The organism is Dyella acidiphila (assembly GCF_014863405.1).
Lineage (GTDB): Bacteria > Pseudomonadota > Gammaproteobacteria > Xanthomonadales > Rhodanobacteraceae > Dyella_B > Dyella_B acidiphila.
On record NZ_JACZZA010000001.1, the window covers coordinates 166,281 to 280,682 of the forward strand.

The window sequence follows — 114,402 nt, forward strand, 5'->3', positions numbered from 1 at the left end:
CTGGCCTGGGCCAGCGAACATGATCTGGCACGCGACTATATCGGCGTGGAAGTGCATGGCCCCGGCGTCGGCCGGCTGATGAACGCCCTGGCGGCAAGGGATGCCGCCAATGTGCGCATCTACAAGCACGACGCGGTGGAAGTGCTGGAACACGAAATTCTGCCCGGCACCCTGGCCGAGGCACGCATCTGGTTCCCCGATCCCTGGCACAAGAAACGCCACAACAAGCGGCGCATCATCCAGCCCGAGTTCGTGGCCATGCTCGCCACGCGCATGGCGCCCGATGGCCTGCTGCACCTGGCCACCGACTGGGAGCCCTACGCCCAGCATATGCTCGAGGTGATGGAAGCCGCGCCGGCGTGGCGCAATGCCCTGGGTCCGGGCCAATACGCGGAAAAGCCGGCGTGGCGGATCGAAACGCACTTCGAGCGGCGCGGCCTGAAGCTAGGACATGGCGTGTGGGACCTGCTCTACCGCAAAGCTTGATCCGGCCGTAGGCTGGGTTAGCGCAGCGTAACCCAGCAAATCAGGGCGAAAACGTTGGGTTACGCTGCGCTAACCCACCTACCGGCCTACGCATCGGCCCACGATGTGGCAACGGTTCACCAGCCTCCAGCCGCACACGCTTATACTTTCCCGTCAACCAGGGAAGAGTCACCGCGTGAAGCAACTGCTGCCCTACCGCAAACAGTCTTGCCCAGCGCCCATAGCATCGGCCTATGGCTGTCCCGCGGTGTCCGCATCCCGCCCATCGGCCGGCAGGGACGCTAGCTAGTGGCACTCACCCTCACCCCCGAAATGATCCTGGTGCTCGGGCTGGTGTGCTTCACCATGCTGATGCTGGTGCTGGAGTGGATTCGCGCCGACATGGTGGCGCTGCTGGTAGTGGTGGTGATCGGCCTGACCGGCCTGATTCCGTCCGAGCGTGTATTCAACGGCTTCGCCGGTAACGCGGTGATCGCCATCATCGCGATCATGATCATGGGCGCCGGGCTCGATCGCGCCGGCGTACTCGGCCTCACTGCGCAATTCGTGATGCGCATGGCGCGCGGCAAGGAATCGCGCCTGGGCGTGGTGATCAACGCGGTGACCAGCCTGTTCAGCGCAGTGATTCCCAGCCAGGCGCTGGCAGCACTGATGATTCCGGTGACCAGCCGTCTGTCGGCACGTACCGGTGTACCGATCTCGCGGCTGCTGTTGCCGATGGCGTTCTGCATTCTCACCGCCACCAACACCACTCTGATCGCCAACTCGCCGTTGATTGTGCTCAACGACCTGATCGCGAGCGCCAACGCCAACTTGCCGCCCGGCGCACAGACCGTACCCAAATTTGGCCTGTTCAGCGTGACGCCTGTGGGCCTGGCCCTGGCGGTGGCTGGCATCGCGTTTTTCTATTTCTTCACCAACAAGCTGCTGCCCGACCGCGAAGACGAACGCCAGAAAGTCACGCCGGGCCGTACCGAAAGCTACTTCGCCGAAACCTACGGCATCGTGGGCGAAACGGCGGAACTGACCGTCACCGCGGAAAGTCCGCTGGTGGGCATGAGCATCGGCGAAGTGGAACAGCTGCATGGCGCGCCGCTGATCCTGGCGATCAAGAGCGGTAACGAAGCACGCATGGCGCCGCCGGCCGACCAGGTGATCTGGGTGGGTTCGGTGCTGGGCGTGCTGGGGCCACGCGAGGAACTCAATCGCTTCGCCAACAACCAGCTGTGCAAGGTGTCGCCGCGCATGCGCCAGTTGGCGGAGCTGTTCAATCCGACCCGCGCCGGCATTTCCGAAGCGGTGATTCCGCCAAGCTCGCGCTTTCTCAAGCAGTCGGTCGGCGATCTGCGCCTGCGCAAGCGCTACGGCATTTCGGTGCTGGCGATTACGCGCGGCGATCATGTTTATCGCGACGACCTGCGCGCGGTCAGCCTGCGCACCGGCGATACGCTGGTGCTGCATTCGAGCTGGAAGGCGCTACAGGACGTATCGGAAGACAAGGATCTCGTCGTCATCACCGACATCCCGCGCGAAGAACAGCGGCCCAACAAGATCTGGCAGGCCGTGGGTTTCTTTCTGCTGGCCAAATGCCTGGCGCTGTTCACCAACCTCGATCTGTCGGTAGCGATGATGACCGGCGCCATCGGCATGCTGCTCAGCGGCGTGCTGAACATGGACGAGGCCTACAAGGCGGTGAACTGGAAAACCATTTTCGTCACCGCGTGCCTGATTCCACTGGGCTGGTCGATGGATTCCACCGGTACCGCCGCATGGCTGGCGCAGGAAGTACTGCTGCATCTGGGCCACGCTTCGCCATGGGTGCTGCAAGGCTCGCTGGCCATCCTCACTTTGCTGTTCTCGCAAGTGATGTCGAACGTGGGCGCCACCGTGATGATGGTGCCCGTAGCAATCAGCGTGGCAGTGGCCACCGGCGGCAATCCATCCGCCTATGCCTTAATCGTTGCTGTGTCTTCGTCCAACACTTTCCTGCTCAGTTCAGGTCATCCGGCGCTAATGATGGTAACTGGCCCGGGCGACTACAGCAGTCGTGACTTCCTGCGTGCAGGCGTGCCACTCACCGTGATGGTGCTGGTAATCACGCTGATCGCAATCAATCTGATGTACCGCTAGGTATCGCTTCTGACAGGAATCGGTATCCGACGGGCACGACGACTTCACGTTTGAACTGATATCTGAAGGAGCTTCCGTGACAAACCAACCCAGCGATCCTCGCCTCGCGATCATCGGCCTTGGTTACGTCGGCCTGCCGCTCGCCGTGGAATTCGGCCGTCTCTTCGACACACTTGGCTACGACATCGACAAGGCGCGCCTGGATGCGCTCACGCAAGGCACGGACATCAATCAGGAAACCACCAGCGAAGAACTCGCGTCGGCCAAGCGGCTGCGCTTCAGCACCGATTTCGAAGACCTGCGCAATCGCAATGTCTACATCGTCACCGTGCCCACGCCGGTGGACGAGCACAAGCGGCCGGACTTCACGCCGCTGATCCGCGCCAGCAAGATGCTCGGCGGCGTGCTCAAGCACGGCGACGTGGTGATCTACGAATCGACCGTGTATCCGGGCGCCACCGAAGAGATCTGCGTGCCCGAGCTGGAGCGTGCTTCCGGCCTGCGCTTCAACCATGATTTCACCGTGGGCTACAGTCCCGAGCGCATCAATCCCGGCGACAAGCAGCGACGCCTCACCACCATTCCCAAGATCACTTCCGGCTCCACGCCGGATGCCGCGGATTTCGTCGACGCACTGTATTCGCGCATCATCACCGCCGGCACGCACAAGGCCTCCAGCCTGCGCGTGGCCGAAGCCGCCAAGGTGATCGAGAACACCCAGCGCGATGCCAACATCGCCTTGATCAACGAGTTCGCGCTGATCTTCCATCGCCTGGGCATCGACACCCAGGACGTGCTCGCCGCAGCCGGCACCAAGTGGAACTTCCTGCCCTTCCAGCCCGGTCTGGTCGGCGGTCACTGCATCGGCGTCGATCCGTATTACCTGATCCAGAAAGCGCAATCGACCGGCTATTACCCAGACATCCTGCTGGCCTGCCGCCGCATCAACGATGGCATGGGCAAGCATGTGGCCAGCGAAGTGATCAAGCTGATGGTCGGCCAGGGCCACGCCATCCGCGGCTGCCACGTGCTGGTGCTGGGCTTTACCTTCAAGGAAAACTGCCCGGACCTGCGCAACACCCGCGTGGTCGACCTGGTGCGCGAGCTGGAAAGCTATGGCGCAACAGTCGACGTGCACGACCCCTGGGCCGATACCGACGAAGCACGCGACCACTACGAGCTGAACCTGGTGCCGGAAGTTGCGGCGGACGGCAGCTACGCCGCCGTGGTGTTAGCCGTCGCGCATCAGGAATTCCTGGCCGACGAGGCCTACGATGTGCGCAAGCTCACCATGCCCAACGGCGTGGTGTACGACATCAAGGGCGTGCTGCCGAAAGACCGCGTCCACGCACGGCTCTAGGCATTGCACACAGGGCGACGTCAGGCGTCGAGCAGTACGTCGCCCTGTTCCACCCGTACCGGCACGTTAAGCAGGCTTTCGCCTCTGCACGGGCCGCCGGTGCATTCGCCGCTGTCCACACTGAAGCTGGCGCCGTGCGCGGCACATACCAGCATGCCCTTGGAGATCAGAAACTTGCCGGGCGCCCAATCCAGCCGGCGGCCGGCGTGCGGGCAGATATTGAGCCAGGCTCGCACCTGTTCGCCCTGCCGCAGCAGGATCACGCTTTCCTCGCCTTCGGGCAGCAGCACGTCGACCGCGATTGCCTCGCCGTCGGGCATGTCTTGCAGCCGGCACAGGCGGCGGGGGGAGGTGGCTGTATCCATCGGCACTTGCCTTGGAGGCGCTATGGCCTCATCGTTACGCACGTAAGTCATTGATTTTACCATACGGATTTTTAACATGCGCATCGTTCTTCCGTTGATGCATCGTCGTCGTCACCCGCTGGTCCAGGCATTGTCCCTGGTGCTGGGCCTGTTCGTCATCGGTGTGCTGATGGTGTTCGGGCTGGTGGTGGCGGGCGTATTGATGGTCGGCGGCGCGCTGTGGCTGGTCTGGCGGCAGTGGAAGCGCGGCGGCCTTGGCCGTGCCGCCCGCCAGGCACGCGAGCCCGAAGTGCTGGAAGGCGAATACGTGGTCGTGCGCCATTCGCGGCCCATCGCCCATCATTGAAACCGGCGCGTGCGCGCAAGATCCGGATAGCTGCCATCGGATCGCCCGCCTAAGCTTGATGGCAACCCCTACCGGATGCCGCCATGCGTAACTCCCTCGCCACTCTTGAAGCTCCGCTGGAACACGTGCGCGCGCTGATCGAGCGCGCCACGGAAGCGCCTTCGCTCAACGCGCTGGCCAGTGCAGCCCAGCTCAGCCCCAGCCATCTGCAGCGCGCCTTCCGTCGCCGCTATGGCATGAGCCCCGCCGAATATCACCGTGCGCGCCGTTTCGGCCAATTCAAAAATGCCCTGCGCCAGGGCGCGCCGGTGGCCGATGCGGTGTACGACGCCGGCTTCGGCTCGGGCAGCCGCGTCTATGAACACAGCAATCGCCTGCTCGGCATGACGCCCGCCAGTTATCGTGCCGGCGGTGCCGGCGCCAGCATCCGCTACACCACTACCAATACGCCGCTGGGCCAGTTGCTGGTCGCCGCCACCGCCAAAGGCATCTGCGCGGTGACCATCGGCGCCAACGACGCCGAACTGGAGCAACGGCTGGCCGACGAATTTCCGCAGGCCGCACGCGAACGCGTCGACAACGGCCGCGAGGAATGGCTGGATGCGGTGATCGCACGCATCGCCAGCGAACTGGGCTGGAGTGAACGCGCAGCGCCGGACATGCCGCCGCTGGACGTTGCCGCCACCGCCTTCCAGTGGCGCGTGTGGGACGCGCTGACCCGCATCCCGCTCGGCACCACCAAGAGCTATGGCGAACTCGCGGCGGAACTGGGCAAGCCGGGTGCCGCGCGCGCGATCGGACAGGCCTGCGGCAGCAACCGCCTGGCCTTGCTGGTGCCCTGCCACCGCATCGTGCGCGAAGACGGCAGTGCCGGCGGCTGGCGCTGGGGCGTCGAACGCAAGCGCACACTGCTGGCGCAGGAAGAGCAGCAGCACGCCAAAGCAAAGCGATAAGGCTGACAGCAACGCTTGCCCATCCACGTCCCGGTCGAAACCGGGACGTGTTGCTTTTAAGCAAACGATATCCGCGGGACAGCCAGGCACAGTCACCGACAACGGCATGCGCATTTCCTGACACGCGTCATCGCTGCATGCTTGCCTGCAATTCAACCCAGGCTTGCAAGCTTTGCGCTACTGCCCAGACATCGCTTACGGATATCGTATGCGTCGCCCTACGCAGACATCCCCATGACCGAATCCGCATCCAACACGATCGCCGCCGCACCTGAAAAAGCCGGCAACCGCCTAGTACCGCTGTCGATGCTGACGCTGTACATCATCTGGGGCTCGACTTATCTGGGCATCCGCGTCGCTTTGCAGAGTTATCCACCATTCCTGCTGGCAGGCCTGCGCTTCGCGATTGCCGGCCTGCTGATGCTGACCTATCTGCGCTGGCGCAAAGTGCCCCTGCCCAGCGCGCGCCAATGGCGTAACGCAGGGATCACCGGCGTGCTGCTGCTCGGCTTCGGCAACGGGCTGGTGTGCGTGGCCGAAGAAAGCGTGAGCTCGGGTGTTTCGGCGGTAGCGGTGGCGAGCATGCCGCTGTTTGCCGCGCTGTTCACCGGCATGTTCGGGGCCTGGCCGACACGCCGCGAAACCACCGGCTTGCTGATCGGCTTCATCGGCGTGATCGTGCTGAATTTCGGCAGTTCGCTCAGCGGCTCGCACATGGGTGCGATCGCTTTGCTGGTGGCATCGGTCGCCTGGGCCTTCGGTTCGGTGTGGAGCCCTCGCCAGGACATGCCCAGCGGCATGATGAATGCCTGTGCGCAGATGCTCTGCGGCAGCGTCGCCCTGCTGGCTGCCGGCTGGATCGGCGGCGAAACACTCCCCGCCCATCCGAGCCTGCATGCCACGCTCGCCGCGGCCTATCTGGTGGTATTCGGCTCGCTGATCGCCTTCAGCGCCTACCTGTATGCACTCAAACATGCGCGACCGGCGTTCGTTACCAGCTATGCGTATGTGAATCCGCCGGTAGCGGTGCTGTTCGGTGTGCTGTTGCTGGATGAGAAGATCGGCAAGTTCGACCTGCTCGGCATGGCGATCATCCTGCTCGGCGTAGTCATCATCAAACTGGCGCCGCGCACTCGCACGCGCTGATGACCTGATCCTATTGCTGGATTGAACAGTCCGTGGCGCAGGCCATGCCGGCGCCACGGACCAGGTTTTACAGTTCGCGCAACGCCGTAGTCACTGGCAGACGCGCTGCTCTTACGGCGGGGAACAGACCGCCCACAAAGCCAATCGCCAGCGCCCACTTCAGGCCCTGCCACAACAGCTCCGGCGATACCTTGAAGGCGAACGTCAGTTGCCCGACCGTTCCCGCCGCCATGGTCGATGCGGTGTAGCCGTTGAAGATCAGCCACGCGATCAGGCCGCCCAGCAGACCGCCGATCAAGGCCAGCAGCATCGTTTCCAGCATGATCGCCACCACCACCGGCACACCGCGGAAGCCGATCGCACGCAAGGTGGCAATTTCGCGGGCACGTGTCGCGACTGCGGCGAACATGGTGTTGAGCGCACCGAAGATGGCGCCAATCGCCATGATCGCGCCTACCGTGATGCCCATGATGCGCATCACTTTGCTCATGCCCTCCGATTGCTTGCTGAAGTAATCCACGGTGGTGTCGGTATCGACCTTCAAGCGCGGATCGCTGGCCAGCGCGGTCTTGAACGCGTCGTAGGCCTGCGGACTGGTCAGCTTCACCGTCACCGATGCGCGGCTGCTGCCGCGTCGATAGGTAGATGCCACGGTATCGGCATCGCCCCAGATTTCCGAGTCCAGCGCATCGTTGGAAGCGAACACGCCCACCACCGTCCACACCTGGTTGCCCAGGGTGATCTCGTGCCCAGGCTCAAGCCCGGCGAACTGATGCTGCGCACCCTGCCCTACGACCAATTCGCGCATGCCCGGAGTGAACTTGCGTCCGGCAATGATCTTCAGGTTCGGACGTACCGCCCAGGCCTCATCGCTGACGCCGCGCAATTGCACGCTGCCTTCGTCGTCCGGACCGCCGCCCTTTACCGGCAGGTTGGCCGCCACCACGATTTCCGGCGAGGCGATCGGCTTGCCCTGCGCATCGCGCGCAATGCCCGGGGCCTGCGGCACCACTACCACGCTGTCGCGATCCATCACCGACATCACTTCGCTGGCCGAGCCACCGCGCATCACGATCGCGGTATCCGCGCTGCCGGTCTTGCGCAGCGTTTCGGCATAGCCCTCGCCCATTGCGAGCAGAGCCACCAGCACGCCGACCACGCCGGCAATACCGATGATCACCACTGACGAGGAACCGAGGCGCTGCCGCAAGGTGCTGACGCCGACCATGGTGACCGATCCCGCCTGCCGCCCGCGACGCGTGAACAACATCCAGCACGCAAACACCAGCACCAGTACCAGCACCGCCTGCCACGGCAGCACCACCCAGGCCGCCAGCAGAATGGCCAGCACCACCACTAATCCAAGATTGAACAGGAAGTTCATGACATGCTCCTCAGCGGCCGGCCAATGCATCGACGATGTTCAGGCGCATCGCGCGCCACGCCGGCACCATGCCGACCACCAGCCCGATCGCCAGCATCAGCCCGATGCCGAGCAGCCAGCTCGCCAAACCCACCGTCGGCAGGTTGAGCAGGCCGCCGCTGCCGGCGCTGACGCCGGGGATCAGCAAGGCGGCAAGCCCGATACCGATCAGGCCGCCGATCACGACCAGCAACAAGGATTCGGCCAGCACCATCGCCAGCACCGCGCGATTGGTGAAGCCGATAGTCTTGAGCACAGCCAGCTCGGAGGTGCGCTCGCGCACCGCCTGCATCATGGTGTTGCCGGTCAGCAGCAGCAGGGTGAAGAACACCGCGCCCATGATCGAGCCCACGATCAGGCCGATGTCGGCCAGCTGCTTCATCCACGATGCGGAGGCCGCCGCTTCCGTCTGCGTGCGTGTTTCGTGATCGGAGTTGGCGGAAAGTGCATCGATCGCCTTCGCCACCTTGTCGGCCTGGTTGGCGTCGTTCACGCTGACGACGTACCAGCCGACGGTGCCGCCGTTATACGGCGTGGCTTCGTCGAAGTATTTCCAATGCATCAGGATCACCTGGTCGTACCAGCCGGCGCTCTTGTCCTTGGCATGCATCACGCCGACGATGTCGAACTTCCAGTTCTTGCTGCCGTCGCGCTGCGGGAAGATGGTCGACTGCAGCGGAATCTGGTCGCCCACTTTCCAATGGTATTTATCCGCCAGCATCTGCCCGACGATGATGCCGGTCTGCGTGCTGTCGAAGGTCTTGCGCGTGGCCTCGCTTACTTCCACTTCGGGATATTGGTCGAGGTAGTTGTCGCTGACCGCAAAGCTGAAGATCTGATTGTGCGGATCCTGATAGGCGCCGCCGAACCAGTTCGCATACGCCACCGACTTCACCCCCGTCACGTGCTCGATCTGGCTACCCAGGCCCTGCGGCAAGGTCTGAATAAAAGAAAGCTTGGATCCGGTTTGCAGCCGGCGCGCACCGTTGGCGCTCTGCCCTGCCTGGTCGAACGAGGTGCGCACCGCATCGAGCATGCCGAACAACAGGAAGGCGGCAACGATCGAAATGATGGTGAGGATGGTGCGGGTCTTGCGCCGGAACAGCGCGGCCCAGATCAGATGAAAATATTTCATGGAAAATTCCTCTGCGACGTCCCTGCTCCTTGATGGAGCGCAGGTGCCCGAAGGGCGGATGGGCGAACATGGCTTGCCATGACTTATGCCAGCGCCTGTTCGACCAGGGTGCCCTTGTCCAGATGCAAGGTGTGATCCGCGTATTCGGCCGCCTTGGGATCGTGCGTCACCATCACGATGGTCTTGCCGTGCTCACGGTTGAGCTGGCGCAGCAGGCCGAGCACTTCTTCGGCTGACTGACGATCCAGATCGCCGGTCGGTTCGTCGCATACCAGCAGGCTCGGGTCGGACACGATCGCACGCGCAATCGCCACGCGCTGCTGCTGGCCGCCCGACAGCTCGGTGGGCTTGTGCGAGGCCCGCTCGGCCAGCCCCACCAACTGCAGCGCAATCGCCGCATTCTTGCGTCGCTGCGCCGAGGACAGCTTGGTCAGCAGCAGCGGCAGTTCGACATTCTTCTGCGCACTGAGCATCGGCATCAGATTGTAGAACTGGAATACAAAGCCCACGTTCGATGCACGCCAACGCGCCAGTGCACCGGCGCCGAGCTGATCGATGCGCTGGCCGGCCACGGTGATGCTGCCGCCGGTCGACGTATCCAGGCCGCCGACCAGATTCAGCAGCGTGGTCTTGCCCGAGCCGGACGGGCCCATCAGGGCAAGGAAATCGCCCTGATTGATATTGAGGTTGATGTGATGCAGCACCTCGACTTTCTGCTTGCCGCGTTCGTAGACCTTGGACAGATCACGGATCTCGATCAACGTACCCATAGCAACAACCTCCCGAGTGAGTCTTGGTCCGGCACATCGATGGCCGGCGAATCGATCATCATCAATGCGTTTGCACGCTCACGTCCGCGCCATCGCGCAAGTCGTCCGGCGGCGCGACGACCACGTCATCGCCTGCATTCACGGCGCTGGGAATCAGGCGCATATCGCCGTAATCCTGGGCCGAAGGCTGCACGGTCTGCCGATGCGCCTTGCCGTTCGCAACGATGAACACGCTATCGGCGCCATCGCGCTGCACGATCGCCTTGGCCGGCACCAGCACGCCCTTCGGCGCCGGTGCGTCGGCGCTGGGCTGCGCTTCCAGGAACGACACGCGCACGCCCATGTCGGGCACGATGCGCGCATCTTTATGCTCCAGCGCCACACGCACTTTTACCGTCGCCTTGCCGCGATCCGCCGCCGGCACGATGGCGATCACATGCGCGGGAATTTTCCAGTCCGGATAGGCGTCGAGCACGGCCTCGGCCGGCATCCGCGGCGTGACGCGGCCGATGTAGGCTTCGTTGACGTCAACGTCCACTTCCAGTGAATCCATATCCACGATGGTGCCGATGCCGGTACGCGTGAAACCGCCGCCGGCAGAGAACGGCGAAATGATTTCGCCCACCTGCGCATCCTTGGTGGTGATGACACCATCGAACGGCGCGCGCACGACGCAGTAATCGAAATTCACCCGCGCCTGCACGGCATTGGCATCTGCCGCCACGGCTTGCTTCTGCTGCGAGGCGAGCTGCGCACGCGTGCCGTCGGCCAAGGTGCGCGCCTGCTCGGCCGCCTGCTTGGAGACCAGCCCCTGCTTGGCCAGGATTTCATCGCGCACCGCATCGCGCAGGTTCTGCGCCAGCTGCGTCTGGTATTGCGCGACCAGGGCGTGCGCGGCGTTGGCCTGCGCAACCGCGGTATCCAGCGCGGCCTTGTAGGCGCTGTCGTCCAGACGCGCCAGCACCTGGTCTTTCTTGACCCGGTCGCCTTCCTCGATCAGCACATCGGTCAAGGTGCCGGTGATCTGGGCCGACACGGTGGCCTGGCGCCGTGCCGTGACATAGCCCGTCGCTTGCAGCACCGCACCGGCCGACGGATCGCTGCCCGCGGCAGCCGCCGTTGCCGTATGCACGGGAATCGCACGATGGCTGTACATCCACCAGCCGCCGGCGGCGATGGCCAGCAGCACCAGCACGATGGCCGCCACGATAACTACCCAACGTCCGGGACCACCACTGTTGTGATCCTCACGCTGATGGCGCTCGATGCGCAGTTCCTTCAAAAGATCGGCGTTACTCACCCTTAGAGCCCCATAGTCCCTGACGCTGCGCACGATAAAGGCTGCAAGACAGGGCCGCCATGTGCGCTCATCAGCCGCTGTCTCTGACAACTGTCATCTCATGCGACGCACGAAGTGGTCGCGAATCGACACGCAAAAGTGGTTATTGAAGCCGGTATGGAGAATCGTCAGCTTTGCCGCGTCGGTGGGCTTGCACACCGCAAGCCTTCATGACGACGGAGCCATCCATGCCCAAACTGCTGCTTGCCGCCTGCGCGCTGACGATCCTGCTATCGAGCACGCCCCAGCCGGGAAATGCAACACCTGTCACGGCACCTAATACCTGCAGCGATGCTGCGTACCGCCGATTCGATTTCTGGCTGGGCGACTGGGATACCTACCGCATCACCGGCGAAAAGGTCGCCACCAGCTCCGTCGCGCGCAACCGCATCACCAGCATTCTAGGTGGTTGCGCCCTGCATGAAGCGTATACGCGCAACGACGGCTACGCCGGTGAAAGCTTCACCAGCTATGACGCCAGCCGCAAACTGTGGCATCAGACCTGGGTCAGCAATCAGGGCGAACTGCTGGTGCTGGAAGGCACGCAACAAGGCGATCGCATCGTGCTCAGCGGCAGCGTCACCGATGCCCAGGGTGTGCAGTTGCAGCGGGTCAGTTGGGCGCCGTGGCAAGGCGGTGTGCGCGAAACCTGCATGGGCTCGCGCGATGGCGGCAAGACCTGGGCGATGCTGTTCGACATCCAGTTCCGCCACCATCGAACATGAGGGTTGCCTCGAATAGCTGCTAATCTGCGGCGATGCGCTATCTCATCGATCCCCCTGCTATCCCCAGCCTCCCGGTCATCGGCCGCGAGGAACGTTTCCCGGTGCGCCGCGTGTTCTGCGTCGGCCGCAATTACGCCGAGCATGCGCGCGAGATGGGCGCCACGGTGGAGAGCGGAGCGCCGATGTTCTTCTGCAAGCCGGCCGATGCCATCGTCGCCGACGGGGCCGACCTGCCTTATCCGCAAGCCACCTCGGACCTGCATCACGAAGTGGAAATGGTGGTGGCACTGAAGGCGGGCGGCCGCGACCTGGACGCCGCCCAGGCCGGCGCAGCGATCTTCGGCTACGGGGTGGGCCTGGACCTGACCCGCCGCGATCTGCAGGCGATCGCCAAAGCCAAGAGCCACCCCTGGGATGTGGCCAAGGCCTTCGATCACTCCGCTCCGGTATCCGCCTTGCGCATGGCTGAAGATGCCGGCATCGGCCCGGATACCGAACTGCGCCTGGAAGTGAATGGCGCACTGCGCCAGCACGGCCGCCTCGGCGACATGATCCATGGCGTGGCCGACATTATCCGTGCCCTGTCCACGCTGTTCGAACTCAAGCCCGGCGACCTGATCTTTACCGGCACGCCGGCTGGGGTGGCCGCACTGCAGCGAGGCGACCGCTTCCACGCCGAACTGCAGCATGTGGCGACGCTGGATGGCACGGTGATCTGAAGCTGCTGGCAGCGCCGTGAAACAAGCGTCAAGCCGATATTGCACCTACCCGCCGTTTTTAAAATCGCCACCCGCGATGGGTTAAAGTCGTCCCCGCTATCCGTCACACAACCTCGGGAGACGACAATGGGCATGCTGAAGGAATTCAAGGAATTCGCCGTCCGCGGCAACGTGGTCGACATGGCGGTCGGTATCGTCATCGGTGCGGCATTCGGCAAGATCGTCACGTCGCTGGTCAGCGACATCATCATGCCGCCGATCGGCTGGGTAACCGGCGGTATCGACTTCTCGGCGATGAAGTGGGTGATCCGTCCGGCCGACGATAGCAACCCGGCGCACAAGATTCCCGAAGTGGCGATCGGCTACGGCAGCTTCATCAACAGCATCATCGCCTTCGTGATCCTGGCCTTCGCCATCTTCATCCTGGTCAAAATCATCAACAGGCTCTACACCAAGGCCGCCGCTGCCACACCACCGGAAGTCGTGCTGCTGACGGAAATCCGCGACCTGCTCAAGAGCAAACCATAATCGGCAAGCTCCCGCCGCCCGGCCGGCAGAAGCATGACTTCCGGCCTAAGCGCGCTCCGCCATGCGTTCCATAATGGGCGCTCGCAGGGGGCTTTGATCGAATCCCAAGCAGTGGCCATCTACCCGTGCAGCGAGCACGGGCAAGGTGGTCATTGCACGATGCGGTGCCGCGCCGGATCGTTGCGCATCACGCCGCCTGCGACCACGATCGATTCACCACGGGAGCCCCCATGCAACGCCCTGCCCTCACCTTGCTCACCGCCAGCCTGCTGCTGGCCCATGGACTTGCCTGCGCTGCGGATGCGCCCACCACCATTCCCGCCGCCGCGGTGCAGACCGCCGAGCAGCTGCGCGACAAGGCGCTGCAAGACCCCACCGCCTACCAAGTGGTGGCATCGTTGACCACCGAAATCGGTCCGCGCCTGGCCGGCGGCGTGAATGATCCACGTGCCCGCGCCTGGGCTATCGCCAAGTTCAAGGCGCTGGGCTTCGACAAGGTCTATACCGAGCCGGTGACCTATCCGCTGTGGGTGCGCCGCAGCGAACATGGCGCCATCGTCGCGCCCTTCCCGCAGCCGCTCACGCTCACTGCGCTGGGCTATTCGCCGGGCACGCCCAAGGGCGGCCTGACCGCCGAAGTGGTGCAGTTTCCCAGCCTGGAAGCGCTTAAGGCAGCCGACCCTGCCACGGTCAAGGGCAAGATCGTCTATATCGGCTACCGCATGCATCGCACCAAGGACGGCCGCGACTACGGCATCGGCTCCGGCATCCGCGAAGAAGGGCCGCCGACCGCAGCCGCCAAGGGGGCGGCCGGCTTCCTGCTGCGCTCGGCCGGCACCGATCCGAACAGCCGCACGCCGCACACCGGCGTCACCGACTTCCGTGATCCGGCCAAATCCATTCCCGCTGCCGCTCTGTCCAACCCGGACGCCGACCAGCTCGAACGCGTGCTTGCCTACGGCAAGCCGGTCACGTTCAAGTTGGACCTGGATTGCGGCGTCGAGGGCCAGTACACCGGCTACAACGTGATCGGCGACATCACCGGCCGCAAATATCCCGACCAAGTGGTGGTGATCGGCGGCCATCTGGATTCCTGGGATCCGGGCACCGGCGCGATCGATGACGGCGCCGGCGTGGCCATCGCCCTGGGCGCGGCCAAGGTCATCCACGACTTGCCGCAGCGGCCGGATCGCACCGTGCGCGTGATCGCCTTCGCCAACGAGGAAATGGGCCTGTGGGGCGGTCGCGCCTATGCTGACAAGCACGCGGCCGATGTAGGCAAGTTCCAGCTTGGTTCGGAGTCGGATCTCGGCGCCGCCCCGGTGTGGCAGATGACCGCCAGCGTGAAGCCGCAGGCGCGCGGCGCGATCGAGCAGATCGCCAAGGTGCTGCAGCCGATCGGCGTAGCCTACGATCCCAAGCGTCCCGGCGGTGGCGGCTCGGACCTGTCGCAGATGCATCACAAGGGCATGGCGGCACTGTCGCTGGACCAGGACGCCACCTACTACTTCGACTGGCACCACACCGCCAACGACACGCTGGACAAGATCGATCCCAAGCAGCTTAACCAGAACGTGGCGGTGTATGCCGTGTTCACCTACATGGCGGCGCAGGCGGATGGTGATTTCGGCTCGGCGCCAGGGGCATTTGCCGGCGATGGCGCGGAAGACTAAGGCCGTTGTCTGATTCAACAAAAAGGCGGCCCATGGCCGCCTTTTTGTTGCTTGCCGCATCCGCCGTTCAGTCCTGCCTGACCGCTTCCGGCTGCGGCTCGCTGGCATCGAGCGCCTGCAGGTTTTCCTTGATCCGGGTCATAACCTCCATCGCCTGCGACAGCTCCTCGTAACTGACCCCCATCGTGCATTCCCGACGCAATTGGCGGGCAATGCGCTCCATATCGTCGATCACCCCACTGGCCTGGGCGGTGGTGTACAGGCGCCAGGCGCGGCGGTCCTTGGGATCGGGGCGCCGCTCGACAAAGCCCGCAGCCTGCAGGCGATCGATCACACGCCCTACCGCAATCGGTTCCATTTCCAGAAATTCCGCCAGTTCCGTCTGCCGCAGCCCTTCGCGGTGATAGAGCATCTTGGTGGCGCGCCACTGGGCGCGGGTCAGGCCGAATTTCACGGCACGACGGTCGAAGTGCTTGCGGAACAGCAGCGTGACGTCGTTAAGCAGATAACCGAAGGAAATGTCTTCCGTCTTGGGCATGGTGTGTTGCACTCTGGGTGTCACGGGGCCAAGCATAAGCCCAAACAGCCTTCACAGATGTCCATTACTGTCGTCACTGCCGACCTCACCCGACTGGCCCTGGACGCCATCGTGAACGCCGCCAACCCTGCGCTGTTGGGCGGTGGCGGGGTGGATGGGGCGATCCATCGCGCCGCCGGCCCGGCACTCCTGGCGGCATGCCGGGCGATCCCTGAAATAGGCCATGGCGTGCGCTGTCCCACCGGCGAAGCCCGCATCACGCCGGGCTTCCAGTTGCCTGCGCGCTTCGTCATCCACACCGTGGGACCGATCTGGCATGGCGGCGGTGATGGCGAAGCCCGATTGCTGGCCAGCTGCTATCGCAACTGCATCGCGCTGGCGGTCGAACATGATCTGCGCAGCATCGGCTTTCCGGCGATCAGCTGCGGCGTGTATGGCTATCCGCCGACGCAGGCCGCACCGGTGGCGATTGCCGCACTACGCAGCGCGCTCGCTGCCGATAGCGCGCTGGACGTGCAGCTTTGCTGTTTCGACGAGCGCATGGCGGCGATCTGGCGGCAGGCACTCAATCAAGCTTGAACGGATACAACGGTGGCAACGGCGAATCGTTGCCCGCAGGAGTATCGCTGCGCCAGGCGAATCCGTGCGCGAATACCGCAGCCAGATCCGTCGCATCCTCGCCGCTTGCACTTGCATATTGCAGTCGCTGCAATCGATCGATGGCGGCGCGCTGTGCGTCCGATGCCAATGCGGCCGACACCTGTCCGAGATTTTGCAGCCCAGGCCGCTCGCTGCGCGCCCATGCCAGCAGGCGCCGCGCCTGCGTGCTGCGATCCTTGCCGCGCGCCGCTTCCATAAAAGCGTGCCGCGATGAGCGGACGGATTCGCTGCCACCCACACCGGATGGCGACACCGGCGATACGGAGGCGCGTCGACGCGACCACCAGAACACCACCGCACTAAGCAGCCACAAACCGAGACTGCCGATCGCCAGCCAGCGCCACGGCACTGCCGATGATGCCGTCGCGCTTGCATTGAGCGGCGCAGCTGCACTGCCTGCTGCAGCCGGCGCAGCCACCGCGCTTGCATTCTGTGCGGCGGAAGCCGAGGCCGCCGGCGCGCCACCCGCCGCAGCTGCCACGGTCAGCGTATGCGCCGGGATGGTGGCAACCTGCTTCTGGCCCGTCTGTACGTTGAACCAGGTCAGGCTGATCGCCGGAATGGTCAGCGTGCCGGCGTGCTGCGGAAAGATGGCGAAGCTGCGCTGGCGAAAACCGGTAAGCCACTGCCCGTCATCGTGCGTGGTGTTGGTGGATTGATCCGGATACACCGTCGCGCCATCGATATTCGGCAGGCTGAGATCCGGCAATACATCGCCGGTCAGGCCAAGCGCCTCGATACTCATGCGCAGATTGACCGGCTGCCCGACCTGCGCCTGATCGTTGCCGGGCAGCCCGTCGAGCTTGAGCGCGAGCGAACGTGCGGGCAGCCACGCGGTGGAACCCCAGTCGGCGGGTGCCGCCTGTACGTTCACATTGGCGGCCGGGGAATCGGCGGTGACCGGCGTGGTATTTCCAAACAAGCCGCCCTGGCCGAAGAAACTGCCCGGGTCATTCGGATTGCCGGTCTCGACCGCTTCGCCCTGAAATTCGATGGCAGGTATGGTCAATGCGCCGGCACGCTGCGGAATCAACGCGTAGCGGCGCTCGATAACGTGATAGCGGCGCGTGCCGCGCATCGTTTCGTAATCGGTGTCGCCGCCCAGACGGCGCACCTCCACCCCATCGGGATGGGGATCGGGCAAGGTGCCGCTATTGAGGTTGACGTCGAAGAACAGCCGTACCACGTAAGAGAACTGCTGCCCGACATAGACGTGATCCGGATTGACGCTGGTCTCGACGAATACATCCTTTTGCGTGCTCGCGCTGGCGCTGGTATCCGGTGCACCAACATGCAGGATCAACGGCGAAGTCTGACCACCTGCCACCGACAGCGACGGAATCTGCAGATCGCCGACATGCTTTGGCCGCAAGGCAATGCCGATCACCAGTTGCATGCTCTGGCGGCCATTGACCACACTCAGCGAGCTGTTGGTCGAGCTGCCCAGGACGTCGAAATCATTTTCCAGCACGCTCAGGTCGGGAGTATTCGCATTCATGCTGCCGTCGATGCGCAGGTTGAGCGTGACGGTATCGCCCAGATGCACATCGTTGCGGTCGAGCGACGCTTGCACGCTGGCCGCCAACGCACTTAGCGGCAGCAGCAGGCAAAGCAACAGCAGCCAGCGGTAACTCATGGTTGATCTCCCACATCCGGCTGCGCGCCCATGCGCTCGCGGTATTCCAGCTCAAACTTGCGTCGCAACAGCGCACCCGGATCGTCCGGCACGCGCTGCAGGTCGCGGCGCGCGTCGTTGGGCAGCTTGGACAAGGGATCGTCGCTATCGACGACGCCCAGCTCGTGCGTTTTCGCCGCCTTGGCCTTTTGCTGTTGCTCGCCGGCCAGCGCCTGATTCATCTGCTGCTGCAATCCCTGTTGCGCCTTCTGCGCCTGCGCGCGCTCGCTGGACGAGGTCGGTGCCGGGTTCTGCTTCGCTGCGTCCTGCGCTGCATGGCCCTGCTTGTCTGCTGGCGCGTTGGCGTTTTGCGGCTGGCCGTTGGCTTGCGCATCGCTTTGCTTGCCGGGCTGCTGCGCTGCCTGCTGCTGGGCATTGTTGCCCTGGCCCTGCTGGTCCTGACTGCCCTGCTTCGGTGCGTCCTGCTGACCGTTGCTTTGCTGGCCGCCGGCGTGACTGCCTTGCTGGTCCTGACCTTGCTGGCCAGAGGATTGTCCACCGTTGCCGCCCTGCTGATCCTGCTTGCTTTGCCCATTGCCGGATTGCGGCTGTTGTTGCGACTGCCCGTTCTGCGACTGCTGCTTGCGCATCGCCTCTTCCACCGCCTTGCGATTGGCGCGTGCATCATCATTGTGCGGATCGAGCTTCAAGGCCTGGTCATAGGCTTTGATCGCATCCGGATAGCGCCCCAGTTTGGCCAACGCATTGCCGAGGTTGTATTGCGCATCAGGCCCCTTGGCTCGCTCCAGCGTCTGCGCTGCCGCTGCGTAGTCCTTGGCGCGGTATGCGGCGGCGCCACGCCATGCCGGATCCTGCGCCAGCTGCTGTGCCTTGGCCGCCTGCCCTTGCCGCAGCGCGCTCACCGCCTGCTGATCGGGGCGCTGCCACCAATCCTGCCAACCGGTTGCGTGCGCGGTGCCCGGCAGCACGGGCAGCAGGAGCAACGGCAGCATCAACACCCAGCCGCGTCGGAATCCCACCGCCACCACCAGCAGCAGCGGCAACAACAGCCAGGGGCCGCGATCCTGCCATGCGTCGGCACTGGGGCCGCCGATCGGTTCGGCATGCTCGGCGGGGTGCAGTTGCGCATTGAGCGACGCGATATCGCCACCACCTTCCGCCATCGGCACGTATACACCGCCACCGGCCTGGGCGAGCGCACGCAAATGGTCATCGTGACGACGCGCCACCACGATATTGCCTTGGTCATCGCGCACGAAACTGCCATCGGCCTGCGGCACCGGCGCACCTTGCTCGCTACCGATGCCCAATACGGAAACATGTATGCCCGAAGCCAGGGCCTTGCGCGCCGCGGCCTGTGCATCGGCGTCGGCATCATCAGTCATCAATACCAGCGAACCACCTGCAACCTTGGCATGCTGGATCAACTGCACGCCCTGCTCGATCGCCTGGGCGGCATTGTCACCGTCGATCGGCATGGTATCGGGTGCCATCGCATCGAGCAGGTCGTCCAGGCTATGCGCATCGCTGGTCAGCGGCGCCACCACGAAGGATTGGCCGGCATAGCCGATCAATGCATTCAAGCCGTCCTTGTTTGCCTGCAGCAGATCACGAGCCTTGTAGCGCGCCCGCTCCATGCGGCTGGGCTGCACATCGCGCGCATGCATGCGTTGTGACAGCGATATCGCCACGACTTGCGCCGGACGATCCGCATAGGTCGGCTCTGCTACGCGGCTCCAGGTGGGACCGGACAGCGCCAGCACACCCAGCACCCAGGCCAGCGCAAACAAACCGGACGGCCAACGCGCATGCTGCTCGCGACCGCTGAGCACGTGCGGCAGCAATTCCGCATCCGCAACCCGGCTCAGTTCGCGCCGCGCGCCATCGCTGCGAGACCCAAACCAAAGCACGAAGGGCAAGGCCAGCAGACCATACAGCCACCACGGCTGCAGGAAATGAAACTGCTGCAGCGCTTCGCTCATGCTGCCGCCCGCCGCAGGCGCGGCCACAGCATGCCAAGCAGTAGGCACAAGGCCGCCGCCAGCAACGGCAAGCGGAACAACTCATGCCGCAGACGCAGGCTTGGAGCATGCTGCGGCATCGGCTCCAGAGCATCGATAGCGCGATAGGCATCGGCCAGCTGATTGCCGTCGGTGGCGCGATAGAACTGGCCGCCAGTTTCATGCGCGATATAGGTCAGCATGTCCACGTCGAGATCGGCGGATGGATTGACCACGCTATCCCCGAACAACCCTGGCACGGTCATACGCGTGGCGCCGATGCCGATGGTGTAAATACGCACACCGGCTGCCTTGGCGGCTTTCGCCGCGTCCTGTGGCGAAATGCTGCCGGAGTTGTTCACGCCGTCGGTCAGCAGGATCAATACGCGCGCCTGCTCCGGCAACGCTGCCAGGCGTTTGACCGCCACGGCGATCGCATCGCCGATCGCGGTCTCAGTGCCGGGCAGCCCGACCGCTGCACTCTGCAGTTGTGCGCGCACCGCATCCAGGTCATAGGTAATCGGCGTGACCAGATACGCATGCGTGGCGAACAGCACCAACCCCATTTCGTCGCCTTTGCGGCGCGAAATGAAGTCACTGGCAATGGCTTCCACGGCGCCGAAGCGGCTCAGTTGCTGACCGCCCAGCTGCATATCCGGGGTCTGCATGCTCATGGAAAGATCAACCGCCAGCATCATCGCGCGACCGCTATGCTGCTGTGCCTGTGGCGGACCGAGCACCTGCGGTCTGGCCGCGGCCAGCAACAGGCACAGCCAACCCAGGGCGAGCAACCAGGAGCCAGCGTTGCCCGCAGCGATGCGATCGCCATCGCTCCACGCCAGCGACGCATGCGGCAAGCGCAAGGCCTGCCCCGGCGACGCCGGCTTCAGCGCCCGCCACACCAGCCACGGTAGCGGCACCAGCACGAATACCCATGGCCATGCGAACTCAGGCACGCTCCACCTCCACGGCCTGGCGCTGCTTCAAGGCACTGTCCAGCCAACGGTGTGCCGCAGCTTGCACGCGCACACGGTCGAAATCGGCATGCGGGCGATACATGCGAGCGTCGAGCGTCATCAACGCGTCCAGCGTGGCGGCATCCACCGGAATGTAGGCCAACACTTGTTTCCAACGCTCGCCCTGCGCCGAATGCGCGTCGACGGCATAGCGCCGGGCGGCACGACGCAGCAACTGGTGCAAGGCAGCCGCATATGCGGCGTCATCCTGGGGATGGCGTGCTGCGGCCAACTCGATTTCAGCAACGATCCGCTGACGCACGATGCGCTTGTTACGCGTATTCCGATACAGCCAGTACGCCGCCAAGGCAATAACGCAAACAGCACCAGACACCAACCACCAACCGGGCGCCGGCGGCCACCACGACGGTGCGGGCGGCAGATGGATATCGCGCAGCACCAGGCCGTCCTGCGACTGCGGAAACCTTCCGCTCATCGCCGCCCTCCGTTGTCGCGCAGCAAGGCCGATATCGATTCCAGCGGATCAGCCGCGGTATCGATCATGCGCACCGGAATACCCAGCGACTGCGCCATCGCCGTCAACCGCTGCTGCCCGGCACCGAGGCTTTGCTGGAACGATTCGCGCTGACGGGTCGATTGCAAGACGAGCGTGCGGCGCTGGTGATCATGTTCGATCGGATAGTGGCCTGCAGGGATAGGCGCCAATTCCAGCGCATCGGCGACGACCAGCAGGCGCACGGCCGTGTGCCGCATCATCTCCAGCAGGCGGTTGCGCGCGGCCTCGTCGCTACTCTGTCCATCGCTGATCAACAGCACGCGATTGGCCCCGTGCTGCAGCTTGTTGATGTGCTGCAAGGCCTGCGAGAGCGGCTCGCGCTGATCGACCGCTGCGGCATCACCCTTTGCAATCGCACCGCATACATCAAGCGCACCATGCAGGCCTGCGCGCGGACGCTGTACCTGCGCATAGCCACCGAACTGCATCAAGCCGACCCGCTCGCCAGCACGCACCGCATACCAGGCCGCCAGTGCGGCAGCGCGTGCCGCCTGTACCGACTTGAAGCGCACGCGCGTGCCAAAGCGCATGCTCGCATGCTGGTCGAGCACGATCAGCAACTGTCCCTCGCGCTCTTCCTGAAACAGCTTGGTGTGCAGACGGCCGCTGCGTGCGGTCAGTCGCCAGTCCAGGCGGCGCACGTCGTCGCCCGGCTGATAGGCGCGCGATTCGGCGTAATCCATGCCGCGACCGTAAAGACGGCTCGACTGGATGCCGACGCGCGTCGCACGGCTATCGTGCGGCGGCAGGCGCAGGCGCGCCACGCGGCTGCGCAAGGCCACCAGTTCGCTCAGCGAAACGCGCACACGACCGTCGCCGTCCGCCTGATTCATCGCCGGGACATTCACGGCAGCGGCACGAGATCCAGCAGGCGATGAATCACTTTCTCGCTGCGAATACCCTCAGCCTCGGCCTCGTAGCTCAGCAGCACGCGGTGACGCAGCACTTCGTAGACCACCGCGTGAACATCTTCCGGCAGTGCAAATTCGCGACCGCTTAGCCATGCCTGCGCCCGCGCGCAGCGATCGAGTGCGATGGTGGCGCGCGGACTGGCGCCCCAGGCAATCCAACGCTTCAATTCCGGACCGTAGTGGCCGGCATCACGCGTTGCCAGCACCAGTTGCGCCAGATACTGCTCCAGCGCCGGCGCCATATGCACGGCGAGTACGGCTTCGCGCGCGGCAAAAACATCCTGCTGCGTCACCATCGCGACAGCCTGCTCCGGCTTATGCCCGGATTTGCCGGCCTGTTCGCGCGCAAGACGCAGAATGGCCAGTTCTGCCGCAGCATCCGGATAACCGATCTTCACATGCATGACGAAGCGGTCGAGCTGGGCTTCGGGCAAGGTGAACGTGCCCTCCTGCTCGATCGGATTCTGCGTCGCCATCACCATGAACAGCTCCGGCAGCTGCCAGGTGCTGCGCCCGACGGTGATCTGCCGCTCCGCCATCGCTTCCAGCAACGCTGATTGCACCTTGGCCGGTGCGCGATTGATTTCGTCGGCAAGCACGATGTTGTGGAACAGGGGGCCACGCTCGAATTCGAAGCTGCCCGATTGGGGCCGGAAAATATCCGTGCCGGTAAGGTCGGCCGGCAGCAGGTCCGGCGTGAATTGCACGCGATGGAAATCGGCTTCGATTCGTCCGGCCAGCGCCTTCACCGCCGTGGTTTTCGCCAGGCCAGGGGCACCTTCGACCAGCAGATGGCCATCCGCCAGCAAGGCAATCAGCAGGCAGTCGATCAGCCGCGGCTGTCCGATGATGTGCTGCTGCAGATCATCGCGGAGACGGAAAAAGGCTTGCTGCAGGCGCCCGGGAGCGGGGACTTGGGGCATATCCATCGAAAATCCTGTACTGCTTGGTGTCGGCTCAGACCGCGACGAAGGGGGAAAGTTTGGCGGCAAATCCTCTTTTAACGCAAAGGGGCGGCCCCGAGGCCGCCCCTTTGACTTGCTGCATCTGCGCCGAGGCGCTTATTGCAAGCTGTCGCTCAGAATGCGCGGCGTGACGAAGATCAGCAGCTCATCCCGATCATTCACGTGCTGGGTACTACGGAACAGGAAGCCAAGCCCCGGAATATCGCCCAGGCCGGGTACCTTGTTGATCGTGTCGGACTTGGTCACCTCGTAGATGCCGCCGAGCACCACCGTCTGACCATCGTCGACCAGCACCGAGGTGTTGAGCGAGCGCGTGTCGATCACCGGCACCTGGCCGCTGCCGGTCACGGTGATGTAGTGGTCGAGCGAGTCCTTGTTCACGTTGATCGCCAGGTAGACGCGATTGTCGGCCGTGATGGTCGGCGTCACCTTCAGCTCAAGCACCGCGTCCTTGAATGCCACGGTAGCCGTGCCGCTGGCACCAGCTCCGCCGGCGGTGTTCTGGAAGGTCACGTAGCCGATTTCCTGACCCTGGCGAATATCCGCTTCCTGCTGGTTGGCGGTGATCACGCGTGGGCTGGACACCACTTCACTGCGGCCTTCGGCCTGCGCGGCGGAGAGTTCCAGATCCAGTGCGTAGTTCTTGCCGAGAATGGCCGCTGCCAGCGTGGAAGCCGTACCAGTAGTGGGTGCGGCCGGCAGATTCACGTTCAGCCCCCCCGTGGTTAGACCGCCACCGAGCGTACTCGTCGTGGTGTTGTTGCCTTGCGTGCCGCCTACGGCGGAGCCAACTTGCAGGACCTGCCCGCTGGGATTGGTGCGATTGCCCGTCACGCCCCACTGCACGCCCAAGTCGCGCTCGAAATCGTCGGTAGCAATCACGATGCGCGATTCGATCAGCACCTGCTGCACCGGACGGTCGAGCTGGGAAATGATGCCGCGCAGCTCAGCTGTCTTTTCCGCCGTGTCGTTGATCAGCAGAGTATTGGTGCGCTGGTCGAAGGTTACGCTGCCACGGGGTGACAGGAAGCCGCGATGCGCCTGTGCTTCGCCGGAGCCGACACCGCCGCCACCGTTGATGCCCGTCATGCTGCCGGTGGTGAGCAGTTTCGCGATGTCAGCTGCCTTGCCATAGCTGATCGGCACATAGGTGGTAACCAGCGGAGCGGTATCTTCGGCCTTGAAGCGCGCATCGGCGATGTTCTGCTCATAATCGGCCAGTTCCTTCTGCGGCGCGATCCAGATCACATTGCCGTCGCGGCGCTTGTCCAGGTTCTTGGCACGCAGGATCACGTCCAGCGCCTGATCCCAGGGCACATTGACCAAGCGCAGGGTGACGCTGCCCCCGACCGTATCGGAAGCCACCAAGTTCAGGCCCGAAACATCGGCCAGCAACTGCAGGGCCGAGCGCACCGGAATATCCTGGAAGTTGAAGGTGACGCGGCTGCCCGTATAGACCGGCTGCGCGAACGAACCCGGATTGGTGTCCTTCGAGCTCGCCTTCTTCGGTGTCACTTCGATGACGTACTGACTGGCCGTCTGGTAGGACGAGGTATCCACGTCGCCGCTGAATGCGATATCCAGATGCGCGCCGTTCGGCGTGGAGCGCGGCGAGATCGACTGCACCGGCGTGGCAAAGTCGAGCACGTTCAGGCGCTGGGCCTGTGCGGCCGGCAGCTGCACGTTGTCGATGTCCACGCCGATGTTGTTGCCCTGGCGGTGCATGTTGGCATTGGCGCCGGAGCCGTTGAAATTGACCAGCACGCGGCCGGAACCGTTGCTGCCGCGCTGGAAGTCGATATTGAGGATGGCCGGACCGCTCATCGCCGAAGGCAGCGCCTTGGACGGATCGATGGTCGCCGCCGTCGTCACCGGCTGCGTCTGCGTGCCGTTGTTGACATCCAGCACCAGGCTGTTGCCTTCCACGTGCGACTTGTAGGCCGAGGCCTGCATCAACTCGACCACTACGCGCGTACGGCCACCCGCGGAGACGGCGGAAACGCCGGTCGTGGTGCCTATGCCGATGTCCTGGTGGCGTGCCGCATCATTAGTGGTGTCCGGAAAATCGATCGCGATGCGCGGCGGATTGTCGGTGGTGAAGATATTCGGGTGCGGCACCTGGCTGCTGTCGAAGCTCATGCGCACTTCGACGCGGCCACCGGGCAGGTTCTTGTAGGTGATGTTCTGCAGTGTGCTAGTGGCAGCGGCGGCATTGGCCCACGCGGCTGCACCCAGCACCATCATCGTCATCAGGCAACGGCTGGCCAGGTGCATGGCACGGCTCCGGACTGGTTTGATTGGATTAGTCATTGCATCAGCCCCTGTATTCCTATTTCGCGTCCGCGACTAGCGCGATGCTGGCCGGACGTTCCATCCAGCCGCCATTGCCGTTGGAAACCAATTCGACCAAATCGACCCGATCGCTGCTGATGGCAGTGATGTGGCCATAGTTCTGGCCCATGTATTCGTTCTTCTGCACGCGATGAATCACACCGCCCGGATCCTTGATCAGGGCCTGTATGTTGGCGCCCATGCCAATCGTGCCGACCATCCTCAAGCTATCCAGCGAGTAGGCTTCGAGCGGTTGCCTGGCTCGTCCTTCGTCCGGACGGGGGCCGTTGTTCTGATTGAGCTCGTCCGGACTCGGACTGAACGGATCGCGCTTGTCCTGATCCGTGTAGGTGAAGGTTTCGAACGTCTTGATTACCGGCAGCGGCGGAATCGGGGCACCGCGCTTGGCTTTTTCCTGAGCCACCCAGTCACGCAGATCCGACATGCCGCGGGTGCAACCGGCGAGCATCAATGCGGTACCGGCGAGCAGGAACAGCTTCGCGACGAGAGCGGGTTTGATGGCAGGCATGTTTCTCATTTCCGGCCCCCCGCCTTCTTGCCCTTGGCCTTGCCAGCGGTATCGCCAGTCTCGGAGTCATCCAGGTAACGGTAGGTCTTTACCGTGCCCTGCAATACCAGCAGCTGATTCGGGCCCGGCTCCACACCCTTTCCAGTCGGGGCATAAGGCGTCAGCGAGACATCGTGCATGGTGAGGATCACCACGCGCGGCAGGGACGCCACACCGCTGATGAAAGCACCGAACTGGTGGTAGGTGCCGATCATCTTCAGCTGGATCGGCTTCTCCGCGTAGAAGTCCTTCGGCACTTCGGTGCCCGGCTGGAACAGTTCCTGCTGCAGGCCGGCCGACAACGCGGTCTGCGATACATCGACCAGCAGCTCAGGCATTTCCGTCTTGCTGGGCAGCTGGCGCAGCAACTGGCGCAGCATGTCCTTCATCTCGTCGAGCTGCTGCTGCAGTGCTTCGAGATTGACCGACTTGGCCTGCTTCTCGGAAAACTCCTGCTTGAGCTTTTCTTCCTTCCCGACAAGGCCCTGCAGGGAGTCCTGCTGATCGCTGATGACCACATACCAGCCAACCAGCACAATCACTGCGAACAACAGCACCGTGAAGAAGGTTTTGACCGACTTGGGCCAAGCACCAATGTTGTTACGGTCAAGGCTGCGCAAATCTTCGAGGAGTTTCATTATTTGGCTCCTCCCTTGACTGGCGCAGGCCCGGCTGATGCCGGCGCCTGGGCAGTGGCCGGGGGCGTCGTGGCCGGCTTCACCGGTGCCGCGACAGGCAGTGCAGCCGGCACGCTGGCGCTACTGCTGGATGCAGCAGGGACGCCGGACGTCTGGCCGGTACCGTCATCCTTGGGCTTCTGCAGGGATACCGTCAGGCCAAAACTGTAGGGCATCCGCGAAGCGTCGTGGCTGTTCTCGGTCTTGCTGAGATCGGTCTGGCCCATCCAGGGCGAGACCTCGATGTTGCGCATGTAATCGGCGACGCTGGCATTGGACTGCGACACGCCATCGAGCACCATCTGGTCGCCGGCCTGCTTGATCGATGTCAGGCGCACGCTGCCCGGAATCGTCTTAACCAGTTCGTCGAACAAGTGCACCATCTGCGAACGGTTGGCCTGCAGCTGTTCGATGATTTGCTTGCGCGCCAACAACTGAGAACGCACTTTTTCCAGATCGTTGATCTTGGTCAGGCGCGCGTCGACCTGCTTGATCTGATCCTGCAGGTAGGCATTGCGCTCGTTTTGGTTGTCGACGCGCATGCCCATCCAGAAGCCCCACAGCATCAGCACGCCGATCGCGGCCACGGCGGCCGCACCGAGCTGCATGAAAAATTCGCGCTGTCGCTGCTTGCGGCGCTCGGCGCGCCAGGGAAGTAGGTTGATGCGTGCCATCAGTCGAAACTCCTCATGGCGAGTCCGACCGCGATCATCAGCGCCGGCGCATCCTGGGTCAGCGACTGTGCCTGCACTCGATTGGAGAGCGACATGCGCGCCAGCGGATTGGCCACGATGCAGGGCAGGCCGAGCTGCTCTTCCAGCATGGCGCTGATGCCGTCGATCGACGCACAGCCGCCGGCCAGTACTACCTGGTCGACCTTGCTGTATTCGCTACCCGCGTAGAAGAACTGCAGCAGGCGGCTGATCTGCTGTACCAGCGATTCCTTGAACGGCTGCAGCGCCTCGGTCTCATACGACTCCGGCAGGCCACCCTTGCGCTTGGCACGTCCGGCTTCCTCATAGGAAAGGCCGTAGCGGCGCATGATTTCGTCGGTGAGCTGCTTGCCGCCGAAGACCTGTTCGCGCGAATAGATCGTGCGCTGGTTCTTCAGCACCGACAGCGTGGTCATGGTGGCGCCGATGTCGATCACCGCCACCAGCGCGTCACGGCCGACATTCAACTGGTCGGCGATCAGCGTGAAGGCGTTTTCCATCGCAAAGGCTTCAACGTCCATGACCTGCGCGGTGAGCCCGCCCAGATCCAGCGCGGCAACACGCATATCGACGTTTTCCGTGCGCGACGCAGCCAGCAGCACATTGTTCATTTCGGGATTGTCGCGAACCGGACCCAGCACCTCGAAATCGAGACTGACTTCCTCGATCGGATACGGGATGTATTGGTTGGCTTCAACCTGGATCTGTCCTTCCAGGTCGTCGTCCGACAATTCCGCCGCCATCGGCACGATGCGCGTGATGACGGCAGATCCGGCAACTGCCGCAGCAGCATGCTTGATCTTGGCGCCCGAGCGAGCCAGTGCACGGCGCACGGCCTCGCCAACGGCTTCGACCTCGACGATGTTCTTCTCGACGACGGCGTTAGGGGGCAGCGGCTCGATCGCGTAGTGCTCCACGCGATAGCGGCCTCCGGTCTGGCTGAGCTGCAGCAACTTGACGGCCGTCGAACTGATGTCGACACCAACAAGCGGCGGCTTCTTGGGTGTAAAGAGCCCCACGATGATTCCCCCTTGACCCCTGGCGCTTCCGCCAGTAACTGGCAGGATTGCCGGGCCATTAGATCCAAAAATTAACGCAATAGCAACGGCCTACGCGATCTTCTTCGAGACTTTTGGCGTGATGGCCTGCACATTTGGACCAACCCGCCGGATACCGCGATTAAGGTTTTGCTAATCCGTTGCTGATGCTGCACATACTGCAACATCTATACTCTGGCCTGTTTTGACTCAGGTCTCGATTGGGATGATCTGACTGATACGTTGCAGGCGAGTGGCATGATGTGTAGGAGATTTCAGCACATGGATGACAGCTGTTTGCCATACCGTATGCCATCCCATGCACGTTCTTGAACACCCCGCCCCTTAAAAATCAATATGTTGGGATTGCTCCCTCGCCTACCTTCCGGCCCCTCGCCCACTGGCAGCCCGCCTTGGCCGACCCCGCACGGTGCCGGGCGGGAGCAACCTCAGAACATCTAGAGCAGCCCCGACCACATGACGCGAATTCTGAAAGCCTTGCTGCGCTGGTTCCTGATTCTCGGCTTCAGCGGATTGCTGCTGATTGCCGCCGCCGCCGGCGTGGCCTACTGGCTGGTCGCCCCCCGGCTCCCCTCCGTGGCGGTGCTCAAGGATTACCACATGCAGGTGCCACTGCGCATCATCAGCGCGGACGGCAAGCTCATCGCAACGTTCGGCGAGACGCGGCGCATCCCGGTCTCCATGGAGCAGGTGCCGGACATGCTCAAGCATGCGGTGCTGTCGGCGGAGGACGCCGATTTCTACAGCCACCCGGGCGTGGACTGGCGCGGCGTGATGCGTGCCGGCTTCCACGTGGTGGCTTCCGGCGGCAACAAGACCCAGGGCGGCTCCACCATTACCCAGCAGGTCGCGCGCAATTTCTTCCTCAGCCCGGAAAAGCTGTACTCGCGCAAGCTGATCGAGATGTTCATCGCCCTGCGCATGGAAGGCGAGCTGACCAAGGACCAGATCCTCGAGCTGTACCTCAACAAGATGTTCCTGGGCCATCGCTCCTACGGCGTGGCCGCTGCGGCCGAGTATTACTACGGCAAGCGGCTGGACCAGCTGACGGTGGCCCAATGCGCCGCCATCGCCTCCACCTTCCAGCTGCCCTCGGCGGCGAACCCGCTGACCAATACCCAGCGCCTGCTGGCCCGCCGCAACTGGGTGCTCGGCCAGATGCTGGAGCACAAGTACATCAACCAGGCGCAGTACGAGGAAGCCATTCATGCGCCCGACGATGCGGCGCCCCATGAGCAGCCGATCCAGGTGGAGGCGCCCTATCTGGCCGAAATGGCCCGCCTGCAAGCCCTGGATCGTCTTGGCAACGACGCGCTGACCGAAGGCTATGTGGTCAAGACCACCATCGTCAGCACCCGCCAGCAATCGGCGGTTGTCGCGGTGAGGGACGGCCTGTCCATCTACGACCACCGGCACGGCTGGCGCGGCCCGGAGGCCCACCAGGAACTGCCCGCCAATGCCAGCGATGCCGACTACGGCAACCTGCTGTCCAGCTATATGGACGTCGCCGGCCTGACGCCCGGCCTGGTAATCGCCTCCAATGCCAGCGAGGCCTCGATCTATCTGTCGAGCAAGCAGACCATCACGCTGAATCTGGCGGCGATGGACTGGGCCCGTCCGTACGTCAATGAAAGCCGCATCGGCGCCGCCCCCAAGGCGGTGAACGAGGTGCTCAAGCCCGGCGACATCATCCGCGTCATCCAGGACGACAAGGGCAATTGGCAGCTGACCCAGATCCCCAAGGCGCAGGCCGCGCTAGTGTCGATGAGCCCCGATGACGGCGCGATCCAGTCGCTGGTCGGCGGCTTCAACTTCCAGCGCAGCAAGTTCAACCGCGCCGTGATGGCGGCGCGCCAGCCGGGCTCGAGCTTCAAGCCTTTCATCTACTCGGCGGCCTTCGAGCGCGGCTTTACCACCGCCTCGATCGTCAACGACGCGCCCCTGGCCCTGCCCGACCCCTCCCAGCCGAACGGCCTGTGGACGCCATCCAACGACGACAACAAGTTCGCCGGCCCGATGCGCCTGCGCGAGGCGCTGGTGGAATCGAAGAACCTGGTCTCGGTGCGCCTGCTCGATGCGATCGGCGTGCGCTATGCGCGGGACTACGTCACCCGTTTCGGCTTTCCGCTCGATGCGCTGCCCAACAATCTGTCGATGGCGCTGGGTACGGCGTCGGTATCGCCAGTCAGCATGGCGCGCGGCTACGCGGTATTCGCCAATGGCGGCTATCTGGTCACGCCGTATTTCATCAGCGAGATCGACGACCGCGATGGCAAGCCGGTCTACGTGGCCAACCCGGCACGAGCCTGCGCCAGCTGCCAGGCGCGCCTGCTGCAGAACACGCCGCCGGCACCGCCGCCGGCCAGCATGCTGACCAACGGCGTGGTGCCGAGCTCGTCCGGCAATGCACCGGCACCCGCAACCAGTGTCGCCATGGCCGGCGAAACCACCCTGCCGGCCGATGCCCATAGCGGCGAGGTCGCCCCGGTACTGGCCCCGCACGTGATCGATATCCGCAACGATTACCTGGTCACTTCCTTGATGAAGGACGTGATCCAGTCGCCCACCGGTACCGGCTATGCCGCCAAGGCGCTCAACCGGCCGGATCTGGCCGGCAAGACCGGCTCCACCAACGATCACCGCGATGCCTGGTTCGTCGGTTTCAACGGCGATCTGTCGACCGCTGTCTGGGTCGGCTTCGACGACTTCGGCTCCCTGGGCAAAGGCGAGTTCGGCGCCAAGGCGGCGCTGCCGATCTGGACCGACTACATGGGCGATGTGCTCAAGGGCACGGCGGAAAACAGTCTGTCCATGCCGCCCGGCATCACCACCGTACAGATCAACCGCGACAGCGGCCTGCCCACGGAAACCGGGGACCCGGACGCCATGTCGGAGATCTTCAAGGTCGAAGACGTGGACCGACTGCACAACCAGGCCCAGCAGCAGGATCAGCAAAATCAGGATCAGCAGCAGGCCAACGATATTTTCTAGAGCCGTCGCTGGCGCGACCGGGGCGCCAGGCGCGGCCCCGGACGCGCCTAACCGTCCAAGCTGAAAGTTGAGAAAGTGCAGAAACTCACTTTCTCAACATCTTGATAGTTTTCCGGTAGTCTTGCCGAGGACGCGCAATAGAGGGCCGGAGCAATGGCACGAGGCGAGCACCATCGCATCCACGCACACGACCGTGTGCAGCGCAACCGGTTACGCGTCGCCCAGGAGGCGGCGCGACTGATGAGCGAACACGGCATCCGCGACTTCCACCACGCCAAACGCAAAGCCGCCGAACGTCTGGGCGTGCTTGATGAACAAGCCCTGCCCCGCAATCACGAGATCGAGCAGGCCCTGCGCGAGCACCAGCGCATTTTCCAGGGCGAAAGCCAGCCGCAGTTGCTGCGCAGCCGGCGCGAGGCCGCGGTGGAAGCCATGCGTTTCCTGCAAAGTTTCGAGCCGCGCCTGGTCGGCTCGGTACTCGATGGCACCGCCGATTCGCATTCGGCAGTCTGCCTGCACGTATTCAGTGACGATCCGGAAGCGGTCAGCATTTATCTGCGCGAACGCGGCGTGCCGGTAGAAACACAGAATCGCCGCCTGCGCGTCAGCCGCGACGAACAGGTGGAATACCCGGTACTGCTGTTCGCGGCCGACAGTCTTCCCTTCGACCTCACCGTGCTGCCGCTCAATGCATTGCGCCAGGCGCCGCTCGATCGCATCGACGAGAAGCCCATGCGCCGTGCGTCGCTGGCGACGGTGGAAATCATGCTGGCTGAAGAAGACAATCAGCAGGACGACTTCGAGCGCAAGCTCGCCGCCGCACTGCGCTGATCCATTCACTCGCATAAACAAAAAACGCCCGGCTTTATGCCGGGCGTTTTGCTTGCAACAGACGCAGAGCGATCAGCGCTTGTCCATCGCCGTGTAATCGCGCTTGTCGGAGCCGACATACAACTGGCGCGGACGGCCGATACGCGAGCCGGGGGTTTCGTGCTGTTCGATCCAATGCGCGATCCAGCCGGCGGTACGCGCAATGGCGAACATCACCGTGAACATCTCGGTCGGAATGCCCAGTGCCTTGTAGATGATGCCGGAATAGAAGTCGACGTTCGGATACAGCTTGCGCTCGACGAAGTAATCGTCCTTCAGCGCCGCCTCTTCCAGCTTCATCGCCACATCGAGCAGCGGATCGTTGACGCCGAGCTCGGACAACACCTTATGGCACATCTCGCGGATGATCTTCGCGCGCGGGTCGAAGTTCTTGTAGACGCGATGGCCGAAGCCCATCAGGCGGAAGTTGTCATTCTTGTCCTTGGCGCGCTTGACCGCGGTTTCCACCTTGTCCGGCGTGCCGATCTCTTCCAGCATCTTCAGCACGGCTTCGTTGGCGCCGCCGTGTGCGGGGCCCCACAGCGCGGTGATGCCGGCAGCAATCGACGCATACGGATTGGCACCGGTGGAACCCACCAGGCGCACCGTCGAGGTGGATGCATTCTGTTCGTGATCGGCGTGCAGGATGAACAACAGATCCAGCGCCTTGGACGCCACCGGGCTCATTTCCAGCGGCTCGCTCGGCACTTCGAACATCATGTGCAGGAAGCGGTCGACGTACGCGAGGTTGTTGCGCGGATAGCGGAACGGCCAGCCGATCGAATAGCGATAGCAAGCAGCGGCGATGGTCGGCATCTTGGCGATCAGGCGGATCGCTGCCAGCTTGCGGTCTTCGGCGTTATCGACATCCAGGTCTTCATGATAGAAGGCCGACAGCGACGCCACCGAAGCGGCCAGCATGGCCATCGGGTGCGCGTCGTGGTGGAAGCCCTGGAAAAAATTCTTGTGCGACTCGTGCATCATCGTGTGATGCGTGATGTCGTTTTCGAACGTAGAGAACTGGCTCTTGTTCGGCAGTTCGCCGTGCAACAGCAAGTAGGCCACTTCGAGGAAGCTCGACTTTTCCGCCAGCTGTTCGATCGGGTAACCGCGGTACATCAGCACGCCCTGGTCACCATCTATGTAGGTGATGGCGCTCTTGGTGCTGGCGGTGCTGCCGTAGCCCGGGTCGTACGTGAAGTGCCCGGTGTCCTTGTACAGCGGCGCGATGTCGATGCAGGCGGGGCCAATCGTACCGGTCAGCAACGGGAGCTCGCTGCTGCGGCCGTTGGACTCGTCTACCAGCTTGACGGATTTTGAATCGGACACGGAAACCTCCTACACATGGGTCGCCACCGGAGGCAACCGCAGAACGGTGACCAGCCGGCGAAGGAAAGTCACATCATCCTTGTGGGGAATGGATGATGCATCCGATCCATTATCGCACATCGGCCTATGCACATCCGAGGGCGCATGGTCCGATTGACACGCACAAAAACACAGGGCAGGCGCGAGGCCTGCCCTGTGCGAATGGCTTACCTGCTTGTGACAGCAGGTATGCAGAATGATTACTTCTGCGCGTAGCGGCGGCGGAACTTGTCCACGCGGCCACCGGCATCAACAACTTTCTGCTTGCCGGTATAGAACGGGTGCGAATGGCTGGAGATATCCACCTTGATCAGCGGGTACTCGTTGCCGTCTTCCCACTTGATGGTTTCCTTGGTCGCAATCGTCGAGCGCGTCAGGAACGCGAACTCGGACGAGAGGTCCTGAAACACCACCTGGCGGTAATTCGGATGGATATCGGGCTTCATGACAGGCTCAAAGCGGTGGGTGAAAAGAGCGGCAGTATAGGCTGCCACCCTATTTCAGTCAACTTGCCGGAACATCGACCGGTCCAGCGGGAGCGGCTCAGCCGGCCTTGTCGGCACCTAGCGCGCGCCGCACCATCGCCGCGAATTTGCGCTGATCCAGCTCCATCACCACGTTGGCCCGGGCCGGCAGCTTCAGGCGATTGCCCCAGTCCACCACGGTGGCGCCGCGGGTGAGCCGCCCATCCAGTTCCACGCCGACATGCCGGCGCTCGCTGCGCACGACCACGGATGGGTCGATCGCCACTGCCATGGCCAGGGCATCGGCGGCGATGATCCCGCGCCGGCCGCTGCGCAGATTGGTTTCGCGCGCCACCTGGAACACCCGGCCGAAGAAGGCCGCGCGGCGGTCGCCCTCGGCCAGCCACTGGTCGAACTCCGCCTCGTCGAAGGCGTGGCGCAGAGTCAGTTCCCAATCGACCAGGTCGAACTCGGGGAAGCCTTCGAACACGATATGCGCGGCTTCCGGATCGAAGCCCACGTTGAATTCCGCCGGCACCCGCCCGGTATTGCCATGGCCGGTTACCGCGCCGCCCATCACCACCAGGCGCTTCACGCGCTGCGGCAGGGACGGATCCAGTTTCAAGGCCAGCGCCAGATTGGTCAGTGGCGCCAGCGCTACCAAGGTCAATTCGCCCGGGTGCTCGCGTGTCAGCCGCAGCAAGGCCAGCGCCGCGTGCTCGCTCTCCAGGCCTGCCGCAGGCTCGGGAAAGCCGACATCGCCCAGCCCGTCACGCCCATGCACGAAGGCCGCATCTTCTTCCGGCAGACGCACCAGCGGCGTCGGACAGCCGGCAAACACCGGCGTGGTCGCGCCTGCCAGATCGACCAGCGTGCGCGCGTTGCGCACGGTATGGGAGAGACCGACATTACCGGCGGCAATGCTCAGGCCAAGCACATCGGCGTGCGCATGCGCCATCAGAATCGCCAGCGCATCATCCACGCCGGGGTCGGTATCGATCAGAAGTTGCGGCTTGCTCATCGTATTTCCTTGGCTGAGCCGGCTAGCTTATTGCGAGCGCGCGATGTCGAACAGGGTCAGGCATTCACGTAGCGCGCAGCGCCGCCGATCCAGCGCTCGATCAGCCGCCCGGCCTGCCCGGCATGCTGCGCCAGCATCTGCTCACCCACCTGCTGCACAGCCGGCAGCAGATGCGCATCACGCGACAGATCGGCCATGCGGAAACTGAGCTGACCGGTCTGACGCGTACCGAGGACTTCGCCCGGGCCGCGCAGCTCCAGATCCTTTTCCGCGATACGGAAACCATCGTTGGTTTCCCGCATCACCTGCAGGCGCTCGCGTGCCAGCTGCCCCAGCGGCGGCTGGTACAGCAGCACGCAATTGGACGCCACCGAGCCGCGCCCGACCCGCCCGCGCAGCTGATGCAACTGCGCCAGCCCCAGACGCTCGCTGTTTTCAATCACCATCAGGCTGGCATTGGGTACGTCCACGCCCACTTCGATCACCGTGGTCGCGACCAGCACGGCCAATTCGCCAGCCTTGAACGCATCCATCACCGCCTGCTTTTCCTTGGGCTTCATGCGGCCGTGGATCAAGCCCACCTTGCAATCGGTGAGCGCGTGCGTGAGTTCCGTATGCGCCGCCTCGGCAGCCTGCGCGCGCAGTTGCTCGGACTCTTCGATCAAGGTGCACACCCAGTAGACCTGGCGCCCTTCCATGCAGGCCGCATGGATGCGCTCGATCACCTCCATGCGCCGTGCATTGGAGATGGCGATGGTCTGTACCGGCGTGCGTCCCGGCGGCAATTCGTCGATGGCGGAAATATCCAGGTCGGCGTAGGCACTCATGGCCAGGGTGCGCGGAATCGGCGTAGCCGTCAGCACCAGCTGATGCGGCACCAGCTCACCTTCCAGGCCTTTGTCGCGCAGCGCCAGGCGCTGCTGCACACCGAAACGATGCTGCTCGTCGACGATCACCAGGCCGAGGCGCGAAAACGCCACGCCTTCCTGCATCAGCGCATGCGTACCGATCACCACCGGCGCACCCTCGGTCACTCGCTGCATCGCCTGTTGCCGTGCCTTGCCTTGTTGTTTGCCCGCCAGCCACTCGACGGCAATACCGAGCGGCTCCAGCCAATGACGAAAATTGCGCAGATGCTGTTCCGCCAGCAATTCGGTCGGCGCCATCAACGCCACCTGGCAGCCTACTTCCACCGCTGACAAGGCCGCCGCGCATGCCACTGCTGTTTTGCCCGACCCGACGTCGCCCTGCACCAAGCGCAGCATGGGATGAGATTGCGAGGTATCCGCCGCCACTTCCGCGATTACGCGCTGTTGTGCGCCGGTGAGCTTGAACGGCAATCCCTGCAGCCAACGCTGTTGGTGTTTGCCGCGATCGGCCAGCACGGGTGCATGGCGTTCGCGCACTGCCATGCGCAAGCGCTTCAAGCTCATGTGCTGGCTCAGCAATTCTTCGAAGGCGAGACGCTGCTGCGCGGGATGGCGGCCCTGCATCAGCTGATCCATGCGCGCATCCGCGGGCGGCCGATGCACGTACAGCAAGGCCTCGCGCAACGAGGTCAGGCCGAATTCCGCGCACAGCGCCGGCGGAATCAGCTCCAGCTCCGCCTCCGCCGGCAACAACTGCAGCGCCTTGCCGATCACACCCGCCAGGCGCTTCTGGCCGAGTCCCTCGGTGGTGGGATAGACCGGCGTCAGCCGCTCATCCAGCACGACTTCGGCTGCCTCATCCAGACGTCGGTACTGTGGATGCACGATTTCCAGACCGATACCGCTCTGTCGTACTTCGCCGTAGCAGAGCAGCCGCGTGCCCACGTGAAACTGCTCGGCCTGCGCCTTGTTGAAGTGAAAAAAGCGCAGCAACAGTGTCTGCATCACGCCATCGCCGATGGCCACCTTCAGCTGCGGCCGATAGCGATACGTCTTTTCGACTGCCTCGACCACGCCAACCACTTGCGCCCGCATGCCCGGACGCAGATCCGCCATCGGCACGAGGTGCGTGCGATCCTCGTAACGCAGCGGCAGGTGAAACCACAGATCCTGCACCGTGTGCAGACCCATGCGCTGCAGCGTTTCCACCAGCGCAGGCCCCACGCCGCCGAGACTGGCGAGCGGCAGCTTGCCCGGATCGGCGACAGCGTCAATCGATGCCTGGGATTTGATAGCAGCCATCCGTCAAGACTAGCCGAGCGGGCTCAAGCACGCCTGCGCATCGCCGACAGGACATGTCGGCGATGCACTCGGCGTTCGATCAGTCCAGCACCATCACGGCGTCGACTTCCACCTGCGCCGCTTTCGGCAAGCCGGAAACCTCGATCGTGGAACGCGCCGGATACGGCTGCTGGAAATACTCGCCCATGACGGCGTTGACCGCCGCGAAGTTCGCCAGATCGGTTACGTAGATACCCACGCGCACGATCTGCGCCAGCGAACCGCCGGCCGCTTCGGCCACCGCCACCAGATTGTCGAACACGCGGCGCGTCTGTGTGGTGATATCGCCCTCGACCAGGGCGCCCGTAGCCGGATCCAGCGGAATCTGGCCGGAGAAATACACCGTATTGCCGGCACGCACGGCCTGCGAATACGGGCCGATGGCAGCGGGAGCCTGGTCAGTGGCAATGATGGTACGGGGCATGGGGACTGTCCGGAATGGAAAGCGGCCAGTGTAAAGCGATGACGCAGGGTTCGACAGCCGCGAATGAAGCACCGCCTCAGAGCGGATAGCGATAGGCCCCGCTGACCACACCCGTACGCCGCACGCGCCGGATCACCTCGGCCAGGTGTTTGCGATTCTTCACTTCGATGGTGAACAGCAGTGTGGCCGCCGCCATATCGCGCTCGACGTATTCCACGTTCTCGATATTGGAATCGGCCGCGGCAATCGCCGCCGCCACGGTCGCCAATACGCCGGGACGGTTGATGACTTCGATGCGTAGCTCGGCGCGGTAATCACCCTGCACATCGCGATCCCACTCGATTGCCACGCAACGTTCGGGCGACTTGCGCAGCTCCACCACATTGGGACATTCGGTGCGATGCACGACGATGCCCTTGCCCGGCGAGAGGTAGCCGATGATGTCGTCGCCCGGCAACGGATGACAGCAATTGGCAAAGCTCAGCACGCCGCGCTCGGCGCCGGTGATGCGGATCTTCTCCGCTACATGCGTAACCGGCGTACCGCGCACGGTGGCGCCGCGCGAAGCCACCAGCTGGCTGGCCACCTGGTCGGGCATGCGATTGCCCAGCGCAATGTCCGACAGCAGCTCTTCCAGCCGCTTGAACTTGGATTTTTGCAGGAATTTTTCCAGCACGTCCGGCTGGATCGCATCCAGGCTGGTGCCTTGCGCATCGAGTGCGCGATCCAGCATGCGATGGCCGAAATCCACCGCATCTTCGTGCTGCAGATGTTTCAGGTACTGCCGGATCGCAGTGCGCGCCTTGCCGGTGACCACGAATTCCAGCCAGGCCGGATTGGGCACGGCGGAAGGCGCGGTGATGATTTCCACCAACTGGCCCGACTCGAGCCGCGTACGCAACGGCAGCAGCTTCTTGTCGACGCGCGCCGCCACCGCGTGATCGCCCACGTCGGTGTGCACGGCATAGGCAAAATCCAGCGCCGTTGCGTTGCGCGGCAGCGAGAGGATGTCGCCGCGCGGGGTGAACAGATAGGTTTCATCCGGGAACAGGTCGATCTTGACGTTCTCGATGAATTCGGCCGCTTCCGGCGTATTGGCCTGGCTGTCCGCCAGCGAGGCCAGCCATTCGCGCGCACGCGCCTGCGCGCTGTTGGCGGGACCGCTCTCGGTCTTGTACGCCCAATGCGCCGCCACGCCGCGCTCGGCTACCGAATCCATTTCTTCGGTGCGGATCTGCACTTCGATCGGCGCGCCGAACGGCCCGAGCAGCACGGTGTGCAGCGACTGGTAGCCGTTGGCCTTGGGAATGGCGATGAAATCCTTGAAGCGCCGGTCGACCGGCTTGTACAGCGCATGCACCACGCCCAGCGACATGTAGCAACTCATCGCGCTGTCAGTGACCACGCGAAAGCCGTACACATCCATCAGCTGCGCAAAGCTCTTGTGCTCGCTGCGCATCTTCGAATAGATGCTCCAGGGCGACTTGATGCGCCCCACCACGCGTACCGGAATGCGTTCGTCGACCAGCCGCGCCGTGAGCGCGCCTTCGATGCGCCCCATCGCTTCGCGCCGATTGCCCAGCGCGGCGCGGATGCGTTCGCTGATCACCCGGTAACGATCCGGATGGAGCGCGCGGAAACCCAGGTCCTGCAGTTCCGCCTTGATCTTGTTCATGCCCAGGCGCTGGGCGATGGGCGCGTAGATTTCCAGCGTCTCGCGCGCGATGCGGCGGCGCGAATCGGCATCCTTGGCACCCAGCGTGCGCATGTTGTGCAGGCGATCGGACAGCTTGATCAGGATTACGCGCAGGTCTCGCGCCATCGCCAGCAGCATCTTGCGGAAGCTTTCCGCATCCGCCTCCTGGCGGCTGGAAAAGCGCATCTTGTCCAGCTTGGTGACACCGTCGACCAGCTCCGCCACGGTATCGCCGAATTCGCCGGACAACGCGGCGCGGCTGAGCGAAGTGTCTTCCAGCGTGTCGTGCAGGATCGCCGCAATGATCGTTTCGGCATCCATGCCCATCTCGGCCAGGATGCCGGCCACGGCGATGGGATGGGTGATGTAGGGCTCGCCACTCTTGCGCGTCTGCCCTTCGTGCGCCACCGCGCCCACCTGATAGGCACGCAGCACGCGCTCCACGTTCTGTTCGGGCAGGTAGGCGATGCGCTCTTTCAGCGCCAGCACGTAGGGTGGCAGTGCGGACGTATCCTCGGAAGCGGGATGCGTGGCCGCGGTCATGGGATCACGACGCCCGTTCAGGCGTTCGCCTCATGCTGGATGTGGAAGAGAAGCGACTCGGGGCAAGCGGCGCGCGCAGCGCTACACGCTTGCCCGGCATGGCCGGATCGACGACTGCGCGGTCGACAGCCGCCGCCTTCCATCAGTCATCTCCGCCCTTGGAGAGATCGTCATCCACTTCCTGGGCAGCCCATTCCAGCGCTTCGCGCTCGGCACGCTCGCGCTCGGCGCGATCGATCTCGTCGATGGTGGCCTGGTCGATGCGGCGGTCGGCGATTTCGCGCAGCGCCAGCACGGTCGGCTTGTCGTTGTCGGGGTGAACGGCCGGTTCGGCACCGTTGGCCAGCTGGCGGGCGCGCTTGGTCGCCATCAGCACCAGCTCGAAACGGTTATCGACTACCTCGAGGCAGTCTTCCACGGTAATGCGGGCCATGGGAAATCCTTAGACAATAAAAGACTTATGCGGTCTTACAGTTTATCGGGCAGCCACTTGGCTGGCAATGCGATTGGCTCTTATCATGCCAGACTGCCCCGCGCCAGCTCGAAAGCGCGGTGCAAGTGATGCACAATATAAAACTAGGAAGTTCACTTTTACTAAAAATCCCCCCATTTTGCAGCGGACCCCCTCTCGATGCCCTCCCTGCCCCGCCTCCTTTTGAGCCGCCTTCTCCCCCTGGCCGCAGCTACCCTGCTGGTCGGCTGCGCCATCGCCCCGCCGCGTACGGACGATCCGCTGGAGAAGTTCAACCGCAAGAGCTACGCCTTCAACATGGCGCTGGACAAGCACGTGCTGCGTCCGGTCGCCGTGGGCTACACCAAGGTGACGCCCAAGCCGGTGCAGACCGGCATCGGCAACTTCTTCACCAATATCAAGCTGCCGATCAGCATCGCCAACAACCTGATGCAGGCGCGCCCGAGCGATGCCATCACCGATACCGGCCGCTTCATGATCAACATGACGGTGGGTCTGGCCGGCTTCTTCGATCCGGCCACCAAGATGAAGATCCCGCTGAAGGAAACCGACTTCGGCATCACCCTGGCCCGCTGGGGTGTGCCGGAAGGCGATTACCTGATGGTGCCGCTGCTCGGCCCCACCACTTTCCGCGACGTCTGGCAGTACCCGGTCGACGGCTACCTGTTCGACCCGATCAGCTACTTCGAACGTAACCACAATTTCCATTGGGGCCAGTACTACATCCCCGAAGTGGTCTATTTCATCCAGATGCGCGCGCAGCTGCTCGACGCCGACAGCTTCCTGCAGTCGGCCTACGACCCCTACGCCTTCGTGCGCGACGCCTGGCGCCAGACCCGCCTGAACAAGCTCTACGACGGCAATCCGCCGGCAGAGGTGATGCTGAAGCTGCAGCAAGGCCAGGGCTCGAACAACTCGAACCAGAACTTCGACCCGGCCCAGTTGCTGAAGGAACAGCAGCAGTGGGAGCAGAAGCAGAAACAGCCGAACAGCTCGGGCAATCAGTAACTCGCCCGTAGGCACAAAAAAAACGGGGCTTCGAGCCCCGTTTTTTTATGCCTGTAACAACGCCTTGGATGCCAGCCGGTTCAGTGCAGGAAGGGCTCCACGCCGCAAACCTGCGCCAGCGCCTGCATGCCGACCGGCACGTGTTGCACCAACACCCGGCGACCGCCCTGATCCGCTTCCGACAGCGCCGCCAGCACGCAGGCCAGTCCGGCACTGTCGCACGTGGTCACGCCGCCCAGGTCCAGGGTGCTGCGCCCATCCTCGCCGAAGGCGGCACGCATCGCCGCCAGGGCATTCGCTGCGGTGGCGAAGTTCAAGGTGCCGGACACGGCAACCGTGCCCGGCGCCTCGGCAACCACCCTGAACTGACCGGATTTACTTGGCGCCATTACCTTTGTTTTCCTGTTCCATCTGCTGCAACGCCTTGTCGCCCTGCGTCTCCAGATCCTTGATCAGCTGGTCGAGGCCTTCCTTCTTGATCTCCGCATCGACCTGGTTGCGATAGTTGGTGATGTAGGAAATGCCTTCGATGATCACGTCATACGCCTTCCATTGACCGTCGGCGGTCTTGTGGAACACGTAGTTCACGGCAATCTGCTTATTGTCGTCGGTGGTCACCTGGGTTTTCACCACGGTGTACTTGTCGTTGAGCTCGCCCTGGAACGGCAGCACCTTCACCGTGCCCTTGGTGTAGCTCAGCAGGCCTTCCGCATAGCGATTGGTCAGCGAGGTGTAGAACGCCTTGGCGAAGCGCGAGCGCTGCTCCGGCGTGGCTTCGCGCGCGTGCATGCCCAGCACCAAAATCGAGGCCCAGTCCGTATCGAAGTGCGGCAGGAAGATCTGGTTGATCAGCGTCACCAGCTTGGGCTTGTTGTTCTGCAGCTCGGCCTTGTGGTCGGCGATCTGGGTGTCGAGGCTGTTGGTGATGGTCTGCACCACCGCTTCCGGCGTCGATGCATTGGAAGCCTGCGCGCTCGAGGCGTCCTGCGCGAACGCCGGCACGGCGATCACGACGCTGCCCAGGGCGATGGCGGTAGCAATAGCCAGATGACGCAACATGGATGACTCCTAGTAAGGCCGGGGCTCAGTGCTTGCCGGCAGGGGTATTGGGCGAACCGTTGCCACCGGCGTTGTTGCTGCTGCCGCCGCTGGACGAACCATTGACCAGGAACTTGCCGATCAGGTCTTCCAGCTGCATGGCCGACTGCGTCAGCACGAGCTGGTCACCATCCTTGAGCGAATTCGGCGAGCCACCGGGTTGGATCGCAACATACTGGCTGCCGATCAAACCACTGGTGAATACCGCCACGGAGGAATCGTCCGGAATCTGGTTGTATTGCTTGTCGATCGCCAGCGTCACGACAGCGTCGAGCTTGACCGGATCGGCCTTGATCGACGCCACGCTGCCGATCGCCACACCCGCCATCTTCACCGGGGCCCCCACCGACAAGGCGCCCACATTGGTGAAATCGGCGCGAACCGCGTAGGTGCCGCCGATCGCATCGGCCACGCCGCCGGCGCCGACGAACTTGCTCAGCATGTCTTCCAGCGAAGCCGCCGGACGGGTCAGGCCCAGGTGGCCGCCATCGGCCACGTACTGCTTGGCCTTGCCGAACTGCAGGCCTACGAACTGATCGCCCAGCAGGCCGCTGGTGTAGATCGTGGCCACCGAATCGACCGGAATCTGGTTGTACGTGTTGTCGATGGACAAGGTGACGTCCGCCACGTCCTTGCCCGGCTCCAGCGTGATCGACTGCACCTGGCCCACGCGCACACCCGCCACTTTCACCGGCGCACGCTCCTTGAGCTGGCCGACGTTGGCGAACTGCGCGTCGAAGCGGTAGCTGGCACCCTGATGGCTGTTGGCAATCGAGCTGGTCTGCGTGGCCAGGTACGCCAGCGCGGCGAAACCGAGCACGATGAACAGGCCGGTGCCGACGGCGTAGGATTTTCTCTGGCTCACGGCAAATTCCTCAAAAAGAAACAGTGGGTCATGGCGATGCAGATCGGTCCGGTCACATCAGGAACGCGGTAAGCACGAAGTCCAGCGCCAGAATCGCAATCGATGAAGCCACCACGGTACGCGTCGTCGCATACGCCACGCCTTCGCTGGTGGGCGGCGTGGTATAGCCCTGGAATACGGCGATCAGCGCCACCACCGCGCCGAAGGCCGTGCTCTTCCACAGCACGCCGTTGATGATGTCCTGCCATACGTCCACGGTGGCGGTCATGTTCGACCAGAACGTACCGTTGTCGATGCCCAGCCAGTTCACGCCCACCAGATGGCCGCCGAAAATGCCCATCGCGCAGAACACGCAGCACAGCAACGGCATGGCGATCAGGCCGGCCAGGAAACGCGGCGCGGCGACATAGGCGATCGGATCCACCGCCATCATTTCCATCGCGGCGATCTGGTCGGTGGCGCGCATCAGGCCGATTTCCGCGGTGATCGAGGTGCCGGCGCGGCCGGCGAACAACAGCGCCGTCACCACTGGCCCCAGTTCACGGTAAATCGACAGCGCCACCACCGAGCCGGTCGCGGAACTGCCGCCGAAAATCGCCAGCACGTGATACAGCTGCAGCCCCAGCACCATGCCTACGAACAGGCCGCAGGTCATGATGATGGTGAGGCTCATCGCGCCCACGAACCACAGCTGGCGCAGGGTTTCGCGCACATGCCGCAGGCTGAGCGGAATCGCCGCCAGGATCTGCAGCAGGAACAGGCCGCAGCGGCCGATCTGCGCCAGCGTCTGGAGCACGAGATTGTTGTACTGGGTTTGCGCGCTCATGCAGCACCTTGCTTGAAACCGAGGGCCTGCGCGTAATCGCCAGCCGGATACTGGAACGGCACCGGCCCATCCGGTTCGCCGCCGAAGAACTGGCGCGTCCACGGCGAGCCGTCGTCGGCGATGGTCTTGGGATCGCCCTGCGCCACTACCTTGCCATTGGCGATCAGGTATACGTGGTCGGCCACTTCCTTGATCGCGGCCAGCTCGTGCGCCACCAGCACACTGGTGATTCCAAGCGTGTCGTTGAGCGTACGGATCAACTTCAGCACCTGGGTGAGCGCGATCGGATCCAGCCCGACAAAGGGCTCGTCGTAGAGGATCAGCATGGGATCGAACACGATCGCACGCGCCAGCGCCACGCGGCGCGCCATGCCGCCAGACAGCTCGCTGGGCATCAGCGAAGCCGCACCGCGCAGACCCACCGCCTGCAGCTTGGTCAACACGATGTTGCGGATCAGCACTTCCGGCAGCCGGGTGTGCTGGCGCAGCGGAAAGGCCACGTTTTCGAACACGTCGAAATCGGTCAGCAAGGCGGAGTTCTGGAACAGATAGCCGATGCGTTCGCGCAGCGAGAACAGCTGATCGCGCGGCAGCGCCGGCACGTTCAAGCCATCCACCTGCACCTCGCCGCGGTTGCCGCGCATCTGCCCGGTGATGTGCTTGAGCAGGGTGGTCTTGCCGGTGCCGCTGGGGCCCATGATGGCGGTGATCTTGCCGCGCGGGATATCCATGTCCAGCGCATCGAACACGGTCTTGCCGTTGAGCACCGTGGTCAATCCACGGATGCGCACCAGGGCGCGATCGTCGAGCTTGGCTTGGACGGTATCGATCATGGGGAGGGGGCGTAGACCAAAGTGGAGAAGTTAGCTGAAGTGAGCATTCAATGCTATACGGGCCAGTGCAGTAATCGCCCGCTGCATAGAGAAACTAGCCGCCGGCCAGGAGTTCCCGGATCAGGGCCTCATGCCGCTGGCATTGCAACGCCGTACGCAGGCGTACGGCCTGCACGATGGCCTGGAGGCCATCCAACGCATCCTCGAAACGGTCGTTGACGATGATGTAGTCGAATTCGTGCGCATGAGCGATTTCGCCGCGCGAATTGCGCAGCCGGCGCTCGATCACCTCCGCGCTGTCCGAGCCGCGGCCGCGCAGGCGGCGCTCCAGTTCGGTCCGCGACGGCGGCAGGATGAAGACGCTGACGCAATCGGGCTTGGTCCGCCGAATCTGCGCGGCACCCTGCCAGTCGATCTCCAGCAATACATCCCGTCCCTGCCCCAGCAGGTCCTGCACGGTCTTGCGCGAGGTGCCGTAGAAGTTGCCGTGCACTTCGGCATGCTCGAGAAAAATACCCTCGCCCACTTCGCGCTCGAACTCGCCGCGCTCGACGAAGTAGTAATGCCGGCCGTATTGCTCACCCGGACGCGGCGGCCGCGTGGTGTGCGAGACCGACAGCGAAATCGCCGGCTCGCGCTCCAGCAGTGCATTGACCAGCGTGGATTTGCCCGCACCCGAAGGTGCGGCCACGATGAACAGCGTGCCGCAGATCGTGCCCTCGGTGGAAATGGGGGTACTCATTCGATGTTCTGCACTTGCTCGCGCATCTGCTCGATCAACACCTTCAACTCCACCGCCGCATTGGTGCTGCGCGCATCCACCGATTTGGAGCCGAGCGTGTTCGCCTCGCGATTGAATTCCTGCATCAGGAAATCCAGGCGGCGCCCTACCGGCTCCTTCAAACCCAGCACGCGGCGCGTTTCGCCGATGTGCGTGCTCAGGCGATCCAGCTCTTCATCCACATCCGAACGCGTGACCTGCAGCACCAGTTCCTGCTCCAGGCGCCCCGGATCGGCCGGCTGCTTCAGGTCGGCCAGGCGCTGCTCCAGCCGCGCCCGCAGGCCGGTGCGGATTTCCGGCATCCAGCCGCGCACGTCGGCGACGATGCGCTCGATGCCGTCCAGCCGTTCACGCAGGATCTGGCCGAGCTTGGCGCCCTCGCGCTCGCGGGTGGCGGTAAGCGCATCCAGCGCCCGGTCCAGCACGCCGAGCAGGGCCGCCTGCTGTTCGTCCTGGTCCACTTCGGCATGCTGCAGCACGCCGGGGAAGCGCAGCAGTTCGGTGAATTCGATGCGCATGCTCGGAAAACGCGCCACCAGCTCCTGCGACAGATCCGACAGCCGCCCGATCATGGTGCCGTCTACCTGCAGCGACTCGCCGCGCGATTCGCCCCGCCGCACGGTCACGTCCACCTTGCCGCGCGACAGCCGCGCCGCAATGCGCTCGCGCAGGGCCGACTCGAAGCTGCGCTGGTCGTCCGGCAGGCGCGGGCTGATTTCCAGATAACGGTGATTGACCGTGCGCAACTCGCAGGTCAGCGTTCCCGCAGGGGTGACGGCCTCGGCGGAGGCATAGGCGGTCATGCTGCGGATCATGGCTGGAAACAGTCCTAGAGCGGTGGAGAAAGGGGCCAATGGTAAACTGTCGCACCCCGACTTGCCCAACACGCCCCTATGACAGTGTCCCGCCCGAGCGGCCGCGCCCCAAACCAGCTGCGCCAGATCACCATCGAGCGCCACTACACCCGCCATGCCGAAGGTTCGGTGCTGGTCGCCTTCGGCGATACCCGCGTGCTGTGCACGGCCAGCGTCGAAGACCGCCTGCCGCCGTGGCTGCGCGGCAAGAACGAAGGCTGGGTCACCGCCGAATACGGCATGCTGCCGCGTGCCACCGCCACCCGCACCCAGCGTGAAGCCACGCGCGGCAGCCAGGGCGGCCGCACCATGGAAATCCAGCGCCTGATCGGCCGCAGCCTGCGCGCCTGCATCGACCGCCAGGCGCTGGGCGAACGGGTGATCACGCTCGACTGCGATGTGCTGCAGGCCGACGGCGGCACCCGCACGGCCGCGATCACCGGCGCCTATGTGGCCCTGGTCGATGCGGTCAACGTGCTGATGAAACGCGAGAACCTGCGCCGCAATCCGGTCATCGGCGCGGTGGCGGCGATCTCCGTCGGCGTCTACCAGGGCATGCCGGTGCTCGATCTGGACTACGCCGAAGACGCCAACTGCGATACCGACATGAACGTGGTGATGAACGACGGCGGCGGCATCATCGAAGTGCAAGGCACCGCCGAAGGCCATGCCTTCCGCCGTGACGAGATGGACGCCATGCTGGATCTGGCCGAGCACGGCATCGGCGAACTGATCCGCCTGCAGCGCGCCGCGCTGGAAGCGAACTGACGCCATGCAACGCATCGTTCTCGCCAGCAGCAACCGCGGCAAGCTTGCCGAATTCAACGCCCTGCTCGCCGACAGCCAGTTCGAAGTGGTGCCGCAAGCCGAACTCGGCGTGGAAGACGCCGAGGAAACCGGGCTCACCTTCGTCGAAAACGCGCTGCTCAAAGCGCGTCATGCAGCGCAGGTCACCGGCCTGCCGGCGCTGGCCGACGACTCCGGCCTGTGCGTGGCCCATCTGCGCGGTGCGCCGGGCCTGTATTCGGCGCGCTACAGCGGCGGTCATGGCGACAGCGCGGCCAACAACGCAAAACTGCTGCGCGAACTCGATGGCGTGGGCGCCGAACAGCGCGGCGCCTTCTTTATCAGCGTGCTGGCCTTGCTGCGGCATGCCGACGATCCGGCGCCGATCATCGCCGAGGGCCGCTGGCACGGACGCGTGCTGGAGGCGCCGCGCGGCGTGCACGGTTTTGGCTACGACCCGCTGTTCCTCCCGCACGAGCAACTGCTCAGCGCGGCCGAGTTGGAGCCGGCGGTGAAGAACCGTCTGAGCCACCGTGCGCAGGCGATGGCGCAGCTGCACGCGCGCATCGCCGAATTGCGCGCCTGATCGATGTCGCTGCTGCGCGCTCCACCGTTGGCGCTGTACGTCCATATGCCGTGGTGCGTAAAAAAGTGCCCGTACTGCGATTTCAATTCGCACGGGCTGCGCGGCGAACCGCCGTATGCGCGCTACGTGGAAACCTTGCTGGCGGATCTCGATGCCGATCGGCACGATTTCGGCGCCGCGCTGGAAGGCCGCACGATCACCAGCGTGTTTTTCGGCGGCGGCACGCCCAGTCTGTTCGCTCCCGAACTGATCGCCCGTTTCCTGGATGGCGCGCGCCAGCGCCTGCCGTTTGCGCAGGCCTGCGAGATCACCCTGGAAACCAATCCCGGCACGGTCGAGCACGGTCGTTTCGACGGCTATCTGGCAGCGGGGGTCAATCGCATCTCTTTCGGCATCCAGAGCTTCGACGACGCCAAGCTCAAGCGCCTGGGCCGCATCCACTCGGCCGATGAAGCGGAAGCCGCGGTGAAATCGGCGCAGGACGCGGGCCTGGGCAATATCAATCTGGACCTGATGTATGCGCTGCCGGAACAGGTGCTCGACGGCGCCCTGGCCGATGTCGAGCGCGCCGTCGCACTGCAGCCCACACATATTTCGCACTACCAGCTCACGCTGGAACCCAACACCGTGTTCGCCGCCCACCCGCCGCCGCTGCCGGACGACGATGCGGCCTGGGCGATGCAGGAAGCCTGCGAGGCGCGCCTGGCCGCAGCCGGCTATGCGCAATATGAAATATCCGCGTATGCCCAGGCCGGCCGGCGCTGCCAGCACAACCTCAATTATTGGCGCTTCGGCGACTACCTCGGGCTGGGCGCCGGCGCCCACGGCAAACTCACCGATGCCGGCCAGGGCCAGGTCTTCCGGCGCTGGAAAGTGCGCCACCCCAATGCCTATCTCGAAGCCGGCGGCAGCGCCGGGCGCATCGGCGGCCATGCGGCCGTGGCGGCCGACGAGCTGCCTTTCGAGTACATGCTCAACGCCTTGCGCCTGATCGAAGGCGTGCCGGCCGCCGCCTTCAACGAGCGCACCGGCCTGCCCCTGGCACAGATCGCCGATCGCCTGGCCCAGGGCCGGCAGCGCGGCTGGCTGCAGACCGACCCCGGGCAACTGGGCACCACCGCCCTGGGGCAGCGCTTCCTCAACGACGTCATCGCCAGCTTCCTCGACTGAACGCATGACGCCAAGCCGGAACCGGCTTACACTTTCGCCTGGGGAAATTCTGAGATCTGGGTCATGGATGTGGAACCGAAGGTGCATCCGTCTGCCGCCCGCGACCGTGCTTACCGTGCCAGCCACGGTGACCGGCCCGTGCGCGTGCGCCGCTTGATCGATGCGGCCTGCACGCTGTGCGATCACTGGGTAGAGCCGACGCTGCGCCTGTGCCTGGATCGCTTCGACAAGCGCCTGTACGAACTGGCCGAAAAATCGCGCAATCACCTGGAGCAGCAACGCTGCTTCGACAGCCGCAACCTGATCCAGCAAGGACGCGACGGCCTGATCCAGTCCTTCGCCGCGCGCCTGCGCGACAGTTTCGAGCAGATGGGCGATATCGACGACGGCGAAGAACAACCGCTGAGCCTGCAATCGCTGACCCTGCTCGACCGCACCGAGCACGAACTCAACGCCGCACTCGACAAACTTGCCGCGCGCACCGAAGCGCACAACGGCGCGCTGCTGTCGGAGCTGTCGTATCGCCTCGCCGTACTGGTCGGCACGCCGCCGCTGGAAGGCATGGATCTGCCGCCGGGCCCGCAAAACATGGCGCGGATCCTGCGCGCCGCCAGCGAACCGCTGAATCTGCCGATCGAACACCGGCTGATCCTGCTGCAAGTGTTCGAAGGCAGTGTCGGCGGTGCGCTGGTGTCGCTGTACGAAGGCATCAACGCCAAGCTGCTCGGCGACGGCATCCTGCCGCAGCTGCGTCCGTTTGCCGCCGCGCGGCCCACGCACGGGCCGGCCCAACAGAACATGCAGCCGACCGCGACGCCCGCGACCAATCCGGCGGCTGGCAACAATGCCGAGCGCAGCGAACCCATCGCCGTACTGGAAACCCTGCGCGACCTGCTCTCGCGCCAGCGCGTCGCCGCTGCCGGTCCGGTGCCCAGCGCCAGCGGCCGCACTGCCAGCCAGGAAGAACTGCAAGTGGCCCTGTCGGCCCTGCAGCAGCACATGGTGCAGGTCACCGACCACACCAGCCGCGAACTGCGCAGCGCGCAGCGTCTGCACGAAGAACTGCTGCTGCAGCTCAATGCGGGGCTGCCGCCGGGCGCGCCGGGCATGCAGCTCACCGCCGAGCAAGGCGATACGGTGGAACTGGTCGCCATGCTGTTCGAGCAGTTGGCCACCCAACTGCACCAGGGTGGCGACGGCAGCGATGCGCGCCAGCTGCTGGGCAATCTGCAATTGCCGATGCTGCGCATGGCGGTCAGCGACCGCGACTTCTTCAATCAGCGCGAACATCCTGCACGCCAGATGCTGGGCAAGCTGGCCGAAGCGATCGACAACTGGCTCGACGGCCCTGATGGCGAAACCGATCACCAACTGCTGGGCAAGCTCAGCCACCTGGTGGAACGCACGCAGCAGGAACCGCCCACGGCAGGTCTCTACACCAGCCTGCTGGCCGATATCGAATATCACCTGGCACAGCTGTCGCGCAAAGCGCAGGCCGCCGAACGTCGCCACGTCGAAGCCATGCAAGGCCGCGAGCGGCTGGAGCAGGCACGCCGGCGCGCCGACGAATTGATGTCCGAACGGCTGAAGGCCGCCTCGCCGCGTGGCCTGCTGCGCACCCTGCTCGAACGTGCCTGGACCGACGTGCTGGCGCTGAACCTGCTGCGCCATGGCGAGGACAGCGACGGCTTCCGCCAGCAACTGCGCATCACCGATCAATTGCTCGGCCAGTTCCCGGTCAACGATGCCGTGCTGCTGCGCCATGAAGTGGAAACCGGCCTGCAGCAAATCGGCATGAACAGCGAAGAGGCCGAACAGGTCGCGCAGCGGCTGATCGGCGTCGAAGCGCCGCAAGCTAGCGAACCGGCCAGTGTGTCCGCGGAGGCCCCTGCGCCGGTTGCCGCGTCGCTCGCCACCGTCACGCCAATCAATATCGACCTGGCCGCGCATGCGCCGCAGCCTGCCGAAACGCCGCTGCCCGCCGTCGCCGCCGCCAAGCCCACCCCGGCCCCGGTGCGTACCGCCGAAGCGCCCAGTGCCACCGATCTGGCCATCCGCCTCAAGCAGCGCCAGCGGCTGGGCGAACAGCGGGGCCAGGAAGCGGCGCACCCGACTCATGCCGCCGTGGTACCCCCGCTTGGGCTGCGCGAAGCACGCATCCACAATCGCCTGCGCCAGCTGCCGTTCGGCAGTTGGTTCGAATTCACCGACCCGGCCACGGGCGAAACCATCCAGCGCAAGCTGGCCTGGTTCTCGCCGGTATCGGGCAATAGCCTGTTCGTGAATCGCCGCGGCCAGCGCAGCGATGTCATGAACCTGCAGGAGCTGGCGCGCGCCATCGCCAACGGCCGCGTGCGCGAGCTGCCGCCGCAGAACGAAAACATGCTCGACCGTGCCTGGCACGCCCTCACCACCAGCCTGCTGCGGCCGGCGTCGCCACTGCCGGAGGCCCGCTCATGAACGAACAGCGCCGCGCCCCGCGCAAGCGTCCGGATTACAGCGTGACGGTGATGGATGCGATCACCGGCCAGCCGCTGGGCCATCTGGGCAATCTGTCCAGCAACGGCATGCTGCTGATTGGCCAGCGCGTGCCGCGCAGCGAGGCGGTGTACCAGGTGAGCCTGCCGCTGCCCAAGCACGACGGCACCGCGCCGACCATCGAGATCGGCATCCAGGAGCAATGGCACGAGCCGGCGGCCACGCCCGGCCAGACCTGGGCCGGCTACCGCATCATCGCCATCGGCAGCGGCGATGCTTCGCAGCTGGAGCATTGGTTGCAGCAGGCTTGATGATTTTTTCGCCGGCTGAAACTTGAAGGCAAATCTCACTGCGCCGTCATTCCCGCGAAATAGGGTTCGCGGGGAGCGCGCATGGATGTGCTCGGTCTTGATGAGCAAGGAATCGATCTTGGCCTGAAGCCCCAGGTCAAAGTGGATTCCCGCTTTCGCGGGAATGACGGCCTTGAGAGCGCAAGGGCACACAAGCGCTGCGATATGGCAACGCCACACCGTCGGCGCAACCTGTCCTCGACAAAGCCCCATCAAACATCGCGCTAAACTTCCGGGCTGAAGCCAACGCCGGAACATCGCATGAGCCAGGATCTTGCCCCGCTGTATGCCCAACACATTGCCACCCTGCGCGTGCGTGCCGACAAGGCGCTGGCGCTGGGTGGTTTCGACCATCTGCTGATCGCCGCCAGCACGCCGCTGCGCAAATTCCTCGACGACCAGGATTACCCCTTCGTCGCCAGCCCGCATTTCCGTCACTGGCTGCCGCTGACCGACACGCCCGGCAGCTGGGTGGTCTATACGCCGGGGCATAAGCCCAAGCTGATTTTCGTGCAGCCGCGCGACTACTGGCATGTGGTACCGGCGGTGCCCAGCGGCTACTGGGTGGATCAGTTCGAAATCAGCATCGTGCGCACGGCGGCGGAAGCGGTGGCTGCGCTGCCGAAGGACAACACCGCCGTGATCGCACCGGATTGCCCGCCGATCGACGGCCTGGACGTAAACAATCCGCAGCCGTTGGTCGATTACCTGCATTGGCATCGCAGCTACAAGACGCCGTACGAACTGGCGCTGATGCGCCAGGCCAGCGTGATCGGCGCGCGTGCGCACCGCGCCGCAGAGCAAGCCTTCCGTGCCGGCGAAAGCGAGTTCGGCATCCACATGGCCTATCTCGCTGCGGCGCGCCAGATCGATGCCGAACTGCCCTATGCCAATATCGTCGGCCTCAACGAACACGGTGCAGTGCTGCACTACACGCACTTCGACCGCGTAGCACCGGCACAGAGCCGCTCGTTCCTGATCGACGCAGGCGCCAGCGCGGCCGGCTACGCCAGCGACATCACTCGCACCTATGCCGCCCAGGGTCACTCGGAGTTCCAGGCACTGATCGACAGCGTCGAACAGGCGCAGCTTGGTTTTGTAGCCAAGGTGATGGCCGGCCAGAGCTATCCGGAGCTGCACATCCACGCGCATCACATGCTGGCCGAAGTACTGCGCGAACACGGCGTGCTGCGCATGAGTGCGCAGAGCGCGGTACAGTCCGGCGTTACCGCCACTTTCTTCCCGCATGGCCTGGGCCATCCGATCGGGCTGCAGGTGCACGACGTCGCCGGCTTCCAGGCGAGCGAAACCGGCGGCAGCATTGCGCGCCCCGAGGGCCACCCTTATCTGCGCATGACGCGTGCACTGGAACCAGGCATGGTGGTCACCATCGAACCGGGCCTGTACTTCATCGACATGCTGCTGGAAGAACTGCGCACCAGGCCGGAAGCCAAAGACATCGACTGGGCCAAGGTCGACACCTTCCGCCCGTACGGCGGCATCCGCATCGAGGACGATGTGGTATGCACACACGGCGAACCGGAAAATCTCACCCGCGATGCCTTCGCCCTGCTGAAATAAGCGCTGCCTTGCCATGCCTGACCGATCAGGCATGGCACACCGGCAATACCACCGCGCCGCGGGCCGCACCGGCCCCGGCGCTTTTTTTTGCCTGCGCGGGGGCAGCATCGCCGTGCGGTCATTCGACGCAGAAACGTCAAACAGTCCGATCCTCGTCAACAATTTGTACACGCAGTTGACCCCCGCCAGCCCCGTGGACAGATGGACGCCAACATGTTTCTTGATCGCCTACGCGAGTAGGATGGGCGTATCCCGTAGGGGGCAAGCCATGCTGATCAAGCGGAAGTCGCTTCCGTTGTTCGCTCGGCCCTGGGCCAGACGTCCAGGTATTACGCATTTAGCTTATTTTCGCTGGCCGCGGCCCATCGCCGGCCGCGCCGCGCACGCTTTCGTCTTCTCCGCCAAGGAGCCTTCCCTATGCACGACATGACCGTCGTCGAATTATCGCGCCTGCAATTCGCCCTGACCGCGCTGTACCACTTCCTGTTCGTCCCGCTCACGCTGGGCATGTCCTTCATGCTGGCGGCGATGGAAACGGTCTATGTGATTACCGGCCGGGACATCTACAAGCACATCGTGCAGTTCTGGTCCAAATTATTTCTGATCAATTTCGCCCTGGGCGTGGCCACCGGCCTCACCATGGAATTCGAGTTCGGCACCAACTGGTCGTTCTATTCCAGCTTTGTGGGCGACATCTTCGGCGCACCGCTGGCGATCGAAGGACTGATGGCGTTTTTCCTTGAATCCACCTTCGTAGGCCTGATGGTGTTTGGCTGGGACCGCCTGCGTCCCGGCCAGCATCTGGCGGTAACTTACCTGGTGGCACTGGGCTCGAATCTGTCGGCACTGTGGATTCTGATCGCCAACAGCTTCATGCAGATGCCGGAAGGTGCGCATTTCAATCCGGCCACCATGCGCATGGAACTGACCAGCCTGTCCGAGCTGATCTTCAGCCACGATGCGCAGGCCAAGTTCGTGCACACCAGCATTGCCGGCTATGTCACCGCAGCCGTGTTCGTGGCCGGTGTCAGCGCCTGGTATCTGCTGAAGAACCGGCACGTAGAGCTGGCTCGGCGCTCGTTTCGCATGGCAGTGTTGTTCGGCGTACTCGCCACCGCCGGCGTAATCACCCTGGGCGACGCGCTGGGCTTCGTCGGTGCGCAGGCCCAGCCGACCAAGCTGGCCGCGATGGAAGGACTGTGGAAGACCGAACCGGCACCGATGCCGTTCAACCTGATCGCCTTCCCTTCGCAGACTTATCAGACCAACTACGGCGCGATCCAGGTGCCGTATGCACTGTCGCTGCTGGTCACGCACTCGTTCACCGGCAGTGTGCCGGGCATCAACCAGCTGGAAGCCGAAGCGAATCTGCGCATCCGCGACGGCATACCGGCCGTGGCGGCCTTGAAAACCTTGTCGACCGATCCGGACGATGCCGGTGCGCAGGCGATCTTCCACGCCCATGAGAAAAATCTCGGCTACGGCTTCCTGGTGCAGCGCTACGCACCCGATATATCCCTGGTGACCGATGCGCAGATCGATGCCGCCGCGCACGATGCGATTCCGCAGGTGGCGCCGGTGTTCTGGTCGTTCCGCCTGATGGTCGCCTTCGGCCTGGCGATGCTGGCGTACTTCGTGCTCGCGGTGATCTACACCATGCGCAATATCGTCGAGCGCAAGCGCTGGTTCCTGCTGGTTGCGTTGTGGATGATCCCGGTGCCGTTCCTGGCCTGCGAAATGGGCTGGCTGGTGGCCGAGCTCGGGCGCCAGCCGTGGACGGTGTTCGGCGTGCTGCCCACCTGGATGTCCGCATCCACGCATAGCGTGGGCTACATGGTGTTCTCGCTGATCGGCTTCGTCACGCTGTACACCGCTTTCATCATCGTGGAGATGTACCTGATGGTGCGCACGATCCGCCGCGGGCCCGACGACATACACGGCGCACCCGCTTCCCACACATCGCAGGCGGAACGCCTGGCCGGCTACGCGGAGGGTTGATCGATGGATACGTATGCAACGCTGCAATGCATCTGGTGGCTGCTGCTGGGCGTGCTGCTGATCGCCCTGGCGGTGATGGTCGGCATGGACATGGGCGTGGGCACGATCCTGCGCTACGTCGGCCGCAGCGATGTGGAACGCCGCGTGGCGCTCAACATCATCGGGCCGCACTGGGACGGCAACCAGGTCTGGTTCGTGCTTGGCGGCGGCGCGGTGTTCGCCGCGTTTCCGCTGATCTACGCCACCGCGTTCTCCGGCTTCTACGTGGTGATGCTGCTCTTGCTGTGGAGCATGATCATGCGCCCGCTGGGTTTCGAATACCGCAGCAAGCTGCCATCGCAAAGCTGGCGCAACACCTGGGACTGGGCCTTGTTCATCAGCGGCCTGGTGCCGATGGTGGTGTTCGGTGCGGCGTTCGGCAATCTGTTCCAGGGCGTGCCGTTCTATTTCGAATGGAATGTCACCTCGCACTACACCGGCTCCTTTTTGGCGTTGCTGAATCCGTTCGCGATCCTGTGCGGTGTGCTGTCCTTGTCGCTGTCGGTCTTGATGGGCTCGGTGACGGTGATGAACGGCGCCGAGGATGTGATCTACGAACGTGCGCGCGGCCTGGCGCGCACGGCAGCGATCGTGGCCATGGTGCTGTTCGCCATCGGTGGCGTCTGGGTGCACGGCATGCCCGGCTACCGCATCGCACGCGCGCCCGGCGCCGGTGTGGCGCAAACACCGCTGCAGCAGAGCGTGACGCATGCGGACGGTGCATGGCTGGCCAACTTCAACGCGCATCCGCTGCTGTGGGCGCTGCCGCTGCTCGGCTTCGCCGGCATGCTGCTGTGCCTGCTGGCGGCGAACGCACGCCGTTCGCACCTGGCCTGGTGGCTGGGCGCGCTGGCCTGGCTGGGTGTGATCGCCACCGCAGGTGCGTCGCTGTTTCCGTTCCTGCTGCCGTCCAGCAGCACGCCGGACCAGAGCCTCACCATCTGGAACTCCAGCTCCAGCCAGCTCACCCTGGCCTGGATGCTCGGCTTTGCGCTGGTATTCGTGCCGCTGATCATCTGGTACACCAGCTGGGCCTTCTACGTGATGCGCGGCAAGGTCAGCGCGGAACGCATCGCCAACGACGAGCACGCTTACTGAGGAGCCGCCATGAAAACCTTTCTGCTGTTTCTGTTGTTCATGTTTATCGCGGCGCTGGTGATCGTAATGGCGGTGATCCTGGGCGATACCGGTGCCTGGTATTTCGCCTGGCTGGTCGGTACGGCGATGATCGTGCTGGTGGCGGCCGCCGGCGGCGTGATGCTGGACGCACAGGATGAACGCCGCGCGCAGGCGGCGAAAGAACCCGTCAGTCATGCGTGATCATTGGCGTTCGCAGGGCCGGCAGTGCGCCGGCCCTGCCTGGTGGAATGACCGATGCCGCTAGCTTCAACGAGCTGGCTGCGCCAACAGGCACGCCCGGTGCGTGGTGTACTGATCGGCGGATTGCTGGCCGGTAGCGCGCAAGCAGCCCTGATGTGCGCAGGTGCATGGTTGGTCGCCCATCTGCTCGCGCAGGCGATTTTTCACCACCGCGCGCTCGCTTCGCTATGGCCGCTGCTCGCAGCACTGCTGCCGATGGCCCTCGCACGTGGCGCGCTGGGCGTGGCGCAACGGCGCGCCTGCTTCGATGCCGGCGCAAAGGTAAGCATGTCGGTGCGGCTGGCATTGGAACAGCGCCTGCGCGCACTCGGTCCGCTATGGGCCGCGCAGCAGTCGCGCGGCGACATCGTGACGCGCCTGGTCGATGGCATCGATGCATTGGTACCGTATTACGCCGGCTATCTGCCGCAACTGGCGTTCGCCGCCATCGTGCCCGCCATCATCCTGGCCTGCGCATTGCCGGCCGATGCGTGGTCGGCACTGGTGCTGGTGGCTACCGCACCGCTGATCCCCGTGTTCATGCTGCTGGCCGGGCGCGCCGCCGAACAGGCCAGCCAACGCCGCTGGAAACGGCTGCGCCGGATGGGCGCGCATTTCATGGATGCCCTGGCCGGGCTCACCACGCTGCGGCTGTTCCGCGCCGTCGCCCGCGAGGAAACCTTTCTGGCCGCCACCGGCGAGGCCTATCGCCGCGAAACCATGGCGGTATTGCGCATCGCCTTTCTGTCGGCGGTGGTGCTGGAATTCTTCGCCACGGTAAGCATTGCGGTGGTGGCTGTGCTGGTGGGCTTCCGCCTGCTGTGGGGCAAGCTCGATTTCGAATCCGGCCTGTTCGTATTGCTGCTGGCGCCGGAGTTCTTCCTGCCGCTGCGCGCGCTGGGCACGCAACGGCATCGCAAGATGGAAGCCGCTGCCGCGGCCGAGGACCTGACGGCATTGCTGCAAACCACCGCCGCGCCCGCAGCCGGCGCGTTGCCCGCGACATCGCAGAGCATCGCATCGACACAGATCGGCATCGCCTTTGAACACGTCAGCTTCGGCTATGGCGCCGGCGATGTAGTGCGCGACGTGAGTCTCGCCATCGCCGCAGGCGAGCGGCTTACCGTGGTGGGCACCACCGGCAGCGGCAAGAGCACCTTGCTCTCGCTGCTGATGAGCATGGCCACGCCACGCGACGGCCGCATCCTGATCAATGGCGAAGATCTGACCGGGCTCGATCTGGATGGATGGCGCCGGCATATCGCCTGGGTGCCACAGCGTGCGCATGTTTTTCACGGCACGCTGCGCGACAACCTGCTGCTGGCCGCACCCGCTGCGTCAGCGTGGCAACTGGAACGCGCCCTGCACGCCGCCGCGCTGGCGCCCGTCGTCGCACGCCTGCCGCGCGGTCTGGACACGCCCCTTGGCGAACACGGCCGGGGTCTGTCCGGCGGCGAACGCCAGCGGCTGTCGCTGGCGCGCGCATGGCTGCGCGACACCCCGCTGCTGTTGCTGGACGAACCCACCCAGCATCTGGACGCCGCTACCGCCCTGCAGATCGACACGGCGCTGGCGCAGCTCGCGCAAGGCCGCACGGTGATCCGCATTGCCCACCGGCTCGATGCGATCGGTGCGCACGAGCAAGTTGCCGTGATGGCGGCAGGTCGCGTCGTGGAAACGGGTCGCGCAGAAACCCTGCGCCATGCGCACGGTGCGTTTGCACGGCTGCTCGCCGCGGACCGCGCCGCATGAACCTAAATCACTCATCAGGTCTGCTGCACCGCCTGTTCGCCCTGCTGCGCAGCGAACGCCGCGCCATGCTGGCTGGCGTGCTGGTCGCCGTGCTCGGCACGCTGGCAGGCATCGCGCTGATCGCCGTATCCGGCCACTTCATCACGGCCATGGCGCTGGCCGGCGCGAGTGGCGCGGCCATCAACTACTACACGCCGGCTGCGCTGATCCGCCTGCTCGCCATCGTGCGTACCCTGGGTCGCTATCTCGACCGGCTCATTACCCACGATGCCACCTTGCGCCTGCTCGCACGGCTGCGCGGCTGGCTATTCGGAAAACTCGCCCCGCTCGCGCCTGCACGCCTGGCGGCGCTGCACAGCACGGCGCTGTTTTCCCGGCTGCGCGCGGATATCGATGCGCTGGAGCACATCTATCTCGGTGTGGCCATTCCGCTGCTCAGCGCGCTCGCCGTCATGCTGGGCACGCTGACCGTGGTACTGGTCTATCTGCCCTGGCTGGGCGCAGGCCTGCTGGTGTTGTTCATGGCGAGCGCATGGTGGTTGCCGGCATGGACCTGGCGAAGCGGGCAGGCACCCGGCAGCGAAAGCGTCGCCTGCACCGACATGCTGCGCGAACTGGCAGACGATGGCCTGCGTGGACGCGCCGAGCTGGTGCTATTCGGCGCCGAGGCCATGCACGCCGAACGGATCGCCGCCATCACCACCAAGCAGCAAGCAGCACGGCGCAAGCTGGATACGCTGCAGGCCATCGGCAGTGCCGGCGTGATGCTGACCGCGCAATGCGCATTGATCGGCGCACTGCTGCTCGGTCTGCCCGCGTTGCATGCAGCAACGCTCGCCGCTCCCGACCTGGTCATGCTGGCACTGCTGCTGCCCGCAGCCTTCGAAAGCATTGCGCCCTTGCCCGATGCATGGGCACAGCTGGGCGCAAGCCTGCTCTGCGCACAGCGTGTCTTCGCGCTGGCAGATACGCCGCCGGCCATCGAGGAACCCATATCTGCGCCGCCACCAGCAAGCTCGACGGATCTGGCGATCCGGCAATTGCGCCTGCGCTACGACGATGCGCCAAGCTGGGCGCTCGATGGCTTGGAACTGGACCTTCCGCAAGGTGCGCGACTGGCGCTGGTCGGACCATCCGGCGCCGGCAAGAGCAGCCTGCTGGCAGCGCTGCTGCGCTTCTATCCCTACCAGGGATCGATCACGCTCGGCGGCATCCCGCTCGAGCAGTGGCAAGGCGATGACGTACGCGCACGCATCGCCGTGGTCGAACAGCAGCCTTATCTGTTCGATGCCAGCCTGCGCGAAAATCTGCGATTGGGCTGCCCCGACGCCAGCGACGAGATGCTGCACACCGCGATTGCGCAAGCATGCCTGCACGACTACGTCGCCAGCCTGCCGCATGGACTGGATACCTGGATCGGCGAAAACGGCATCCGCGTTTCCGGAGGCGAAGCGCGCCGCATCGCGATCGCCCGCGCGTTGCTGCTGGATGCGCCGATCCTGATACTGGACGAACCCACCGAAGGTCTCGATGCCGTCACCGCCAGCACGCTCTACGAGAGCCTCGCCGCCCTCGCACAAGGACGCAGCCTGCTGCTGATTACGCATCGGCTGGGCAAACTCTCCGCCCTGGTCAACGAAGTGGCGGTAATGCGCGATGGATCTATTGCCGAAGGCCTTTCCGTCGCTGCGTATCAAGCACGCGGTGCAACCGCCGCGCCTGCGATGCCAGCAGCCCTGGATCGGCAAGCGCTAAACGTTCCATAGCTTGCGCGCCTCCTCGGCAATCACCTCGGGCCGCTCCTCCGGATAGAACAGTTTGGCGTGATCTAGATAGCGGACACCGCGCGAGTGGCCGAAGTGACTATCCAGGTAGCGCGCGCCGGCCAACGAAAAGATCGTATCGTCCCGCCCCCAGACGATTCGCACCGGCACCTTGCAGCGCTGCAAGGCAGGACCGATGCCGGCCAGCGGATTGTGTTCCAGCGCAATGGCATAGGCGTGCACCAGCCCCTTGCGCTGCGGCGAACTCACCAGCGGCGCGAAATAGCATTCGATCGCTTCATCGGTGGGATCGCCCGGATCTGCAAAGCACATGCCGCCGATGCCCTGCGCCGAACGCGCCAACTGTTTGTCGGCCAGCCACGGCACCAGCCAGCGATCGACATAGGTGCCGGCATGCGACATGGCAATCACCGGAGCCATCGCCGCCGGCGGACTTTCCGGCTCGGTATCGCAATTGGTCAGCAGCAAGCTGCGCACGCGTTGCGGGTGGTGCGTCACCAGCAGTTGCGCGACGGCACCGCCGCTGTCGCTGGCCACCACGTCGGCATGCGTTACGCCGAGCGTATCCAGCAGGGCGATCAACATGGCGACCTGTGCATCCGGGGCAACGCTTTGTCCCGGTGCCACCTCGCTATAGCCAAGCGCCAGGAAATCCGGCGCAATGCAGCGCCGATACGGCGACAGTCGATCCAGCGCGCCACGCCACTGGAACCCATTCAAAGGAAACCCGTGCAGAAACAGCGCGGCGTCGCCCGTGCCTCGTTCGACATAGGCGATCCGGCCATAGGGCGTCGCCACAAAACGCCGGCTGGCACGGAAGGCCTGCAAATCCATGTCATGCCGTTCAACCGCGCCGGCCAGCGCGCGCGCAGCATGGCCACCCAGCGCAGCGGCGGCGAGCAGGCCAGCCGTACCTTGCAAAAATTCCCTGCGTTGCATGCTGATCCCCCGAAATAGGTCGCCCCATCATTGGCCTTGGCGTGCCGCCAATCAATGGCCCGCAAGGTCATGGCCTTCTTCCCCGGCGCAGCGGTGCATACGCAAAGGGCGCCCTGATGGGCGCCCTTTGCGGGCCAGCCGGCAGTCGCCACGCTCAGACGTTCTGCAGATTCCGCCAGCGCGGCTGGGCCATGGCCGGATCGGTGACGCTGGGCATGCCGGTTTCCACATGCCCGGCATAGCGCTGCACGAGGCCCTGCTCCGCATCGCCGCGCACGACCAGGTCGTACCAGCCGTAGCTGTCGGCCAGATACCAGGCTTTCTGCTGGCGCTCGCCCGGACGCAGTGCGTAGGTGAGCGACTCGCCGTTGTACACGTTCTCGACCGTGACGTTGCAGAAGTCGTGCCCTTCGTTGGCGAGCTCCAGTACCGCGCTGCCGGCGCGGGCGTCGTAGCGCAGCGCCACGCGCAAGTGCGTCTTGCATGCGGATACATCGCCCTTGAAGTGGCGCATGAAACCGTTCGGTCCGTAAATGCTGTAGTCGTACGCGGCCGTTACCGGCCAGCTTGCAGAAAGCGACTTGCCGGCCTCGACCGTGTAGTACCACGGTGTGCTCGATGCAGCGGCCGAACGCACGTGGAAACACGCACCGACACGGCCGGTATTTTCGAAGGCGATGCCGAACATGCCCTGCTGCGCGGTTGACGCATGCGCGTGCAATTCATACGGCAGGGCGCGCGCCGGCTTCATGCCCGGCTCCTGCTCCGGCAGGCTCTGCGCGGTGGGCACGGTCGGCACGTAGTCCGGATAGCGCTGGTCGTTCGGCGGCTGGTAGGCGCTGGTGCTGGGCAGCGCGGGCTGGCTGCCGTCCGGGCGGGCAAAGTCGAAGGCCGAGGTCAGATCGCCGGCTACGGCGCGGCGCCAGGCGGTGATGTTCGATTCCTGCAGGTCCGGATACTGGCGCTCGAAACGGCGCTCGATAAAGCGGATCAGCGAGGTGTGATCGAACACTTCGGAACACACCCAGCCGCCCTTGCTCCACGGCGATACCACGATCATCGGCACGCGCGGACCCATGCCGTACGGGCCGGCGTCGTAGCTGCTGCTGCCCGGGAAGATTTCGTTGGCGATGGAAACGGTGGACTGCCCCTGCGTGCTCGACGGCGGCACGCATGGCGGCACCATGTGATCGAAGAAACCATCGTTTTCGTCGAAGGTAATGAACAGCGCCGTCTTGCTGAACACGGCGGGATTGCTGGTCAGCGCATCCAGCACCTGCGATACATACCAGGCGCCGTAGTTGGCCGGCCAATTGGGATGTTCCGTATACGCTTCCGGCGCCACGATCCACGACACCTGCGGCAGGCTGTTGCCGGCCACATCGGCGCGCAGCTGGTCGAACAGCGTGCCGCTGACCGAGATGTTGGTGCCGGTGCGCGCGCCCTGGTACAGCGGGCTGCCGGGCTGCGCATTGCGGTACTGGAAAAAGTACAGCAGCGAATTGTCGCCGTAGTTGCCGATGTAGGCATCGTCGGTCCAGCCCCAGGAACCGGCGGCATCCAGGCCGGTGCCGGCATCCTGGTAAAGCTTCCAGCTCACGCCCGCTTTCTGCAGCGCTTCTGGAAAAGTAGACCAGGAATAGCCGGCCTCGGCATTGTCGATCACCGGACCGCCGCCGGCGCCGTCGTTGCCGACCCAGCCGGTCCACATGTAGTAGCGGTTCGGGTCGGTCGGCCCCAGCACCGAGCAATGGTAGGCATCGCAAATGGTGAAGGCATCGGCCAGCGCGTAGTGGAACGGCACGTCTTCGCGCGTGAGATAGGCCATGGTGGTGGTGCCTTTGCTCGGCACCCAGCGATCGTAATGACCCTGGTTCCAGGCATCGTGCGTGCTGGTCCAGTCATGCGCGAGATCTTCCAGGAACTGCAAGCCGAGATCCGGCGCCGTGGGATGGAACGGCAACACATAGCTCGAGCCATCCGGCTGATACCACACCGACTGGCCACTGGTGAGGTTCACCGGCCGCGGATCGCCGAAACCGCGCACACCCTTGAGCGAACCGAAGTAGTGATCGAAGGAGCGGTTCTCCTGCATCAGGATCACGATGTGCTCGATATCCTCGATCGTACCGGTGCGCCGGTTGGCCGGAATTTCCATGGCGCGCGCGATGCTGGCGGGCAACGCCGAGGCAAGCGCGGTGCTGCCGAGCAATTGCAGGAACCGGCGACGATTCATCGAAGTGGTCATGAGCACTCTTCCTGGGGGCGCGGGGACGTGGCGCGATGCTTATGCGTCGACGTTGCAAGCGTGCGACATCGAGGGGACTGGTAGCGAGCTTTTGCGCTTAATCACATTCACGGGCCTGCAGTCGCGACGAACTCTTCACAATCTGCGCTTGTTGTATAGACAAGTGCCACCGGCGCGCATGCGTCGAATTTGCCGTTCCATCATCAGCGTCGCGCCAGCAGCATTTCCAGCGCTTCCGGCTCTTTCGGCACGCCGGCCGTAAGCACTTCATGGCCATCGCGCGTCACCGCCACATCGTCCTCGATGCGGATGCCGATCCCGCGCCACGCTTCCGGCACCGACAAGTCATCCGGTGCGATATAAATGCCCGGCTCCACCGTCAGCACCATGCCCGGCTCCAGCATGCGCGATTCGCCATCCACGCGGTAATCGCCTACATCGTGCACGTCCAGCCCCAGCCAGTGACTGGTCTTGACCGGATAGAACCGCTTGTAGCCGCCCTGCGCGACCAGTTCGGCAGGATCGCCCTTGAGCAGCCCAAGCGCGCACAGGCCTTCGGTGATCACGTGTACTGCCACCTCGTGCGCAACGTTGTAGGAACGCCCAGGCTGCACTTCATCGATGGCCGCCTGCTGCGCCGCGAATACCACTTCATACAGCGCGCGCTGTTCGCGGCTGAAGCGGCCGCTGATCGGAAAGCTGCGACTGATATCGGAGGCGTAGCAATCGAGTTCGGCGCCGGCATCGATCAAGAGCAGATCGCCCTGCTTCAACGGCGCGCGATTGGCCACGTAATGCATGGTGCAGGCATTCACACCGCCCGCCACGATCGGCGGAAACGCGGCGACCGCGCCATGGCTGCGCATCACGCGCAACAGTTCGGCTTCCACTTCGTATTCATGGCGCCCGGCGCGTGCCACGCTCATCGCGGCCAGATGCGCCTCGGCGGCAATCGCCGCGGAGGCGCGCATCAGCTTCAGTTCGGCGCGCGATTTGTACAGGCGCAGATCGTGCAGCAGATGGCCCAGCGCCACGAATTCCTTGGGCACCACGCCACCGCCGCGCAATTGGCGCAGACGGCGCATCCAGCCCAGCAATTGCGCGTCGAACTGCGGCTCGCTGCCGAAATGGCAGTACACGCGGCCGCGGCCTTCGATCATGCCGGGCAGGATGTCGTCGATATCGTCGATGGGAAACGCATCGTCCATGCCATACGCGGCCACCGCACGTTCCGTGCCGATCGACTCGCCATGCCAGCGCTCGTGTTCCGGATCGCGCTCGCGGCAGAACAGCACCGCCTCGCCATGCTGGCGTCCCGGCAGCAGCGCCAGCACCGCGTCGGGTTCCGGAAAACCGCTGAGGTAATGGAAATCCGAGTCCTGGCGGTACGGCCACGCGGCATCGGCATTGCGCATGCGCTCGGGCGCGGCGGCGATCAGCACCACCGCATCCTCGCCGGCCATTTTCATCAGCTGGCGGCGCCGGCGCGCAAATTCGTCAGAAGCAATATTCAATGCAGGGTATCGCTGGAGGGCTGGTTGGGAATGTGGCACTCGGTAAACAGCAGCATCGCCGCCATGCGCACGAATTCATGCACTTCGATCAGCGCATCCTCGTCTTCGTCTTCATCGCCGAAATCCAGCGAGGAGGAGGCGATGGCGCCGAGATCGCGCAATACCTCCTGGCCCTCCTCCGACAACCGCGCATGCATATCCGGGCCGCCCAGGCCGAAGCCGCCCAGGAAGCCGCGGCACCACTCGATCAGGGCATCGGCCCGCTGGGACAAGGGACGGTCATCGGCGGGTAACAATGGCTCGAAGCCCAGCTCGGAATCGGCCAGTTCCGCTTGGCTCTGGCGCACCAGCTGATCGAGCACTTGCTGGTCCGGCGGGGTGACCGTAACGCCCCCGGCATCCAGCTGCAGGATCTCCAGCAGCGGGCGCCGCCCCGGGCGGCCGTTCCCGGCCAGAAAGCCGCATAGCGAACCGTGCAATTCGCTGGGGCTGACAGCCAGGCGCAAGTGCGTGATCACCTCGTCCAGCTCGTCGTGACCGATCAGATCTTGGGCAGCCATCGCGGTACTCCTGGAAGAACAAACCGGCAGTTTAATCGACTGCGGCAGCCAGTCATCCCGGGTCGCAGATTTCGCCCGGCGTCCTGATATAGTGCCGGCCATGACTCCACCCGATACCGCCCAGTACGAACTGGCCGCCCTGAGCCAGCAGCTTGATCGGCTGCTCGATCACGTGCATCGGTTGACCGAAGAAAATCGCAGCCTGCGACACAGCCAGGAACAACTGGCTTCGGAGCGCGCGGGCCTGCTGGCACGCAACGAACAGGCACGCAGCCGGGTCGAAGCGATGATCCAGCGACTGAAGGCACTCGAGAACAATGGCTGACGTCATCAGCACCACGACCAACGAACCGGTTGCACTGCGACTGATCGATCGCGAATTCCTGATTGCCTGCCCGCCGGACGAACGCGACGGCCTGCTGGAAGCGGCGAGTTTTCTCGACCGCAAGATGCGCGAGCTGCGCGCACATGCCAAGACGCCGGGCTTCGATCGCCTGGCGGTGCTCGCCGCGATCAGCATCACGCACGAATATCTGCAGCTGCAGAAACGGCCTGCGGCCGCCGCTGACGCCACGCTCTCTGAACCCGGCATCGCTGAAGGACTGGCTGTTTTGCGTCGCAAGCTTGAAGCCGCACTCGACACGCAACTAAAATAGCGGTCGGCGTTTTCTGCGGTGTGCGCCAGCACACTCTTACATTTGCCTTGTTCCTATATACGGCCCCGGGACGGTTACTTAAGACTGTTGTGCATGTCCGCCGCGTGCGGAAAGCCTCGAGGTCTTAATCTCCCTCCCACCTGATCCCATTTGGATCAAGGTCGTTTGGTGGGCAGCGGCATCGCGGTTTACGCCACCTAATTCCCAGCCCGGAAGCCGTCCCAGCATGGCTTCCGGGGAGCGGATCCCCGGTTCAGGAATCCGCGGGCGGTTCCATTCCGAGGAGATGCGACGTGGATACCGCCGCACGACGCCGTGAACTGCGCCAGCGCCTGGCTGAACGGCGCCGCGCGCTGGGCCCGCCCCAGCGGATGGCCGCCGCCCAGGGCCTGCGGCGCAGCCTGGAACACCTCCCCGAATACCATACGGACAAGCGCGTGGCCGGCTACTGGGCCTGCGACGGCGAGCTGCCGCTGAATCTGGCCATCCCGCCCCTGGCCAGCCGCGGCCAGCAGTTCCTGCTGCCGCTGATCGGCCAGGACAACCTGCTCCGCTTCGCCCCCTGGGCGGCCGGCGACGACGTCCAGCCCAACCGCTTCGGCATCCCCGAGCCGGTGGCGCCGCGCGAGTGGTTCGCCCCCTTCCAGCTCGACCTGGTGCTGGTGCCCCTGCTCGGCTTCGACCGCAGCGGCAACCGCATCGGCTACGGCGGCGGCTATTACGACCGCAGCTTCGCCTTCCTGAAGGACCAATTGCGCCCCACCGAGCCCCTGCTGGTGGGCGTCGCCTACGATTTCCAGGAACTGCCGGAGATCGCCCCGGAAAGCTGGGATGTGACGCTGGACTTCATCGCCACCGATCACGAACTGATCGATTGCCGTGCCGACACCCGCGGAGACGCCAACGCATGAATTTCTGGTTGATGAAATCCGAGCCCGACACGTTTTCGATCGACGACCTGAAGCGCAAGAAACGCGAAGCCTGGGACGGCGTGCGCAACTACCAGGCGCGCAACTTCATGCGCGACGGCATGCGCGTGGGCGACGGCGTGTTCTTCTATCACTCCAATTGCGCGGAGCCCGGCATTGCCGGACTGGCCGAAGTGGCCAGCGATGCGTATCCCGATCCCAGCCAGTTCGATCCCAAGAGCAAGTACTTCGATCCCGGCAGCTCGCGCGACAACCCGCGCTGGATGCTGGTAGACGTGAAGTTCACGCGCAAACTCAAGCGCACCATCACCCTGGATGAGCTGAAGAACCATGCCAAGCTGGCCGAGATGGCCCTGCTACGCAAAGGCAATCGCCTGTCGGTGATGCCGGTAGACGCGAAGGATTGGAAGTACATCCTGGAACTTGAATAAACCGCTCCGCAAAAGCGGCCACCCCATGTTGACCGTACCACCCCCTAAACCGTCATTCCCGCGAAAGCGGGAATGACAGCTCAGCCAGTAGGTTGGGTTAGCGCAGCGTAACCCAACGCATCATCGCGACATGTTGGATTACCCCCGGATCAGGTCCGGGGCAACCCAACCCACACAAGCAGAAGTACCGCGCAAGCGCAAACCTCAACGAAACACCCGCTCCAGCACAAAATCCGCCGTCACCTTCTCCCCCGTCAGCAGCATCGCCGTCAGCTCCCCGCCCAGCACCTGCGGCGCAATGATCACATCCGGCTGCACCAGCTTGATCCGGCTCAAATGCCGCGCATCGTTCACCGCCGCCACCGTGCGTGCACTGCCGCCCAGCTCCTTCACCGCCAGCACCGTAAACGCGTTTTCCGCATCGTCATCGCGCATGGCGAGCACTGCCTTGGCCTGATGCGCGCCGGCTTGGCGCAGTACATCGGTATCGCTGGAATCGCCCACCACCACATCCACGTCGTGCAATTCGCCGTCTTCCGGCGCATCGCGCAGCAAGCGGGTGACAGACTGCCCACGCCGGACCAGTTCCCGCCAGGTATTGATCGCCAGCGAACTATTGCCGACCACCACGTAGTGATCCTTGCGCTTCATGGTGCGCCCCTTCTGATTGACGATGCGCTGCAGGCTGCGCTTGATCATGGGTGAAACCACCGCGGTGAGCGAAGTGGCGAACACGGCCACGCCCAGCACCACCACCGACACCGCGAACAGGCGCGCCTGCGAGGTGTGCGGAACGATATCGCCATAGCCCACGGTGGTCATGGTGATCATGGCGTAATACAGCGCCGTGAGCAGATCCTTGATCGGCGGCGTGAAATCCGCGCCCAGGTAATAGCTGCCCAGGGTGGCGTACATCACCAGCATTGCGATCGAGGTGAACGCAAACAGCGTACTGGCGGCCAGGCTGGAGCGGTCGAACGACTGCCAGCTCGCCAGCAAGGCCAGCAGCAGCACGGAAAAATAAATTAGCATCGGCACACTGTGATGCCGCCCGAACATCAGGTTCGCAATGGCCCCGCCCGCCATCAGCATGGTCATCACCCAGGACAGCCGCGAACGCATCAGCAAGCCGGCCGACATCGCCAGCTGCCCCAGCCCGATCAGCAACGGCGGCAGCACGGCAGCATGCTGGTCGAACTGCCCCTCCATCAGCAGCCCCAGATAGCGCTGCCAATCGCGCCCCACGTCCAGGTGCAGCAGCTTCAGCGCACCGCCCGCCGCCAGGATCGCCAGCGGCACATGCGGAAACCAGCCATGCTTGCGCGCCGTGGCCGCCCAATGCTGCAGGCTCTGGCGTAGACGCTGCCCCAGAAGTTCCGATGCCATGCCCTCTCCACCCCTGCGCCAGCCCGCCCGGGCCATCCGCGTGGCGCCACCCTAGCAAGTCCCCGCAGGGCTGCCAAACCGGAGGGCGGATGCGGCTGGCAGTCAAATCGACGATCATTGCCGCTTTGGATTTTCCGGGGTGGAAGCATGAGCAGCGAAGAAAAACGCCTGGCGGGCGAAGCCGCCGTCAAATACATCGAAGACGGCGCCATTGTCGGCGTGGGCACCGGCTCGACCGTAGCCTTTTTTATTGATGCACTGGCCGGCATCAAGGATCGCATCCAGGGCGTGGTGTCCAGCTCGGAGCAATCCACCGCGCAGCTGAAGAAGCACGGCATTCCGGTATTCGATCTCAACGCCACCGGCTCGCTGACCGTGTATGTGGACGGCGCCGACGAATGCGATCCGCACAAACGCCTGATCAAGGGCGGCGGCGCCGCGCTGACCCGCGAAAAAATCGTGGCGCAGGCCGCGCAGAAATTCATCTGCATCATCGATTCCAGCAAGCGCGTGGACCTGCTCGGCAAGTTCCCGCTGCCGATCGAAGTGATTCCGATGGCGCGCAGCCTGGTTGGGCGGGAGATCGTCAAGCGCGGCGGCAACCCGGTGTGGCGCGATGGTGTGGTCACCGACAACGGCAACTGGATCATCGACGTGCATGGCTGGCAGATCGCCGATCCGGTCGGGCTGGAGAACGACCTGAACCAGATTCCCGGCATCGTCACCGTCGGCTTGTTCGCACGCCGCCCGGCAGATGTGGTGTTGATCGGCGACAAGCTGATGTAATGCGCGGCGCTGGTCGATACGCGCCGTGATTCGAAGGCCGCCCGCATGGGCGGCCTTCTGTTTGCGCCGGCACTTACGGCCGCGACTGCCTGGATTGCGTAAAGCGATAGCTGCCGGAATCCAGCTCGAAACAGGTGTCGTCGCCACAGGCGTGCAGATGGTGCGCCTGTGGCAGTGTCGAGAGCGGTTGCCCGGATATCTGCAGGTTCGCCGGCTTTGCCATCGGCACACGCACCTCGGCCGTGCTGCCGACCGGCACTTCCACACCCAACTGCATGCCGGCAGCACCGCGCGACCAGGACACCACGACATGGCCATAAGGTGTGATGGTGTCGCCTTCGGCATGCAACAGCCAGCCCATCAGCGCGGGATGCACACCGATGCGTTGCCATCCGGGCGCCAGCGGCCGCATGCCCACCACATCTTCGAACAGCCAATCGTCGATGGTGCCGAGAAAATAATGGTCTTGCGAACGCGCATCGAGCTTCCAGTGTTCCCACAGGCTGGTGGCGCCGTGAGCGCGCCAGTAGCCCCAGGAGGGGAAACTGACTTGCATGGCGACCGTCCATGCCAGGCCCGCGTGACCGGTGGCAGTGAGCACCGGCAGCAGCAGCTTGGTGCCCAGCGCGCCGGTGTCGAGATGATCGTTATGCGCATGCACTGCCTGCATCAATGCATCAGCTACCCGCGTTCGTTGCGCCGCAGGAACCAGGCCAAAACCTAGTGCCAACAACTGATGCGTTTGCCGCACACCTTCGTCGCCCTCGCCGCGATACAAGCCCTTGGTCGGATCGAAAAAGCGCTGATTGAAAGTATCCCGTACCTGCGCAGCCATGCCATCAAAATGCTGCGCCGCGCGGTCGTCGCCCAGCGTGCGCTCGATCTGGGCCAGCGTGTCAGCCATGCGATAGAGGTAAGCCGTGGCGGCGATCCGTTTGTCTTCCGGTGCATTGCCGCCATCGGCCGGCGTATTCGGACTGACCCAGTCGCCCAGTTCGGTATCGGCAATACCGGCAGGCGAACGCGCGTATTCGAGATCGACATAGCGCGCCATGCCCTGGATGTTCTCGCTGAGTACGTGGCGATCGCCGCGCTGCCAGTACAAGAACCATGGCACCAGCACATACGCCGCATGCCAGGGCGGAGCGCGCACATCGACCGCCCAGCCCGGATTGGGTGCAATCAGCAGCGGCGCGCCATTGGCCTGGCGTGCATCGGCAATATCCTGGACCCATTTGGTCAACAGCGTGCCGGTATCCAGGTTGCGCAGCATCATGTCGGTGCCAAGCATGCCGTCACCGGTCCAGCCGTTTTTCTCGTACATCGGCGTGTCGGTGGGAATGCCGTACAGATTATTCAGTACGGTGTGGACGGCGGCGGCGTGAATCCAGTTGAGCAAGTCGTTGCTGCTATCGAAATGGCCGATTACCCGCACATCGGTGTGCACCACCTGGGCGCTTATGGCGTCGAGTGCGGGGGGCGCGCCGGGCCAGCCGTCGACTTGCACATAGCGAAAGCCTTTCCAGGAAAAACGCGAATGCCAGCGCTCCGCGCCCGTTCCCGCCAGGATGATGCGATCGGTCTGTAACCCGTGCGCGAAGTAGTGGTGATCGTCGCGATCGTCGACACTGCCGTCGGGCAGCAGCTTTTCGCCATAGTGCAGAACCAAGGTGTCACCGGCATGGCCCCGTACCGTCACCGTGGCCCAGCCGGATATCACGCGCGGAAACGCAAACACGTAGCCACCGTGACTCAACTTGGTGACAGTTACCGCCGGCAACGTCTGCACCACCCGCACCGGAGGCTCGCGCTGCGCTTGCAGCACACCCTTGGGCGCCGGAAGTTCCGCCGCCTTGCTCCAATCCCGATCGTCGAAGCCAGCCGTGGCAAAGCCGGGCAACGCGCGGCGGGCATCGTAGGTCTCGCCGCCATATACGTCATCCAGCAGGGTCGGGCCATCATGCACGCGCCAGTCCGTGCCAGTGCCGATGAACTGGCAATGCTGGTCCGCGTAGCACAGCTTCAATAAGGCACGTACGCGTGGCTCGCCGTGCCACGGAGCCTTCTCCCAGTGCCACACATCCGGATTGGTGAGGCCGTAATAGCCGCGTCCAAGTTCGATACCGATGGCGTTGGCCGATCCTGGCTGCAGCAATGCCGTTACATCATGCGCGACATAAAGCACGCGCTTGTCGTAGTCGGTGAAGTCCGGCGAAAGCACGGCATCGCTTGCGGGCTGGCCGTTGATCGACACATCGGCGTAGCCGCCCGCGGCGATATATAGCCGCGCCGACACCAGGTTCGCACCCACGGCAAACACCTGCCGCAATAACGGCGCCGCCAGGCTGCCGCCGGGTGGCTTGCCGATCCACGCCGCGTGCGACCATTCCTGCATGGAAGGCGCGGTCTCGAACCAGGAACTGGCACTGGCCTCGCCTGTCGACGTTTGCGCAGTGACCTTCCAGTAGTAGCGGTGCGACGCAAGCAGAGGCGGTCCCGCGTAGGCGATATCGAACGAGGCACGGCTGGCCACGCGCCCGCTATCCCATATATCCGGCCGATCCGCGCTCAGTGCAGCCGTGCTGGACGCCACTTCAATACGGTAGCCCGTGGGAAACGTGCCACGCGAGGCATTCGCCACGACCCAGCTAAAGCGAGGTGATGCGACATCCAACGCCAGCGGCTGCGTCTGGTGTTCGATGGTAAGGGCCTGCAGTTGCATCGCATCCGTTGCGTGCGCCATGGAGATGCCAATCAGCAGCACAACAAGCCACGCCACGCTGCGACGCCACGAACGGATGATCATCGACGCCGGTCTCTCGCTTTCAATGGAATAGCCCCTTTCTACAGACCGCAGTCTACACAAGCAGAGCCGGCAGCTATCCGGCAATGCGTGCGAGTGCGCCGGCAATCACTTGCTGGACTTGCGGGGCGCCGGTTTCTTCGGCTTGGGAGCCGGCATCAGTACGGCAGTATCGAGCACCAGCTGGCGAATCACGTCCGAGTCATCCAGCAGTTCGTCGGCAACCGGGTAGTCCTTGGCACCAGGGTAAGGCGGTCGCTCGGGAAGCTTGGGCGACAACGTTGCGGCAGCGGCAGATGGCTTGATATAGAGACTGTTGTCGCAGGCGAAAGCGACGACCTTGCCATCTACATAAATAGCGTACTCGCCAAACATCTTCTTTTTGGCAAAGCGGTCGCCCAGCGATACTTGTTCTTCTACGTATTCGATGAAATCGTGAGTTGTCGCCATGGTGGTAGTAATGCGCCGCGTACTGGATGGATGGGTGGCGTTTGGATAGCGGGCCTGCTCGAAGGTTTATCTAACAAGAAGGATTTGCTTGCAACCCGCCGATCGACGATCGGATTCCCGCCCATCCCCTTAGCCGTGCCTCACAGTTTTTCTCGCAGGTTTCTACGCCACCAGCACAAGAACCAGCACCATGTGCATGAGGGTTCGTCGTCGACGGCGTGCATCCCATTCGATTTTCTCGTTATCCGTCATGCAGCTGCCCGTTACGTTGCAATCATCGCTGTAAGCCCATGCACAAAGCCTTCACCTTGATGACGGCGCATATGACTTGCACGGATGAAAATTCCGCTGCATCCGACACTGGCGACGCATTCGGCACGCTCGTAGAGTCGACGAGCCTCCTCTCGGAGGCATCCCATGTGATTACTCAAGAAGGAGTCGACACAATGGTTTCTCAATCTAACGAGGCAACGGAAATCGTCCGCACTTTCGCCCGCCTGCAAGCGGTGAAAGTAACGCGGACCGCGGACGAAGACATGGAAAAGGGCCAGTTCATCACCATCCACACACCTCCGGCCGAACCCGAAATCGGCGCACTGGGCTAAGCAGCGGAACGGCTTGAACAGCACGCCCCGCCATGCGCGGGGTGTGCTTTCTTCATACGGAGGAACGCACATGCAACACTGCGTGCTGATACTTGCACCCGATACCGACCCCCATGCCTGCGCCTTGAGCTGGGCACTGGAACAACAGGGTGTCACACCGATATGCATGCCGTCGCTACAAGCCAAGCCCGGCAACCATTACACCTTTCATATCGATGCCGAGCACGAATTCCTACTTGACTCCAATGTCGGCCAGGGCGTGGTCAGCGCCGTCTGGAACCGCCGCATCCAGGATCCCAATCCCACCTGCGCCGAAGCCGACGAAGCCTTTGCGCGCCTCGAATGGAAAATGTTCCAGCGCAACATGTTCACCCTCGGCAATGCCTATGGCGACGCCTTGTGGGTAAACCGTCTTCCCGAAGCGATCCGCGCCGAGCACAAAATGGTGCAGCTGAGCATCGCCCGCAAACTCGGCCTGCCATTCCCCGAAACCGTAATCACCACCGATGTCGGCCAGGTCGATCTGCTGCGCAAGAAATGGGGTCGCATCATCTTCAAAAGCTTCCTCCCCCATCACTGGCAAGATCAAAAGACCGGTGAACGACACACCGTAGGCGTCGCCCTGCTCGACCAGCAAAGCGATCTGCCACCAGATGCCATCGCCATCTGCCCCGGCGTCTACCAACGCTATATCGACAAAGCACTCGACGTGCGCGTCACGGTAATGGGCCAGCATCTATTCGCCATGAGCTTCGCCAAAGGCGAAAGCGGCGGCTTCCTCGACTGGCGCACCTATACCGACCACCCCGAGATGATCGCCAAAACCATCACCCTGCCCTCCACCGTCGAAAGCAAGCTACGCGCACTGATGCAGGAACTCGGCCTCGTCTTCGGCGCCATCGACCTGGTAGTGGATCGCGAAGGCAACTATCACTTCCTGGAAGTGAATCAGGCTGGCCAATTCCTGTTTATGGAAGAAATGAATCCCGACTACCCGATTCTGCAGGCGATGACTGGGCTGCTGGTGAGTGGCCGTTTGGATAACACCAGCGAAGCCTTGAAACCCGTCACGATGAAGCAGTTTCGTGCTTCGGATGCGTATGCGGCATTGGGGCAGCGGGTTGCGCAGAAATCGTGGGTGGGGGAGCCGATGTTTTCGGTGGAGTAAGTGCGGAGGCATCACTGCTGCTTCGAGTTACGTTGACCATCGCTGAGCAGATGTCTTCATTCCGCTTGACGATCTCAAACATCTCTTCTTCAGTCATGGATAAAGCCTTAGGGTTGGAGCACTTTTTAGAAAGCATTTAGCGCTTCTGCGCCTGCATTGGCGACCTGGATATGAGAATGCTTGGAACAGAGCAACGCAATAGGTTTCAGATCGACTGAAGGGCGCTTGGCAATTTCATTGGCGACTGCCTCACCCAGATAAAAGTTTTGGTCGACAGCCATCCTCTCGAGGAGAGTGACATCCGATAGGTCCATGGAAGGAATGAGAGCCAAAGCAATAGAAATGTCATCATCGGCCCCTTCAATCAAGTCTCGTATGACACGCGACAACGCCACTTGGTCTGATGGGACGGGAGATAACTCAGGATGCATTTCACGCAACGGCTGGCCGCTCTCTTTGCACCGACGTACTCCATCGAGGAAATCGCCAAGACTTCGAAAGACCACGCGTGAATCATCATCATGGGGCAAGAAAAGGACGCAACCTTCAAATGGATGCCAGCGCAGAAGGATGTGATGATCGCTGGTGTTAGGATCGTCGAGCACCAAGCCGTTGAAAAACTGTATCAATGGATGGTCGAAAATCTGATCAGTAAACGCCTCGGCGTCCTCCCGCTTGAGCAAATTTACTTCGATCTCAAACATCTCAGAGTAAGCACCCGTGCTGACCTCCTTGAAATAGGATTCGGCCTCAAGAGAAGTGGCTGCATGGAATCGCCCGTTTAAAGGGGGCATCCTCCGTTCCTGTGCAGGATTAAGATGCCTTCTAAAAATACGCTCAGCGAAGTAAAGAACGATCATTCCCATGGCTAAAATCAAAGGAAGACTCAATACCGAGAATGCGCCCCATCCCCAGGAGTAAAAGGGCGCAGATACTCCGCCCCAGAGCAGGAGTAAAAGTGCATATTCGACAACGCCCCAATGCGCGATTGATTGCCTGAACGCCCGGAGTGCAAGGCTTAGCTTGGCCATAGTCCTTGTCTGCTCTCCATTTCCCCATAAGACACGTTGATAAAAGCGCTCACAGCAGGGCAACCGAACAATTCTGGCCGAGAAGAGCCTTAGCTTCATCTGCGCGAAATTTATAATGGAGGCAACGGGGGTCTGCGCACCCAGCTTGCCCACAAATGTTTTTAAAGCCCGTTGGCGACCATCCCAGGTATCGCCCTTGAGCCCAGGCGCCTCCACCTCGGCGTAATTTTGGATGGCTTTTTCTAGGGTCAAGCCCGAAGGTGGGGGTGGTGCAGAAACCTGCTTAGGACTGGCAGGAGGGTGCTGTTTTTGAAATGCCTTCCTTGCCTCAACGGCGCGCTCCATGGATTCCATCCCTCTGCCATGGTCGGCTTCATCATCGGCCTAAAAAATGCCCCTTTCGAGGTCGATTTTGTATTTGATGTTGGTTCCTTGCTGGAACCCCTCCACAAGGTCTTTGACCGATGGTGGCCCGCTCCTTCCCCCGAAGGTCCTTGAAGGTCTGAGCATACCGCGACGCCAGCACCAAGGCGAAGGCTTGGGCCAGCCGTCTGTCATGGGTTTGGAGGGTCTGACTGATGACGACTTGGGCAGTGAGGGGCCGAAGGTCAGTAAGACCAGCTCCGATCCCTTTTAAGGGTCGCGCGCTCGTATGAAGAGCCGATTTATCGCAAGCACGCCAATTTATTCGGCAGAGTAAAACTCTGTCACTTGGGTGTGCTGCCCGCCGACGTTGTTAGCAGCATGAGCGGTCACCCCAAGTTGACCACCTTGCTCAGTAGCCGTGATTAAGCACATGTCTTCTGGCATAGCTCCGACTGACACTCCTTGCCCTGGTGCGAGCACAAGGTGGGCCTCTGCGTTGTTTGTGGCCTGGCGAACAACGCCATCCTTCACGTAAAGGTTGGAGGCATTTGGCCCAAATACACTCAAATCGACGCGAGGTATGAAATGAACTTCGACACCTCCGGCGGCTTTTGTAATCTTGTCGATCCAGCAGATGTCGCTGGCGTTTGCCAACACCGGTAGAAGCAGCAATACGCACGCTATTAGAGGCAACACTTTCCTGTTCATGCTTATCTTCCGGGGTGATGTGCGCTCGATCTTAATCTGCCATCAGGTATCGCACACACGCAGCAGTGCATGGGTGCCTTCGGGCCATAAAAGACCGCCGATGCAGGGTCTTGATGTTTATTGGGAGGCTGAGATTGTTCACGCCATTTACGCCCCCCGCGCTACACGCTCCGGGGCCACCGTTTCGCGCTGTCCAAATTTGTTCCAGACAAATTTGTCAGACAGAGCCCCCTGGCCCTCCCAATCCAAAAACAAAAAGCCCGCCATAAAGGCGGGCTTTTTGTTTTTGGCTGGGAGACTAGGATTCGAACCTAGATAAACGGAGTCAGAGTCCGTTGTCCTACCGTTAGACGATCTCCCAATACCTTGCCGATCGATGCGCTCTGACTTGATGCATCGCTCAGTCGAACCGCAACCTCGGGTGAGGATTAGCGCTTCGAGAACTGGGTAGCGCGACGTGCCTTGTGCAGACCGACCTTCTTACGCTCGACTTCACGGGCGTCGCGGGTCACGAAGCCAGCCTTGCGCAGCTGGGTCTTGAGGCTTTCGTCGTACTCGATCAGGGCGCGGGCGATGCCGAGGCGGATCGCACCGGCCTGGCCGGTGATGCCGCCGCCAGCGACGGTAACCTTGATGTCGAACTTGTCAGCGCTCTGGGTCAGTTCGAGCGGCTGGCGCACGATCATGCGCGAGGTCTCACGACCGAAGAACTGGTCCAGGGTCTTGCCGTTCACTTCGATCGCGCCGGTGCCCTTGCGCAGGAACACGCGAGCTGCGGAGGTCTTGCGGCGGCCGGTGCCGTAATTCTGCTGAATCGCCATGTTGCTTCCTTAGATTTCCAGCGCCTGCGGCTGCTGGGCGGTATGCGGATGTTCGGCGCCGCCGTAAACCTTGAGCTTGCGGTACATGGCGCGGCCCAGCGGGTTCTTCGGCAGCATGCCCTTCACGGCGATCTCGATGACTCGCTCGGGATAGGTGGCCAACAGATCCTTCAGGCTGATGGTCTTGAGGTTGCCGACGTAACCGGTGAAACGGTGATACATCTTGTCGTCCAGCTTGGCGCCGGTGACAGCCACCTTCTCAGCGTTGATCACGACGATGTAGTCGCCGGTATCGACGTGCGGGGTGAACTCGGGCTTGTGCTTGCCGCGAAGGCGACGCGCGATTTCGGTCGAGAGACGACCGAGCGTCTTGTCCGTGGCGTCAACCACGTACCAGTCGCGCTTGACGCTTTCCGGCTTGGCGCTGAACGTTTTCATTTCGGAATACCTGTCTGCCGCCACAAGGGCGGTAAGCGGAATCGGTGGAACAAAGGCGCGAGATGATAGCGAAGCTTACATCCATCGCGCAAGCCCACGGTGGGCTGCGAGCTGCGAATGATAGCATGAACAACATGCCTCTTGAGAAGCCCCGCCACCACATTGCCGTGCTGGCCGACCAGTGCGTGCAGTGCGGCCTGTGCCTGCCCGTGTGCCCAACCTATGCCCTGGACGGCAACGAGGCGGAATCGCCGCGAGGTCGCATCGCCATTGCCGCGGCGCTGGCGCAGGGGCAAGTCGCCGCCACGCCAGCGCTGCGGGAGCCCCTGGACCATTGCCTGGGCTGCCTGAACTGCCAGCGGGTCTGCCCGGCGGGTGTTCAATATGAAGAGTTGCTGGTGGAAACCCACGCCCTGCTCGGCCCTGCCCCCGCACGCCCGCATGGCCTGCTGCGCCTGATCAAGCGGCCCGGGCTCAGCCGTTGGCTGCAGGGTCTGGCGCGCTGGACCGGCGCACTGCACTGGCTGCCCCCGTTGCTCGGCGGCCCCAAAGCCGCTGCATGGCGGACTGCGCTGACATGGCTGCAAGGCGCGAAACCCGCGCGATCCATGCCATCCCCGATCGCATCGCCGGCGCAGACCGCCGGAACAGTCGCGCTTTTCCCGGGTTGTGCCGCCAGCATCCAGGACGAACAGGCCGAACAGGCTGCCGAGATCCTGTTGCGCGCCGCCGGCTATCGCGTGGTACGCATGCCGGCGTTCTGCTGCGGCGCGCTCGATCTGCATGACGGCGTGGTCGATCAGGCGCAGGCCTCGGCCGAGCGCGTGCGTCATGCCTGGGCCAACGCCGGCGCCGATTATCTGGCCACCGTCACGCCCGGCTGTCTTACCGCGCTGCGCCGGGCGCTTCCCGACGTGCGCGTGGACGATCCTTATCGCCTGCTGGCCGAACGCAGCGACAGTCTGCGTTTTCGCCCGCTATCGCTGCGGGCCGCCCTGCATGTGCCGTGCACACAGGCCAATGTCGCGCGCAGCGATGGCGCGCTGACAAGCCTGCTCAAGCAGGTACCGCAGCTGCATGCGCAGCGCCTGGCCACCCCACCTTATTGTTGCGGCGCTGCCGGCAGCCATGCCCTGCAGTTTCCGGAGCGGGCCGATCAGCTGCGCAGCGACATGTTGTCGGCGATCAGCCAGCTGGATGTGCAGCTGCTTCTGTCGTCCAATATCGGCTGCCGGCTGCATCTGGCGGCGGGGCTTGCCGCGCAGGCCTCGACATTGCCGACGATGCACCCACTTACCCTGCTTGCGCAGCAGCTGGAATCCTGAAGAGTCATCCCATGAACGTACGTAGCCTTTCACCCTTGGATCGCCTGCTGGCCGGCATCGAGCGCGCGCTGGAAACCGTGGCCGGTGCCCCGGAAGCGCATCGCAGCTCGCCCTCGCATGGCACGCCCGAAGCCGAGCTGGACGATGCCGAGCGCCGGCATGCCGCCGGCCTGATGCGCATCAACCACACCGGCGAGGTATGTGCGCAGGCGCTCTACGACGGGCAGGCCGCCTTGGCGCGGCACGAGGAAAACCGCGTACATCTGCAACACGCGGCCGCGGAAGAAACCGATCACCTGGCCTGGTGCGCCGAACGGCTGCAGGAACTGGATAGCCGGCCCAGCCTGCTCAATCCGCTGTGGTACGCCGGCAGCTATGCCATCGGTGCCGTGGCGGCATTGGCCGGCGACAAAATCAGCCTGGGCTTTGTGGTGGAAACGGAGAAACAGGTGGAAGCGCACCTGGCCGATCATATGGACCGGCTGCCAGCGCAGGACGAACGTTCGCGCGTGGTGCTGCAGCAGATGCAGGCCGATGAAGTGCAGCATGCGCAACAGGCGCGTGAGCGGGGTGGCATAGCGTTGCCGTTTCCGATTCCGCAGCTGATGCATGCGAGTTCGATGGTGATGAAGACGGTGGCGTACCGCCTGTAAGCGCGAGAGCGGTAGGTTGGGTTAGCGCAGCGTAACCCAACGATGTTCGCTTCGATGGAGATTTGTTGGGTTACGCTGCGCTAACCCAACCTACGGGCGGTATCGGTGGTTTGGAGAAAAAAAGCCCGCCTTTCGGCGGGCTTTTTGTTACATCAGGTTGCGGCCGTGGAACAGTTCTTCGATCTCGCGCCGCAGCAGCTGCTCGATCTTCTGGCGCTCCTTGAACGACAGATCGTCGGCATGCGCCTCGAACAGATAGGTGTCGAGGTCGAAGTCCTTGATGTGCATCTTGGTGTGGAAAATATTTTCCTGATACACGTTCACGTCGAACATCTCGTACTTCTGGCGGATGTGGCGCGCCAGGTAGTCCTGCACCGAGTTGATCTTGTGGTCGATGAAGTGCTTCTTGCCCTTCACGTCGCGGGTGAAGCCGCGCACGCGGTAGTCGCACACCACGATGTCCGACTCGAAGCTGTCGATCAGGTAGTTCAGCGCCTTCAGCGGGGAGATCACGCCGCAGGTGGCCACGTCGATATCCGCACGGAAGGTGGCGATGCCGTTGTGCGGATGGGTTTCCGGGTAGGTGTGGACGGTGATATGGCTCTTGTCCATATGCGCCACCACCGCGTCGGAGATGGTGTCGCGGCCCAGCTTCTCCACCACCGGCTCTTCGGAGATCAGGATGGTTACCGAGGCACCCTGCGGGTCGTAGTCCTGGCGGGCCACGTTGAGGATGTTCGCGCCGATGATCTCGGCCACGTCGGTGAGGATCTGGGTGAGACGATCGGCGTCGTACTGCTCGTCGATGTACTCGATATAGCGCTGGCGCTGGTCTTCGGACACCGCATAGCAGATGTCGTAGATGTTGAAGCTCAGGGCCTTGGTCAGGTTGTTGAAGCCCTGCAGACGCAGGCGCGGGAGGGGTTTCACCACGGCGACACTCCATGGCCGGGTCACGGCCGACAGGTGAGGCGGGTTAGCTACAAGGGTCCCCGCTGATTGGAAAAGCGTGCTGGACCCTTATCCTGCACGCCCCTTGTTAACGGACGATGGCAGTGGCCCCGGTCCGGAAGACTGCGAAGTATGCGGCAAATCGATCCAAAACAGAACCTGCGGGGCTCGCTTCGTCTTTGCCATAATGCGAAAGTCGCAGCGGATGCGTTTAGTATCTGTCCGATCGCCGGTAGGGGCGGTCCTTAGACGACTCAGCTTGGGGAAACTACGTGGTGCAGCTGAAATATCAATTACAACAAGCGTTCGAACGTTCACAGGCTCCACTCGGGTTTGCGCCAGATCCCGCCTCCATGGAGCGATTCCTGGGGCTCTGCCATCGCCGCCGCTACCCCGGCAAAACCGCCATCATCCGCCCCGGCGACCCTGCCAACACCCTTTATTACGTGATTGAGGGCTCGCTGGCGGTCTGCACCGAGGACGAACAGGGGCGGGAGCTGATCCTCGCCTACATCAGCCGCGGCCAGTTCATCGGCGAAATGGGCCTGTTCGTGGAACAGGCGCAGCGCGAGTCGATGGTGCGCACGCGCAGTCCTTGCGAAATGGCCGAAATCAGCTATGAGCGCCTGTTCCAGCTGATGGAAGGCCCGCTCCGCGACGAATGCCCGAAGATCCTGTTCGCCATCGGCGCCCAGCTCACGCACCGCCTGCTGCGCACCTCGCGCCAGGTCAGCCGCATGGCCTTCATGGACGTGACCAACCGCATCTCCCGCACCCTGCTGGACCTGTGCCAGGAGCCGGATGCGATGAGCCACCCGGCCGGCACCCAGATCCGCATCTCGCGCCAGGAAGTCAGCCGTATCGTGGGCTGCTCGCGCGAAATGGTCGGCCGCGTGCTCAAGCAGTTGGAAGAGCAAGGCATGATCGAGGTTTCCGGCAAGACCATCGTGGTGCGCGGCACCCGCTAAGCCGCCCGGCGGCGCCCCCGGCCCTTGGTGCCGGGGGTCTGGCCGGATGCAGCCGGCGCCCCTTCGTAGATCATGTACACGTCCGCCCGCTCGTAGTGCGAGTCCGGGCGCATGGCCGGCTGCATGCGGAAACCAGCGCGCTCGTACATGCCCAGGGCGGGTTTGAGGCGGCTGTTGGATTCCAGGAACAGGGTGGTGCCCTTGCGGCGGCGGAATTCGGCGATCGCCGCATCCAGCAGGCGCCGCCCGGCCCCAAGCCCGTGGAAGGTTTCATCCACGCCCATCTTGGTCAGCTCGTAGACGCCGGGGGATTCCTGCAGCAGGGCGCAGGTGCCGATCACCTCCTCGCCCAGGCGAGCGAAAAAAATCGCCCCGCCCGGCTCCAGCACATAACGCTCCGGATCGCGCAGTACCGCCTGGTCGATCTCCTCGATGCGGAAGTAGCGCTCCAGCCATTGCGCATTCAAGCGATAGAAATGCTCGCGCAGTGCCGGGGCGAACGGCACGATGTCCACCGGCGTGGCCATGATCGCGTCGTGCTCGGCCAGCATCGCCGCCGCGATCGGTCGCTGGCGCAGCGCTTCTTCGCAGGCACCCAATGCCTCCAGCAGGCGCTCCGCCTCCTCGCCCAGCGACGCCGATACGCCGCGCCGCACCGCACACCACAGCGGCCCCAGCTCGGCCAGGGCACTGCGGGCCTTGTCGGTCAGCTGCAGCACGCTGCGGCGGCCATCGGCAGGATCGCGGCGCCGGCGCAGCATGCCGGCGCGCACCAGTTTGTCAGCGAGCTGGCTGACCGCCGAATGGGTCTGGCCGATCGCCTCGGCCACTTCGGTCACCGCGCTGGGGCCGGTATCCGACAGATAGCGCAGCACCGGCATCCAGCGCGATTCGATGCGCGCGCCGCGCGCCTGGTAGACCTCGTCCACCGCACCGTAGAAGTGATCGCTGAGCGCCTTGAGGCGGCTGCCCAAAGCGAGTTTGCCGAGGTCGGACAGGTACATGGTGCGGCTCGATGCAAGATACGTTAGCGCTAACGTATCTCCTCGCCGGACGACCTGACAAGCCTGCCGCTAGAACCAGGCCACCCGCGTGACCGAGCGGCCCAGGATCTTCTCCACCCGCTTGCACAGCTTGGGCGTGCCATTCACCAGCACCGCCTCGCGCGCCTGCTTGAGCATCGCCACGTCGTACATCGAGTCGCCGTAGGCCACGCGCCAGGCTTTCACGCCATGGGCGGCCAGGCTCTGCACCTTGCGCCGTCCCACGTTGTGCACAGTCACCCGCATGCCCGACCAGCCCGGCTTCAACTGCGAACCGATCACGCCCACTTCCGCCAAGCCAAGCTGCGACAGCAGCCGCGCCGCCAGGACCTGCTCGCAGCCGGTCACCACGATCACTTCATCGCCATCGGCGACATGCCGACGCAGGGCCTGCAGGCCATCGCGATGGAACTGGCGCGGGCGCCGCACCAGTTGGTCGGCGAAATCCTCGGCCGCCAGCCGGTAGCGCTGCTGCCCCAGGCCGCACAACGCCACATGTACCAGCGCGCGCGCCGCCCACCAGCGCGAAAACGGCAGGCACAGCAGACACCACGGCATGACCAGCAAGGCCAGCAGTTTGCGCAGCCAGGAGCGCTGATAGCGATAGCGCATGAACATCGAAAACGAGTCGCCCTGGAACAGCACGCCATCGAAATCGAACAACACGATGCGCGAAGCGCGATCGTCAGCGCCGGAAGCGTCCGGCGCGGTACTCAAATCCCCGGTCACCATGATCAGTGCGTATCGAACAGCCGCTTCAGTTCCAGACCGGGATCGGCCGCGCGCATGAACGCCTCGCCGACCAGAAAAGCGTTGATGCCGGCCTCGCGCAGGCGCGCCACATCATCCGGCGTGTGAATACCCGATTCGGCCACCAGGATGCGGTCGTATTCCATCAGCTCCTGCAGTTCCAGCGAAGTATCCAGCGAGGTGTGGAAGGTGCGCAGGTTGCGGTTGTTGACGCCGATCAGCGGCACCGGCAGTGCCTGGGCGCGTTCCAGTTCCTCCGCGTCGTGCACTTCGCACAGCACATCCAGATCCAGGTCGGCGGCGAGCAGGGCCAGCTCAAGCAGATCGGCGTCACCCAGTGCGGCCACGATCAGCAGGATGCAGTCGGCGCCGATCGCGCGCGCTTCGTACACCTGGTAGGGATCGATCACGAAATCCTTGCGCAGCACCGGCAGCGAACACGCCGCGCGAGCCTGCTGCAGGAAATCCTCGCTGCCCTGGAAGAAATCCTTGTCGGTGAGCACCGAAAGGCAGGCCGCGCCGCCCATTTCGTAGCTGCGGGCGATCGCCACCGGATCGAACTCCGGCCGGATCACGCCCTTGCTGGGGCTGGCCTTTTTCACTTCGGCGATCACCGCGGGCAGGCCCTCGGCGATCTTGGCTTCGATCGCGGCCGCGAAGCCGCGCGTGTCGGGCATGCCCTGCACCCGCGCGGCCAGCTCTGTCAGCGGCAACTTGGCGCTGCGCTCGGCAAGCTCTTCTGCCTTGCGGGCAAGGATGCGTTGAAGGATGTCGGTCATGGCTCGGTGATCGGCATGGGGAAGAGGAACGGCTGGCTACGCTCAGGCGGCATGTGTTTCGGCCAGCCGCCGGGTGGTTGCCACGAAGGTGTCCATTTTGGCACGGGCCGCGCCGCTGGCGATGGTCGCCCGGGCCAGCTCGATGCCGGCGGCGATCGAACCGACCAGGCCGCAGGTATACAGCGCGGCGCCGGTGTTCAGGCACACGATGTCGTGCGGCACGCCGTGGCGGTCTTCCAGCGCATCCAGCAGCATGGACTTGGACTCTTGCACGTTCTCCACCCGCAGATTGCGGCTGGAGGCCATGGCCAGGCCGAAGTCCTCCGGCTCGATCTCGTATTCGTGCACTTCGCCGTTGCGCAGCTCGCCGACCAGGGTGGAGGCACCCAGCGAAATCTCGTCCATGCCGTCGCGGCCCCACACCACCATCGCGTGTTGCGCACCGAGTGCCTGCAGGGCACGCACCTGGATGCCGACCAGATCGGGATGGAACACGCCCATCAGGATGTTCGGCGCGCCGGCCGGATTGGTCAGCGGCCCGAGGATGTTGAACAGCGTGCGCACGCCCATTTCCTTGCGCACCGGCGCCACGATCTTCATCGCCGGATGATGGTTCGGCGCATACATGAAGCCGATATCGGTCTCGATCATGCACTGCGTGACCTGCGCCGGCGGCAGATCGATCTTGGCGCCCAGCGCCTCCAGCACGTCCGCGCTGCCCGATTTGGACGACACGCTGCGTCCGCCATGCTTGGCGATGCGCGCGCCCGCCGCCGCGGCGACGAACATCGAAGCGGTGGAAATATTGAAGCTGGAAGCACCATCGCCACCGGTGCCGACGATATCCAGGAAATGCGCATGCGGCGGCGCGTCCACCTTGGCCGACAGCTCGCGCATCACGCGCGCCGCGCCGGTGATCTCGCCCACCGTTTCCTTCTTTACGCGCAGGCCGGTGATGATCGCCGCCGTCATCAGCGGGCTCACTTCGCCGTTCATGATCTGCCGCATCAGCGCGATCATTTCATCGTGAAAGATCTCGCGATGCTCGATCGTGCGCTGCAGTGCTTCCTGCGGCGTGATGGTGATGGCGCGCCCGGCGCTCATGCCGCGAGCTTTTGCTGCGGTAGGCCGAGGAAATTGCGCAGCAGGTCGTGGCCGTACTGGGTAAGGATGGACTCGGGGTGGAACTGCACGCCTTCCACCGCCAGCGTCTTGTGGCGCAGGCCCATGATCTCGTCGATGGAGCCGTCCGCATGCTCGGTCCATGCGGTGATCTCAAGGCAATCGGGCAGCGAGGACTGCTCCACCACCAGCGAGTGGTAGCGCGTGGCTTCGAACGGATCCGGCAGGCCGGCGAACACGCCCTCGCCGCGGTGGCGTACGGGGGAAGTCTTGCCGTGCATGATCTGCTTGGCGCGAATCACCTTGCCGCCGAAAGCCTGGCCGATCGCCTGATGTCCCAGGCACACGCCGAACACCGGAATCTCGCCGGACAGCTCGCGCAGCACATCCAGCGATACGCCCGCATCGTCCGGCGTGCCGGGCCCCGGCGAAATCATGATGTGCGAGGGCTTCAGCGCACGAATCCCCGCTACGTCCAGCGCATCGTTGCGCACCACCCTCACCTCCTGGCCCAGCTCGCCCAGGTATTGCACGAGGTTGAAGGTGAAGCTGTCGTAATTGTCGATCATCAACAACATGGCGGGAAAATCCTGTGTGGGGCGCGCTGGCGGAGGCTGCCCAGCGTGCGATGCCGCAGCGCGGCATGGGCGCTCATTGTGCGGGATGGCAAGCGCCGCCGTCATCCCGGCCGGAAGCCATAGGGCCGGCAAATCCTTATGAAAAAGCGGCCTGTTGACCCCGGCGGCGGCTCAGGGATGGACCAGCACCCGGCCGGTATAGCTCTCGACCACCAGGCTGAACGGCTGGTTGTCGGCGCTGTACAGCACCGCCCGGTGCTGCAGTACGTGATCCGGAACCGCCAGCGGCTGCTTGCTGGCCGGCGGCAACGGCGCACCGCTGTCCCAGCCCTCGGGCAGCGGCGACCACAGCAACTCGGCAGACAGGGTCTGGCGGCGGAAATGCAGTGGCTGCACCACCTTGCCGAAGGGCACGTCGGAACTGTCCAGCTGCTGGTTCATCGCTGCGCTGAGGCGCGCGGGCACGTACCAGTTGTCCGCATCCGACAGCACCACATTGCCGCAGCTCAGCGCCACCCGGCGATAGCGCACCGGTTCGTCCGGCCCGATGCCGAGCAGAGCGCGCGCACCATCGGGCAAGGGCTTGTCCTGGCCGTGCACGCGGTGGGCGACGACATGCGCGTCCGCCGCCAGATGATGGGCGCTGCACCAGTGCTCCAGCGTCAGCGTGGCGCTGGGGTGGCTGAGCAACTCGGCATTCAGGCTCTGCAGTTCGGCCAGCGCCTGGGTGCGGCTCAGCGCATTGTCCGGCCACGCCTGCTGCGCCATCGCCGGCAGCGCGCAGGCAAATGCCAGCAGGCTGATAACGGAATAACGGATGCACTGGGTCATGACGATTCGTTCCATTCGATCGGCTAGGAGCCGGTGGCGTGGGGTGTCGCGGTGGGTGCCGCGGACATGGCGGCCGGGTTGCTGCCCAGGATGTGCTGCAGTTCGCCCGGATGCCGCGCGAGGTAGGCATCGTAGTAGTGCGCGCTGCTCACCATGTTGAGGTGACCGTAATCGTTGGCGACATACAGCGGTACATCGCCCAGCATGGTGCCGCAGCGACTATCCGTGCACGGTATGTCGTACATGCTGACCAGCCCAACTTGCGGGTATTTCTTCACAATATCCGCCAGTGCGGCCGCGGTCGCGCGATGGCCGTTGTCGGCCACCGTGCTCGGATAACTGCAATCCCGGCCGCGCGGCGGCAGCCACATATGGTTGTAAAGCGGGCAGTTGGTCAGCCGCTCCGGCGCTTCCGGCACATCGTCGAACAGCACCACGTGCTTGCCTGCATGCAGCAGCTGGGCAACCGTATCGCTCAGCTCGTCGGCAAAGGCGCCCGAAGGAAAACCGAAGCCATTGACCGTGCCGGTGCTCGGCGCATGGGCATAGATCTCCCAGTTGGCCGATAGCAGCACGGTGCCGATCTGCTTGTTGGCCAGCACGTAGTCGAACGCCGCCCGGTTGTGCGCCGCGCATTTTTCCTGAGTGGCCTGCAGATTGGCCGCCTGCGCCTTGGGCGCCTGCACGACCGGTGCGCACAGCGGAAAAGCCAGATCGTGAATGGAAAGCCCGTAGCTGTTGCCGAGCCGATCCATAAAGCCGATCAAGTGATAGGCATGCGAGTCGCCGAGCAGCGCCGCATTCACCGGCAGCGCGGTAGCGCCCAGGCGGCAGGTTGCTGCCGCGGTCAGCGCCACCTGATTCCAGCACTGCCGCCCGCGCGGGTTTTCCCAGGTGTTTTGCTTGGCGCTGGCGTACAACTGCTGGAACGAAGCCGGATACAGGCGCTCGAACTGATCCGTGACTTGCCCCAGGAAAAACAAGGCGAACGCGCCGGCAATCGGCGCCGCGATATAGCCCAGCACCACGCGCCGCCGCGGCGTGCGCGCATAGCGCAGCGGCGTCTCCACATAGCGATAAGACAGATAACCCAGCACGATCGACAAGCCGATCGCCAGCAAGGTCCACGGCAGGCTGGTCAGCTCGAAGCGGCGGAACGCAAACAGCACCGGCCAATGCCACAGATACAGACTGTAGGAGATGCGCCCCAAGAACAGCATCACGCGATTGCCCAGCAGCATGCCGGCAACGCGCGACGCACCGCCGTAGCCGATCAGCAGCGCCGCGCCCACGCAGGGGAACAGTGCCATCCACCCCGGATACGGCGTGCTCGCGCTCAACAGCACACCGGAAAGCAGCGCCACGACCAGACCGGCAAGTACGCCGATATCTGCCCCACCGCTACGCGACGGATCGCGCCGGAACGACAGCAACACGCCGGCGATAAATTCAAAGCCGCGGTAAGGCATCAGGAAATACGCACCCTGGGTCGCATGCGACGCCGCCCATTGCGATGCCGCCAGCGACACAACGGCCAGCACGACGAACAAACCGATGCGCCTACGTGCAGGCCAGCGCCAGCTCAACCACAGCACCGCCGGCAGGATCAGATAGAACTGCTCCTCCACCGACAGCGACCAGATATGCAGCAGCGGCTGGTTGTTGGTTTGCGAAGCGAAATAATCGGTCTTGTGCGCCAGATACACATTGGCCGACAGCAGGCTGGCATAGCCCAATGTCTTCAGCGTGCGCATCGCATCGTCGGGCAGCAGATACAGCAGGGCGAACACGAAGGTGCAGCCCATCGCCACATATAGCGCCGGCGCCAGGCGCTTGGCGCGTCCCAGGTAGAAACCGATAAACGAGAAATGCCCTTCGCCCAACCCGCGCTGGATCGCGCGCGCGACGACGAAGCCGGAGATCACGAAAAAGATGTCCACGCCGATGAAGCCGCCCTTGAACAGGGCGAAGCCGGCGTGGAAGAACGCCACCAGCAACACTGCGATGGCGCGCAGGCCATCGATATCGCGGCGGTAGTACGGCGAGTCTGCGCGCGCCTGGTTAGACATGCCGATCCCCATGCGAACAAGTCCGGGCGCATGCATGCAGCGCCACGGACCGTTCAGCGGTAAATATCCCCTGCACCACGCAGCGCCGGATCAAAGGCCCTTGGCCGCCTGCGCCACGGCGCGAAACAGCGCGCGGCCCTTGTTCATGGTTTCTTCCCACTCCGAAGCCGGGTCGGAGTCGTACACGATGCCAGCACCGGCCTGTACATGCAGGCGCCCGCCCTGGATCACCGCGGTGCGGATGGCGATGGCGGTATCCGCATCGCCCCACCAGCCGATCCAGCCGATCGCACCGGCGTAGATATTGCGCTTGCACGGCTCCAGCTCCTGGATGATTTCCAGCGCGCGGATTTTCGGCGCGCCGCTGACCGTGCCGGCCGGAAAGGTCGCCTTGAGCACGTCCATATAGCTCAGCCCCGGCGTGGCCTTGCCTTCCACTTCCGACACGATATGCATCACGTGCGAATAGCGTTCCACCACGAAGGATTCGCTGACTTCCACGCTGCCGGTTTCGCTGATGCGGCCGATATCGTTGCGGCCGAGATCGATCAGCATTACGTGTTCGGCGCGTTCCTTCGGATCGGCCAGCAGCTCGGCTTCCAGGGCGCGGTCTTCCTCATCGGTAGCGCCGCGCTTGCGCGTGCCGGCGATGGGTCGAACCACCACCTTGCCGTCCTTCAGGCGCGCCAGGATCTCCGGCGAGGAACCGACGATCTGCGTATCGCCCAGATCCACGAAATACATGTAAGGCGACGGATTCATCGCGCGCAATGCGCGGTACACATCCACCGGGCGTGCGTTGAAACCCACGCTCAGGCGTTGCGAAGGCACCACCTGGAAGATGTCGCCGGCGCGGATATATTCCTTGGCCTGCTCCACCATCGCTTCGAACGCTTCGCGCGTGAAGGACGATTTGAAATCGCTTTCGTCCAGCGCAACCGATTGCGTCAGCTGCGGATACGACGCACCACCCTGGCGCAGCCGATGGGTCAATGCATCCAGCCGGCGCTGCGCATGTGCATACGCCTGCGGCTGCGCCGGATCGGCATGCACGATCAGGTACAGGCGGCCCTTGAGGTTGTCGAACACGGCGACTTCTTCGGCCAGCATCAGCAACACGTCGGGCGTGCCGAGTTCGTCGGCACGATCCCACTGCGCCAGGCGCGGCTCGATATAACCGATGGTTTCGAAGCCGAAATAGCCGACCAGCCCACCGGTAAACGCAGGAAGTTGCGGCAATTGCGGCACCTGGAATTGCTGGCGCAATTGCTCGATCTCGGCCAGCGGATCCTGCAGATGGCGGCGCTCGATCACTTCGCCTGCATCCTCCACTTCCAGCTCATGGCCGCGCAGGCGATACACGCGCCGCGCCGGCAGGCCGATGATCGAATAGCGTCCCCAGGTAGCGCCGCCTTCCACCGATTCGAACAGGAAGGTGTACGGGCCGTCCGCCAGCTTCAGGTAAACGGAGAGCGGCGTATCCAGGTCGGAGAACACTTCGCGCACTAGCGGGATGCGGGTATGGCCTTGCGCGGCAAGCGCCTCGAATTCGTCGCGGGCAATCACGTGGGGGAAGTCCGGTGGAACGCAGGAAAGGGGGATTGTATAGGGAGGGCCATGGTTTCGCGCTGCCATGCGCAGAGCGAAAGCGCGAAGCTTGCCGGCCAGTGCATGCCCCATACCCGGCCCTCCCCTGCACGCAGGGGAGCCAGCAAGTGCCGCTCAACCGGCCAGGCGTTGCCGCGGCATGCCGTGCAGGCGCAGGGTGAAGGCCACGCCACTGCCGTCTTCCAGATTGCGCGCCGAAGCGACGCCGCCATGGCGCTCGGCCACCAGCCGCACCACGTACAGGCCCAGGCCGAGATGCGGCGCATCGCCAGGGGTGGCCTTGTCGCGCAGGCTTACCAGCGAATCGAACAAACGCCCTTGCATGGCCGCCGGCAGCGGCGGCCCCTGGTTGGCCAGCTCGATTTCCGCCGCATCGTCCACGGCGCGCAGGCTCAGGCGCAGCCAGCCATCGGCCGGCGTGAACGAGAGCGCGTTGTCGAACAGCTTGTCCAGCGCCTGGGCCACTAGCTCCGGCGCACCATGCAGATGCACCGCCTGCTGCGGCAATACGCATTCCAACCGGCGCGCGCCGGCCAGCGGACGATAGGCGTCGGCACAACCGCGCACCACATCGATCAGATCCACATCCTCCGGTTCGGCGGCGGCAATCGCGCGCTCCATCCGGCTTGCTTCGCTCATCGCGCGCACCAGCGTGCCCAGGCGCGCCACGCCATCGCGCGCACGCGCCAGGTAGGGCTGCGCCTCGGCGGAAAGTTCGGCGTGCTCCAGGTTGTCCAGCGAGGACTTCACGATCGCCAGCGGCGTGTTGAGCTCGTGCGACAGCTTCGAGGCCAGCGTGCGCAGGTAATCGGTATAGCCGCCCACCGCCTCGAACAGCTTTTGGAAGCTGCGCGCCAGGTCGCCGATTTCATCATCTGATTCAGCCATCGGGAAATGGCTCTGGATCATCTGGCCGTCCAGACGTCCATCGTTGAGCTGCGCACGCTCCACCGCATCGCGCAGCCGACCCAGGCGCAAGCTCAGGCGGGTGGCGAACAGCAGCAGGATCGCGCCTGCCACCAGCATCACGCCGAAGCTGGTCATCAGCAGGCTGAAAAACGCGCGATTGGCCAGCAAGGGCACGGCGCGGCTGGCCTGCTCCAGCAACAGCACGCCGACCACGGTGCCATTACGCTCCACCGGCACCGCCGTGGCCAGCACCACACTGTCGCGCTCTTCGCCCTGGCGCCATACGGTATTGGGCTGACCGTTGCGCGCGCTCTGGATTTCCGGCAGATCCAGGCGCGGCGCGTCGGCCGTCCAAAGCTCGGCTTCTTCCAGCGGATTGGCCAACAGCGAACGGTAGATCACCGACGACAGCCAGCCCGGCTGCGTGCCGGAGGTGGTCAGCCGACCGCTTTGCGCCAGCAACCAGCCCGCCGGCGCCACCAGCCGTGCCCGCGTATCTTCGGGCGCCATCCGCGCCAGTTCCTGCGCCAGATCCGGCGAATAGCGCCACAGCGGCCGCATCTCGGTAGCCAGCGGATCGCCGCCATTCACAGCCGTGTAAATGCCCACGCCCAGCGCGCTCAGCCCGAGTCCGCGCGGCAGGCGCAATTCCACCCGGTAACCGCTGCCGTCTTCCTGCCACTGGCCGACCATGCGATCCGGCAGATCGCCGGCCGCCGGATCCAGAGTAAGCGCGGTAAAGGCACCTGGCGCAGCACTGGCGATCAGGTAGCGCCGATGCTGCGAACCCTGCACCAGGTCGAGCGTCAAATGATCGGCCGACTGCGCATTGGGATCGCCGGCGTCTGCACGCGTGCGGCGCGGTGCGCGGACATCGACGTAGATGTAGAAGCCGTTATCGTCTTCGGCCAGCAGCAGCTTGCCGTTCTTGCCGATGCTCTGGCTCCAGGGCGTCATCGGCGCCCAATCTTCGCCATAGCCGTCCACATTGATCGGATTCACCGCCTGCTGCACATACCAGCCACTGCCGGGCTGCGGCAGCGGCACATCGGTGACCGCCAGACTGCGCGCCACCGCGGTGGCCGTTGCGGTCAACGCCTGTTCCTGGCCCTGGCGCAGCAAGGTTTCCATCTGGCGCACGTACAGCCAGCCCGCAATCGGCAATGCGAGCGTGCACAAAGCAACCAGCAATAGTTTTTGGCGCAGGCTCATGCGTCAGACCATCGTGGACGCAGCACCGTCAATGCGCTTTTGCATTCGCCGCGGCGGGGGCCGCGTATTTTGCGTAGGCGGCATGCTCCACCACCTGCCTGAACGCATCGAGCGCAGCCTTGGCCTGCGGATCCCCCTGGCCTACCGTCATCGACCAGCTGTAGCGGATACCCGCATCCTGGCCCGGATCGCAGAACACCACCACGTCGTCGACATGGTCGCTGCCGGTATACATCACGCCCTTACAGGGCATGCGCGGGTTGCTGACCGGAAAATCGCCGGCCTTACCGGCAGGATCAACTTGCAGGTAGTGCTTGCGGTCGTCCTGCAGCTCCGCCTCCAGCGAAGGGAGTTTGGACGGCCAAACATTGAGCACCATCACGCGATCCGGTTTGCCGGTCCACTCGCCCTGGTAAAGCACGTAGTTCACGCCGATGGCGCTGGCATAAGTGCAGCAGTCGCGAGTCCAGCTGGTGGGCGCCGTGCTGCTGATGCGCCAGGCCGGTGCCTGGCCATCGGCAGGGCCATGCGCATCGATCGCGTTATCGGCCGGAGCCGCTGCCGTGGCAACGCCGACGACTGCCAGCAGGCACATCGGCCACCAGCGTAAGCGCATCACGGACGCCACCGGTAACCCACACCATGCACCGTTTCGATCGCATCGAACTCCGGCGCCACCGCGATGAACTTCTTGCGGATGCGCTTGATATGCGAGGTGATGGTGGCGTCGTCCACCACCAGCTCCGCTTCGCGCATCAGCTGATCGCGGTTTTTTACGTGGCCGGGGAAGCGCACCAGGGTGTGCACCATCCAGAATTCGGTCACGGTCAGCGGCACTTCCACATCGTTCCAGCTCACCCGCATGCGCTCGGATTCGAGCTTGAGCGCGCCGTGGCCGATCACCGTTTCACTCGATATCGGCGCCTTCAGCGACTCGATCCGGCGGAACAGCGCCGCGATGCGCGCCGCCAGCTGGTGCAGGCTGGTGTCCTTGCTGAGGTAATCGTCGGCGCCTAGGCGCAGGCCGGAGATCACATCGAAATCGGAATCGCGCGCAGTGAGGAAGATGATCGGCAGGGTGGCCGATTTGGCGCGCAGCTCGCGGCACAGATCGAAACCGCCCTCCGGCTCGTCGCCCAGCCCGATATCGATGATCACCAGCTCCGGCAGGCGCACGCCGAAGGCATTGGAGGCGTCCTGGCGGGAGCCGTAGCCGCGCGTGTCATAGCCGAAACGATTGAGCGCCTCGACGTAGTTGGCGCGGATCAGCGGTTCGTCTTCGACGATGGCAATGCTGCGTCCCATGGGGATTCCTCGGTGATGATGGCGCGCAGGTTGCTATGCGGGTGGCGCCAGCGCAAGCCGCTCGCGCGCCCTGCCCGCGTTCTGACAGATTCTGTCGGCCGATCGCCCTTGCCATGCCGGAGCCGGCGCCTGGATAGGGAGTCTGATAGCCCTCAGTCCGCCACGAGCCCTTTTATGCGCGCCGATCCCTCCGTCGACCCCAATGCCGAACTCCGCGACTTCGAACCGCTGCGCGTGGTGCTGGCCCTGGGCTCCCTGCTGCTGGCGCTGCTGCTGAGTCTGCAATAGGTCTTCACATTTGCCAGGCTGCCGTGGAAGGCACCGGCGCGGTCGGCACGCAAGGACGCCAGCCGACTGCGCCACCCCGGCGGCCCGAAAGCGCATTACCAAGCCAATTTCCCGGTCATTCCTGTCCCGGCGTTCCTTCCCCTCCCTGGTGCGGAGGGGATTTTTTTTGGCGGCCTGAAATTATTTCCGTTCAGGGAGGAACCAATTGGAGATGACCCGGTCCGATCTCTTGGCAGGCGCGTGATCCATATGCCGTGGAGCGCGTCGAAGTTGATCTGGCGGCCGAGCCTCCCGCCCTTTCAGCTGACGCACCAGCTCCTGCCATGGTGTCTCCTCTAGCGTCTTTCGACGCCCCTCCAGCCCGGCACAGATTTCCCCCTGTGCCGGGTTTTTCTTTGCGCTAAATCCGGCTCAGCCGCCGAGCGCGGCGCGCATCTTGTGGATCACCGCCTGATAGTCGGGCGCGCCAAAGATGGCTGAGCCGGCCACAAAGGTGTCGGCGCCGGCCGCGGCGATTTCGCCGATATTGTCGGCGGTAACGCCGCCGTCCACTTCCAGCCGGATCGGGCGACCGCTTTCGTCGATGCGCTGGCGCACCGCGCGCAGCTTGCTCAAGGCCTCGGGGATGAATTTCTGGCCGCCGAAGCCCGGATTCACCGACATGATCAGCACCAGGTCGAGCTTGTCGAGCACATGATCGAGCCAGTTCAGCGGCGTGGCCGGATTGAACACCAGACCGGCCTCGCAACCGGAATCCTTGATCAGGCCGATGGTACGGTCGACGTGCTCGGTAGCCTCCGGATGGAAGCTGATGCGGGTGGCGCCGGCCTTGGCGAAGTCCGGCACGATGCGGTCCACCGGCTTCACCATCAGGTGCACATCGATGGGTGCGGTGATGCCGTAATCGCGCAGCGCCTTGAGCACCATCGGGCCCATGGTCAGGTTGGGCACGTAGTGATTGTCCATCACGTCGTAGTGCACCCAGTCGCCGCCGGCGGCGAGCACCTTGGCAGTGTCTTCGCCCAGCCGCGCGAAGTCGGCGGAGAGGATGGAAGGCGCGATGATGGGGGATTGCTTGCTCATGGCTGCTGGGCTCGGAGAGGAAAGACGGCGACCGCGCAACGCGCGGCGAAGCGATCATTTTAGCGAGGCGGCCCGCTCGCCGCCCGTGGCCTTACTTGAAGCCGCGCTCGGCCTTGATCCGCTCGTAGGCCGCGTTGATCTCGCTGGCGCGGCCTTCGGCACGCTTGCGCATCTCTTCCGGCAGGTCGCCCAGGCGGTCGGGATGGTGCTCGGAAATCAGCTTGCGGTAAGCGCGCTTGATGGCGCGGTCGTCCGCATCGCGGGGAATGCCGAGCACGGCGTAGGGATCGGGCCCCTGGGTATTGCGCTGCGGCGGCACATAGCCGCCCGGCCCATGGCCGTAGCTACGGCCGCCGGCGGCGCCCTGCCAGACGTAGCCCTTCATCGCCATCAGGGCCATCAGCTCCATGTCGCTGATGCGCAGGGCAAAGGCGAGCTGGCGCAGGATGGCCATTTTTTCGGGTGGCGGATTGCCTTCGGCCAGCACCGTCTCGATCACTACGTCGAGCACCGGAAACGCATGGTCGCGGCGCAGCCCGGCCCATTGGCGCAGGGCATTGATCGGCCCGGTGACGTCGAACTCCGGCTGCTTGCCGGCGTTGAAGGCGTTGATCGCCTGCTGCCGGGCCTGGGTGTCCAGGCCCATGCGCCCCATCACGCGCTCGGCAATGGCGATTTCCGCCTCCGATACGCGGCCATCCGACTTGGCGATCGCACCAAGCAGGGCAAACAGCGGCGTTACGTAGCCGCCGGCCTCCGGCGTAGCGCTGCGGCGCTGGCTGAAGCGCAGGTTGTCGAGCACGAAGCCGACGATCGCGCCCACGCCCGCACCCACGAATCCATGCCCGAGCAGCAGGCCGGCCATGGCGAACCAGAAGGTGTAGGTGTAGCTCATGGCTGCGCGGCGGCCTGTGGTTGGGGTGTCTGCGCGCTGTACCAGCGGGCCAGTTGTTCCAGCTCGGCATCGCTGACCGGGCCGATGGCGGCGCGCATCAGCGGCACGTTGCGGCTGCCGTCGCGATAATCCTTCAGCGCCTTGCGCAGGTAATCCAGGCGCTGCCCGGCCAGATTCGGTGCGCCGGGAATCTGCGCCATGCCGGTTTCGCCATGACAGGCCGCGCACAGGCCCAGGCGGGTCGGCCTGGGTGGCGCATCGGCGGCAAACGCTGGCAAGGCACAAGTCAGACCGAGTGCCGCGATCAAAACGGTTCGCATGGGCAACGCACGAAGATAAAGCGGGTGATTCTACCAGTGTCCCGCGCCGGGGCCGTTACAATAGCCAGCTCGCCAATCCCCGGAGCGCGCCGTGCCCACCACCCTGCTGCAATCGAACCTTCCCGGCCTGGAACTGATTCACCGCGGCAAGGTGCGCGACGTCCATGCGCTGTCCGGCAATCGGCTGCTGATCGTGGCCACCGACCGCCTGTCGGCTTTCGATGTGGTGCTGCCGGATCCGATTCCCGGCAAGGGCGAAATGCTTACGCAGATCTCCAATTTCTGGTTCGGCAAGACCGCGCACATCATGCCCAATCACCTGCTGCACACGCCGCTGTCGGAGGTGCTGCCGGAAGGCGCCGACCTGCCCCTTTACAGCAAGCGCGCCGTGGTGACCAAGCGGCTGAAGCCGGTGCCGGTGGAAGCGATCGCGCGCGGTTATCTGATCGGCTCGGGCTGGAAGGATTACCAGGCCACCGGTTCGCTCTGCGGCATCAAGCTGCCGGCCGGACTGCAGCAGGCCCAGCAATTGCCCGAACCGATCTTCACTCCGTCGACCAAGGCGGCAGTGGGCGATCACGACGAAAACGTGAGCTTCGATGCGGTGGTGGCCGCCGTCGGCCAGGATCTGGCCGAACAGGTACGCGACGCCACACTGGCCATTTATAAGTGGGCGGCCAGCTACGCCGCCGAGCGCGGCATCATCATCGCCGATACCAAGTTCGAATTCGGCACCGACGAAGACGGCAAGCTGTACGTAATGGACGAAATGCTCACGCCCGATTCCTCGCGCTTCTGGCCGGCCGACCAATACCGGGTCGGCATCAGCCCGCCCAGCTACGACAAGCAGTTCGTGCGCGACTATCTGGAAACGCTGGACTGGAACAAGAAGGCGCCGGGCCCGCATGTTCCGGCCGAGGTGATCGCCGGCACGGCGGCGAAGTACGCCGAAGCCTTGCAGCGCCTGGCCGGCATCACGCTGGACTGAGCGCATGCAGGCCTGGCTCACTCTTGGCCTGGCGATCCTCGCCGAGGTAATCGCCACCAGCGCGCTGAAAGCATCGAATGGCTTCAGCGCACTGCTGCCGAGCGTGGTGGTGATCGCCGGCTATGGCGTGGCCTTTTTCTGCCTCAGCCTGACCTTGCGACAGCTGCCGCTGGGTATCGCCTATGCGGTGTGGTCGGGTGCAGGCACGGCGCTGATCGCGCTGATCGGCGTGGTGATCTACAAGCAGCGGCTGGACCTGCCCGCGATGCTCGGCATTGCCTTGATCGTCGCCGGCGTGCTGGTATTGAACCTGTTCTCAAAGAGCGGGGCGCACTGATGTCCGAGGCCGCACCAAGCCAGCGCAGCATGCGCGACTGGCTCGACAGCTACAGCAACGATCACCGTCATCCGACCAACCAGTTGCTGCACTGGCTCTGCGTGCCGCCGATCGTGTGGGCCGCGATCGCCATGCTGTGGACGATACCGACACCGGAAGCGTGGTTCCGCCCCGGTTCGTGGGCGGTGCTGGCGATCGTGCTGTCGTTCGCGTGGTACTGGAAACATGCGCGCCGGCTCGCATTGGCGCTGCTGATCGTGCTGGCGCTGTTTGCCCTGTCCAGCGCCTGGCTCTTGCAGCAATTCGGTCCCGGCTGGCTATTGCGGCTGGGCATCGGGGTGTTCGTCGTAGCCTGGATCGGCCAGTTTGTCGGCCATCTGATCGAAGGGCGCCGACCGAGTTTCTTGACCGACCTGGCCTACTTGTTGATCGGGCCGGCCTGGCTGATGGATAAACTGCTACGTCGCCTCGGCGTTGGGGAAACCGCATGACGGGTCTGCTTACGCTGCTCAGCAGCGTGATCTGGTGGGTGCTGTCCAGCAGCGTCGGCGCCATCCTGCCGGCCTTGATCGTATGGATCGTACTGCGCTGGAGCGAACGCACGCCGGTGGTGTTCAACCGGGTTTATCTGGCCTGCCTGGTGTGGTGTCTGTTCGTGGTGCTGGTCAGCGCCGTCATGGCGGCGCATGGCGGTGCACAACACGCGCATGTGGGAGCGCTGCTGAGCAGTAACGCTTTCCGTATTTCGCTGGCGGTGTCCATGCTGGTCGGCGTGCTGGCGCTGTGGCGCCTGATTCCGCGCATCGATGCGCGGCGCATTCGACTTGCCAGTGCGTGCATGGCGGTGGCCGTGGTGATGGCGATCAGCTTTGGCGTACTCACCACCATTGCCAGCGGCAGGCTGGGTTAGCGCAGCGCAACCTACATCCTACGTCGCCCCGGGCAAATCGTGTCCTCGCCGTTGCGGCGAGGACACGGAGTTACATCAGCGGATGACGCGCTTCACGGCATCGACCACGTTGCTTACGGTGAAGCCGAAATAGTCGAACAGCGCCGGTGCCGGTGCGGAAGCGCCGAAGGTGGTCATGCCGATCACTTCGCCGTCCAGGCCCACGTACTTGAACCAGAAATCGACAGCGGCAGCTTCCACGGCTACGCGGGCGCGGCACCAGCTCGGCAGCACGCCTTCGCGATATTCCAGCGGCTGCGCGTCGAATTCTTCCGTGCACGGCATCGACACCACGCGCACCGGCACGTTCTGCTGTGCCAGCGTACGCGCCGCTTCCATCGCCAGCTCCACCTCGGAACCGGTGGCGATCAGGATCGCCTTGAACTTGGTGTCGGCCGGATCGGACAGCACATAGGCGCCGCGCGCGATATCCGCCATCTGCTGCGGCGTGCGCTGCTGATGCTTGAGCGTCTGGCGCGAGAACACCAGGCAGGACGGCGCACCCTTGCGTTCGATCGCAACCTTCCACGACATCGCCGACTCCGTCGCGTCGCAGGGACGCCACAGGCGGTTGTTCGGAATCAGGCGCAGCGAGCTCATATGCTCGACCGGCTGATGGGTGGGACCGTCCTCGCCCAGGCCGATCGAATCGTGCGTGTAGACATGGATCACGTGCGCCGGAATCAGCGCGGCCATGCGCACGGCATTGCGCGCGTAGTCGGAGAACACCAGGAAGGTACCGTCGTACGGCAGGAAGCCACCATGCAGGGCGAGGCCGTTGGCGATCGCGCTCATGCCAAACTCGCGCACGCCGTAGTGCACGTAGTTGCCGTCCGGGCCGGTGATGTTCTTGCTGCCCTTCCACATGGTGAGGTTGGAGCCGGCCAGGTCGGCCGAACCGCCGACCATTTCCGGCAGCAGCGGGCCGAACGCATCCAGCGTCATCTGCGAAGCCTTGCGCGAGGCCACGTTGGGACCTTCGGCCTGCAGCTTGGCCACATAGGCCTGCGACTTTTCCGCCCAGTCCGCCGGCAGTTCGCCGGCCGTACGGCGGCGGAATTCGGCGGCCAGTTCCGGATAGGCCGCTTCGTACTTGGCGAACACGTCGTTCCACTGCTGCTCGCGCTCGGCGCCCGCGGCTTTCTTGTCCCACGCGGCATAGATGTCCGCCGGGATCTCGAACGGCGGATAGCGCCAGTCGAGTTCGTCGCGCGCGGCGGCCACTTCGTCCTTGCCCAGCGCCGCGCCGTGGCTTTCTTCCTTGCCCTGCTTGTGCGGTGCGCCGAAACCGATGATGGTCTTGCAGATGACCAGCGTGGGCTTTTCGCTCTGCGAGGTAGCCTGCGCCAGGGCCTTCTTCACGGCTTCGGCATCGTGGCCGTCGACCACGCCGATCACGTTCCAGCCATAGGCCTCGAAACGCTTGGCGGTGTCGTCGGTGAACCAGCCTTCCACTTCGCCGTCGATGGAGATGTTGTTGTCGTCGTAGACCGCGACCAGCTTGCCCAGCTTCCAGGTGCCGGCCAGCGAGGCGGCTTCATGCGAAATGCCTTCCATCAGGCAACCGTCGCCCACGAACACAAAGGTGTGGTGGTCGACGATGGTGTGATCGGGGCGATTGAAATGCGCGGCCAGCACTTTTTCCGCCAGCGCAAAGCCGACCGAATTGGCCAGGCCCTGGCCGAGCGGGCCGGTGGTGGTTTCCACGCCTGGGGTTTCGCTGGCTTCCGGATGGCCGGCGGTCTTGGAGTGCAGCTGGCGGAAACGCTTGAGCTGGTCCATCGGCAGGTCGTAGCCGGTGAGGTGCAGCAAGGCGTACTGCAGCATCGAGCCGTGGCCATTGGAGAGCACGAAACGGTCGCGGTTAGGCCACTTCGGATTGCGCGGATTGAACTTCAGGAAGTCGTTCCACAGCACTTCGGCGATGTCGGCCATGCCCATCGGCATGCCGGGATGGCCGGAATTGGCCGCCTCCACGGCATCCATGGCCAGGGCGCGGATGGCGTTGGCGAGTACGCGACGGGAAGTCATCAGGTCTGTCTCCGGGGGCAGGCGATAAAAGTGGGGCATTGTCGCCGATCGCTGCATTTCTGTCGTCCATCCGGCGCGGTCTACGCGGGGTTCCGGGCACCTCCAGGGGCGCCGGCCAGAACGGTTCGCCAGAGCTAGCTCATTCATTTTTCTCGATTTCTTAATGTCGTCTTAATACTAAACTTCCGGGTATTGAATCTCCCAGAGGCGAACGCATCTAACTGCCTACGCATCGCCGCACGCATGCGTACAGGCTCGATCGGCTTTCCCCCTCAGCGCCGACCGACCTGATCAAAGGCATAAAAGGAGTACTCCATGAAAAAGACGCTGTTTGCTATTGCTCTCGCCGCCGTTGGTCTGGCCGCTGTCCCCGCCGCGTTCGCGCAGACCGCTTCCGCCCCCACCGCCCAACAAGGCTGGTACGTAGGCGCAGAGGCCGGTTATGGCCAGGTAAACAAGGGTCCGTACGACAGTCAGGGCAGTTACATCGGTGGCGTGAAGGGCGGTTACCGCTTCGCCATCAACCCTGAAACCTCGGTCGGCGTAGAAGCCGGCTATGAGTATCTGGGCTTTATCGACGCCAAGGGCGCCAATGACGTGTCCTCGCTGCGCGGCCGCCTGCATGGTCCGACCCTGGGTGCAAACCTGCGCTGGAACTTCAACCCGAGCTGGTACGCGGAAGTGCGCGCCGGTGCGTTCTATGCCCAGGGCCAAGGCCTGACCAATACCTATGCGACCGGTTATGACCGCTTCGAGCGCGTGCGCCCGTATGCCGGCGTGGGCGTGGGCTACAACATCAACCAGAACTTCAGCCTGGGCCTCAACTACAACTACTACGACGGCGCCAGCAAGGGCGGCGATCAGGGTGTGCAGTTGCAGACCAATGCGGTGACGGTGGCTGCCGAATACCGCTTCTGATAGTTGTTGCCTGAAGCAGAAACAGAAAGGGCGCCAGACGGCGCCCTTTCTTTTACGCTGAACAGAAAGTGCTCAGCCCTTCCACTGACCCAGCGCAGCCAGGCCATTGTCCTTGGCGCGGGCGGCAACAGTCTTCTGGGCTTCGGCGTAATTGGCCTTCATGTCCTTGGACCACAGCTTCAGCGCAGCCTGCTGCATGGCGCGGCCGTAGGAGAAGGACAGCGGCCACGGGTGCGGGCCCATGCGGTTCATCGCATTGAGATGCGCGGTGGACTGCTCGTCGCTCTGGCCGCCCGAGAGGAACACGATGCCCGGCAGCGTGGCCGGCACGGTGGTCTTGAGCACGCGCACGGTGGCTTCGGCCACTTCTTCCACGCTGGCCTGTTCGTCCGCGTCCTTGCCCGGAATCACCATGCTGACCTTCAGGATGGTGCCTTCCAGCAGCACGTTCTGCTCGTACAGCGCGTTGAACAGACTGCGCAGCACGGCTTCGTGCACTTCGTAGCTGACTTCGATGCTGTGGTCGCCGTCCATGATCACTTCCGGCTCGACCATCGGCACCAGCCCGGCTTCCTGGCACAGCGCGGCGTAGCGGGCCAGCGCGTGGCAGTTGGCTTCGATGGCGGTGGAGCTGGGATTGTCTTCGCTGATGTTGATCACCGCGCGCCACTTGGCGAACTGCGCGCCGAGCTTGACGTATTCAGCCAGGCGCTCGCGCAGGCCGTCCAGGCCTTCGGTGACGACGTCGCCGGGGAAGCCGGCCAGCGGCACCGGGCCCTTGTCCACCTTGATGCCCGGGATGATGCCGTTCTTCTTCATCACCTGGGTGAAGGGCACGCCGTCCTTGGTCGACTGACGGATGGTTTCGTCGTACAGGATGGCGCCGGAGATGTGGTCGGAGAGGCTCGGCGCGGTCAGCAGCAGTTCGCGGTAGGCGCGGCGGTTCTCTTCGGTGTTCTCAATCCCGACCGCCTCGAAGCGCTTCTTGATGGTGTTGGTCGATTCATCGATGGCGATGATGCCCTTGCCGGGCGCGACCATCGCCAGGGCGATGCTCTCGAGATCTTCAATGCTCATTGGACGACTCCGTAAAACTGGCGGCATGGCCGCAAGGGAGGGATGCCACCCGTGCGGGGGCGGTCAGGTTGAAAAGGCGGGATTATAGACCCAACCGGAATAAGCGGCGTCCGCGGCCGGAACCGGGGCTCCGGCCGGTGGCCGCTCAGCTGCCGTAGCCGGGCAGTTTGCAGGGAGCCATCAGGGCGGCCTGCTGGGCTTTGTCGTCCGGACCGTTGAAGGGGACGATGTAGTAGGTGGAGACCGGATTTTCGTTCTTGTTTGTCAGCGAAGGGCCGTAGCGGAACTTGGATACCGCGCTGATCGCGGCCTTGCCCAGGTCGCTGGGCGGCATCACCTTGGCCGCCTGCAGGTTCATAGGCACGCCATCGGTGCCGATGGTGTAGGTCACTGCCACGCAGCCCGGCTTGTAGATGTTGACGCCGCTGTTGGGCACATCCACCGAGATGCTGCCTTGATTGAGCAGGATCCAGTCGTTGGGCAGCTGCTCGGGCGCCACCCGGCGCGCCTGCTGCTGGGCCAGTGCAGGCATGCCGGCGGCCAGCAGCGCGGCCACCAGCAAGGAACGGCCGAAACGGGTCGAAGCGCGCATGACATACCTCCGATGGAGCAGTTGGGGACGAAGGCTAGTCTAGCGAACCCGCAGCGCAGGGGCGCTGCGGGCTGCAATGGCGATCAAAGATCGCGCAGGCTTTCCACCATGCCGTCCGCGCCGACCGCGAGCAGGCGCAGCGTGTTGGTGCCGCCGCCGCGACCGATATGGTCGCCGTGGGTGAGCACCACGCGGTCGCCTTCGGACAGCTTGCCCGCCGCGAACAGCTGACGCACCGCTTCACGCGCCGACACCGCCGGATTCAAGGTGTCGTGGGTGAATTTCACCGGCTGCACATCGCGCAGCACCAGCATGCGGCGGCGCGCATCGTCGAACGGCGACAAGGCGTAGATCGGCACTGCGCTGCGATAACGCGACAGCCACTGCGCCGTAGCGCCCGATTCGGTCAGCGCCACGATCGCACGCACGCCCACTTCGCCGGCCAGCAGCATCGCCGCCAGCGCAATCGCCTGATCGGTGCGATCCAGGTGATGGGCGTCCCGGGTGAGGTCGTCTTTCGGCTCGAACTGGCGTTCGGCGCCCAGGCAGATGCGGCGCAGCGCGGCCACCGCCTTGTCCGGATGAGCGCCAGCCGCGGACTCTTCGGACAGCATCACCGCGTCGGTGCCGTCGATCACCGCATTGGCCACGTCGAGCACTTCCGCGCGGGTCGGAATGGGCGAGCGCACCATCGATTGCAGCATCTGGGTCGCGGTGATGACCGCGCGATTGCGCTGCACCGACTCGCGAATGATCTTCTTCTGCAGGCCCGGCAACTCGGCATCGCCGATTTCCACGCCGAGGTCGCCGCGCGCCACCATCACCACGTCGGAGGCGTCGATGATTTCGCCCAGCACCGGAATCGCATCGGCACGCTCGATCTTGGCCACCAGCGACGCATTGCCGCCGGCTTCCTGCAGCAGGCGTCGCGCCTGCTCCATGTCCGCGCCGGAGCGCACGAACGAGACCGCCAGGAAGTCGGCGCCGATCTCGGCCGCCAGCTTGATGTCGTTCTTGTCCTTGTCGGACAGCGCCGACACCGACAAGCCGCCGCCCTGTCGATTCAAACCCTTGCGATCGGAGAGGCGGCCGCCGACCAGCACGCTGCAGCGCACTTCCGTGCCGACCACCTCGAGCACCGTCAAGGCCACCAGGCCGTCATCGAGCAGCAACACGTCGCCCGGTTTCACATCCTGCGGCAGGCCCAGGTAGCTCACGCCGACGCGGGTGACGTCGCCGGGCGGCGCATCGACGCGGCAGTCGAGCACGAACGGATCGCCGTCGCGCAATTCCACCGGACCGTTGGCAAAACGTTCGACGCGGATCTTGGGACCCTGCAGGTCGGCCAGGATGCCCACTTCGCGTCCGAGCTTTTCCGCAGCCTGCCGCACGGCGGTGGCGCGGGCGCGATGATCGTCGGGCTGGCCATGCGAGAGGTTGAGGCGTACTACATCCACGCCTTCACTGATGATTTTTTCGAGCATGCCCGGCGCGTCGGTGGCGGGGCCCAGGGTGGCAACAATCTTGGTACGGCGGGAGTGAGTATCGGTAGTCATCATTCGATTGTTCGTAGTCGTTCACGGAGCCTAACAGAACTAGACTGCGACTCGACAAGAAAGAACGGTATGCAATCGATTGCATGTGAAATCCGGTGCAACAGTACCGAAATTTAGAAAGGTGAAATGGATGGATAGACGTAAATGGGGCCTAACGGCCGTGCTTGTGTCGTCCCTCCTGACCGCACGCACGCTGCCGGCGGCGGACATGGCACTCGATACTGTCGCGCATGGTTCTCCCATTCCGATCGCCAGCTTCATCCGCGAACCGGATTTCTCCAAGGTCACGCTGTCCCCGGACGGGCGTTACCTCGCCGCGGTGGTGCCGCAGCCGGACAACCCGTATGGCAGCCTGCTGTGCATCATCGATGCGCAGACCGGCAAGATCGCGCATGTGCTGCGCTCCGGCCGCGACGCGATGATCGCCGACTACCTTTGGGCCAGCGACCAGCGCATCGTGGTAAGCATCGCCATCCAGCAGGGCGGCCTGGACACGCCGATGCCGACCGGCGAACTGTTCGCGGTCAATGCCGATGGCAGCAATCAGGTGGACCTGTTCGGCTATCGCGCCGGCGGCCTGCAGACCGGCACCCTGATTCCCGCAGTACAGCGGCGCGAAGCCTTTGCGCAGCCGATCGGCAACTATCCGGTCGGCATCGACCGGATCCTGATCGCGGTCAACGATTTCACCCGCTCGCGCCAGGGCAGCTTCACCTCGGCCGAAGTGCTCGACGTACGCAGCGGGCGCACCGTCAGCCAGGGCGACTCGCCGGTGCCCAATGCCAGCATGCTGGCCGACCATAGCGGCCAGGTGCGCGTGGCCTATGCGGACAACAACTATGCCGGCGACATCGTATGGCTGCGCGCCACGGCCGGCGATGCGTGGGCAGTGCTCAACGACCCCGCCAAGTCGGGCATGGATTTCGTTCCCATCGGCTTCAACCGCGACAACAGCAAGCTCTATGTCCGCGTGGCGCATGGCGATCGTCCGGATGCGATCGAATTGCTGGACCTGGCCAGCCACAACCTCACGCGGCTGTACCAGGGACAGTTCGCCAATCCCGGCCCCTTGCTGCCGACCGCCGATGGCCTGGACTACTACGCCGTGATCACCCAGGACGGCGTGCAGAAGCTGTTCTATCTCGACGCCAACAGCCAGGAGGCGCAGCTGAGCCGCGCGCTGGCCGCCGACTTCCCCGGCCAGCTGGCGTATTTCGCCAGCTTCACCCGCGACGGCAAACGCGGCGTAGTGCGGGTAGTCAGCGACCGCAATCCGGGTGACTACTATCTATTCGACCTGGTTACGCACCAGGCACGGCATGTCTTCAGTGCGCTATCCGGCATCGACCCGCAGCAGATGCGCCCGATGCAGCCGATCGAGCTGACCACCCGAGATCGTTTGCTGCTGCACGGTTTCCTCACCCTGCCCGCCGGCCAGGCGCCGTTCCCGCTGATCGTGCTGCCGCATGGCGGCCCGCACGGCATCGCCGATCAATGGACCTTCAATCCGGAAGCGCAGCTATTCGCCAGCCGCGGCTATGCCGTGCTGCAGATCAATTACCGCGGCTCCGGCGGCTACGGCAGCAATTTCATTTCGCGCGGCTTCCGCCAATGGGGGCTGAGCATGCAGGACGATCTCACCGATGCCACTCGCTGGGCCATCCAGCAAGGCTATGCCGATGCGGCGCACATCTGCATCTACGGCGCCAGCTACGGCGGCTACGCCGCGCTGGAAGGCGCCGTGCGCGAACCGGATCTGTATAAATGCGCGATCGGCTACGACGGTGTCTACGACCTGCGCGTGCAACTGGCGCGCAGCGATACCGAACTGACCGATCGCGGCGATGCGTATCTGAAGCTCGCCCTCGGCACCGATCCGGACGACTTGCTGCGCCGCTCGCCGGTGAGCGGCGCAGCGCGCATCAAGGCCGATATCCTGCTGATCCACGGCGGCCAGGATCCGCGCGCCCCGTTCAAGCACTTCCAGGAACTGGTCAAGGCGCTGCAGGACAACGGCAAACACTACGAAACCCTGGTCGAACCCGATGAGGGACACGGCTTCTTCCTGCCCCAGCACAAGCAAGCGGCTTATGCGCGCATGCTGGATTTCCTGGACCGCCATATCGGCAGCCCCGGCAACGCATCGGGCCCCGCAGCGCCGGCCAGCGTGTCCGGGCATTGACCGGCGCATCGCAAAATCCTGCTGTCGCCGCAGGGTGATCTTCGCCGGCACAAATTGCGTAACATCTCCGGCAGGCGAGCCGCGCACCGGAGAGGGCCGGCGCTGACCTCGCCAGGGGGAATTGATGAAGACCATACATGGACTGCGGCTGCTCGCCGCCGTATTGCTGAGCCTTGCTTGCGGGCAGCCGACGCTTGCACAAAACACACCGGCGCCGGCTGCGCCAAGCTTCGATATGTCCGTGCAGGGCATGCTGCGCCGCCCGGATTTTTCCGATGTGCAGATCTCGCCCGACGGACAGTATTTCGCCGCGCTCGTACCCAACGACGACAAGCCGTACGAAAACATGCTGGCGGTGTTCAATACGCAGACGCGGCAACCGGTCGACGTGATGCGTTCCGGCCGTACGCTCATTTTCAATAAATATTTCTGGGCTGCCGGCGACCGCGTCGTCACCTCCATCGGCATGCGCCGAGGCGGCTTCGACCAGCCGGTGCTTACCGGCGAATTGCTGGCCTTCAATGCAGACGGCAGCCAGATCGTCGATCTGTTCGGTGCCCGCTCGCGCAATGCAGCGGTGCGCAGCGCATCGTTCAACGACCAGGCGTTTCCCATCACCACGGAGCCTGCGATCAACCGCAACATCCTGGTAGCCGTGCGGGCCTTCTCCGCCGATCGCGCAGGCGTCTACACCGAAGCACGCCTGGTCAATATCGACGGCGGCACCGAAACCAACCTGGTGATCTCCCCAGGACGCAATGCCAGCTTTATCGCCGATCATCGCGGCAAGCCGCGCATCGCCTACACCTATGACGAGGGGTTCCGAAATACGCTCTGGCAATATTCCGAGAGCGGCGCACATCCCAAGAACAACCTGCTGCTGCGTACGCCCGATACCGCCTACATCTTCGGCCACACCAGCCAGCCGACCGCCAACTACAGCTCGAACGGTTCCTGGCGCGTGCTCAACAATCCGGCCACCTCGCACATCATGCTGGAGCCGATCGGCTTCGACCGCAGCAACAACGGGCTGTATGTAAAGGTGGAATACGGCAAGCGGCCGGCCGCCATCGCCCTCTACGACCTGGTTACGCACAAGCTCAAGCTGCTCTACCAGGGCAAGTTCGCCGACCCGGGACAGATGCTGCCTACCGCGGACGGTAAGGACTACTACGCCGTGATCACCCAGGATGGCGAAAAGTCGCTGTTCTATTTCGACCCGAACAGCCCCGAGGCGCAGATGAATCAGGCGGCGGCGGCCAAATTCCCCGGCCAGCTCGCCTATTTCTCCAGTTTCTCGCTTGACGGCAAGCGCGCCATCCTCACCGTGGTCAGCGATCGCAATCCGGGCAGCTATTTTCTGTTCGACTTCGCCGCCCGCAATGCCGCGATGCTGGTGACGGCCGAACCCTGGATCGACGTCAGCAAAATGCGTCCGATGCAGCCGATTACCCTCAATGCGCGGGACGGCCTGCCCCTGCACGGCTTCCTCACGCTGCCGGCCGGCAAGGGACCTTACCCGCTGATCGTGTTGCCGCACGGCGGTCCCATCGATGTCAGCGATACCTGGACCTTCGATGCCGAAACGCAACTGTTCGCCGGCCGCGGCTATGCCGTGTTGCGCGTCAACTATCGCGGTTCCGGCGGCAGCGGCATGTGGTTCCAGGGCCTGGGCTACAAGCAATGGGGCCTGAGCATGCAGGACGATCTCACCGACGCAACGCGTTGGGCCATCGCCCAGGGCTATGCCGAACCGGGCCGCATCTGTATCTATGGCGGCAGCTATGGAGGCTATGCCGCACTGGAAGGCGCGGTGCGCGAGCCGGATCTGTACAAATGCGCCATCGGCTATGACGGCACCTACGATCTGCGCGTGCAGGTCGCCGACAGCGATACCGAAAAAAGCGATGCCGGCGATATGTATTTGCGCAACGCGTTGGGCCAGGACCAGGACGACCTGCTGCGCCGCTCGCCCATTGCGGGCGTGGCGCAGATCAAGGCCGACATCCTGCTATTGCATGGCGGCGAAGACCTGCGCACGCCCTACAAGAGCTTCAAGGAATTCACCCGCGCGCTGGATCATGCGGACAAGCATTACGACACGCTGGTGGAAAGCCATGAAGGACATGGCTTCTACCCGCCCAAACATCGGCAAGAAGCGTACGAGAAGATGCTGGAATTCCTGGATCGGAATATCGGTGGGCCGACTGCAACGTCGAACGCCACCGCCAAAGCCAGCCCCTGACATGGGCTGCGCAGGTTGGGTTACTGCGGAGCAGATCCGGAGTAACCCAACGACGTTTGGCAGCGGTGGAAATGTGTTGGGTTACGCTGCGCTAACCCAACCTGCGTGCGGCGATCAGCCGTTCTGCAGGGTGAGGTTGAGCACTTCCGCCAGGCGCCGGCCCGCTTCGCGCAGCCGCGCATCGGCTACCGGCAATTGCGCATCGATGTAGGCCTGATCGATCTTGTGCCCGTCGGGATAGATCGTGCGGGTGATCTGGCAGGATTCTTCCGCCCATTGCGCCGCGGCGTTATCGAACGGCGCGATAGCCGGCGGCAGCGGCTCGGTGCCTTGCGCGTCGAGCATGTCCGCATACGCCTTCGCATCCAGCTTGCGCGTGCTCAGCAGGCCCGAATCCCATACCCGATGCAGATTCATGCCCTGCCCCTGGAACTGCACCTGGTATTTGTTGCCGCCCAGGTCGTCCTTGTAGCCGGCGTGCAGCGGCTGATGGATATCGCCGATGAAGTGCACCACGAACTTCAGTGCCTGCAGACGCACCGCATCCGGCTGGCTGCGATCGCCCAGCACCTGGATGTAATGCGGGATCGCCTCGACCACGCACTGGCCGCCCTTGCAGTCGCGCGGCGGCGTATAGATGCAGTCGCCGCTGCGGAAATCGATGTAATGCAGTGCGCGCGTCTGCTTCCACAGGTCCTGCTGCTTGGGATCGTCGCGGATTTCATCCGGCCAGCTGGCGATATCGGCCAGCGCCGCGGTGTGGTCCAGCGCCAGCAGGTGTTCCACTTCCGCCTTCGCGGCAGGACTCAGGTGACGCTGCGCGAGCTCGGCCACCACGCTGTGGCCCAAGGGGCCCCAGGCCTGTGTGGCAGGTGCGATGGCAAGCGTGGCGAACAAGGCGGCAGCGAGGCGGCGGATCGAGAACATGCGGGCAACTCACGAACAGAAAGGGGGGAATCTTGCCACAACCGGTGTGACACTCAGGCGGCGCTGGCATGCACCACGGCGCCGCTCGCGTCGCGCACCTGCACATCCACGGCAATGCCCTGCCGCACGCTCTCGGTGACGATGCAGAAATCCTCGAATTGCGCCAGCGCACGCTCGACGTGCGGGAGCGCCGCAGCCGCATCGGCCAGCTGCAGATCCACCGCCACGCGGGTGATGCGCAGACGCCCGTGCTCGTTGCGGGTGAGGTGGGCGGCAACCTTGGCCGACAGCCGGCCCGGCTCATCCTTGAACTTGCGCAGGGCGAACAGCAGGCTGGCGCACAGGCAGTTGGCCACGCTGGCGGCAAGCATGCGCGCCGGATTGGGGCCGGCATCGCGGCCCAGCGGCGCGGCCTCGTCGGTGGTCAGCGCAGGGATGGCGGTGCCGTCGAAGCGCACGCGAAATTCGTAGTCCTCGACCTGTTCCAGGCTCAATTCGATCAGTTGCTCGCCACTCATGGGGATGCTCCGCAAGGTCGTGCGCCGGTTCGGCGTGGGCGCTGATCCTGCCCCGATCGGGGCGGCAGGGCCAGTCCCGGGTGAGGGACCGGCCCGGTTCGGGCTAAACTGTCGCTTTCGGCGGCCCCACAGGACCGCCGCTTTGTTGCTCGCCATCACTTCGGAGGACGCTGTCCCATGGCCATCAAGGTCGCCATCAACGGTTACGGTCGCATCGGCCGCAATATCCTGCGCGCGCTGTACGAAGCAGGTCGCACGAACGAATTCCAGATCGTCGCGATCAACGACCTCGGCAATGCCGAGACCAACGCGCACCTCACCCAGTACGACACCGCCCACGGCAAATTCCCGGGCGAAGTGTCGGTGGACGGCGGCGACCTGATCGTCAACGGCGACCGCATCAAGGTCTGCGCCGAGCGCGACCCGTCCAAGCTGCCCTGGGGCGAGCTGGGCGTGGACGTGGTGCTGGAATGCACCGGCCTGTTCACTTCCAAGGCCAAGGCCGGCGCACATCTGGCCGCCGGCGCCAAGAAGGTGATCATCTCCGCCCCCGGCGACAAGGACGTGGACGGCACCTTCGTGTTCGGCGTGAACCACGACAAGATCACCGCCGCGCACGAAGTGATCTCCAACGCCTCCTGCACCACCAACTGCCTGGCGCCGCTGGCCAAGGTGCTGCACGACAAGATCGGCATCGTGCACGGCCTGATGACCACCATCCACGCCTACACCAACGACCAGGTGCTGACCGACGTCTATCACTCGGACCTGCGCCGCGCCCGTTCTGCCACGCATTCGCAGATCCCGACCAAGACCGGCGCCGCCGCTGCGGTGGGCCTGGTGCTGCCCGACCTCAACGGCAAGCTGGACGGTTTCGCCATGCGCGTGCCGACCATCAACGTCTCGGTGGTGGACCTGAGCTTCGTCGCCGCGCGCAATACCACCAAGGAAGAAATCGACGCTGCCATCAACGAAGCCGCCAACGGCGCGCTGAAGGGCATCCTGGCGGTGAACACCAAGCCGCTGGTGTCGATCGACTTCAACCACAACGCGCACTCCTCCATCTACGACACCACCCAGACCCGCGTGATGGGCGGTACCCTGGTGAAGGTGCTGAGCTGGTACGACAACGAGTGGGGTTTCTCCAACCGCATGCTCGACATGACCAAGGCGCTGGTGGCGGCCAAGTAAGCGCAGCCGTGCCTTTCGCAAAAAAGCCGGGGAAACCCGGCTTTTTTCATGGGACCGGCAGCGTCGCCATGTCGCACCGCGCCGGCGACGCGTGGCCGGTATCATGACGCCATGCAAGACAGCTCTTCCCTCGATACCGCGACGATCGCCAAGCTGGTCGATCACTTCTACGACAAGGTGCGCCTGGATCCCCTGATCGGCCCGGTATTCAACGCCGCCGTGGACGACTGGGACGAGCACAAGCGCACGCTCACCGCGTTCTGGAGTTCGGTGGCGCTGCGCGCCAATAGCTACCGCGGCAATCCGATGGCGGTGCATCGCGCCCAGCCGATCCGCGCCGAGCACTTCGAGCGCTGGCTGTCGCTGTGGCAGGCCACCACCCGCGAATTGTTGAGCGAGGCCGATGCGCAGCGGATGCAGCAGCATGCCGACCGGATCGGCCGCAGCCTGCGCCTGGGACTGGGCCTGCCCGAACAGCTGGGCGCGCGCCCGCTAAATATTCCGCTGATAGGTCGCTAAGCGCAGAAGCTTGCGGGCCGCGCGTTGCGCATGGCGCAGTGCTAGTGTTGCGCGCACCAGGGACTATGCATGGAGAAGCGTATGGCGCAGCAATGGATACGCGCATGTGGCGCAGCGATCGCACTGTTTATCGCGTGCAGTTTCACCGGCGCCGTGGCCGCCGACTCCATCGCACCCACTTCGGCGGCACCGGTTTCCGATGCGCAATGGTCGCAAGTGCTCGACAGCTCGCTGGCGCTCAGCGAACGCCAGCGGCTGCTCGCCGGCTTCGAAGCGAGCGCAGCGCAAAGCGGCGATCCGCATACGCTCTACGTACTTGGCTCGCTGTATCACATGGGCCAGCACGCATCGGGCTCGCCAGTGACGGAAGATCCGGACAAGGCCAGCCTGTATCTCAGCAATGCGGCCATTCGCGGCAGCGTGCTGGCGATGGCGAAAATGGCGGAACTGAAACTTGCTACTGGCCAGTACCGCGAAGCCATGAACTGGGCGCAGATCTACGCGCACTACGCATTGATGTCCAAGCGGGACCGCGAATCACGCGACGCCTACGCCGCCGAACTGGTGCAACGGGTGATGGACCATATCGGCGATTCGCAGATGGCCGCCATCATGGCCGACGTCAACAGCTTCGTGGCGGCCAACGATCTCTCCATCAAGACCGGTATTGCCGGCGAAACGCTGTTCAACCATCTGCACCCCACTTCGCCGCGCAACCATTTCAAGGCGCCCCTGGATGAACGACTGCCCGATGCAGGCATCGCCGATTTCATCATCGCATTCAAGCCCGACGGCTCGGCGGCGAGCGTGCAGCTGGTGGATGCGATGCCGCGTGCCGACGTGGCCGGCGTGCTGCGCGAATATGCGCAACACATGACGGTAACGCCCGCGCCGGATGGCGGCGATCACGCCCTGCGCTATGCCCTGCTGCCGGTGATGTTGAACGATC

108 protein-coding genes, 1 tRNA gene and 1 other RNA gene (2 of these 110 running past the window's edge) are annotated in these 114,402 nt (G+C 64.0%); 46 read left to right on the top strand and 64 right to left on the bottom strand.

Features of this window, described 5'->3' with window-relative positions; all coding sequences use genetic code 11:
• The 3 genes from trmB to IGX34_RS00875 form a co-directional block, all read left to right on the top strand.
• Positions 1-486, top strand: partial view of a tRNA (guanosine(46)-N7)-methyltransferase TrmB gene (gene trmB, locus IGX34_RS00865; protein WP_192553775.1) — the 3' portion only. 219 nt of this gene lie to the left of the window's left edge; 486 of the gene's 705 nt are visible here — the last part of the coding sequence; the start codon falls outside the window, past its left edge; its stop codon occupies positions 484-486.
• Between the two features lie 312 nt (positions 487-798).
• On the top strand, positions 799-2,616 hold the full coding sequence (locus tag IGX34_RS00870; protein WP_192554477.1) for an SLC13 family permease: 1,818 nt from the start codon (positions 799-801) through the stop codon (positions 2,614-2,616).
• Positions 2,617-2,692: 76 nt separating this feature from the next.
• Positions 2,693-3,976: a nucleotide sugar dehydrogenase gene (locus IGX34_RS00875; RefSeq protein WP_192553776.1), complete on the top strand. Its 1,284-nt coding sequence runs from the start codon at positions 2,693-2,695 to the stop codon at positions 3,974-3,976.
• Between the two features lie 20 nt (positions 3,977-3,996).
• On the opposite strand, the gene IGX34_RS00880 is transcribed toward IGX34_RS00875, so the two are convergent.
• The gene (locus tag IGX34_RS00880; RefSeq protein ID WP_192553777.1) at positions 3,997-4,341 is read right to left on the bottom strand and encodes a Rieske (2Fe-2S) protein; all 345 of its coding nucleotides are present in this window, start codon (positions 4,339-4,341) and stop codon (positions 3,997-3,999) included.
• Between the two features lie 76 nt (positions 4,342-4,417).
• On the opposite strand from IGX34_RS00880, the gene IGX34_RS00885 reads away from it, so the two are divergent.
• The 3 genes from IGX34_RS00885 to yedA all read left to right on the top strand — a co-directional run bounded on the left by IGX34_RS00885 (position 4,418) and on the right by yedA (position 6,786).
• The gene (locus IGX34_RS00885) at positions 4,418-4,687 is read left to right on the top strand and encodes a hypothetical protein (RefSeq protein ID WP_192553778.1); all 270 of its coding nucleotides are present in this window, start codon (positions 4,418-4,420) and stop codon (positions 4,685-4,687) included.
• 83 nt (positions 4,688-4,770) lie between these two features.
• The gene (locus IGX34_RS00890; protein WP_192553779.1) at positions 4,771-5,640 is read left to right on the top strand and encodes a methylated-DNA--[protein]-cysteine S-methyltransferase; all 870 of its coding nucleotides are present in this window, start codon (positions 4,771-4,773) and stop codon (positions 5,638-5,640) included.
• 234 nt (positions 5,641-5,874) lie between these two features.
• Complete coding sequence (yedA, locus tag IGX34_RS00895; protein WP_192553780.1) at positions 5,875-6,786, top strand: drug/metabolite exporter YedA; 912 nt, start codon at positions 5,875-5,877, stop codon at positions 6,784-6,786.
• A gap of 67 nt (positions 6,787-6,853) precedes the next feature.
• Here yedA and IGX34_RS00900 read toward each other — a convergent pair whose 3' ends face one another.
• The 4 genes from IGX34_RS00900 to IGX34_RS00915 form a co-directional block, all read right to left on the bottom strand.
• Positions 6,854-8,170 carry an ABC transporter permease gene (locus IGX34_RS00900; protein WP_225737127.1) on the bottom strand — a complete coding sequence of 439 codons (1,317 nt, stop codon included), beginning with the start codon at positions 8,168-8,170 and terminating at the stop codon, positions 6,854-6,856.
• A gap of 10 nt (positions 8,171-8,180) precedes the next feature.
• Positions 8,181-9,344 carry an ABC transporter permease gene (locus tag IGX34_RS00905; protein WP_192553782.1) on the bottom strand — a complete coding sequence of 388 codons (1,164 nt, stop codon included), beginning with the start codon at positions 9,342-9,344 and terminating at the stop codon, positions 8,181-8,183.
• An 83-nt stretch (positions 9,345-9,427) separates the two neighbouring features.
• The gene (locus tag IGX34_RS00910) at positions 9,428-10,114 is read right to left on the bottom strand and encodes an ABC transporter ATP-binding protein (RefSeq protein ID WP_192553783.1); all 687 of its coding nucleotides are present in this window, start codon (positions 10,112-10,114) and stop codon (positions 9,428-9,430) included.
• A gap of 61 nt (positions 10,115-10,175) precedes the next feature.
• Entirely contained in the window at positions 10,176-11,414 is a 1,239-nt protein-coding gene (locus IGX34_RS00915; protein ID WP_192553784.1) for an efflux RND transporter periplasmic adaptor subunit, read from the bottom strand.
• Positions 11,415-11,641: 227 nt separating this feature from the next.
• Between IGX34_RS00915 and IGX34_RS00920 the strand changes: the two genes are divergently transcribed.
• From IGX34_RS00920 to IGX34_RS00935, 4 genes are all read left to right on the top strand, one after another.
• Positions 11,642-12,178 (top strand): hypothetical protein, encoded by a 537-nt coding sequence (locus IGX34_RS00920; protein ID WP_192553785.1) that lies wholly within the window; start codon positions 11,642-11,644, stop codon positions 12,176-12,178.
• A gap of 32 nt (positions 12,179-12,210) precedes the next feature.
• Entirely contained in the window at positions 12,211-12,897 is a 687-nt protein-coding gene (locus tag IGX34_RS00925) for a fumarylacetoacetate hydrolase family protein (RefSeq protein WP_192553786.1), read from the top strand.
• Between the two features lie 126 nt (positions 12,898-13,023).
• A complete protein-coding gene (mscL, locus tag IGX34_RS00930; RefSeq protein WP_274380804.1) occupies positions 13,024-13,425 on the top strand; it encodes a large-conductance mechanosensitive channel protein MscL in 402 nt (133 codons plus the stop codon).
• 230 nt (positions 13,426-13,655) lie between these two features.
• The gene (locus IGX34_RS00935) at positions 13,656-15,098 is read left to right on the top strand and encodes a M20/M25/M40 family metallo-hydrolase (RefSeq protein ID WP_192553787.1); all 1,443 of its coding nucleotides are present in this window, start codon (positions 13,656-13,658) and stop codon (positions 15,096-15,098) included.
• A 67-nt stretch (positions 15,099-15,165) separates the two neighbouring features.
• Here IGX34_RS00935 and IGX34_RS00940 read toward each other — a convergent pair whose 3' ends face one another.
• Positions 15,166-15,636, bottom strand: coding sequence for a MarR family winged helix-turn-helix transcriptional regulator (locus IGX34_RS00940; protein WP_192553788.1), 471 nt, complete (start codon positions 15,634-15,636; stop codon positions 15,166-15,168).
• Positions 15,637-15,693: 57 nt separating this feature from the next.
• Between IGX34_RS00940 and IGX34_RS00945 the strand changes: the two genes are divergently transcribed.
• Positions 15,694-16,215: an O-acetyl-ADP-ribose deacetylase gene (locus IGX34_RS00945; RefSeq protein WP_192553789.1), complete on the top strand. Its 522-nt coding sequence runs from the start codon at positions 15,694-15,696 to the stop codon at positions 16,213-16,215.
• On the opposite strand, the gene IGX34_RS00950 is transcribed toward IGX34_RS00945, so the two are convergent.
• From IGX34_RS00950 to IGX34_RS01000, 11 genes are all read right to left on the bottom strand, one after another.
• Positions 16,202-17,932 (bottom strand): BatD family protein, encoded by a 1,731-nt coding sequence (locus tag IGX34_RS00950; protein ID WP_192553790.1) that lies wholly within the window; start codon positions 17,930-17,932, stop codon positions 16,202-16,204. The two genes, IGX34_RS00945 and IGX34_RS00950, sit on opposite strands and share 14 nt — an antisense overlap.
• Positions 17,929-19,914: a tetratricopeptide repeat protein gene (locus IGX34_RS00955; protein WP_192553791.1), complete on the bottom strand. Its 1,986-nt coding sequence runs from the start codon at positions 19,912-19,914 to the stop codon at positions 17,929-17,931. Before IGX34_RS00955 ends, IGX34_RS00950 begins: the two co-directional genes overlap by 4 nt.
• Positions 19,911-20,888: a VWA domain-containing protein gene (locus IGX34_RS00960; RefSeq protein ID WP_192553792.1), complete on the bottom strand. Its 978-nt coding sequence runs from the start codon at positions 20,886-20,888 to the stop codon at positions 19,911-19,913. Before IGX34_RS00960 ends, IGX34_RS00955 begins: the two co-directional genes overlap by 4 nt.
• The gene (locus IGX34_RS00965) at positions 20,881-21,384 is read right to left on the bottom strand and encodes a DUF4381 domain-containing protein (RefSeq protein ID WP_192553793.1); all 504 of its coding nucleotides are present in this window, start codon (positions 21,382-21,384) and stop codon (positions 20,881-20,883) included. Before IGX34_RS00965 ends, IGX34_RS00960 begins: the two co-directional genes overlap by 8 nt.
• The gene (locus IGX34_RS00970) at positions 21,381-22,298 is read right to left on the bottom strand and encodes a DUF58 domain-containing protein (RefSeq protein WP_192553794.1); all 918 of its coding nucleotides are present in this window, start codon (positions 22,296-22,298) and stop codon (positions 21,381-21,383) included. The genes IGX34_RS00965 and IGX34_RS00970 overlap by 4 nt, the downstream gene beginning before the upstream one ends.
• A gap of 11 nt (positions 22,299-22,309) precedes the next feature.
• Entirely contained in the window at positions 22,310-23,305 is a 996-nt protein-coding gene (locus IGX34_RS00975) for an AAA family ATPase (RefSeq protein ID WP_192553795.1), read from the bottom strand.
• Positions 23,306-23,437: 132 nt separating this feature from the next.
• Complete coding sequence (locus IGX34_RS00980) at positions 23,438-25,615, bottom strand: type IV pilus secretin PilQ (protein WP_192553796.1); 2,178 nt, start codon at positions 25,613-25,615, stop codon at positions 23,438-23,440.
• Positions 25,616-25,670: 55 nt separating this feature from the next.
• Complete coding sequence (locus IGX34_RS00985) at positions 25,671-26,210, bottom strand: pilus assembly protein PilP (protein ID WP_192553797.1); 540 nt, start codon at positions 26,208-26,210, stop codon at positions 25,671-25,673.
• A complete protein-coding gene (locus IGX34_RS00990) occupies positions 26,207-26,878 on the bottom strand; it encodes a type IV pilus inner membrane component PilO (RefSeq protein ID WP_192553798.1) in 672 nt (223 codons plus the stop codon). The genes IGX34_RS00985 and IGX34_RS00990 overlap by 4 nt, the downstream gene beginning before the upstream one ends.
• Positions 26,878-27,591 (bottom strand): PilN domain-containing protein, encoded by a 714-nt coding sequence (locus tag IGX34_RS00995; protein WP_192553799.1) that lies wholly within the window; start codon positions 27,589-27,591, stop codon positions 26,878-26,880. The genes IGX34_RS00990 and IGX34_RS00995 overlap by 1 nt, the downstream gene beginning before the upstream one ends.
• Positions 27,591-28,649, bottom strand: a complete 1,059-nt coding sequence (locus tag IGX34_RS01000) for a type IV pilus assembly protein PilM (RefSeq protein WP_192553800.1) — start codon at positions 28,647-28,649, stop codon at positions 27,591-27,593. The genes IGX34_RS00995 and IGX34_RS01000 overlap by 1 nt, the downstream gene beginning before the upstream one ends.
• Before the next feature lie 495 nt (positions 28,650-29,144).
• Between IGX34_RS01000 and IGX34_RS01005 the strand changes: the two genes are divergently transcribed.
• Positions 29,145-31,679, top strand: a complete 2,535-nt coding sequence (locus IGX34_RS01005; protein WP_192553801.1) for a penicillin-binding protein 1A — start codon at positions 29,145-29,147, stop codon at positions 31,677-31,679.
• 153 nt (positions 31,680-31,832) lie between these two features.
• Positions 31,833-32,510, top strand: coding sequence for a hypothetical protein (locus tag IGX34_RS01010; RefSeq protein WP_192553802.1), 678 nt, complete (start codon positions 31,833-31,835; stop codon positions 32,508-32,510).
• A 72-nt stretch (positions 32,511-32,582) separates the two neighbouring features.
• On the opposite strand, the gene IGX34_RS01015 is transcribed toward IGX34_RS01010, so the two are convergent.
• From IGX34_RS01015 to rpoZ, 7 genes are all read right to left on the bottom strand, one after another.
• On the bottom strand, positions 32,583-33,878 hold the full coding sequence (locus tag IGX34_RS01015) for a citrate synthase (protein ID WP_192553803.1): 1,296 nt from the start codon (positions 33,876-33,878) through the stop codon (positions 32,583-32,585).
• Between the two features lie 239 nt (positions 33,879-34,117).
• Positions 34,118-34,363: a type B 50S ribosomal protein L31 gene (locus IGX34_RS01020; RefSeq protein ID WP_192553804.1), complete on the bottom strand. Its 246-nt coding sequence runs from the start codon at positions 34,361-34,363 to the stop codon at positions 34,118-34,120.
• 97 nt (positions 34,364-34,460) lie between these two features.
• Complete coding sequence (locus tag IGX34_RS01025) at positions 34,461-35,402, bottom strand: nucleoside hydrolase (RefSeq protein WP_192553805.1); 942 nt, start codon at positions 35,400-35,402, stop codon at positions 34,461-34,463.
• Positions 35,403-35,458: 56 nt separating this feature from the next.
• Complete coding sequence (gene recG / locus IGX34_RS01030; protein WP_192553806.1) at positions 35,459-37,573, bottom strand: ATP-dependent DNA helicase RecG; 2,115 nt, start codon at positions 37,571-37,573, stop codon at positions 35,459-35,461.
• 79 nt (positions 37,574-37,652) lie between these two features.
• The gene (locus IGX34_RS01035; RefSeq protein ID WP_192553807.1) at positions 37,653-38,036 is read right to left on the bottom strand and encodes a RidA family protein; all 384 of its coding nucleotides are present in this window, start codon (positions 38,034-38,036) and stop codon (positions 37,653-37,655) included.
• A 76-nt stretch (positions 38,037-38,112) separates the two neighbouring features.
• Complete coding sequence (locus IGX34_RS01040; protein ID WP_192553808.1) at positions 38,113-40,275, bottom strand: RelA/SpoT family protein; 2,163 nt, start codon at positions 40,273-40,275, stop codon at positions 38,113-38,115.
• Positions 40,276-40,417: 142 nt separating this feature from the next.
• Complete coding sequence (rpoZ, locus tag IGX34_RS01045) at positions 40,418-40,708, bottom strand: DNA-directed RNA polymerase subunit omega (RefSeq protein WP_192553809.1); 291 nt, start codon at positions 40,706-40,708, stop codon at positions 40,418-40,420.
• Between the two features lie 222 nt (positions 40,709-40,930).
• On the opposite strand from rpoZ, the gene IGX34_RS01050 reads away from it, so the two are divergent.
• Positions 40,931-41,755, top strand: coding sequence for an MlaA family lipoprotein (locus IGX34_RS01050; RefSeq protein ID WP_225737128.1), 825 nt, complete (start codon positions 40,931-40,933; stop codon positions 41,753-41,755).
• Between the two features lie 80 nt (positions 41,756-41,835).
• Here the strand turns inward: IGX34_RS01050 and IGX34_RS01055 are convergent, their stop codons facing one another.
• The 7 genes from IGX34_RS01055 to IGX34_RS01085 form a co-directional block, all read right to left on the bottom strand.
• Positions 41,836-42,144 (bottom strand): STAS domain-containing protein, encoded by a 309-nt coding sequence (locus IGX34_RS01055; RefSeq protein WP_192553811.1) that lies wholly within the window; start codon positions 42,142-42,144, stop codon positions 41,836-41,838.
• Positions 42,131-42,814, bottom strand: a complete 684-nt coding sequence (locus IGX34_RS01060; protein WP_192553812.1) for an MlaC/ttg2D family ABC transporter substrate-binding protein — start codon at positions 42,812-42,814, stop codon at positions 42,131-42,133. Before IGX34_RS01060 ends, IGX34_RS01055 begins: the two co-directional genes overlap by 14 nt.
• Before the next feature lie 25 nt (positions 42,815-42,839).
• Positions 42,840-43,718: an outer membrane lipid asymmetry maintenance protein MlaD gene (gene mlaD, locus IGX34_RS01065; protein WP_192553813.1), complete on the bottom strand. Its 879-nt coding sequence runs from the start codon at positions 43,716-43,718 to the stop codon at positions 42,840-42,842.
• Between the two features lie 52 nt (positions 43,719-43,770).
• Positions 43,771-44,544, bottom strand: coding sequence for a lipid asymmetry maintenance ABC transporter permease subunit MlaE (gene mlaE, locus IGX34_RS01070; protein WP_192553814.1), 774 nt, complete (start codon positions 44,542-44,544; stop codon positions 43,771-43,773).
• Positions 44,541-45,377 carry an ABC transporter ATP-binding protein gene (locus tag IGX34_RS01075; RefSeq protein ID WP_192553815.1) on the bottom strand — a complete coding sequence of 279 codons (837 nt, stop codon included), beginning with the start codon at positions 45,375-45,377 and terminating at the stop codon, positions 44,541-44,543. Before IGX34_RS01075 ends, mlaE begins: the two co-directional genes overlap by 4 nt.
• A 94-nt stretch (positions 45,378-45,471) precedes the next feature.
• Positions 45,472-46,119 carry a guanylate kinase gene (gene gmk, locus IGX34_RS01080; RefSeq protein ID WP_192553816.1) on the bottom strand — a complete coding sequence of 216 codons (648 nt, stop codon included), beginning with the start codon at positions 46,117-46,119 and terminating at the stop codon, positions 45,472-45,474.
• Entirely contained in the window at positions 46,116-46,973 is an 858-nt protein-coding gene (locus IGX34_RS01085) for a YicC/YloC family endoribonuclease (protein ID WP_192553817.1), read from the bottom strand. The genes gmk and IGX34_RS01085 overlap by 4 nt, the downstream gene beginning before the upstream one ends.
• A 78-nt stretch (positions 46,974-47,051) precedes the next feature.
• On the opposite strand from IGX34_RS01085, the gene rph reads away from it, so the two are divergent.
• The 11 genes from rph to cydC all read left to right on the top strand — a co-directional run bounded on the left by rph (position 47,052) and on the right by cydC (position 60,877).
• Positions 47,052-47,780 carry a ribonuclease PH gene (rph, locus tag IGX34_RS01090; protein WP_192553818.1) on the top strand — a complete coding sequence of 243 codons (729 nt, stop codon included), beginning with the start codon at positions 47,052-47,054 and terminating at the stop codon, positions 47,778-47,780.
• Between the two features lie 4 nt (positions 47,781-47,784).
• Positions 47,785-48,384 (top strand): RdgB/HAM1 family non-canonical purine NTP pyrophosphatase, encoded by a 600-nt coding sequence (rdgB, locus tag IGX34_RS01095; RefSeq protein ID WP_192553819.1) that lies wholly within the window; start codon positions 47,785-47,787, stop codon positions 48,382-48,384.
• Positions 48,385-48,387: 3 nt separating this feature from the next.
• A complete protein-coding gene (hemW, locus tag IGX34_RS01100; protein WP_192553820.1) occupies positions 48,388-49,554 on the top strand; it encodes a radical SAM family heme chaperone HemW in 1,167 nt (388 codons plus the stop codon).
• A 63-nt stretch (positions 49,555-49,617) separates the two neighbouring features.
• Positions 49,618-52,014, top strand: coding sequence for a DUF1631 family protein (locus IGX34_RS01105; RefSeq protein WP_192553821.1), 2,397 nt, complete (start codon positions 49,618-49,620; stop codon positions 52,012-52,014).
• Positions 52,011-52,343, top strand: coding sequence for a PilZ domain-containing protein (locus IGX34_RS01110; protein WP_192553822.1), 333 nt, complete (start codon positions 52,011-52,013; stop codon positions 52,341-52,343). The genes IGX34_RS01105 and IGX34_RS01110 overlap by 4 nt, the downstream gene beginning before the upstream one ends.
• A gap of 300 nt (positions 52,344-52,643) precedes the next feature.
• Positions 52,644-53,963 carry a Xaa-Pro dipeptidase gene (pepQ, locus tag IGX34_RS01115; RefSeq protein ID WP_192553823.1) on the top strand — a complete coding sequence of 440 codons (1,320 nt, stop codon included), beginning with the start codon at positions 52,644-52,646 and terminating at the stop codon, positions 53,961-53,963.
• A gap of 417 nt (positions 53,964-54,380) precedes the next feature.
• Entirely contained in the window at positions 54,381-55,961 is a 1,581-nt protein-coding gene (locus IGX34_RS01120) for a cytochrome ubiquinol oxidase subunit I (RefSeq protein WP_192553824.1), read from the top strand.
• 3 nt (positions 55,962-55,964) lie between these two features.
• A complete protein-coding gene (gene cydB / locus IGX34_RS01125) occupies positions 55,965-57,098 on the top strand; it encodes a cytochrome d ubiquinol oxidase subunit II (protein WP_192553825.1) in 1,134 nt (377 codons plus the stop codon).
• Between the two features lie 9 nt (positions 57,099-57,107).
• Positions 57,108-57,320 (top strand): hypothetical protein, encoded by a 213-nt coding sequence (locus tag IGX34_RS01130; RefSeq protein ID WP_192553826.1) that lies wholly within the window; start codon positions 57,108-57,110, stop codon positions 57,318-57,320.
• Positions 57,321-57,374: 54 nt separating this feature from the next.
• On the top strand, positions 57,375-59,111 hold the full coding sequence (gene cydD / locus IGX34_RS01135) for a thiol reductant ABC exporter subunit CydD (protein ID WP_192553827.1): 1,737 nt from the start codon (positions 57,375-57,377) through the stop codon (positions 59,109-59,111).
• Positions 59,108-60,877, top strand: a complete 1,770-nt coding sequence (gene cydC / locus IGX34_RS01140; protein WP_192553828.1) for a thiol reductant ABC exporter subunit CydC — start codon at positions 59,108-59,110, stop codon at positions 60,875-60,877. Before cydD ends, cydC begins: the two co-directional genes overlap by 4 nt.
• On the opposite strand, the gene IGX34_RS01145 is transcribed toward cydC, so the two are convergent.
• The 4 genes from IGX34_RS01145 to IGX34_RS01160 form a co-directional block, all read right to left on the bottom strand.
• Positions 60,863-61,834, bottom strand: a complete 972-nt coding sequence (locus IGX34_RS01145) for an alpha/beta fold hydrolase (RefSeq protein WP_192553829.1) — start codon at positions 61,832-61,834, stop codon at positions 60,863-60,865. The genes cydC and IGX34_RS01145 overlap by 15 nt on opposite strands.
• Before the next feature lie 154 nt (positions 61,835-61,988).
• A complete protein-coding gene (locus IGX34_RS01150; RefSeq protein WP_192553830.1) occupies positions 61,989-64,082 on the bottom strand; it encodes a phosphocholine-specific phospholipase C in 2,094 nt (697 codons plus the stop codon).
• Between the two features lie 203 nt (positions 64,083-64,285).
• Positions 64,286-65,596, bottom strand: a complete 1,311-nt coding sequence (locus IGX34_RS01155) for an aminopeptidase P N-terminal domain-containing protein (RefSeq protein WP_192553831.1) — start codon at positions 65,594-65,596, stop codon at positions 64,286-64,288.
• Positions 65,593-66,156, bottom strand: a complete 564-nt coding sequence (locus IGX34_RS01160; protein WP_192553832.1) for a UPF0149 family protein — start codon at positions 66,154-66,156, stop codon at positions 65,593-65,595. The genes IGX34_RS01155 and IGX34_RS01160 overlap by 4 nt, the downstream gene beginning before the upstream one ends.
• 100 nt (positions 66,157-66,256) lie before the next feature.
• On the opposite strand from IGX34_RS01160, the gene IGX34_RS01165 reads away from it, so the two are divergent.
• From IGX34_RS01165 to IGX34_RS01185, 5 genes are all read left to right on the top strand, one after another.
• A complete protein-coding gene (locus IGX34_RS01165) occupies positions 66,257-66,481 on the top strand; it encodes a TIGR02449 family protein (RefSeq protein ID WP_192553833.1) in 225 nt (74 codons plus the stop codon).
• Complete coding sequence (locus IGX34_RS01170; RefSeq protein ID WP_192553834.1) at positions 66,474-66,812, top strand: cell division protein ZapA; 339 nt, start codon at positions 66,474-66,476, stop codon at positions 66,810-66,812. The genes IGX34_RS01165 and IGX34_RS01170 overlap by 8 nt, the downstream gene beginning before the upstream one ends.
• 7 nt (positions 66,813-66,819) lie before the next feature.
• A non-coding RNA gene (gene ssrS / locus IGX34_RS01175) (6S RNA) lies at positions 66,820-67,006 on the top strand.
• A gap of 99 nt (positions 67,007-67,105) precedes the next feature.
• The gene (locus IGX34_RS01180) at positions 67,106-67,723 is read left to right on the top strand and encodes a 5-formyltetrahydrofolate cyclo-ligase (protein ID WP_192553835.1); all 618 of its coding nucleotides are present in this window, start codon (positions 67,106-67,108) and stop codon (positions 67,721-67,723) included.
• Positions 67,720-68,172, top strand: a complete 453-nt coding sequence (locus tag IGX34_RS01185) for an EVE domain-containing protein (protein WP_192553836.1) — start codon at positions 67,720-67,722, stop codon at positions 68,170-68,172. Before IGX34_RS01180 ends, IGX34_RS01185 begins: the two co-directional genes overlap by 4 nt.
• Positions 68,173-68,376: 204 nt before the next feature.
• Here IGX34_RS01185 and kch read toward each other — a convergent pair whose 3' ends face one another.
• Positions 68,377-69,558 carry a voltage-gated potassium channel protein gene (kch, locus tag IGX34_RS01190; protein ID WP_192553837.1) on the bottom strand — a complete coding sequence of 394 codons (1,182 nt, stop codon included), beginning with the start codon at positions 69,556-69,558 and terminating at the stop codon, positions 68,377-68,379.
• Between the two features lie 147 nt (positions 69,559-69,705).
• On the opposite strand from kch, the gene rpiA reads away from it, so the two are divergent.
• Positions 69,706-70,344, top strand: a complete 639-nt coding sequence (gene rpiA, locus IGX34_RS01195) for a ribose-5-phosphate isomerase RpiA (RefSeq protein ID WP_192553838.1) — start codon at positions 69,706-69,708, stop codon at positions 70,342-70,344.
• A 73-nt stretch (positions 70,345-70,417) separates the two neighbouring features.
• Here the strand turns inward: rpiA and IGX34_RS01200 are convergent, their stop codons facing one another.
• On the bottom strand, positions 70,418-73,123 hold the full coding sequence (locus IGX34_RS01200) for a family 78 glycoside hydrolase catalytic domain (protein ID WP_192553839.1): 2,706 nt from the start codon (positions 73,121-73,123) through the stop codon (positions 70,418-70,420).
• 132 nt (positions 73,124-73,255) lie between these two features.
• Entirely contained in the window at positions 73,256-73,597 is a 342-nt protein-coding gene (locus tag IGX34_RS01205) for a TfoX/Sxy family protein (protein ID WP_192553840.1), read from the bottom strand.
• Positions 73,598-73,887: 290 nt separating this feature from the next.
• Here IGX34_RS01205 and IGX34_RS01210 point away from each other — a divergent pair, with 290 nt between their 5' ends.
• Positions 73,888-74,202, top strand: a complete 315-nt coding sequence (locus IGX34_RS01210; RefSeq protein ID WP_192553841.1) for a hypothetical protein — start codon at positions 73,888-73,890, stop codon at positions 74,200-74,202.
• A gap of 70 nt (positions 74,203-74,272) precedes the next feature.
• Positions 74,273-75,370, top strand: a complete 1,098-nt coding sequence (locus IGX34_RS01215; protein WP_192553842.1) for an ATP-grasp domain-containing protein — start codon at positions 74,273-74,275, stop codon at positions 75,368-75,370.
• A gap of 125 nt (positions 75,371-75,495) precedes the next feature.
• On the opposite strand, the gene IGX34_RS01220 is transcribed toward IGX34_RS01215, so the two are convergent.
• The 5 genes from IGX34_RS01220 to rplM form a co-directional block, all read right to left on the bottom strand.
• Positions 75,496-76,746, bottom strand: coding sequence for a hypothetical protein (locus tag IGX34_RS01220; protein ID WP_192553843.1), 1,251 nt, complete (start codon positions 76,744-76,746; stop codon positions 75,496-75,498).
• 339 nt (positions 76,747-77,085) lie between these two features.
• Complete coding sequence (locus IGX34_RS01225) at positions 77,086-77,475, bottom strand: hypothetical protein (RefSeq protein WP_192553844.1); 390 nt, start codon at positions 77,473-77,475, stop codon at positions 77,086-77,088.
• Between the two features lie 287 nt (positions 77,476-77,762).
• Positions 77,763-77,836 (bottom strand) — tRNA-Gln (locus IGX34_RS01230).
• A 67-nt stretch (positions 77,837-77,903) separates the two neighbouring features.
• The gene (gene rpsI / locus IGX34_RS01235) at positions 77,904-78,296 is read right to left on the bottom strand and encodes a 30S ribosomal protein S9 (protein WP_192553845.1); all 393 of its coding nucleotides are present in this window, start codon (positions 78,294-78,296) and stop codon (positions 77,904-77,906) included.
• A gap of 9 nt (positions 78,297-78,305) precedes the next feature.
• Complete coding sequence (gene rplM / locus IGX34_RS01240) at positions 78,306-78,734, bottom strand: 50S ribosomal protein L13 (RefSeq protein WP_192553846.1); 429 nt, start codon at positions 78,732-78,734, stop codon at positions 78,306-78,308.
• 125 nt (positions 78,735-78,859) lie between these two features.
• On the opposite strand from rplM, the gene IGX34_RS01245 reads away from it, so the two are divergent.
• Together IGX34_RS01245 and coq7 are read left to right on the top strand one after the other, a co-directional pair.
• A complete protein-coding gene (locus tag IGX34_RS01245) occupies positions 78,860-80,059 on the top strand; it encodes a (Fe-S)-binding protein (protein WP_192553847.1) in 1,200 nt (399 codons plus the stop codon).
• 11 nt (positions 80,060-80,070) lie between these two features.
• Positions 80,071-80,712, top strand: a complete 642-nt coding sequence (coq7, locus tag IGX34_RS01250; protein ID WP_192553848.1) for a 2-polyprenyl-3-methyl-6-methoxy-1,4-benzoquinone monooxygenase — start codon at positions 80,071-80,073, stop codon at positions 80,710-80,712.
• A 147-nt stretch (positions 80,713-80,859) separates the two neighbouring features.
• Here coq7 and speD read toward each other — a convergent pair whose 3' ends face one another.
• Positions 80,860-81,645, bottom strand: a complete 786-nt coding sequence (speD, locus tag IGX34_RS01255; RefSeq protein WP_126685269.1) for an adenosylmethionine decarboxylase — start codon at positions 81,643-81,645, stop codon at positions 80,860-80,862.
• A gap of 371 nt (positions 81,646-82,016) precedes the next feature.
• Here speD and crp point away from each other — a divergent pair, with 371 nt between their 5' ends.
• Positions 82,017-82,631: a cAMP-activated global transcriptional regulator CRP gene (gene crp / locus IGX34_RS01260; protein ID WP_225737129.1), complete on the top strand. Its 615-nt coding sequence runs from the start codon at positions 82,017-82,019 to the stop codon at positions 82,629-82,631.
• Here the strand turns inward: crp and IGX34_RS01265 are convergent.
• The 14 genes from IGX34_RS01265 to IGX34_RS01330 all read right to left on the bottom strand — a co-directional run bounded on the left by IGX34_RS01265 (position 82,628) and on the right by IGX34_RS01330 (position 97,423).
• Positions 82,628-83,635: a bifunctional helix-turn-helix transcriptional regulator/GNAT family N-acetyltransferase gene (locus tag IGX34_RS01265; RefSeq protein WP_192553850.1), complete on the bottom strand. Its 1,008-nt coding sequence runs from the start codon at positions 83,633-83,635 to the stop codon at positions 82,628-82,630. The genes crp and IGX34_RS01265 overlap by 4 nt on opposite strands.
• Before the next feature lie 69 nt (positions 83,636-83,704).
• A complete protein-coding gene (locus tag IGX34_RS01270) occupies positions 83,705-84,391 on the bottom strand; it encodes an HAD family hydrolase (protein ID WP_225737130.1) in 687 nt (228 codons plus the stop codon).
• Between the two features lie 17 nt (positions 84,392-84,408).
• A complete protein-coding gene (gene trpC / locus IGX34_RS01275; protein WP_192553852.1) occupies positions 84,409-85,203 on the bottom strand; it encodes an indole-3-glycerol phosphate synthase TrpC in 795 nt (264 codons plus the stop codon).
• A 42-nt stretch (positions 85,204-85,245) separates the two neighbouring features.
• Positions 85,246-86,307, bottom strand: coding sequence for an anthranilate phosphoribosyltransferase (gene trpD, locus IGX34_RS01280; protein WP_192553853.1), 1,062 nt, complete (start codon positions 86,305-86,307; stop codon positions 85,246-85,248).
• A complete protein-coding gene (locus tag IGX34_RS01285) occupies positions 86,304-86,903 on the bottom strand; it encodes an anthranilate synthase component II (protein WP_192553854.1) in 600 nt (199 codons plus the stop codon). Before IGX34_RS01285 ends, trpD begins: the two co-directional genes overlap by 4 nt.
• 171 nt (positions 86,904-87,074) lie before the next feature.
• Entirely contained in the window at positions 87,075-87,734 is a 660-nt protein-coding gene (locus tag IGX34_RS01290) for a hypothetical protein (protein WP_192553855.1), read from the bottom strand.
• Positions 87,735-87,757: 23 nt separating this feature from the next.
• Positions 87,758-89,803 (bottom strand): acyltransferase family protein, encoded by a 2,046-nt coding sequence (locus tag IGX34_RS01295; protein WP_192553856.1) that lies wholly within the window; start codon positions 89,801-89,803, stop codon positions 87,758-87,760.
• A 90-nt stretch (positions 89,804-89,893) separates the two neighbouring features.
• The gene (gene trpE / locus IGX34_RS01300; RefSeq protein ID WP_192553857.1) at positions 89,894-91,369 is read right to left on the bottom strand and encodes an anthranilate synthase component I; all 1,476 of its coding nucleotides are present in this window, start codon (positions 91,367-91,369) and stop codon (positions 89,894-89,896) included.
• A 156-nt stretch (positions 91,370-91,525) separates the two neighbouring features.
• Complete coding sequence (locus IGX34_RS01305) at positions 91,526-93,532, bottom strand: ATP-binding protein (RefSeq protein ID WP_192553858.1); 2,007 nt, start codon at positions 93,530-93,532, stop codon at positions 91,526-91,528.
• Between the two features lie 28 nt (positions 93,533-93,560).
• On the bottom strand, positions 93,561-94,148 hold the full coding sequence (locus tag IGX34_RS01310; RefSeq protein WP_192554479.1) for a hypothetical protein: 588 nt from the start codon (positions 94,146-94,148) through the stop codon (positions 93,561-93,563).
• On the bottom strand, positions 94,148-94,837 hold the full coding sequence (gene pdsR, locus IGX34_RS01315) for a proteobacterial dedicated sortase system response regulator (protein ID WP_192553859.1): 690 nt from the start codon (positions 94,835-94,837) through the stop codon (positions 94,148-94,150). The genes IGX34_RS01310 and pdsR overlap by 1 nt, the downstream gene beginning before the upstream one ends.
• Before the next feature lie 699 nt (positions 94,838-95,536).
• The gene (gene rpe, locus IGX34_RS01320) at positions 95,537-96,208 is read right to left on the bottom strand and encodes a ribulose-phosphate 3-epimerase (protein ID WP_192553860.1); all 672 of its coding nucleotides are present in this window, start codon (positions 96,206-96,208) and stop codon (positions 95,537-95,539) included.
• A gap of 91 nt (positions 96,209-96,299) precedes the next feature.
• Positions 96,300-97,103 (bottom strand): co-chaperone DjlA, encoded by an 804-nt coding sequence (gene djlA, locus IGX34_RS01325; protein WP_192553861.1) that lies wholly within the window; start codon positions 97,101-97,103, stop codon positions 96,300-96,302.
• Positions 97,100-97,423 (bottom strand): c-type cytochrome, encoded by a 324-nt coding sequence (locus IGX34_RS01330; RefSeq protein WP_192553862.1) that lies wholly within the window; start codon positions 97,421-97,423, stop codon positions 97,100-97,102. The genes djlA and IGX34_RS01330 overlap by 4 nt, the downstream gene beginning before the upstream one ends.
• Before the next feature lie 91 nt (positions 97,424-97,514).
• Between IGX34_RS01330 and IGX34_RS01335 the strand changes: the two genes are divergently transcribed.
• The 4 genes from IGX34_RS01335 to IGX34_RS01350 are packed head-to-tail and all read left to right on the top strand — an operon-like array spanning position 97,515 to position 99,658.
• Positions 97,515-98,411 carry a phosphoribosylaminoimidazolesuccinocarboxamide synthase gene (locus IGX34_RS01335; protein ID WP_192553863.1) on the top strand — a complete coding sequence of 299 codons (897 nt, stop codon included), beginning with the start codon at positions 97,515-97,517 and terminating at the stop codon, positions 98,409-98,411.
• Between the two features lie 4 nt (positions 98,412-98,415).
• Positions 98,416-98,748, top strand: a complete 333-nt coding sequence (locus IGX34_RS01340; RefSeq protein ID WP_192553864.1) for a DMT family transporter — start codon at positions 98,416-98,418, stop codon at positions 98,746-98,748.
• The gene (locus tag IGX34_RS01345; RefSeq protein ID WP_225737131.1) at positions 98,748-99,239 is read left to right on the top strand and encodes an Mpo1 family 2-hydroxy fatty acid dioxygenase; all 492 of its coding nucleotides are present in this window, start codon (positions 98,748-98,750) and stop codon (positions 99,237-99,239) included. The genes IGX34_RS01340 and IGX34_RS01345 overlap by 1 nt, the downstream gene beginning before the upstream one ends.
• A complete protein-coding gene (locus IGX34_RS01350) occupies positions 99,236-99,658 on the top strand; it encodes a hypothetical protein (RefSeq protein WP_192553865.1) in 423 nt (140 codons plus the stop codon). Before IGX34_RS01345 ends, IGX34_RS01350 begins: the two co-directional genes overlap by 4 nt.
• Positions 99,659-99,733: 75 nt before the next feature.
• Here the strand turns inward: IGX34_RS01350 and tkt are convergent, their stop codons facing one another.
• Positions 99,734-101,728: a transketolase gene (gene tkt / locus IGX34_RS01355; protein ID WP_192553866.1), complete on the bottom strand. Its 1,995-nt coding sequence runs from the start codon at positions 101,726-101,728 to the stop codon at positions 99,734-99,736.
• A gap of 315 nt (positions 101,729-102,043) precedes the next feature.
• Between tkt and IGX34_RS01360 the strand changes: the two genes are divergently transcribed.
• On the top strand, positions 102,044-102,646 hold the full coding sequence (locus tag IGX34_RS01360; protein WP_192553867.1) for an outer membrane protein: 603 nt from the start codon (positions 102,044-102,046) through the stop codon (positions 102,644-102,646).
• Positions 102,647-102,718: 72 nt separating this feature from the next.
• Here IGX34_RS01360 and IGX34_RS01365 read toward each other — a convergent pair whose 3' ends face one another.
• The 3 genes from IGX34_RS01365 to pyk form a co-directional block, all read right to left on the bottom strand.
• Complete coding sequence (locus IGX34_RS01365) at positions 102,719-103,723, bottom strand: class I fructose-bisphosphate aldolase (RefSeq protein WP_192553868.1); 1,005 nt, start codon at positions 103,721-103,723, stop codon at positions 102,719-102,721.
• 145 nt (positions 103,724-103,868) lie between these two features.
• Entirely contained in the window at positions 103,869-104,315 is a 447-nt protein-coding gene (locus tag IGX34_RS01370) for an energy transducer TonB (RefSeq protein WP_192553869.1), read from the bottom strand.
• Between the two features lie 83 nt (positions 104,316-104,398).
• Positions 104,399-105,871, bottom strand: a complete 1,473-nt coding sequence (gene pyk, locus IGX34_RS01375; protein ID WP_192554481.1) for a pyruvate kinase — start codon at positions 105,869-105,871, stop codon at positions 104,399-104,401.
• 166 nt (positions 105,872-106,037) lie between these two features.
• Between pyk and IGX34_RS22400 the strand changes: the two genes are divergently transcribed.
• Both IGX34_RS22400 and IGX34_RS01385 read left to right on the top strand, forming a co-directional pair.
• A complete protein-coding gene (locus IGX34_RS22400; RefSeq protein ID WP_192553870.1) occupies positions 106,038-108,053 on the top strand; it encodes a prolyl oligopeptidase family serine peptidase in 2,016 nt (671 codons plus the stop codon).
• A gap of 124 nt (positions 108,054-108,177) precedes the next feature.
• The gene (locus tag IGX34_RS01385; RefSeq protein WP_192553871.1) at positions 108,178-110,298 is read left to right on the top strand and encodes an alpha/beta hydrolase family protein; all 2,121 of its coding nucleotides are present in this window, start codon (positions 108,178-108,180) and stop codon (positions 110,296-110,298) included.
• 114 nt (positions 110,299-110,412) lie between these two features.
• On the opposite strand, the gene IGX34_RS01390 is transcribed toward IGX34_RS01385, so the two are convergent.
• Complete coding sequence (locus IGX34_RS01390) at positions 110,413-111,225, bottom strand: S1/P1 nuclease (protein WP_192553872.1); 813 nt, start codon at positions 111,223-111,225, stop codon at positions 110,413-110,415.
• 53 nt (positions 111,226-111,278) lie between these two features.
• Positions 111,279-111,743, bottom strand: coding sequence for an OsmC family protein (locus IGX34_RS01395; protein WP_192553873.1), 465 nt, complete (start codon positions 111,741-111,743; stop codon positions 111,279-111,281).
• A gap of 177 nt (positions 111,744-111,920) precedes the next feature.
• Here IGX34_RS01395 and gap point away from each other — a divergent pair, with 177 nt between their 5' ends.
• The 3 genes from gap to IGX34_RS01410 form a co-directional block, all read left to right on the top strand.
• Positions 111,921-112,934, top strand: coding sequence for a type I glyceraldehyde-3-phosphate dehydrogenase (gap, locus tag IGX34_RS01400; protein ID WP_192553874.1), 1,014 nt, complete (start codon positions 111,921-111,923; stop codon positions 112,932-112,934).
• A 111-nt stretch (positions 112,935-113,045) separates the two neighbouring features.
• A complete protein-coding gene (locus IGX34_RS01405) occupies positions 113,046-113,453 on the top strand; it encodes a group III truncated hemoglobin (RefSeq protein WP_192553875.1) in 408 nt (135 codons plus the stop codon).
• 69 nt (positions 113,454-113,522) lie between these two features.
• Positions 113,523-114,402, top strand: the 5' portion of a protein-coding gene (locus IGX34_RS01410; RefSeq protein WP_192553876.1) for a hypothetical protein. The gene runs 29 nt beyond the window's last position; only the first 880 of its 909 coding nucleotides appear in the window; it begins with the start codon at positions 113,523-113,525; the stop codon falls past the right edge of the window.

Bases quoted from the DNA above. Each gene is read 5' to 3' on its own strand.
- IGX34_RS01060 (WP_192553812.1), bottom strand. From the start codon at position 42,814: ATGTTGCGTCATCTGGCTATTGCTACCGCCATCGCCCTGGGCAGCGTC.
- IGX34_RS00995 (WP_192553799.1), bottom strand. From the start codon at position 27,591: ATGGCACGCATCAACCTACTTCCCTGGCGCGCCGAGCGCCGCAAGCAG.
- IGX34_RS01265 (WP_192553850.1), bottom strand. From the start codon at position 83,635: ATGTACCTGTCCGACCTCGGCAAACTCGCTTTGGGCAGCCGCCTCAAG.
- IGX34_RS01405 (WP_192553875.1), top strand. From the start codon at position 113,046: ATGCAAGACAGCTCTTCCCTCGATACCGCGACGATCGCCAAGCTGGTC.
- pepQ (WP_192553823.1), top strand. From the start codon at position 52,644: ATGAGCCAGGATCTTGCCCCGCTGTATGCCCAACACATTGCCACCCTG.
- gap (WP_192553874.1), top strand. From the start codon at position 111,921: ATGGCCATCAAGGTCGCCATCAACGGTTACGGTCGCATCGGCCGCAAT.
- IGX34_RS01385 (WP_192553871.1), top strand. From the start codon at position 108,178: ATGAAGACCATACATGGACTGCGGCTGCTCGCCGCCGTATTGCTGAGC.
- IGX34_RS01020 (WP_192553804.1), bottom strand. From the start codon at position 34,363: ATGAAGCCCGATATCCATCCGAATTACCGCCAGGTGGTGTTTCAGGAC.
- IGX34_RS01285 (WP_192553854.1), bottom strand. From the start codon at position 86,903: ATGTTGTTGATGATCGACAATTACGACAGCTTCACCTTCAACCTCGTG.
- IGX34_RS00990 (WP_192553798.1), bottom strand. From the start codon at position 26,878: ATGAAACTCCTCGAAGATTTGCGCAGCCTTGACCGTAACAACATTGGT.
- IGX34_RS01205 (WP_192553840.1), bottom strand. From the start codon at position 73,597: ATGGCGACAACTCACGATTTCATCGAATACGTAGAAGAACAAGTATCG.
- IGX34_RS00945 (WP_192553789.1), top strand. From the start codon at position 15,694: ATGTCCATTACTGTCGTCACTGCCGACCTCACCCGACTGGCCCTGGAC.
- IGX34_RS01290 (WP_192553855.1), bottom strand. From the start codon at position 87,734: ATGACCCAGTGCATCCGTTATTCCGTTATCAGCCTGCTGGCATTTGCC.
- trpC (WP_192553852.1), bottom strand. From the start codon at position 85,203: ATGACCGACATCCTTCAACGCATCCTTGCCCGCAAGGCAGAAGAGCTT.
- IGX34_RS01010 (WP_192553802.1), top strand. From the start codon at position 31,833: ATGGCACGAGGCGAGCACCATCGCATCCACGCACACGACCGTGTGCAG.
- yedA (WP_192553780.1), top strand. From the start codon at position 5,875: ATGACCGAATCCGCATCCAACACGATCGCCGCCGCACCTGAAAAAGCC.
- IGX34_RS01120 (WP_192553824.1), top strand. From the start codon at position 54,381: ATGCACGACATGACCGTCGTCGAATTATCGCGCCTGCAATTCGCCCTG.
- IGX34_RS01345 (WP_225737131.1), top strand. From the start codon at position 98,748: ATGTCCGAGGCCGCACCAAGCCAGCGCAGCATGCGCGACTGGCTCGAC.
- IGX34_RS01055 (WP_192553811.1), bottom strand. From the start codon at position 42,144: ATGGCGCCAAGTAAATCCGGTCAGTTCAGGGTGGTTGCCGAGGCGCCG.
- IGX34_RS00940 (WP_192553788.1), bottom strand. From the start codon at position 15,636: ATGCCCAAGACGGAAGACATTTCCTTCGGTTATCTGCTTAACGACGTC.
- IGX34_RS01130 (WP_192553826.1), top strand. From the start codon at position 57,108: ATGAAAACCTTTCTGCTGTTTCTGTTGTTCATGTTTATCGCGGCGCTG.
- IGX34_RS01340 (WP_192553864.1), top strand. From the start codon at position 98,416: ATGCAGGCCTGGCTCACTCTTGGCCTGGCGATCCTCGCCGAGGTAATC.
- IGX34_RS01035 (WP_192553807.1), bottom strand. From the start codon at position 38,036: ATGCCCCGTACCATCATTGCCACTGACCAGGCTCCCGCTGCCATCGGC.
- rpiA (WP_192553838.1), top strand. From the start codon at position 69,706: ATGAGCAGCGAAGAAAAACGCCTGGCGGGCGAAGCCGCCGTCAAATAC.
- kch (WP_192553837.1), bottom strand. From the start codon at position 69,558: ATGGCATCGGAACTTCTGGGGCAGCGTCTACGCCAGAGCCTGCAGCAT.
- IGX34_RS01210 (WP_192553841.1), top strand. From the start codon at position 73,888: ATGCACAAAGCCTTCACCTTGATGACGGCGCATATGACTTGCACGGAT.
- rpoZ (WP_192553809.1), bottom strand. From the start codon at position 40,708: ATGGCCCGCATTACCGTGGAAGACTGCCTCGAGGTAGTCGATAACCGT.
- IGX34_RS01170 (WP_192553834.1), top strand. From the start codon at position 66,474: ATGGCTGACGTCATCAGCACCACGACCAACGAACCGGTTGCACTGCGA.
- IGX34_RS00880 (WP_192553777.1), bottom strand. From the start codon at position 4,341: ATGGATACAGCCACCTCCCCCCGCCGCCTGTGCCGGCTGCAAGACATG.
- IGX34_RS00980 (WP_192553796.1), bottom strand. From the start codon at position 25,615: ATGCACCTGGCCAGCCGTTGCCTGATGACGATGATGGTGCTGGGTGCA.
- rdgB (WP_192553819.1), top strand. From the start codon at position 47,785: ATGCAACGCATCGTTCTCGCCAGCAGCAACCGCGGCAAGCTTGCCGAA.
- IGX34_RS01040 (WP_192553808.1), bottom strand. From the start codon at position 40,275: ATGACCGCGGCCACGCATCCCGCTTCCGAGGATACGTCCGCACTGCCA.
- IGX34_RS00985 (WP_192553797.1), bottom strand. From the start codon at position 26,210: ATGAGAAACATGCCTGCCATCAAACCCGCTCTCGTCGCGAAGCTGTTC.
- IGX34_RS00975 (WP_192553795.1), bottom strand. From the start codon at position 23,305: ATGGATATGCCCCAAGTCCCCGCTCCCGGGCGCCTGCAGCAAGCCTTT.
- IGX34_RS01310 (WP_192554479.1), bottom strand. From the start codon at position 94,148: ATGCGCTTACGCTGGTGGCCGATGTGCCTGCTGGCAGTCGTCGGCGTT.
- IGX34_RS01295 (WP_192553856.1), bottom strand. From the start codon at position 89,803: ATGTCTAACCAGGCGCGCGCAGACTCGCCGTACTACCGCCGCGATATC.
- IGX34_RS01105 (WP_192553821.1), top strand. From the start codon at position 49,618: ATGGATGTGGAACCGAAGGTGCATCCGTCTGCCGCCCGCGACCGTGCT.
- rph (WP_192553818.1), top strand. From the start codon at position 47,052: ATGACAGTGTCCCGCCCGAGCGGCCGCGCCCCAAACCAGCTGCGCCAG.
- djlA (WP_192553861.1), bottom strand. From the start codon at position 97,103: ATGAGCTACACCTACACCTTCTGGTTCGCCATGGCCGGCCTGCTGCTC.
- IGX34_RS01185 (WP_192553836.1), top strand. From the start codon at position 67,720: ATGAATTTCTGGTTGATGAAATCCGAGCCCGACACGTTTTCGATCGAC.
- mscL (WP_274380804.1), top strand. From the start codon at position 13,024: ATGGGCATGCTGAAGGAATTCAAGGAATTCGCCGTCCGCGGCAACGTG.
- rpsI (WP_192553845.1), bottom strand. From the start codon at position 78,296: ATGGCGATTCAGCAGAATTACGGCACCGGCCGCCGCAAGACCTCCGCA.
- IGX34_RS01370 (WP_192553869.1), bottom strand. From the start codon at position 104,315: ATGCGCGCTTCGACCCGTTTCGGCCGTTCCTTGCTGGTGGCCGCGCTG.
- pyk (WP_192554481.1), bottom strand. From the start codon at position 105,871: ATGACTACCGATACTCACTCCCGCCGTACCAAGATTGTTGCCACCCTG.
- recG (WP_192553806.1), bottom strand. From the start codon at position 37,573: ATGGCTGCTATCAAATCCCAGGCATCGATTGACGCTGTCGCCGATCCG.
- IGX34_RS01390 (WP_192553872.1), bottom strand. From the start codon at position 111,225: ATGTTCTCGATCCGCCGCCTCGCTGCCGCCTTGTTCGCCACGCTTGCC.
- IGX34_RS00890 (WP_192553779.1), top strand. From the start codon at position 4,771: ATGCGTAACTCCCTCGCCACTCTTGAAGCTCCGCTGGAACACGTGCGC.
- IGX34_RS00970 (WP_192553794.1), bottom strand. From the start codon at position 22,298: ATGAATCAGGCGGACGGCGACGGTCGTGTGCGCGTTTCGCTGAGCGAA.
- IGX34_RS00950 (WP_192553790.1), bottom strand. From the start codon at position 17,932: ATGAGTTACCGCTGGCTGCTGTTGCTTTGCCTGCTGCTGCCGCTAAGT.
- IGX34_RS01360 (WP_192553867.1), top strand. From the start codon at position 102,044: ATGAAAAAGACGCTGTTTGCTATTGCTCTCGCCGCCGTTGGTCTGGCC.
- IGX34_RS00955 (WP_192553791.1), bottom strand. From the start codon at position 19,914: ATGAGCGAAGCGCTGCAGCAGTTTCATTTCCTGCAGCCGTGGTGGCTG.
- IGX34_RS00905 (WP_192553782.1), bottom strand. From the start codon at position 9,344: ATGAAATATTTTCATCTGATCTGGGCCGCGCTGTTCCGGCGCAAGACC.
- IGX34_RS00885 (WP_192553778.1), top strand. From the start codon at position 4,418: ATGCGCATCGTTCTTCCGTTGATGCATCGTCGTCGTCACCCGCTGGTC.
- mlaE (WP_192553814.1), bottom strand. From the start codon at position 44,544: ATGAGCGCGCAAACCCAGTACAACAATCTCGTGCTCCAGACGCTGGCG.
- IGX34_RS01225 (WP_192553844.1), bottom strand. From the start codon at position 77,475: ATGAACAGGAAAGTGTTGCCTCTAATAGCGTGCGTATTGCTGCTTCTA.
- pdsR (WP_192553859.1), bottom strand. From the start codon at position 94,837: ATGGGACGCAGCATTGCCATCGTCGAAGACGAACCGCTGATCCGCGCC.
- IGX34_RS01005 (WP_192553801.1), top strand. From the start codon at position 29,145: ATGACGCGAATTCTGAAAGCCTTGCTGCGCTGGTTCCTGATTCTCGGC.
- IGX34_RS01075 (WP_192553815.1), bottom strand. From the start codon at position 45,377: ATGATCGATACCGTCCAAGCCAAGCTCGACGATCGCGCCCTGGTGCGC.
- IGX34_RS01350 (WP_192553865.1), top strand. From the start codon at position 99,236: ATGACGGGTCTGCTTACGCTGCTCAGCAGCGTGATCTGGTGGGTGCTG.
- IGX34_RS00965 (WP_192553793.1), bottom strand. From the start codon at position 21,384: ATGAGCGGAAGGTTTCCGCAGTCGCAGGACGGCCTGGTGCTGCGCGAT.
- IGX34_RS01160 (WP_192553832.1), bottom strand. From the start codon at position 66,156: ATGGCTGCCCAAGATCTGATCGGTCACGACGAGCTGGACGAGGTGATC.
- IGX34_RS01215 (WP_192553842.1), top strand. From the start codon at position 74,273: ATGCAACACTGCGTGCTGATACTTGCACCCGATACCGACCCCCATGCC.
- IGX34_RS01245 (WP_192553847.1), top strand. From the start codon at position 78,860: ATGAACAACATGCCTCTTGAGAAGCCCCGCCACCACATTGCCGTGCTG.
- IGX34_RS01220 (WP_192553843.1), bottom strand. From the start codon at position 76,746: ATGGAGCGCGCCGTTGAGGCAAGGAAGGCATTTCAAAAACAGCACCCT.
- tkt (WP_192553866.1), bottom strand. From the start codon at position 101,728: ATGACTTCCCGTCGCGTACTCGCCAACGCCATCCGCGCCCTGGCCATG.
- IGX34_RS00910 (WP_192553783.1), bottom strand. From the start codon at position 10,114: ATGGGTACGTTGATCGAGATCCGTGATCTGTCCAAGGTCTACGAACGC.
- IGX34_RS01025 (WP_192553805.1), bottom strand. From the start codon at position 35,402: ATGAGCAAGCCGCAACTTCTGATCGATACCGACCCCGGCGTGGATGAT.
- IGX34_RS01165 (WP_192553833.1), top strand. From the start codon at position 66,257: ATGACTCCACCCGATACCGCCCAGTACGAACTGGCCGCCCTGAGCCAG.
- IGX34_RS01150 (WP_192553830.1), bottom strand. From the start codon at position 64,082: ATGACCACTTCGATGAATCGTCGCCGGTTCCTGCAATTGCTCGGCAGC.
- gmk (WP_192553816.1), bottom strand. From the start codon at position 46,119: ATGAGTACCCCCATTTCCACCGAGGGCACGATCTGCGGCACGCTGTTC.
- IGX34_RS01110 (WP_192553822.1), top strand. From the start codon at position 52,011: ATGAACGAACAGCGCCGCGCCCCGCGCAAGCGTCCGGATTACAGCGTG.
- IGX34_RS01395 (WP_192553873.1), bottom strand. From the start codon at position 111,743: ATGAGTGGCGAGCAACTGATCGAATTGAGCCTGGAACAGGTCGAGGAC.
- IGX34_RS01365 (WP_192553868.1), bottom strand. From the start codon at position 103,723: ATGAGCATTGAAGATCTCGAGAGCATCGCCCTGGCGATGGTCGCGCCC.
- IGX34_RS01305 (WP_192553858.1), bottom strand. From the start codon at position 93,532: ATGAGCCTGCGCCAAAAACTATTGCTGGTTGCTTTGTGCACGCTCGCA.
- IGX34_RS01085 (WP_192553817.1), bottom strand. From the start codon at position 46,973: ATGATCCGCAGCATGACCGCCTATGCCTCCGCCGAGGCCGTCACCCCT.
- cydB (WP_192553825.1), top strand. From the start codon at position 55,965: ATGGATACGTATGCAACGCTGCAATGCATCTGGTGGCTGCTGCTGGGC.
- crp (WP_225737129.1), top strand. From the start codon at position 82,017: ATGGAGCGATTCCTGGGGCTCTGCCATCGCCGCCGCTACCCCGGCAAA.
- IGX34_RS01145 (WP_192553829.1), bottom strand. From the start codon at position 61,834: ATGCAACGCAGGGAATTTTTGCAAGGTACGGCTGGCCTGCTCGCCGCC.
- IGX34_RS00900 (WP_225737127.1), bottom strand. From the start codon at position 8,170: ATGAACTTCCTGTTCAATCTTGGATTAGTGGTGGTGCTGGCCATTCTG.
- hemW (WP_192553820.1), top strand. From the start codon at position 48,388: ATGTCGCTGCTGCGCGCTCCACCGTTGGCGCTGTACGTCCATATGCCG.
- cydD (WP_192553827.1), top strand. From the start codon at position 57,375: ATGCCGCTAGCTTCAACGAGCTGGCTGCGCCAACAGGCACGCCCGGTG.
- coq7 (WP_192553848.1), top strand. From the start codon at position 80,071: ATGAACGTACGTAGCCTTTCACCCTTGGATCGCCTGCTGGCCGGCATC.
- IGX34_RS00870 (WP_192554477.1), top strand. From the start codon at position 799: ATGATCCTGGTGCTCGGGCTGGTGTGCTTCACCATGCTGATGCTGGTG.
- IGX34_RS01330 (WP_192553862.1), bottom strand. From the start codon at position 97,423: ATGCGAACCGTTTTGATCGCGGCACTCGGTCTGACTTGTGCCTTGCCA.
- rplM (WP_192553846.1), bottom strand. From the start codon at position 78,734: ATGAAAACGTTCAGCGCCAAGCCGGAAAGCGTCAAGCGCGACTGGTAC.
- rpe (WP_192553860.1), bottom strand. From the start codon at position 96,208: ATGAGCAAGCAATCCCCCATCATCGCGCCTTCCATCCTCTCCGCCGAC.
- trpD (WP_192553853.1), bottom strand. From the start codon at position 86,307: ATGAGCGCCGGGCGCGCCATCACCATCACGCCGCAGGAAGCACTGCAG.
- IGX34_RS00920 (WP_192553785.1), top strand. From the start codon at position 11,642: ATGCCCAAACTGCTGCTTGCCGCCTGCGCGCTGACGATCCTGCTATCG.
- IGX34_RS00925 (WP_192553786.1), top strand. From the start codon at position 12,211: ATGCGCTATCTCATCGATCCCCCTGCTATCCCCAGCCTCCCGGTCATC.
- cydC (WP_192553828.1), top strand. From the start codon at position 59,108: ATGAACCTAAATCACTCATCAGGTCTGCTGCACCGCCTGTTCGCCCTG.
- IGX34_RS00935 (WP_192553787.1), top strand. From the start codon at position 13,656: ATGCAACGCCCTGCCCTCACCTTGCTCACCGCCAGCCTGCTGCTGGCC.